The sequence below is a fragment of the Paenibacillus sp. P3E genome, assembly GCF_001909045.1.
GTDB lineage: Bacteria > Bacillota > Bacilli > Paenibacillales > Paenibacillaceae > Paenibacillus_AQ > Paenibacillus_AQ helianthi.
Genome location: NZ_LVWH01000176.1, coordinates 1 through 115,343 on the forward strand (window position 1 = coordinate 1; position 115,343 = coordinate 115,343).

Sequence of the window (115,343 nt, forward strand, 5' to 3'; positions counted from 1 at the left end):
CCTTTTTATATAACGTTATATAACGTATTGTTTACGAGATAAATATAACCGCTTTCAAAAATGCTGTCAAGTCTTTATTCCCCTGGAATATCCGAGAAGCTGACCCCCGCATAATTGTCTTTGCCGTAATCCAGCCAACGGATATCAGTGTGCTCCGGCATAAAGACCGATCCGTCAAAGGAACCGATGAAATACTGCGTCCGTGATCCGTGATTCAATTGGTCATTGTCGCCAATACTGACCAGGAGCACCAGCAATTGCGGCCTTGCCAACACTACAGGAAGTCCGAGATTTTGTTGTTCCGCCGCTACACGGAATCGAAGCGTAGGAACAAGATAAGGGGCTGGTGGTCTTTGGAAAGACTGCCAGCCCCTTAGTAATGATGAAATTTATGTTACTTGGCTAGAGGAAACCCGAAATACCGCTCGGCGTTATGATAGCAAATGTCCCGAATGATGCCTCCCAGAAATGCCAGATCCCTTGGGGCTTCCCCGCTCTTGACCCAGCCCCCGACCAGATTGCAGAGAATCCGCCGGAAATACTCATGCCGCGTATAGGACAGGAAGGACCTGGAATCCGTGAGCATCCCTACAAAACAGCTCAGTAGACCCAGATTCGACAACGATGTCAATTGCTTAAGCATGCCGTCCTTTTGGTCGTTATACCACCAGCCCGAGCCGAATTGGATCTTCCCCTTGATTCCGTCCCCCTGAAAAGAACCCGCCATAGCAGCCAGCACATCATTCTGTACCGCATTCAGATTGTATAGAATCGTCCGCGGAAGCTCTCCGGTCCGTTCCAGTCCGTCGAGCAGCTTGTACAAGCTGTCCGCGTAGCTGCCATCCCCGATGGTATCGAAGCCCGTGTCCGGCCCCAGCTCTAGAAACCTGCGCGAATTCGGGTTGCGGATCGCTCCGATATGCAGCTGCATCGCCCATCCGCAGGCAGCGTATTTGCGCCCCATTGCCAGGAACAAAGCTGTTGCATACTGATCCGACTCCAGGCGGCTTAAGGCTCCTCCGCTCAGGCGTTTACTGAAGATGGCTTCCAGAACGGATGGCGCTGCCTCCGCAAAGGGAAGATGCGAGAATCCATGGTCGGAGACCTTGCAGCCCTGCTTGTCGAAGTATTCAATCCTCTCCAGCAAAGCGCGTTCCATAAGTGCATAAGAAGTGATAGCATAGCCTACAGCTTGCTCCAGACTGCGCACATAATCCGGAAAAGCATCCGAATCTATCTGCAGCGCTTTATCCGGCCTGAAGGTCGGTGTGACTCCGGTCTGGAATTCCTTTTGTCCGGCGATTTGCCCATGGTAGTGCAGATCGTCAGCCGGATCATCCGTTGTACAGATCCATTTCACACGGGAACGGGTAATCAGCCCTTGCGCCGTGAAGCCTTCCTGGGCAATCAAGTGATTGCAGTGGTCATAAATCCGCCGCCAATTCTGCGGATTCAGCTGCTCCTCCACGCCAAAGTAAGCTTTCAGCTCCAGCGCCGACCAGTGATACAGCGGGTTGCCTACGGTATAAGGCAGCACCTCGCTCCACTTGGCAAACTTCTCTTCATCCGGGGCATCTCCAGTAATGTATCTCTCTTCAACCCCGAACGTTCTGAGCGCCCGCCATTTGTAATGATCTCCGCCCAGCCATACTTCAGTTATACTGCCAAACCGCTTATTCTCAGCGATTGCCCCCGGGTCGAGGTGGCAATGATAATCGATAATGGGCAAAGCTTCGGCATACTCATGGTAGAGTACCCGGGCTTCTTCTGACTGCAGCAGAAAATCCTCATGAATAAAAGCCTTCATCGTCAGGCTCCCCTCCCCTTATCTCAAATACTTCTCCAAGGTTCTCCGCACGGCTCCAGGACCCGCAAGCATCTCCAGGAACATGCCCTCAATCTTGCTTCCGAGGCCAATCGCATAGAGCGGGACACCAAAGAGCTGCTCATCTTCAAGAATCGGGCGCACATTTGCGGCCCGGTCTCCGAGGGTAACCCCTTGAAGATGTCCCTGCAGTGTTTCCAGCAGCGGATCAGGACTCAGTGTGAAGGCTTCGCCTTCATCATTCACTCCAAGCAGATAACGGCACCAGAGCGCAATGGCCAGCGGAATGGCTGTCAGCTGCGCGGGGTCCAGATCCTCCCGGCGGATATATGATTTAATTGTTTCTCCGAACCGGATACCCACCTTCTGCGAGGTATCGGTCGCAATTCGCTGCGGCGTATCGGGGATGAACGGATTGGCGAAACGCTCGGTCAGCACTTCGTCCAGGAACTGCTTCGGACTGAGAATGCCCGGGTCTACAACAACCGGCAGACCTTCCTTATACCCGATAATCTCCACGAACTTCCGCAGGGTATCATCCTTCATCTCATCCGCGATCAGGGTATAACCAAGCAGACAGCCGGATACAGCAAGCGCAGTATGCAGCGGGTTGAGGCAGGTAGTGACCTTCATCGTCTCCACATTATTGACCGTATCCCGGTCGGTGAAAATAATACCCGCTTCCTCAAGTGGAGGGCGGCCGTTCGTGAACTTGTCTTCAATCACCAGATATTCACTGATCTCCGCGTTGACGAAAGGGGCGGTATAGGTATTCTTGGAGGTAATGATTACATCCATACCGCCGATTCCCTGCTCCAGCAGCGCCGCCTGCACCGATTCCGAAGGTCGCGGTGTGATTTTATCGATCATCGACAGCGGGAAAGCAATCAGTTGCTCATTCTCCAGATAAGCCACGAAGCCTGCCTCGACCAGACCCTTAGTTGCCCATTCCCTGGCAATCGTCACCACACCGTTCTTCAGCTTGTCCCCGTTATGGGAGCAGTTGTCCATACTGACAAAGGTCAACGGATAAGCACCCTTCAGATAACGCTTGTATGCAAGAGAGGCCACAATGCTCATGGCATGAACCGGCTGCTCCGGTCCACCCTCGATGTCCTTGTCCACAATGCCCAGATACTTTCCGTTTGGACCCGTGAGCGAGTAACCCTTCTCCGTGATGGTGAAGCTGGCCATTTGCAGGCTGGGGTTCTCGAACACTTCCGTGAGCCGGCGGGAATCTGCTTCACGGCTCTTGTCCGCTGCAATTCCCTCTACAATGCTGCTGACGATTCTTTTCTGAAAACCGCCGCGTGCATTCATCAGCACCAGCAGAGTCAGATTGTCAAATGGCTTGTAAACCTTATCAATCATTTCAAAATCAAAGGTTTCCGCCGCGATGATACCTGTATCCGCCTTACCGCTATCCAGCAGCTTCTGGTGGGCATTGGCTACAAATCCCCGGAAGATATTGCCTGCACCGAAATGAATCCACTCTGGCTTCTGCGCCGTATTCCTCGCCACCTGCTCATAGTCGAACAGCGGCAGCTCTACTCCCGCAGCGGTCCAGGCCGCCTCTTCCCTTTGGATACTGCTTCTGTTCAGGCGCAGCATTTATTTCGCCCCCTTGACGTTGTCCAGGCTGTCCCAGACGCCAAGTAAATACATGATACCCAGCGCTCTATCGTAGAGCCCATAGCCCGGACGGCAGTTTTTCTCTTCGCCCCACAGGTGCCGCCCGTGGTCTGGACGGACATAGCCGGTGTAACCATTCTCATGGTAAGCCTTGACAACCTCCGCCACATCGACGCTTCCGTCACGCCCGCGATGCGACACCTCAATGAAATCGCCATTCTCATACACCTTCACATTGCGGATATGGGCAAAATGAATACGGTCATGGAACTCGCGGATCATCGCCGGCAGATCGTTCTCCGGATTCGTGCCAAGTGATCCTGTGCAGAAGGTCAGACCGTTGTACGGGCTGTCCACCAATCCCAAGAAGCGGCGGATCATCTCCCGGTTGCGGATAATGCGCGGCAGCCCAAAGATCGGCCAGGCCGGATCATCAGGGTGAATGGCCATTTTAATATCCACTTCTTCACACACCGGAATAATGCGTTCCAGGAAATACTTGAGGTTCTCGAACAGCTTATCTTCGGTCACATCCGCATAGGCTGCGAACAGCTCATCCAGCTTCGCCAGACGCTCAGGCTCCCAGCCCGGCATGGTAAACTTCCCGGCTCCTTTAAGAATCCGGTCGACCATCTCACGCGGGTTATCGGTAATGGCAGCCTTTTCATAAAAGAGGGCATTGGAGCCGTCGGGCAATTCCTTGTAAAGCTCCGTACGGGTCCAGTCAAATACCGGCATGAAATTATAGCAGATTACCTTTACGCCGACTTTGGACAGCTTGCGGATGGTGTCGATATAAATATCGATATATTTATCACGGCTCGGTAAGCCGATTTTGATATCATCATGAACGTTGACGCTCTCCACCACAGCCGTGCTGAAGCCCTTGCTGGTGATTTGATCGGCGACTTCCTGAATCCGCTGCATTTCCCACACTTCACCGGCTACTTTCTCATGCAAAGACCAGACGATACCCATAACCCCCGGAATCTGCCGGATATGGTCAAGCGTGATATTGTCATTGCCCTCACCATACCATCTCCACGTCATGTTCATTGATATACCCTCCTATGGTTGTCATTCTCATTAATCTTGTATACAAGATTTTCTTGATCATAAGATAAGAACCATCTGTTGTCAACACAATATAATCAAGCGTATATATGCACATTAACGTTTATTATTTCCGAACATCATGTATACTAGTGTTATCCTTCATTAACTATTGAAAGCAGGAAGAGATATGTCGATCAAAGCTGAAATCATGAATACACTGAAACACGAGATTCTTACCCTTTCCCTGAAGCCGGGCACCATTCTGAGTGAAACCGCCCTTTCCGAACGTTTTCAGATTTCGCGAACGCCGCTGCGTGATGTACTGAAACAGCTTGCACTGGAATCCTATACCGATATTTATCCCAAAAAGGGGAATATGGTGTCCTACATAGATCTTGAATCCGTTGAACAGATCACTTATCTGCGCAGCACACTGGAGAAAGAAATTCTTAAGGATCTCTCTTCACAGCTGTTGCTGACAGGACTGCATGAGCTTAAAGAAATTCTGGAGAGGCAAAAAGAGGTCATCGGAAAAGAAAACGACATCGATTCCTTTCTGAATCTGGATGATGCGTTCCACCAGGCGATGTACCGGCTTGCCGGACGTGAGTTTCTATGGAATTTGATTCAGCAGTCCAATGTGCACTACCTCCGCTACCGCAGGCTGCATATGCTGAAGACCGAGAAGCTGGAGGGAATCTGGAAGGAGCACCAGACCCTTCTTGAGCTTCTGGTACACAAGGAGACAGAGAAGATCGGCCCGCTGATCCACCATCATCTCCGGGAAGATATCCATTCGCTGGACTTCCAGGAGAACTTCTCAGAATATTTATCAAAGGGTGTATAATAGTAACAACTTATTTTAAAAGGATGTCATACGATGCTTCTTGCTGTGAACCGGACGCTTAACCGAATGATGCCGCTAATCACTCCGCTCAGTGTCCTGACCGGAGTACTCTGTGGAAGCTCGCTTTCCTCATATACCTATCTGGCTCCCTGGCTGTTCGCTTTTATGACGTTTGCCGGAAGCATCAGTCTCGGATTCAAAGATTTCGTGAACGTACTCAAAAAACCGCTGCCCCTGTTCGCCTGTTTGTTCATTCTGCACATTGCCATGCCGCTGGTTGCCGCAGGGATCGGGAATGTGCTGTATCACACGGATGAATTTACAATCACAGGCCTTGTACTTGCCGCAGTCATTCCAACGGGGGTAAGCAGCTTCATCTGGGTTAGCATTTACAAAGGAAATACTGCACTCACCCTGTCCATCATTCTGATCGACACTATGCTGTCTCCTTTTATCGTACCGGGCGTATTGTCATTGCTGATTGGAACTAGCGTAGAACTTGACGCGGGCGCAATGATGAGCAGTCTGTTCTGGATGATTGTTGTCCCTTCACTGGCGGGCATGGTGCTTAATGAATGGACCAAGGGCACTATTGCGCCCGTGTGGAGTCCGCGGCTGAATCCAGTCTCCAAGCTCTTCATGGCAGTGGTTATCATCATTAACGGGTCTGTGATTTCCCCTTACTTGGCGGACATCAATCTGCATCTGGTTGGCCTGGCCTTCGTCATTGTGCTTATGGCTTCCACCGGTTACATGCTGTGCTTTCTCACGGCGAGGGTTTTGCGCTGGAATGAAGCAGACGAGGTCGCCCTTATCTTCAATGGAGGCATGCGCAATATCAGCGCCGGCGCTGTGCTGGCAGTGTCCTATTTCCCCGCTCCGGTGGCTGTCCCCGTCGTGCTCGGCATGGTGTTCCAGCAGCTGCTGGCTTCACTCGCAGGGTTTCTGCTCAGCCACCGCACCAAGGTCAGGAATTCTGCTGATCAGACCACTGCTGCATAGGTTTTGGCTCAGTTGTTAATTCTCCCCATTAACATCTATAATCAGGCACAGAGGCACCTTATATTCCCATTTTCATGTTCACTGTTTCTCCTAATCTGCACTATTGACCATTGGAATATTGTCACATATTATTACACCTATAAATAAATTCAAATTACTGGAATTCAGTCAGGTGGTGCTTCCTTGGTCCCTACTACATCCACGATTCGCGATCATTTAACGGTGTATCTGTCGCAGCAGGCAATGTCCATTAATCAATTTGCGAGTCAATCCGGCATTAATTCAGGAACGCTCAGCCGGGTGCTTAACAGTCAACAGCCGATTGCCATGAATCACCTGGAGCGTATCACCAAAGGAATGCAATTACCGGAGGACCATTTCTTCAGCCTGTATGTGGACGAATGCTTCTATCATTCATCACCGACCTGGCGGCGGTTGCGGCCATTTATTTTGCGTTCAGCGGCATTGGACCGCCTTGACTGTATTGAACAGGTAGTTCATCATCTGCTTGAGAATCTGACCTATGCGCCCATGCTGTTTGAAGTAGCAGAAGGGCTGTTCGAGCAGGGGCAGTGGCAAGCCGCTGGTTTGTTGTATAAGAATGTGAGTGTAAGTGAGAAATATCAGAATTCCGAGCGGCTCGCGGTATGTCAGTTCCGCTTGTTTCGGATTGCCTTGGGAGACGATCAGACTCTTAATCTGCAGGCGGCTCTACTCTTTGAATGTTATGTGGACCGGCTGGATGAAGCGGATCAATTGGATGGGTTGAACCACTTGATCAATGTTTATTATTCTCTTCACAAGTGGCAAAAAGTGGACGAACTCTCGCAGGAAATGCTCCGGTTAGCCACTCTTCGTTATAACCTTCAGCAGCACTCTAACCGCAAACAGAGTAACGAGAAAAAACCTGTTAAACCACTCTATCGCTACATCCTCTACTCGCATCTGATGCGTGCAACTGTCTACGAGGAGAACAGGGACTACAAGTCGGCACTTCAATTCGTAGCTCGCTATATGGATGGAAGCTGGGTACAAGAAGACGATGAAGATGCCAAGAGGACTGTAGCCCAGTATCAGGAGTGGGGCACCGCGAATACCATGCTCTATGGATTAATGTCAGGGCAGCATGAAATACTGCCAGAATATGTGGAATATATTGCTCCTCAAAAAAATGAAATTTTTCTTGCTTTATATAATATCATCATATCGGCTAACCGCTATGATTGGAATGTCGATCATATTCTTGAACGGTTTGCCGCCTATATTCCTTACCGGACAAACCTAACAGAATTCGGCGAATACAATCAGCAGGTTATGGAGGATCAATACGCTCGATTTCTCATTGAATTAGCAGTCTATCATTTACATAACAAGCGTAAGAAAGGGATTTCCTTGATCCTTCAAAGTTTGGAATCATCTGCTAGAATCAATAACGATAGTAATGTCATCAAATGTGTTGATCTATTTGAACAACACCGGCATCAAACAGATGAAGAAGAAAAAGAGCAGTACAAACTTCTAATTAGAAAGGTGCAGGTCTTAAATGAAAAGAAAACTTATCGTACTTCTAGCTTCGTGTAGCCTGGCTGTCGCAATTATTGTACCTGTGTTTACCATTGACCCAGCAGTAAATAATAATACTCAAATGTTAATTGAAATTATGGGACACGGTGCAGGTGGCGACTGATTCTCCCTCCTGAACGCCTCGCATCACACAAAGACCGCAAGCCCTATCTGCTTAAGATAGACTTGCGGTCTTTGTGTTGAAGCCCGTTTTAATTCACCGACTTATCGTACTGAAGATAGACAACATGCGTTTGCAGATATTCGTTCAGGCCATGTTTGCCGTCTGCGCCGCCGATGCCGGATTTTCTCCAGCCTGCATGGAAGCCTTGCATGGCTTCAAAGTTCTCCCGGTTAATATAGGTTTCCCCGTATTTGAGACGCTTGATGACTTTCATGGCAACGTTCAGATTCCGGGTATACAGAGAAGAGGTCAAACCGAACTCACTGTCATTGGCAAGCGCGATCGCTTCATCCAGGTTCGAGAATGAAATGACCGGGATGACCGGGCCGAAGATTTCCTCTTGCACGATCTCCATTTCATTGGTGGCACCGGTAATGACCGTTGGCTCAAAAAAGCTGCCTGCACCCTCAATTTTTTTACCGCCAAGGGCAATTTCAGCCCCCTCTTCTACGGCGCGGTCCACCTTTTGCTGTACGGATTCCTGCGCCGCCTTGTTAATCAACGGGCCCATTTGAATATCCTTGTCTTTCAGCGGATCGCCATACTTCACCGCTTTCATGGCTTCAACCAGACGGGTGGTGAATTCGTCTTTGATCTTCTCATGCACGTAGACCCGCTCCGCACAGTTGCAGACCTGCCCTGTATTGATCACCCGGGAAGCCACAATCGCCCGGATGGCCAAATCCAGGTCGGCATCGTCCATAACAATCGCAGGGGCCTTGCCACCCAGCTCCAGACTGACCTTGATGATATTCTCGGCAGCCGCCTGCATCACCTTTTGTCCGGCCGGCACGCTGCCGGTAAGACTGACCATCCCGACTTTAGGGTTGCTGGCCAATTCATTACCGACCTCTGCGCCTCTGCCCGTGACAAGGTTGAATACCCCTTGGGGAAGACCGGATTTGTCGACAATTTTGGCAAAGGCCACCGCATTGTTCGGAGATTCGGCGCTGGGCTTGACTACAATCGTGTTGCCGGTAATGAGCGCAGGGGCCATTTTTCTGGCAATCAAAAAGAATGGAAAATTCCAGGGCAGAATGCCGGTAGTTACCCCAATCGCCCGTTTGAACACAAAAATATTCTCATTATCACGGTCACTCTGAACAATTTCCCCTTCATAGCGGCGTGCCCACTCTGCCATATAATCCATATAGTCCGCTGTAAAGTTAACCTCTACCGTGGACAATTCCAGTGTCTTGCCTACCTCCTCGGAGATCAGTCTGGCAAGGCTATCCGCTTCCGCCCGAATCCCCTCGGCAATGGCATGAAGATACTTCCCTCTCTCCACCGCAGGGGTTTCTTCCCAGGCAGTCTGGGCCTCATTCGCTGCATGGATAGCACGCACGACATCATTCCTTGTAGCTTTGGGAACCTGTGAAATGACTTCATCTGTTGCCGGATTGGTTACATCCATCCACTCTTTGCCTTCAGATTCGGTAAATTGGCCGTTGATGTACATCAAATGCTTTTCCACTGTTTCTCCCCCTTAAGGTAGATTGTTCCATTTGCCCTACCATAGTGTAAACGTTGTCATTATTTTTTGTCAACAACATTCACATTTATTATTTGTTTTTGTGTTGTTTTTCATTGACTTTTTGAGTTAAGCTATTACCACGAAGGTTATGATTGGAGGGGCAGGAATGAAAGTCAGTATATTTTCCACTTGTTTAGTAGACCTCATTACCCCGAATGTCGGAATGGCTATGGTTGAAGTTCTCGAAAGGCTGGGCTGTGAAATTGATTTCCCGGCCTCGCAGGTGTGCTGCGGTCAACCCACTTATAACAGCGGTTATCTGGAGGATTCCAAGCTTGCCATGAAGAACATGATGCTTGCCTTTGAACACTCGGATTATGTCGTAGGTCCGTCCGGCTCTTGTATCGCTATGTTCCATGAGTACCCGAAAATTTTCAGAGGTGATCCACAGTGGGAATTGAAAGCGGTTGCTATAAAAGAGAAAGCTTATGAGTTTACGCAGTTCATCGTACGGGTGCTTGGCATCACTGATGTGGGTGCAAGGCTGGACGGAACCGCCACCTACCACCGTTCCTGCCATATGACAAGATTGCTGGGCGAACGGGAAACCCCCTTCCTGTTGCTTGAACAAGTAAAGGGACTCCAGCTGGAACCGCTCAAGAACAGTGATAATTGCTGTGGCTTTGGCGGAACTTTTTCAGTAAAAATGCCGGAAATCTCCGGGCAAATGGTCGATGAAAAATGTGGATGTGTGGTGGAAACCGGAGCAGATATTCTGATCAGTTCAGATATGGGCTGCCTGCTCAACATCGGCGGACGCCTATCCCGCAAGGGCGAACCCGTAAAGATCATGCATATTGCAGAAGTGCTGAACCATAGCCATGCTGCTGTTGCCAGAGGAGGAAACCAGACTTGAGCCTGCAAACGGATAAACGGGATTTCAACACACGGACTTCAGATGGCCTTGATGACCTATTCATGAGGAGCGCAGTAGGTTCAGCGCAGGATAGCTTGAAGACCAGGCGCCTGTCTGCCGCCACCGCACTCGGGGATTGGGAACAATGGCGTACCCTCGGCCAGCAAATCCGCCAGCATACGCTGAAACATCTGGATTATTACCTGGAGCAACTGGCCATTAACGTTGAGGACAAGGGCGGGCATGTCTATTTTGCCAAAACCAAAGAGGAAGCAAGCAGCTATATCCGGGACATCATCGTACAAAAAAAAGCTAAAAAAATCGTCAAATCCAAATCGATGGTCACCGAGGAAATTGAAATGAACCGTGTTCTGATGGAGGCCGGCTGTGAGCTGATCGAGACCGATCTGGGTGAATACATCCTCCAAATGGATGATTGGGACCCGCCTTCGCATATTGTAGCCCCTGCGCTGCATAAAGACCGGACACAGATTAGCAGAGTGTTCACGGAGAAACTTGGATATACCGGCGATGATAATCCCGAGAACCTCGCCCGTTTTGCCCGGACGGTCCTGAGGCAGAAGTTTCTGGAGGCGGATGTCGGGATCACAGGCTGCAACTTTGCTATCGCTAACCTGGGAGCCATTAATCTGGTGACCAATGAAGGCAACGGTGATCTCACAGCCGCCATACCGAAAACACATATCGCGGTAATGGGCATGGAACGAATTGTGCCGACGCTTGAAGAGATGGAGGTTCTGGATAATCTGCTCTGTCGGAGCGCGGTAGGGCAAAAATTGACCAGCTATATCACGGTGATGGGACCCTCGGCAGCGGGGGAGACTGATGGCCCGGAAGAGTTCCATTTAGTTGTAGTGGACAACGGACGGTCCGATATTCTCGGAAGCGAGTTTGGTGAAGCCCTGCAATGTATCCGCTGTGGTGCCTGTCTTAATGTCTGCCCGGTCTACCGTCATATAGGCGGGCATGCCTACGGGTCCATTTATCCGGGTCCGATTGGAGCGGTAATCACTCCGCTGCTGGGCGGATACGATGACTATCAAGAGCTGCCTTTTGCCTCCAGTCTGTGTGGTGCTTGTACGGATGTCTGTCCGGTCAAAATTCCGCTGCATGAGCAGTTGATTCTGCACCGTCAAAAAATCGTGAAGGAGCATCGCACCGGTGCCGCGGAAAGATTCCAGATGAAGACGGCAGGAAGGCTGCTGTCCTCCCAGGCTTTATTCGGCAAAGCGCTGCGGTTTGCGAACCCAGCAAGCCGGCTGATCAGCAGACATGGCCGCATTGTGAGAGGACCGGGACTCATCCGCGGCTGGATCAATACCCGTGATCTAAGCCAGCCGGTCAGGCAGCGGGACAGCTTCCGGGTCTGGCTTGAACAACGCAAAGGAGGCTCGGATCAATGACAGCATCGAACAGGGACTCTTTTCTGAATACAATTGCCTCCAAGCTGGGACGGGAAAGAATCTATGACGTTCAGCGTCCTGATATGCAGGACCTGATGCCGGGCAATTCCAGCAGTTTAACAACCGGTGAATTGGTAGACATCCTTAAGGAGCAATGCTTCTTCATCCATACGCAGTTCATTGAATCGACTCCGGAGATCTTACAGAGAACATTAAATGATCTGATCGACGCCAACGGCGGAGGGGCTGTAATCACTTCCGGAGATGTCCGGTTTACCGAATATGGCCTGAGATTCGCGGATGGACTCGTCTGGGAAGAAGCGGCAGGAAGAGAGCAGAATATTATGCGCTCCGAATCGGCCAATACGGCAATTATCTTCGCTGACTACGCACTAGCCGAGTCAGGAACGATTGTTGTGGAGAGCCGCCCGGATCAGGGGCGCTCCCTCCATTTTCTGCCCGCCCACTATATTGCGGTGATTGAAAAAAAGCGGCTCGTGCTCCGCTCCACCCAGGCTGCAGCAGATCTGAACCGTAGGATAGAGGCGGGTGAGCCGCTGGGTTCATCTATCAATTTCATCTCCGGTCCTTCAAATTCCGCTGATATTGAAATGCAGCTCGTTGTCGGGGTACACGGCCCCTTGAGAGCAACCTATGTGCTTATTTAGTGGGTCCAGTTGAATTCCCGCTGTGTACCAAGTCCCAACCACCAGGCTCTATCCTTATAATCTTATGTAACGTGAATTTGAGAATGTTAGCTCATCATTGCGGAATGTCTTGTGAATCAAGGCGGTTTCGCCATGATGACCCCTATCTATTTTCAAGTTCTTTTTTCGCTGCTCATTGTGCAATTTTGCCCATTGTGCAATAATGTATTTTAGACCATAGAGCGCAGATTGTTCTGTCTCAAGAAAGGAGGCCGCATGGAACTTGAACCCCAACCCGACACTACGTGATAAAAAAAAGGAAGCCACCGCCTACGCCTTGGCTGAAGCTGCCTTTGAGCTGGCGCTGAAGCAAGGCATGGATGGTTTTATCGTCGACGATATTGTTCAGCAAGCCGGCTACTCCCGGCGAACCTTTGCCAATTACTTCTCGTGCAAAGAGGAAGCGGTAGCGGAGTATTTTATGGGCAGCGCTTCGAAAGAGGATCAGAATATGCTGTTCGCGGGCTTGCCTCCGGACGCAACTCCGCTGGATGCCTTGTACAAGTTGCTTAAGCTGCAATTCACCTCTGAGTTCCTGCATAAATTACGGCAGTTCGTATCGCTCGCCAATCAGTATCCGTCCCTGGAGCCATATATCCTCAGCGTATTCCGCCGCTTGCAGATCGCTGCACAGGAGGTCCTAGAGCGTTTCTCCCATGGGCGGTATGCCGACGGATACACCCATCTCCTTGCCGGTGCAGTCTACGGAGCGTTCGTGCCCATACTGGACGGACGGATGAACGTGCTGCTGCCGGGAGAAGCAGGGGATGAACGCTCCGGTGCCATGCCGTTCGATCAGTATTTGAATTCCATGTTTGCTTATTTACGCAACGGCTTTTAAAACAGAGATAAAAAGGAGAAACCATCACATGTCTACTTTTCTATACCGGTTGGGTAAATCGGCTTATTCCAAGCCGTGGTATTTCCTCGCAGCCTGGATCGTCGTTCTTGGTGTTGTTGGCACTTTGTTAGGCGTTAATGGCATACAGTCCAGCTCCGAAATGAAAATTGAAGGTACCGAATCGCAAAAAGTGCTGGATATGCTGGCTAAAGAGCTTCCCGCCGCTGCCGGCGGCCAGGCGAGCGTAGCTTTTACCGTACCGGACGGAGAACGTCTGGACACACCCCAGCGGGTAGCGTTGCTCCAGAAAGCTATCCATGATGTCTACAGTATGGACTATATCATTAACCCCGTAGAACTGGCCGCTCAAGCTGCTGCGGCTGCTCAAGCTGGGGGTACAGACCCGTCAGCGGCAGCAGGCCAAACAGCTGCTGCCGGACAGACGGGCGCGGCGGGGCAATCTGCCGCAGCGGACCCATCTGCTGCTGCCGGACAGACGGGTGCGGCGGGGCAATCTGCCGCGGCTGCCCAGGCCGCTCCTTACGGCCCGCTGATGGCTGACGGCGTTCCGGTTCCCGGAGTAATGCTGTCCGCTGACGGCAGCATCGCCCTGTTCCAGTTCCAGTTCACCGTTCAACAGACGTCACTGCCATCTTCCGTACCGGATAACATCATCAAGACCGTGACTGAAGTCGAACAGGCAGGCTCCGGCATCACAGCCATTCCGAGCGATTCACTGAAGAGTATACCGGCTATCGGCTCGACTGAAGCAGTCGGCGTAGTCGTCGCTGCGGTTGTACTCTTCATGACGCTGGGCTCTGTCGTTGCCGCCGGTCTGCCGCTGATTACCGCACTCCTCGGCGTCGGTATCAGTGTCGGCGGTGCTTTTGCTCTCTCCAGTGTAATCCAGATGAATGACATTACACCGGTACTCGCTATTATGATCGGTCTGGCGGTCGGTATTGACTACTCACTCTTCATCGTTAACCGGCAGCGGCGGCTCATTCTTGATGAGAAGTTAAGCGCGGGTGAAGCGGCAAGCCGGGCACTCGGCACCGCCGGCAGCGCCGTATTCTTCGCCGGCCTGACTGTTATTATCGCCCTGTGCGGCATGCTGGTCATCGGTATCGGTTTCTTGTCAACCATGGCTCTCGTTGCTGCTGCCAGTGTTCTGATCAACGTCCTGCTGGCGCTAACCCTGCTGCCTGCGCTGCTCGGTCTGGTCGGTGAAAAGATCTGCACCGCCAAAGCCCGCGCAAAAAGCACGGCTTCCGGAAATAAAGCCAGCCACAAATTCTCCCACCGCTGGGCAAACACTACAGTGAAATACCGCTGGGTCATCATTATTCTGGTGATTCTGGTTCTTGGAACAGCGGCGATTCCGGTAACGAAAATGGAGCTGGGCATTCCGTCCGGCGCTTCAGCCAACCTGGACACTCCAGCTCGCCAAAGCTATGACATCATCTCCAAAGGCTTCGGCGAGGGCTTCAACGGACCGCTGCTCCTAGTGGCTGAACCGAAGAACCCGTCCGATAAAATTTCAATGCAGACGCTGGGCAAGCTGGTTCAGGAACTGCAAATGCATGATAACGTTACGCTGGTGTCCCCAATGGGCGTCAACGCGACCGGAAATATCGCCATTATCAGTCTGATCCCGAAAACCGGCCCTACGGATACGGAGACAAGGAATCTGGTGCAGGATCTGCGCGATCCCGCTTCCACTCTCGCCTCCGGGAATAATATAACGCTTGGTGTGACCGGCTTCACCGCCATCAACATCGATATGTCTTCCAAGCTTTCCGACGCCTTCCCTCTGTATATCGGCATCATTGTGATCCTGTCCCTGATCATCCTGCTGCTCGTTTTCCGGTCGGTCATTGTTCCGGTCAAAGCAACGGTCGGCTTTATTCTCAGCGTCCTCGCTACCTTCGGCCTGACTACAGCGGTCTACCAGTGGGGATGGCTGCACTCCCTGTTTGGTTTTGACACGGGAGGACCGCTGCTCAGCTTTATGCCGATTCTGGTCACCGGTATTCTGTACGGGCTGGCGATGGATTATCAGGTATTCCTGGTCAGCTCCATGCGCGAGGCTTACGTCCACGGACGCCATGGCAACGATAGCGTAGTTCACGGCTACGATCTCGCCAGCCGCGTTGTGCTAGCCGCTGGTGTAATCATGGTTTCCGTCTTTGCCGGCTTCATCTTTGCACCTGACGCGATGATCAAACAGATCGGCTTCGCGCTGGCCTTCGGCATCCTGATCGATGCCTTCATCATTCGTATGACACTCGTTCCGGCCGTTATGGCGGTCTTCGGCGACAAGGCCTGGTGGCTTCCACAATGGCTGGACCGTCTGCTTCCGAACCTTGACGTCGAGGGCGATAAGCTAATCGCCAAGCTCCATGCCGAGAGCGACAGATCCTCTTGATTCATTAATAACGCTCATGCAACGGGGTGCTCATGAGGCCATGTAATTGGCTTATGAGCACCCCGTGTTTTTATGGGAATTGGATAGAAATCGATAAGATAGAGAACTGGTCGAACGACAAAGCCCAGGACACTTGGACGTAGCACACTATCCACATCAGTGAATTCCGATATGTCATTTACGGAACTACATAACCCTACTGGGCCGACACATTAATACTGTCCACATTCGGTCCTTCCGTACCGGTAGTCACCACTTTAACCGTATTGGTTCCGGTATTCATGGGAACCTGAATGGTTTTTTCTCCCCAGGTTGACCAACTGCCAGTTGCTGCAAAGGCGGTATTGCTAATGACCTTGCTTCCGTTCACATACACATCCAGGTTTCTTGTGCCTGTTTCCAGTGCATAGCGAAATTTCACATTTTTCGTCCCCGCAATAGCACAGTAGACGCTGCTCCACTGAATGGAGGCATCGGTTGAGGCAGTGAAGTTAACGTACCCGGTACCGATATAGCCCGAATTGGTAGTTTCTGCCGCGGCATTCGTTAATGTTGTGCCTGTTTCAGCTTCATAAGTGGTGCCAGTGTCTGTACCACTGTCGTTTCCGAGTGCAGCTACAAAGGTGGTCACACTTTGGGCGGGAAGCTGGGCTGTAAAGGAACGGTTCGACACATTCACGGATGCTCCGGAGGCAACTTTTCGGCTGGCGTCCGTGATCCATGTGGATACGCTCGATGCCGTACCATTCTGCAGGACAAAGTTCTGGCTTACAGCTGAAGTGCTTTTGTTAATGGCTACTATGACAGCTTTGTTGTCGCCTTTGTATGCTGAAATGTATACATTCGTATTTGGATTCTTTGTAGCGTCAACTCTTACATATCCAGGACGGATGAATTTGGAGAACTGAGCCATGCTATCCCCGCGCTTACTGATCGTACCATCCTCATTCATCGGACCGTACTGTCTGCGGATGTACCACCATACATATGCCTGAAAGTCCGCCTCTACCATAGCATTGTGCATATGATAAGCAACTTCCAGTGCCTCAGGCCAGCGGTTCGCAGAGTTATTGTCACTGTTGGGATAATACACTTCTGTCATCCAGAGCTCTTTCCCTGCCCCTTTTTGTTTGAAAAGCGGATAAGGAAAGTCATTAAACGAAGTGCCATAGGTGTGCGCACCCAGAATATCCATATTGGCAAGTGCCTGTGAATCATTCAGGATAGGGTCCGACATATTCTTCAAATAAGAGAACGACTCAGGTGCTATAACCCGGCAGTTAATCGACCCCGCATTATTCTTCATAAAAGTAAGCATTTCTGCTGGAGTCCACCAGGTCCAGGTATGTGCATAATCCGGTTCATTTTGAACAGAAATCGCATAAAGATCCACACCGTTATTCTTCATATACGTAACGAAATCGTTCAGATGCTGCGCATACGCGGCGTACTTATCGTACCTGAGCCGTTTGGCGGACGTATCGCCGTTGTGATTGAAGGTCTCCGTCATATCACCGGGAGGATTCCAGGGCGAAGCAAAAACTATGGCTCCGTGTGCGACTGCAGATTTTGCAGTTTCCACTTCTTTGTACCAGTTATTTTTATTGTCATCCACATAGATTCGCAGGACAGAAAACCCTAACTGGTTCGGTCCATTGCCAAAAGCCGTTTCTCTTTGCGCTGCGGTCAAATCTCCAGCCCAAGCCGGGAGGTTAATGCCTCCAAACCCGCGGATCACTTGTTTCTCTGCTGATAAATTAACGGTCACATCGCTTGCTGCTGAAACTTTAGGAGGCGTAGGTACCATCATTACCGACAGCACAGTTATACATGCCAATAATGTACACAGTGATTTTTTTACCCCTGAAATCATTTTTCTCATCTCCTCATCGTGTAATTTCCGCCAAACCCTGCTCTTGTCACCTCCTGTCTGATCGAAGCGGCAGCCGTACCTCACCTAAGCTTGTCCATACTTCTTGCAGTACTTGCAAGCGCTTCCTTTTCCTGTATTATAATAAGTATCTGCTGTATAATCCTTGCAAATAAACGCTACTATATTGCGCGGATACCTATAATCCCAAAAGTTACAATAAAAGGATTGGATGCTATGAATCAGGAGACAAACTATATTTTCGCACCTATTAAAAAAGAATTGATTTGCTTTCATAAAACAACAGATACGGAGCTGATCAACCCCGCCTTGCCTTATCACCGCCACGATGCTTACGAAATATATTTGTTCCTAAGAGGCAATGCTTACATGTATCTTGAGCAGTCCTGCTACAAACTGACCCCTGGCGATTTAATCATCATCAGCCCCAGCGAAATGCACCGTTGTATCTGTATCGACAATCAAATGTATGAACGAATAGGGCTGAATATCAAGAAATCAGCCTTGGAGAAGCTTTCAAGTCATCGCTCGAATCTATTATCCTGTTTCGAATCCCATCCCTTCGGACAAAACAATCTAATCCGGATCTCCCAGGACCAAATTGTGATGTATTGCGGGCTTGCAGAGAAATTGATCTCCTGCCTCAGCTCGGAGGCATATGGACAGGATCTTCTGGCGGAATCCTACGCAACCCAACTGCTTGTGTTCATCAATACCCTGTATCCGTCTGCCACATACCAATCGAACAATCTCATGCCGGAGCTGGTCAGCAAGACCATGACCTATATCAAGGAGCACCTGGTCGGATCTATTTCATCTGAGCAGCTGGAGCAGGAGTTTCATTACAGCGGCAAATATATAAGCCAGCTGTTCAGAGAGCATACCGGACTTACGATACGCTCCTACATTGTGGACAAGCGCATCACGCTGGCTATGAGCCATCTGGCCGCAGGCAAGACCGTTGCCGAAGCCTGTGAGCTGTCCGGGTTCAGCGACTATGCTAATTTTATAAGGAGCTTCAAAAAAATAGCCGGCATGCCCCCGGGAAAATATAAAGCGGTTATACAGGCTTGAGAGGCTCTTTCAGCTCTTAGCACAGGACCAAAAAGAAAAAAAGCCAGAGGCAACTTAAGTTCGCCTTTGGCTTTTTTTGTCTAATTCGGGGTTATTGTGAGTAGTAGATTAATCAGTATTTATCAATCTTGTACCAGAATAAGGGCAGCGGGAACCACCCTGTAGGCACATCCACTGCCATATAGCGACTGTGCTGTGTAAGAAGAAGCGCCTGAGCCTGCTGCTTATTAAGGACTACTGCATCCGGCTTAGCAGACCGCTCAACAGTCACGCCATCCGCATCCACCCGTGCAGTAACCGGCTGACCGTCCATGACTGCGGAGAACTCCCCCTGGACAATCCCTGTCGTCTTAAGCTTAAGCGTCAGATAAGCCTCTAATACATTGGCGAAATCCAGAATATGATACATATCAGAGTTCTCGATAACATAGTCGTCAGCAATGCTGCCAAGAGCTGTATTTAGAGAAATGTCATATTCTGGCGTAACAATAGTGATTCGCTCTGCTCTGCTATATCCCCTGTAAGCCTTGATCGTCCGTGCAATATCGTCCGCATTTGCCACTGCGAATTCAGATATTTCATCGCCTGCTTCGTTTCCAATCAGATACCCGATCAGCTTGCCTTTATCCAGGACACCCAGGGCCTTTTGATGGAGGCTGTTGAAAATAAGCGGCAATTGCTGTAAGTTACGTTCAATATAAGCCAGCCGCGAGGTGTTCATGCTATGCGCAAAGGCTTCTGCTCCTTCAATCCCGAATAACGGGCTAAAGGATATTCCAGTGTCGTTCACATGTCTTAAGCCATGGCGCACATTGGCCTCTCCCACGAAATACTTGAACTTTACACCGCCAAGCGTGAAGCCGAAATACTCATATCTCTGTCGCTGACCATATAACACAACCATATCACACGTATTGCGCAGTTCTTCTAGCCACATGTCCATGAGCGCCTTCATATGCCCTTCGCCACGCGCACGCGGATGAACCGATACGGTACCCAAATAGCCGGTTCGCAGCGTATAATCACATACCGTCAGAGGCTCTGGAAAAACGGCTACCTGTGCGCGCAGCCTGCCTTTCTCATCCACAGCAACCTTATGCATAGCTGAAGAATCCACGTTCTTGTTATAGGCTTTGGGCATCAGGGTTTCAAAATCCAAGCGAAAAGCATAGTTGGCCAAATCTATGCATTCCTCACGCTCATTCGGAGTTGCCGTTCTGTATTTAACCATTTTGCCCTACCCTTTCAGTGTAAGTATTTAACTCCCATCCTATAACTATGATTCTAGATGCATATGCAATATCCTGCCGCATGTCATTCCGATTCCCGCCGCCTGGCCGCGGCCACATCAATCATATGCTTTAATACGCGCCATATTCAAAACAGTCAAAATCTGCCGCATTGTCAGAGGCCGTACCGTTACTCGTACAATACATTCCTATGCAGCAGCCCACAAATCCGCCTGCCACTTCGGTACTCAAACTACTCGTATCTATATGTTCTGCAACCAACTGATATTGATCTCCATCCGTGCTGTAATAGAAGCTCAACTCCTGGCCTCTTGCAGCTATCTTTAAATACAACCGCCGAGCATCTACCTCTGCCTGTGTAACATTCGTCTCCAGGCCATTGATACAGGTCACAACACGTAAGGCTTGTCTGTCATCCTGCAACACGCGCTCAAACCGGATATGATACATTTCATTTTGAATGACAGCCAAACCTGCCGATTCATGGATGCTCCGCGCCGCAAACTCCATCACTGCTGCTGCCGTATAGTCAAAATGCTGTTGCCGCAAACAGACAAAGCTGAGATTATCCTGATCCTTGAACGTTTGAGGTTTTAGCTTTAGCCGCAAATATCCTTTACGTTCTGTCAAAGAATATAAATCCTCCTGCGGATTCCTTAAGAACATCCATTTATGTGCCAGATTATCACTGTCAAAATGGTCGCAGCGCAATTGCGGCTCCACCGGAACCGGCGTCAATCCTATGACCCCCTGCTCCTGCAGAATTCCCCGGCCCTCATTGACTACTGGCCATCCATCCTCCCAAATCACTGAAGCAAGAAACGTCTCCCGCCCCAAATTACTATAGCTACCTCCATAAGGACGTGAGGCGAGCATCACCATATACCATTGACCGTCTTCAGCCTGAACTAAATCGGCATGCCCCACATTGATAACCGGATAATGTTTGCCCAGATGACGATGTGTAATGATCGGGTTGTTCGGATTCCCGGTATAGCCTTCTGTCAGCTTCTGGCTGCGTGCGACGGTCACCGCGTGATTCGGCCCTGTTCCCCCCTCGGCAATCATTAAATAATAGAAGTCATCTTTCTTGTACAGATGCGGCCCTTCCGGCCAGATCACATCTGTCATGGCACCTCTCCAAAGGACATAGCTCTCCCCCGCAAGCGCCATGGTCTCCAAGTTCAGTTCCTGAATCCATACTTCCCAGTTGCCGTCATAACGTACTCCAGTTGAGTTAGGCCTTGTACCCAAATAGTAGGTTCTTCCGTCATCATCAAAGAAAATCGTGGGGTCAATCCCTACCGCTCCTTGAATAAAATAGGGCTCCGACCATGGCCCCGCAGGATGGGTTGCTGTAACAACGAAATTTCCGCCATGGGTTACATTGGTCGTAATCATATAGAACATGCCCTCATGGTAGCGTAGGGTTGGGGCAAAAATCCCCCCTGAGTGCCTGGCCCCCTGTAAGTTCAATTGTGAGGGGCGGTTAAGCACGTTGCCAATCTGCTTCCAATGGACAAGATCACGGCTATGGAAAATCGGCACCCCAGGAAAATAAGCAAATGTCGATGTCACCAAATAATAGTCTTCCCCCACCCGGCATACTGAAGGGTCCGGATAAAAACCTGGCATAATCGGGTTATTATAAGTAACGGAATTGTGTTCAATCGCAGTTGTCATTCTTTTACTCCTCCAGTCCTAGTCCAGCTTATCGAAACAGCACACAATTCCCGGATTCCCGGAAATATTTGATCAATTTCTCAATGGGACTGCGCCCGCATTTCAGTTGCTCGCCGAGACAGTCTATACACAGGAAGTCTTGGGCGTTGCGCGTAACAAGCTTCAGGTAAATCGCCACATCATCCGTCATTAAAGGGACTCCGCATGTTCTGCATGTCCTATTCCTATTCATGTTCATGTGATCCTTTACACCAATTTCGCCCGCACAATCAGACAATCATGAGCCGGAACTACAGGAGCATATCTTTCTCTGAATACGCCGATTTCTTTATGCTCCCAGCAGTCATACAGCGACAGCGATTTTCCGGAAGCATAGGGGAGTCCGATATCCCAGAACTGCAACGACATTTCCCTTTGACCATCACTTAAATTAAAGAAACCTATCGCCACGTCTCCGTCAGTTAACACTTTTACCAGCATAAATACATCATCTGCATGAAACCATTGCGGTTCCGGCTTGATGCGATAAGCACCGCGGCCCTCCACATCCTGATTAATGGCAATCAAATCCCCGTTCATCAGAATATCTCTGGTGGCCTGGTTGGTTTTCCGGATGTCACTGCCAATCATCAGCGGAGATCCCATCATGCTCCATATAGAAAAATGGGTCTTGTACTCCACATCACTACAACCGCCGATTTGGCTTCCGATAAAGTCGCTGTTGCTGCCTCCATACATGCCGACAACCAGCATATCCATATCATTATGACAATATGCTCCTGTGTAGCAGGCCTTATCAAGCTGTGACAAAGCTAAACTCTTGATGGAATCCCAGCTATCCTGAATATCCCCTGTGGACCGGTACATATGAGCGCCGGATTCACGAATCCAATGGTATACATTGTCCTCACCCCAATTGCATGCTGAGAACAGGATGTCTCTTCCGCAGTTTTTGAGCGCCAGGCTCATTCGTTTGTACAGCAGTTCCCCCGATATATGTCTGGGCTTGAAGCAGTAATCATACTTCAAAAAATCTACGCCCCATTCTGCCAGCAATTCCGCATCCTGAAATTCATGTTCAAAGCTCCCCGGATATCCTGCGCATGTATGTGTTCCTACACATGAGTACATCCCAAACTTTAATCCCTTGGCATGAATGTAATCTGCAAGCGCCTTCATTCCGTTCGAGAATTTGACCGGATCAGCAACCAGCTTGCCATCGTTGTCCCTTTCTTTCAGGCTCCAGCAATCATCAATAACAATGTACTCATATCCCGCATCCTTGAACCCCTCTGCAACAAGTGTATCGGCGGCTTCCCGGATAAGCTGCTCATTAATGTCCCATGTAAAGGTGTTCCATGAATTCCATCCCATGGGCGGTGTCAAGCCGAGTTGTTGTTTGTTCATCAAAGTATTCATCCTTTCGTGTAATCCAGCTACACCGTCCTTTACTGGACAGCATAGCTGTTGTGGATTGCAGATCCCTATTCCCCAGAAGGGTATGGATGAATCTTCTGAATGGTGCCGTCCGGATTATAGTGTAGCTCCGTATATTTGACGCAGCGCTTATGATTGACACCCTCAGACAGGGAGCTGTCATGGTAGAACAGATACCACTTCTCTTCAAACTGAACGATGGAGTGGTGCGTAGTCCAGCCGATAACCGGTGACAGAATCTCACCCTTGAAGGTAAAAGGACCTGCCGGATGCTTGCTGACCGCATAGACCAAGGTATGCTTTGTGCCTGTCGAATAAGACAAATAGTAGTAGCCATTATATTTATGAACCCATGGCCCTTCAAAATATCTCCGGTCCTCATCACCAGCAAGAATCGGATTTCCTTCTTCATCCACAATGGAAATTTCTTGCGGCACCTCCTGTAAAGACAGCATATCTTCGCTTAACAGCGCCACACGCGGCCCTAGTGCAGGCTGGTCAAGGGCCGGCCCTTCCGCCCCCGGGCGGAAGGTGCCGGTCTGCCATTGTTCAAGCTGGCCTCCCCAGAGGCCGCCAAAGTAAATATACGCCCGGTCGTCTTCATCCACAAAAACAGCAGGATCGATACTGAAGCTGCCGGGAATATAGTCCGGCTGCGGCGTGAACGGACCTGCCGGAGATGAAGCCGTCGCCACACCCAGACGGAACACCCCCTCCCGGTCGCGGGCCGGGAAAAATAAATAGTAAGTATTGTTCTTATAGGCGGCATCAGGCGCCCATAGTTGTTGCGACGCCCAGGGAATCTCGCTCAGATGAAGCACTTGCCCGTGATCTGTCACAGGGGATTCAAAATTCTCTATGGATAGGACATGATAGTCTTCCATTGCATACTGGTCACCGTTGTCATTGTCCGGTCCATTATGATCCAGGTCATGGGAAGGATAAATATAAATTTTGCCTTCAAATACGTGGGCGGACGGGTCCGCTGTGTAGATGTGGGTTACGAGTGGCTCGTTGGGTTTGGGCAACTGATTCATGTATAAATCTCCTCTTCTTGAGTATATTGGCTTGAAAGAACATCTCTTCGTACTGAAACTAAGACAGCAGGAAGAATAGAAGCCTATCCAGCAACCGCTTACAATACATATTGTACTGTACTCTTCCAGCCGTCACCCATACCAAAAGTAAAGAATTCTCCCTATAAATCTTACACGTTTATTGCAGGACTACCGGCAGATTGCAGATATCAACATGGTATCGGACAACACAAAAGATCGTATGGCGCATAATTACATGAATGCCATACGACCTTTCCCCATTCCAAATAATCTCATCTCACTGCAGGCTTTCCTGGCGCTTCCGGCTAATTCACCTTAACTAACTGCCATTGCTTAGTCTGATCAATCTGAACTGCTGGGCGGTATTGCCTAAATCCTGCATAAGCTGAATCGCTTCCCCGTTCATAAATATTTTCCATTTATACTAATTTTTTTAATATTTAAAGTTTAACTGTTATCCCAAATTAGTTTTATCTAATAATAGATCAATAAGTCGTGAGGATCGGTCATTGTTTGAACGAAAACGATAATTTATTATAGTTGCATGGTTATGTAAGCGCTAACATGTAAAAGGGGGTTAGGGTAAATAGCATTAGGATTAACCCACGGCCAAGCCGCAAATGGTTCATGGAAGGAGGAGTGCCTGTCAGCCAGTAGGCTTAGGGTATAGCAGTCCTGTGAAAGGCTCCAATTACACAAAGGGGGAGTGAACCGATGCGTAGTCACAGCATGAGAAGCAATTCTATTCGTAAATTTCTTTATATTTCGCCCTTTATGGTTTTACTTGCTGTCTTTGCATACTATCCGCTCTATGGCTGGGTATATGCATTCTTTGACTATATGCCGCCGATTCCGCTGTCACAATCGCCTTTTGTCGGGTTGAAATGGTTTCATTCCCTGGTAGAGAACCAGGTAAAGGTCGATCAGCTGCTTCAGGTCATCAAAAACACCTTCGGCATCAGCGGGCTGAGCATACTTTTCTCTTGGCTCCCCATGATCTTTGCCATTTTCCTGACAGAGATCAAAGCCGTCCGTTTCCGCAAATTTATCCAGACCGTAACCACCCTTCCGAACTTTATCAGCTGGGTACTGGTCTATTCCCTGGCATTTTCCATGTTCTCCAGTGAAGGGGTCGTCAATGGTTTTTTGAGCCAGATGGGGCTGAGCGACTCTCCTATACTCTTTCTTCAGAACTCGGACCATGTCTGGATTACGATGTGGATATGGGCCACCTGGAAGTCACTGGGCTGGTCGGCCATTTTGTATATTGCGGCGATTATGAGTATTGATGAGTCCCTGTACGAAGCGGCTTATGTAGATGGGGCAACAAGAATGCAGGTCATCCGGCATGTAGTTCTGCCAAGTATGCTGCCGACTTATTTTGTGCTGTTGATGCTCCAGATTGCCAGCTTCCTGAACAATGGGCTGGAGCAATATTTTGTTTTCCAGAATGCCTTCAACAAAGACACCATCCAGGTATTGGATCTATATGTATACAACCTGGCTATGGGAGGCGGCAGCTATTCCGTTTCCGTCGCGATCAGTATGCTGAAAAGCCTCATTAGTGTTGTGCTTCTCTTTTCCGTAAACGGGCTGTCCAAATTGTTAAGAGGAGAGGGCATCGTATGAGTGACAACCAGACCGGTTTGACGCCGAATGCCAAAGAAAATAACATCTCCCCCAAAATTAAAATGCAGGTCAGTGCAACCGACAAACTGATTTCTGTCGTGATCTACGTGCTGTTTTCTCTCTTTGCATTTATGTGTGTCTATCCGTTTTACTCCATCATTATCAATACCATAAGCGCCAACGATCTCAGTGCCAAAGGTGAAATTGTGTTTTGGCCAAGGCAGATCCATTTCCAGAACTATGTTGATGTGTTCAAAATACCGGGACTGTGGAATGCATTTGTCATTTCTTTGGGGAGAACGGTAATAGGTACACTTTTGACTGTCGGGGCCTCTGCCTTTTTGGGGTTCATGTTTGCCCAGGAGGATATGTGGGGGAAAAAATTCTGGTACCGCTTCACCATTATTACGATGTTCTTTAGTGCCGGCATTATCCCCTGGTATCTGACCATGCGATCGCTGCATCTGACCAACAATTTCCTGGCATACATCCTGCCGTCCATCGTAGCCCCGTTCTTCATCATACTTGTAAAAACGTTCGTAGAATCCACGCCGAAGGAATTGCAGCAGGCGGCCAGCATTGACGGTGCCGGGATTATGACGATCTTTTACAAAATTATCTTGCCCATAAGCAAACCGATATTGGCGACAGTCGCCATATTCTCGGCAGTGAACCAGTGGAACTCTTTTCAGGATACGCTGTTGCTGGTTACCGACAGTAAATTATACAGCTTGCAGTTTATTCTGTATAACTACATCAATCAGGCCAGTTCCTTATCCACCATGGTCAATCTGCAGAATGCCGGATCTACCGCCATGGCCAGTCTGTCCACCAAGCAAACCACTACATCTATTCGGATGACTGTTACCATTATCGTTGTCGCTCCTATTTTGCTGATTTATCCAATTTTCCAAAGATTCTTTGTAAAAGGAATTATCATTGGTGCAGTCAAAGGTTAAATTGCACCATTATGATAAATTAATCATTTGGGGGGCTGTAAATGAGTAAACACAATAAGCTGGCAAGAACATCATCAATGCTGTTCGGCACCACCCTGCTTCTGGTAACAACGATATTGAGCGGATGCAGCAGCAACGCTAATAATGCGGGTACAGCAACGGGATCACCTGCTGCGGGTACAGCCACCGAATCATCCAATCCGGGTACAGGAATTGATCACAGCAAGCCTTTGACCATTAACGTATTTGACAATGCCGCAAATTACCAGGGTGAGCAGACCGGATGGTACGGAAAACTGATTAAGGACAAATTCAATATCACTCTAAATATTCTATCTCCGCAGGTTGCCGGCGATCAGCTATACAAGACAAGGTCGGCATCGGGGGATCTGGGAGACCTCCTGATTATTGATAACAGTCAGCTCGAGGAATTAATTCCGGCGGGTATGATTATGGATATCACAGATAAAATCAAGAATACGGAGTACCTGTCCAAATATGTGGACAATCACTTCAAGCCCTTCAATACTGCATTCGAAAGCATTAATCCAGACGGCAAAATTTATGCGCTGCCAACCTTTACATCGGACACTTCACCGACCACATTCTCGGAAGAACTCCCTTACTCCAGTCCGCTAATGCCTTGGGATTATTACAAGGGAATCGGGGCTCCCAAACTGAACAATCTGACCGATCTTCTGAATGCCCTGAAGCAGATGCAGGCGAAGTATCCCAAGACACCTGACGGCAAACCGATCGTTCCAATTACCTTGTGGAAGGACTGGGATAACGGAAGTATGGAAAATGTTCGTTGGCTGAGTAACTGGTACGGTTATGAACAGCCCGACGGAACCTCAACCTTACAGTTAAACGCAAAAGGCGACATTGTTCCTCTCGTTGACGACAACAGTATGTACAAGAAAATCCTCCAGTTCTATTATGACGCCAATCAGATGGGTCTCGTTGACCCTGACTCACCGTCCCAGGATTGGAATAAAGTCTCTGAAAAGCTGACTAACAAACAGGTCCTGCTCTTATGGTATTCATGGCAAAGAGGCTTCTACAATACCATTGAAAGAGGCAATAAAGGTGACGGCAATGTGGCCATTCCAATCGCGGATACCCATATTATCCAGAATAGTGATGCCTACTTCGGGAACGGAAGAGTATTTGCCATTGGTTCAAAAGCAAAGAATCCGGAAAGAATCATTGAATTCATGGATTGGCTGTCTTCACCAGAAGGCCTGCGTTACTATACCAATGGATTTGAAGGCTTCAACTATGAAAAGACAGCTGACGGCAAGTTTAAGCTGACCAAAGTAGGACAAACGGCCTTCCAAGATAATACCCCTGTTCCAGATCAATACGGCGGCGGAGGATATCAAGACGGCCAGAGTAAGCTCAATACTATGATTATGAGTGACTTTGTAGTAGATCCCGATACGAAGGAATTCTACAACAGCACCTATTGGAGCTCAACGATTGAGGCAAACAAGACGGTTCTGACTACGGAATGGCAGAAGGCTTATAATGCAACCACTCCGACAGAGTACTATCAGAAAAACAATATGATCGATATCGTGCCGAATATTAATACCAGTCTCGGGTCGGACTCCTCGGACATCAAGAATAAACGCAGTCAGATTTCGGATGATGTGAAGAACACTTCCTGGAAAATGATATTCGCCAAGGATCAGGCAGAATTCGATAAGCTCTGGACTAAGCTGCAGTCCGATGTAGTGGGTCTCGGTTGGAATGACGTTCTTGCCGTAGATACAGAAAGAGCACAAAAAATCGTAAAAATGCGTGCCGATGCAATCGCCAACAAATAGATTATTATTGCTCAAGCGCATGCATCTCTTCTGTTCTAACTAAGTGGAAAGGGGCTAAAACGCAAGGGGCTGTCTCAAAAGTAGATTTTCTATGGAGGGGGATCGTTCTCTTCATTCTTAAAACCACAAAAAGTGAGCAAAGTAGCGCTTCTCCCGTATTTGGAGAAGCGCTGCTTTGTGTTTTTGGTCCACTGTGGCTTGCTTTAGCAGATTATGGGCAAGCAAAAGCCACCCGACTTCGAGGGTCACTTTTCCCATCCCTCGAAGCAGAAATCGCCGGAAGCCCCGGTTGTTCTTCAGTTGTCCAAACACACTCTCCAACGTTTCCTTGCTTTCTTTGCGGAAATGCAGCGTTTGTCTGGCTGGACATGCTCATGTATCCCCGGCTTCGTCGTACGTCCAGTTCTCAATCTTTCCGATATTCTCTTTCCAGGCTTTGCTCTTTTCTTTATGGTAGCTGCCGTATTGGACCACGGCCTACACGTGTTCGTTTTCCAAATACGTCAAGTTCTCTTCACTGCCGTAGCCTTCATCCGCATGAAGGTTGCATCCGGGTCCTTCTTGCTGAAGCTGTTTCGGTCCCCCAGCAGGGTTTGGTATTGCTCATATTTCAGCAGTCTGGGCAGCAGATCCTTGCGGAGCTGCCAAACGGCTTTTTTCAGGGGCTTATCTTTGGACATTCACGACACGAACGAGGTGGTAAGAAGGAATGTCATCTTCCAGAACCATTGGCAAGCAAAGTTGGTCCATGCTATATTGAATGTACAATGAAATCGCTCCTTTGGAATGGTTGGGTGGTACCTCCATTTTACCAAAAGAACGATTTCTTTTTCGTGTTATTGAAGAGTGAAAATTCGTATCCCGCTTAAACAGCGGAGAGGACGGACTGATTGTGGAAAAGCGGCAGCGGTCGCCTTGGTCTCCGGATTTTCACCGCTAAGGGGAATGAAAAAAATCTGGAGAGCACAGCGATTGGAACAACGGTCCGTTCGCGCAGCGTCCACCCAAGTGCTCACGTTGATCCTACTTAAAAACAGGGGGCTATCGTTTTCGGTTTTTAGACCCAAGAACGGTCCCATAACTAGAATATTCTACTTAATCCTTGAACCGGTCCGCTAAAAAATGAGCTTGGAGAACTGATACAAACCATTCTTCCAGACCGGCCAATCATGGTCACCGTTCTCCTCTACCCAGAGATGCGGCACGGAATGCTGCGACAAATAAGCATGCGTCCGGTCGCTGACATTCTTGAGATTGTCCAGATCCCCGCACGATAACCAGAGCAGACTGAGCAGCTCGGCGGCCTTCTGCGGTTCCGGAAGCAACAGCTCAGGCAGCTTCGTATTGGGAGCCGGAGAGAACGCCCCGATCCAGGCGAAACGGTCCAGATGGTTCAGACCGATATTCAGGGATTGACCTCCGCCCATGGATAATCCGGCAATGGCACGGTGCATCCGGTCTGTCCGAACCGGATAATTCGCTTCGATATAGGGGATTAGATCATGGAGCAAATCCGATTCGAAGGTTTCGAACGCCTGTACCTTGTCTGGAGCAAAATGATCTCCTTCTGCCCGGTCATTCAACATCGCCCGGCCGTTCGGAAGTACCACAATCATGGGCTTCAGCATTTGATCCGCATACAAATTGTCCAGAATGATCTGAGGCTTGCCGTGATTGTACCACTCTGTCTCATCTCCGCCAATCCCGTGCAGCAGATACAAAACGCTATATTTTTGCTCAGCGGAATAGCCGGGAGGTGTATAGACCATTGCCTTCCGGGTGTTGCCTACCGCTCTAGAGGGATATTCTACGGTATGGATTATTCCCCGGGCAATGCCTTCCCTCTCCTTGTCATATCCGGCTGGTGCCGTTTGCATCGTATAATCTGGAATACTGTCGTTCATTGCCGTTCATTCCTCTCTTAGATATGAATGGATTGCCGTTTGAAATATTGCCCGACCAGAAATTGCATTACCTCACCTGGAGGTTTCTCCTCAAATTCTGCCTTGTCACCAAAAGCCATGCCGTAAGGCGTTTCCGGCGTACACGGTCTCCAGAGAGGCAACTCCTCACCGGTGGAATCCTTGCCGTTAGGATCACCCGTGCCAATGAAATACGCAAGATAATTGCACATCTGGCGGGCAAGGTCATAATGTTTGCCCACAAAAGGCCGCCAGCATTTGGCCAGCGTTTCGAAGTGGAACCACAGATCCACCGAATGGAAGGTTCCCGGATCATCCCATCCGGGAATGTCGGCATCAAACGTGTAATAATACATCGGAACGCCGCTGCCGGAATCGCTATTGGCCTTAACGGCAACACGGACCGCATATTCAATATTGCTTACGGAAGCCTTCTGGATCATTTCTTCCAGCTTTCCTGAATCAACGCCGCATAACTTAAGGTACTCTTCCGCTTCGCCGCCGAACATTTCAACCGCCATGGCTCTGAATTCATCCACGCTGCCGGCACCTGGAACAGCAAAAAATTCGGATGAGGTATTTCCCAGCATGACCGGCACTTTATGGTGCTGCCCCTTTAGAAAAAGGTCATACGGGTCGCCCGGACAGTATAACTGGTCCATGACCGTGCCCCAGAAGCTGCCGTACTCCAGCATTTTATCGCGGATATAGACGGCATCCAGCTTGCGGGCCTCTTCCAGCGTCGACACTCCCATAAATTCAAAGAACGCTGCGCCCTCCTCTTCAGCATCTTTCAAGGTCCGGTGCTGCGGAGGCACCGGGTTGTCCGGGTACAGCGGAGTAAAGATCCCGCTCATAATCACGGCCCGCTGAAACAACCCTTCATTCTGCGGCGAGGTCAGTTGGCTCAGCACACTTCCGCCGCCGGCTGATTGTCCGCCGATTGTGATTTGGTCCGGGTCTCCGCCAAAAGCAGCGACATTGCGTTTCACCCACTGTGTGCCAGCCTGCTGATCCAGATGTCCAAAATTCGCGGGAGCATCAGGGGATTCTGCAGTAATCTCAGGATGGCTCAGAAAGCCAAATGCGTTCAGACGGTAATTCACAGTCACAACGACAATCCCCCTGCGGGCAATGCGTTCGCCGTCAAACTCCATTTCAGCAGTATGGCCAACCTGTAGTCCTCCGCCAAAATACCATACAAAGACAGGAAGCTTCTCATCGGCGCTAACCGCCGGTGTCCAGACATTCAGGTACAGACAGTCCTCATCCATCGGAAGATCCGGGTCGACCGACCATTCGCGGGTATAAATATTATTCACATCTATGACTGTCGGGGCCTGCATCGAAATAGGGGCAAAATCATATGCCTTCAATTGCCCTTCCCAGTTCCGCACAGGCTGGGGGGCACGCCAGCGGTTCTTCCCTACAGGCGGGGCCGCAAACGGAATTCCTTTGAAGCTGGTAATACGTGGATCAGCTGCCGGCAACCCCTGAACGATACCATTTTCAACACACACCGCTCTTAACATGCCATTACTCCTCTCTGGATATCAGCGCTTAAGCACACAGGAATCAGCTTGTTCTGTTTAAGCAACCCGCATTTACCTCACGGCTACTTCCATAAATACCTTCTTTAGCTCCCGGTTCAGATCTTTATCTTCTGTCAGATCCAAAACCGGAACACCGTCAATATCAAAATGCACGCGGCGCAAGCCTGAACTTCTCGGTCCGTCAATCCCCGGTCTTGCATGATAAGCATTCCAAATGACCCCATCATCATCTGTCACATAGGAGTTGTGGCCCGGCCCATATTCTCCGGGAACACTTCTGGAGGTCAGCAGCGGATAATTCCCTTTGGTCCAGCTGCGGGTGTCCAGCAAATCTGCATCCTTATCGGCAGTCAAGAGACCCACAACATAGGTTGCATCCACTGCCGCGCTGGCAAAGGTCAAAAATAATTTGTCTTCGGTGTAGAGGGCAAACGGCCCCTCATCTACAAAAGTATGATTATTGGCCCACCCGTAATCGGGTCTGGTCAGAAGTACCGGATCACTGGTCAGCTTCCACGGCTCCTGCGGGTCAATGGTGGCGATATAGATCCAGGCTCCAAGATCGGCAGGCACGAACTGGCGCTCCGACCATGCGGCGTAATGCTCCCCGTTCCATTGAATGACAGTCATATCGAGGGAAATGGTTTTGCCTGCTTCGCATAAATATGTACCATCTTTCTTCACTACACGCTTAGGCATGGACCAGTCAGCAGCACACATCGGATTTCCTTCTGCACGTAACTTCATGACATGCGACTCTTCATGCAGGAACTCCCCCGGTGTTGCCGCATGAAAGAGATATAGCTCATCCTCAATGCTGTGAAATTCCGGTGCCCACAGCAGTCCGCCGATCTGTTCATAGGTGTTCGAATCCAGAATCAATACTTCCTCGGCATCTGCCAGCCCGGGGATGGTATCCGCTTCCCGCATATATAGCGTGTGATTTTGGTCCGCATCGTTGGTAGCAATGAAATAATACTTCCCTTTCCATTTCGCTATGCAGGGATCTGCACGGTCGAATGCAACCGGAAACGGGTAATGATCCTGATGGACTTCACCGGAAATTCTATAGGTTCCAGCCTTGTCCCAATGGATTTCTTCCGTATTCCAATCCACTCTTTTCAGCGCTTGGGTGCCGTCACTGTAGAGAGCCGTTGCCCGGATCTCATCCAAATCCTCTTCCGATGCGGCTGTCACGCGGTCTGGAACTTTAATGGCAATGTTGGTTGGAACCGTAAGCTTGCAGTAGAGCCTGCGGGCTATTTCTTTCGATACCGGGATGTAATTACGCGGCAGGACCCCCTCAATATCGGCAAGCACTGCCTCCAGGGTAAAAGGCTGCGCCGCTTCCGGTGCTGAGATTTCCTTCAGACTCATGATATCAGCTATAAAATTCTGATAACCGTTCCCCCGATCATCGATCCAGCGGATCAGGTAGCCTTTCCGACCGGCATCGTACTCGCAGGAGACATCGCTTACATAAGTATCCGCCTTAAGCTCCAGCAGTCCAACTTCGTTGTATTGCAGCAAGTCACCGGAGGAGAACACCAGCACTTTCCCCTTACTCTCTGCATCGGCTTCGCCTTCTGCCTCCGTACGGACTGCGATGACCCCGAAATTCCCCTCGGAGGTGTGGAACAGATACGGATTCTTCAAGCTCTTGGCCCGGAGTGTACCCTCCTCATTCTCTGTCGCCTTAGCGAATAAGACCCCTGAATTATGGTTTAATTCCTGAAAAAGAAGCCCGTCGTTGCAATAAGCCAAATGCATGCTGTGCGCCAGCTTCGGAGCATATACCATATCCTCCTGAGGTATCCGGGTATAGCAAAGGATATAATTCCGATCTTCGTGTTGTTGTGGTATCATTAACAAATGCCCCCCTCCATTATTGATAAATCCTAATGACCATTAACTACCATTTGAGCATTGAAATTCAGAATGTTTCCCCAAACGCCCTTAATACACAATATAAATTATAGAAAAATACTGAATCCCAAACAATGATATATCCTGCTCATTAATTGATGTATCCGAAGAAAGGAGAAGCCAATGCCCAAGATTCATTATGTCGAATTTGACGCTACTCATCCTGACGATTTTGTCTTCAGTATTCCCGATGGCCATGATGCCTGGCTTCTGGTGCTCACACAAACTCCGGCGTTGTTTGAAGTGAACGGGGAATTGAAAGAGTATCCGGCCCACTCTGTTATTCTTTATCCTCCTAAGCACACTATCTATTATCGTGCTTGTTCCAATAAGTACGTTAACGACTGGGTCCGTTTCGATGCGGACGAATCCTACATCACTGAAACCACTTTGCCTGTTGGTGTCCCATTCTCGCTGCCGGACCCCAGCTATTGCCATCAGCTGTTTCAACTGCTGACCTTTGAGCATACTTTTCAGAATGATTACAGGGAACTGTCCATCGACTACCTGTTTCGAATTATCTTCAATAAGCTGTGTGAAGCGTCCCAAGACAAGCTGAACCCGCAATATTATAATCTTCTAAGCTTGCGTAAGACGCTTTACAATAACCCCGGCCATCCTTGGACCGTTTCCTTAATGGCAGAGTATCTGCATATCAGTGCAGGCTATCTGCAGACGATATATAAATCTACCTTCGGGATCTCCTGCATGGAAGATGTCATTCATTGCCGGATTCGGCTGGCCAAAGAAAAGCTTGGCTTCGGTCCGCACAAAATTGCCGAGGTTGCAACGCTTTGCGGGTATGCCAATGTGGAGCATTTCTGCAGACAGTTTCGGCAGCTTACGGGTTACTCCCCCAAGGCTTACCGGGAGACACTCGCCTCCAAGGAACCGAAGGAACCGGCTGACAAATGATTTGAGAGCGGCTCCCAGGTTCAGCTTGGGCAGCCCCTCTCTATTTTCCGGGTTCACCAAGGACAGGCAGAGCCGCATCATCACGTAAGAACAGGGGAATCTGATGTAGCGGTGCATCCGACAGGATGACCTGGCCGCCTGCAAATTTTTCACGGGTATAGGCATGGGTCCAATGGGATCCTGCCGGCAAATATACCTTGCGCTCCCTTACACCTTCGAACAGCACTGGGGCGACTAGGAGATCGGGACCGAACATATACTGGTCTTCCACTTCCCAGGCTTCCGGGTCCTGAGGGAAATCATAGAACAAAGGACGCATCGGTGGTGTCCCCTTCTCATGAGCAGCCCTCATCAAACCAGAGATATAGGGCTTCAGCCGCTCTCTGACCTGCAAGAATTCCTTGAATATGTCGTATGCCTCTTCCCCGTAGCTCCATACCTCATTATCCGAGCCGCTGCCGCATACGCCACCCCCCTTCGTCCCGGTAGGCGGAACAAAAGGCTGGCGGTCGCCATGAAGCCGAAAAACCGGAGAGAACGCACCGTATTGGAACCAGCGCACCATCAGCTCACGGAACGAAGAGTCTTCCAGATTGCCGCCGTGAAAGCCGCCGATATCTGTTGTCCACCAAGGAATGCCCGCCATGGCCATATTCAGGCCGGCCCTCACCTGAATGCCCAGAACCTTGAAGCTGGAGTGGATATCTCCAGACCATACCAGAGCACCGTAGCGCTGGCTTCCCGCCCAGGCGGAGCGCACCAGATTGATGATGCCCGATTGTCCCTCGGCGGACATTCCGTCGTAAAAGGTCTGGCTGAACTTCACCGGATAAATATTTCCAATTTGCTTGCTGGAGCCGATATGGTAACGGTAAATATCGTGGTCGTAGACAGTCAGTTCAGGCTCTGCCTCATCGAGCCAGAATACCCGTATGCCTTTGTCATAATAGTTCTGCTTAATCAGTCCCCATAGAAACTGGCGGGCTTCAGGGTTGGTTGCATCAAATATGGAGTTTTGTCCAAGAAACTGGAATTGGGTGCGGACACCGCGGTCGGAGCGGAGCAGATATCCCTTTTCCAGCATCTCCTGATAGTTTTCGCTCTCTGTTTGTACAGTCGGCCATACGGAGACCATTAACTCTATCCCCAGCTCCTGCAGTTCTTGCACCATCCCCTCAGGATCAGGCCAGTAATCGGGGTCAAATCTCCAGTCCCCTTGATTCGTCCAGTGAAAAAAGTCTACCACGATAACATCGATAGGCAGATTCCGGCGTTTATACTCCCTGGCCACCTCCAGCAATTCTTCCTGGGTACGGTACCTAAGCTTGCATTGCCAGAAACCCATGCCGTAGTCCGGCATCATCGGTACCGTTCCGGTAGCCTTGGCATAGGCTTCCTCGATTTCGGCAGGAGTATCACCGGCTGTGATCCAATAATCCAGTTGTTTAGCCGAGGGGGCCGTCCATTCCGTAACATTCAGACTGAAATGCGCCTGCCCGATTGCCGGATTGTGCCACAAAAAGCCATAACCGGCACTGGAGAGTACAAACGGAACACTGATCTGGCTGTTGCGGTGGGTCAGCTCCAAGGAGCAGCCCTTTAAATTCAAGAATTGATGCTGGTATTGCCCCATGCCATACAGCTTCTCCGAAGGATCCGCTTCCAGCCGGAGCTTCACGGAATAATCACTGCCGCCGGGAATGGCCCGGAGTTCTCTTCCTCCATATTTTAATTGATAGGTATCTTCCGTTTCGTTAAGCAATAGTTTGCCATGCTGGTTATAATAGAAAATCTGCCCCTTGTCAGTGATCTCCGCCTTGATATTTCCGTTAACAATCGTCGCTTTCCCCTTATCGATGGTTACCTCACATTTAATCGCCGGTGCAGGCAAGAGCGCCCAATCATCATCGGTGATCTCCGAATAGGAAGCCCGGACACGCAGCGCATGTTCACCCCAAGGTTCGATCCAGACTCTTTCATGGTCATATTCTCTAATCAGTCTTCCATTCTCTTCACGAAACATAGCACGATACCTCCAACAGTTCTATAATAAGGTTGCAACCACATTATAAAGAGTGCAGAACCGCCATACTACACATAAAAGTACGCATCTATCATACGATATTACGTTTTATTGGAGGAGTATATAATCGTGGAATCTTTCGAAGACCAGCCCTATCCGTGGAAAAAAGAGCACACTGACATTCCGGAGAATCTGTTTCCGATCAACGTTTTTCATATCTACTTTCCGGACCGGAGCATTATTCCGCCCCATTGGCATAACCATCTCGAATGGATTCTGATTACCAAAGGCAGCTTCCGGGTCCAAGTCGGCCCAAATTCCAGTGAATTAGTGAGGGGAGAGGTCGCCTTTGTCGGCCAGCCCCAGATCCATGCCGCTTATCCAACAGAGGATGGCAGTGAGTTGTATGCAATCGTCTTTAACGAAGCCTTGCTAAATGGAATGAGGGATTATACTGAAATCCAGTACATCCGTCCGCTTCTGGCCGGTGAGATTCTGCTGCCCGCCTTCTACCTCATTCATGAACCGGTTACCAAGTCTATCAGGGAATGTATGGAACGCATTATTCTCAGCTATCAGAACAAAACCTTTGGCTATGAACTATGCATAAAAGGCGATCTTTTCTCCTCCCTGGGCCTCGCTTATCCACTGGCGGAATTCACCTCTCCAAACTCAAAGGCAGCGCACGGGGAGACAGGGATTCAGCCTGTGTTGATCCATCTTAGCAACCATTTTCATGAACCGCTGACGGTAGAGGAAGCTGCCCGGATATGCTGTGTAACACCCAATTATTTCTGTCATTTATTCAAAAAAACCACTGGAAAAACGTTAATCGAATATGTAAATATGCTTCGGATACATGAAGCCTGCAGACTGCTTCAGCTTAACCGGTACTCTATCCAGGAAGTTGCCTATAAAGTCGGCTTTTCTAACCTGACGTACTTTGGACGGATGTTCAAAAGGATCACCGCTATGACTCCGAGCGTCTACATAACGCATTTTATCTGACCATAGCGGGCTGTTTCCTTTTCAATCTTTAAGGCTTAATAAAATGGAAATAATCGAAATCGGTATACCCGCCGGACTGATGGGTCGCGTAATGGAAGAGTCCAATTCTATACCCCATAAAATGATCCAGCGTGAATTTCATATGCAGCGTCCGGCCGATTGGCTTCCACACTGTCCCGTCTTCCGAATAGAAGAACTGTGCCTGGTCGAGGCTATCCTCAAAATTGAAGTCAATTCTGAGATACACCCGTTCGCCGGTGAACACGATACTCTCCACCGCCTCCTCGGAGCCGTCGCCGCCGTTAACACACATATCGATGCTGAACTGTCCTCGCTCCCCGGCTGCGATCCTAACCGTGCCAAACCCGTTCTGCAGCGCTACCATTCCTGCCCGGTCACCGGGCTTCATTCCCGAGATCTCCAGTACAGTCTCCGCGCTGCAGGCCGGACCTTCCGTACGTTGCGTCAGCGTATTGCGGGCAAACAGGATGCTGTCTGTGAATGGACCGGTGCGGAGCCGCAGATAGCCCGGCCGCTCTGTCACAGACCACAGCCCATGGTCAGGATTATGGTTCCACTGCCAGTTCAGGGCCAGCCGGTTGCTCTCATTATCGAACTCATCGCTGATGACCAGAGGCTTCGGTTCCGCCACAGGAAGCTTTGTCTCAATACCTTGAGGTACTGAGCCATTATTCCTGATGATCGGCCAATCGTTCTCCCAGCTCACAGGAAGCACGCAGGGAATCCGCCCGACAGCATCATGATCCTGGAACAGCACAGCATACCAATCATGATCCGGGGTATCAACAATACCGCCTTGAGCCACACCATTATTATGGTAGCCGAGGTCATCATCCAGAATAATTTCCCGTTCATAGGGACCCAGAAGTTCCCGTGAACGGTAGCATATTTGACGTCTGCGCATATTTCCGGTTCTCGGCCATTCAATAAAGAACAAATAGTAATAACCGTTCAACTTGTACGCATGACAGCCTTCAATCCGCAGACCGATGTCAGTCCGGTCGCCTTCGAGCAGCAATTGATCGGTTCCCCCCGGCTTTACAGCCGTAAGATCTTCTGTCAGCTCCTTAATCCGGATATCCCCATTACCATAGATCACATAATTGCGGCTATCGTCATCCAGCAGCAGGCCCGGGTCATGGTGAAGCCCCGGTATCACCGAACGCTCCCATATTCCATGTTCAATATCCTCCGTGCGGTAGATATAGAACTGGTCCATGTCATTGGATGAGAAACAAACATAGAATACCCCGTCTTTGTGACGGAGCGATGCCGCCCAGGAGCCTTTTCCGTAAATATCTTTCCCGTCCAGCAGCCGGTGGGCATCGTTATCCTCAAAGGTATCAAATACATAATTTACAATTTCCCAATTCACTAGGTTAACTGATTTCATAATCGGACAGCCCGGCATGGAATGCATACTCGTGCTGACCATATAGAATATTGAACCAACCCGGATGACGTCAACATCGGGAACATCTGCCCACATGATAGGATTGGTTATGATAGCGGTATTCACTGTACAGCCCTCCCTGTATGAACTCCTCTACTCCACGAACTGCCATGACACAAGCTTATATAATGGAACCCCAGTTTTTCCGGTGAACACCAGATACAGATCGTGGATTCCTTCCGCTCCGTTAACCTCCGCCTTTAACTCTATCTGATTCTCCGGCCCATCCGCAGCGGGAACAGGCAGTTCGCCAATGAATAGACCTGCCGGTTCATCCAGATGCAGCTCAATCGTACCGCCGCCCTCTAGGCATATGACAGAAGCACTGAATGCTCCGGCACCTTTTCTTCCGAAATCGACCCCGGATAATCCGATCCAGTCGCCATTGCCAATATCCGTTACAATCCGGTCTCCCACTGCCGCCTCGAATTCCGTCATTACGCCCGCACTCCATCCTATCGTCACCGCCTGGACACGTTGATACGGACTCAAAGACTTGATTTGCTGTACACCTTTATAGTCTGCTTCCACATGCTGAATGGAACCATCCCCATTATGGAAAAGGCGGCCCAGATGCGTTGAACGGTAGCCGTTCGCAATGCCCTGTGCTTTGGACAAGGTTTGCGCGTGATAGGCGATGTACCATTCATCATGAAATTGGAATATCGCATGATGGTTATTACCTGACACTCCGAAAAAATGCCCCGGGTTCTTTAATATCGTCTCACGGTATGTCCAGGGACCCATTGGGTTGTCACTCGTCATATAGGCAATCTCACCCGCAGGAGGACTGCCTTCCGGACGTTCCCCGTCATAGAAATTCGAACAGTAGGTATAGTAGTAGACTCCGTTCCGCTTATGTATCCCGGCATCCTCGAACATGAATGGTGCGGGAATAACCTCAGCAGTACCTGCTACGCTGGTCATATCCTCCCCCAGCATCATAACCCGTGCTGTGCCAGGCTCGGTGAACTGTCCTTCCGGGACTCCGCCTCCGAAATAGATGTAGCCCTGGCCGTCATCATCAACCAGTACTGCCGGGTCGAACAGCCAGGTAACCTCTTCAACTCCAGGAGTGGACCGCAAAATATGCGCCTCACCAATAGGGTCAACCCATGGTCCCACCGGACTGTCACTTGTCAGAACACCGATACCGCTGGCATTGTTGGCGAAGTACAGGAAGAATTTATCCTTGCCTCCGATTACCTTATGGACTGCTGCAGGCGCCCAGGACTGGGTAGCCCACTTGGCCGCTCCGTCCGGCCCTGCTACTGCAATTTCGCCGTGATCAGTCCAATTGACTAGATCACTGGAGGAGATTACCGCAATCTTACGGATACTGCTATAAGTATTTTCTTTGATCGTACCGTTCCCGTCATACTCCAGTGCATCATGGGTCATGTACAAATAGACCCGGTCTCCAAATACCAGGGCATACGGATCGGCCCCATATCGGTTCGCAACCACCGGATTCCCGTTAGGCGGAACCTTTCCTATGGCTTGATTCAATTGAAATACCATTCTATGTCCTCCATTTTTTGAATTTCCCGAACTTCATCAAGTATTATCATATCGAAGCAGCCAGATCGGCAAGCCGTCCGAACGAAGCTTTGGGCTGCTGGTGTACGTCAAACAGAAATGGCCAGTTTTTACGCCCGCGAACCGGGAAACCATCCAGCCAGGTATAATCATCCGCTACACCCCAGAACGTAACGGAATCAATGACCTTTCTGTATTCCAGCAGAACGGCAAAAATCTCCGCATAACGTTCTTCCTGAAGCTTCAGCATCGCAACTGTTGGCGCTTTCAAATCAGCCCGTTGATCTTCGAACCGGAACATGGAGAGATCAAGCTCGGTAATGTGGATTCTAAGGCCAAGAGAAGCATATAATTCAATCGCACTGCGGATTTCGTCAATGGTTGGGCCATAGATGTTCCAGTGTGCCTGCATACCTATCCCGTGAATAGGTGTATTCTGGTCGAGCAAACTGCGGACCAGCTTGAAGATCTTGTCGCGTTTGACAGGATCGGTCTCATTATAGTCGTTGTAGAACAACAAGGCGCCCGGGTCTGCCTGATGGGCCATTTCAAAAGCCTCACGGAGATAGTCCTCTCCGAGGATTTCGAGCCATTTCGTATCCCTCAAGTATTGGTCCGACTTATCCTCAATGGCTTCATTAACTACATCCCAGGCATAAGCCTGCCCGCGGTACCGGCCCACAACAGCGTTGATATGGGTTTGCAGACGGCCGAGCAGCTGCTCTCTGGTGCACGGCTCCCCCTCTGAATTGCGGAACATCCAATCTCCTGTCTGGTTATGCCAGAGAAGTGTATGGCCCCGGACTGCGATTTGATGGGCCTTAGCGAACTCAAAAATACGGTCGGCTGCATCAAAGGTAAAGATCCCTTCTTGCGGCTGGACTTCCTCAGGCTTCATCACATTTTCAGCTGTAATGCTGTTGAAATGCTTAGCAATGAAAGGCGCTTGAGCAGATAAAACATCCATGCTGACCGCAGCGCCCATTTTGAAGGCGTCCCGGAACACTTCATGCAATGCGGGTAACCCGCTATTTGCCTGTGTCATCTTGTATAACCTCCTAATTAGAATGTAGAACAGACAGTTAAGTCTATAATATCGCTTTTGTATGCGTTTACCATTACCAAATTAAAGAAGCATACTCATCCTTTTTTAGCTTCAGCCTCGTTGCGGTAAGCGACTGGTTTCAGTGCGGTCCGCTTTTCAAACTCTCTTAAAAAATGATGGTAGTGAACATAACCCACATTCTCTGCAATCTTCCTGACGGTCTCGCCCGTTTCAATTAACCGCTTCTTGGCTTGTTCAATGCGCAAATTGTGAATATATTCAAGGATGCTGATATTATTCTTTTTAATAAACGCCTGGCCCAGGTAAACCGGATTGATATAAAAGTGCTCTGCTATCTCTTTTACAGTCAAAGGTTTGGAATAATTGTCCTTCAAAAAGTATTCCACCTGTATCAGCGGATGTTCGGATCCGCGTTCCTTATGCTGCTTGATATATTCCATACATGAATTCAACAATTGCCTAAGGATGTCTTCCAGCACTGCGAGCGACTTGGGCTTGGTTCTAAAAAACTCAAAAGAATCACTCCATTGCTCAGCCTTCCCGCCGAACTCCTTCACCAGCTCCATACTTTTCAGCATGATATCGATGCTGGTCATCTGTACAACCTCAGGCGCAGTTCTATTCCGTTCAAACATACTGAACATTTCCTTCAATTGGTCCCAAGCCTTCTGCTCCTGCAATCGTTCAACTGCGCCCATCAGTTCCTCTGTCAGATCTGCGGAAGGCAGACGATAGCTAAGCTGGCTCCGGGCATCCATGGTTGCATCAATGGGGCCGCTGGCTTCCGAATAGAAAAGATGGCGGGCGGCAGCCCCAGCGGCCAGCATATAGGCTACGGGCAGCTCCCGTAGTGACTGCACATTCGGCCCGATGCTCACATATCCCTTTACACTGTTCCTAGACAATTCGGTATATACCCGCCTAGCCAGCTCCGCTGCCCGCGCCGAGCTCTCCACAACAAGCCCCGCCTGATCGCCGGGCAAATCAATGAACAAGGCACCCACCACCCCAGCGAACTTCCGGCAGATTTCCGTGATATTGCATTTGGGGCCATTCACATGTATATAAGTCCAACCCGAAACCGCCTCGTCCAGACGATCCATGAGTTCGGCAATCTCCTCTTCCGGCTCCGTCCACTGCCCTTCGAGCATACGGGCGATCGCAACGGGAAGAAGCCGGCTCGCCAGCATGTCCTGCTGCATCTTGTGCTTGGCACGCATTTCCAGCTCATCCGTAATGTCAGCAAGCGCCTTCTCCCATTCCGCATCAATGACAGGCTTCAGCAAATAGTGTCTTACCCCATAACGGAGTGCTGTCCGTGCGTATTCGAACTCGCCGTAACCGCTGAGGACGATAAAAATGGGCTGCTCTATGTCCAAATCGCGTACTTGCTTGATTAGCTCTAATCCATCGATGCCGGGCATGCGGATATCTGTAATCACAAGATCTGGCGAACACTCCTCCACCATGCTTAACGCTTCTTCCCCGTTCTCACATGCGCCGCAGATTTCAAAGCCCAGCTCCTCCCAATCGGTCAACGTTCTTAATCCCTCTAATGCAATCGTTTCATCATCCGCTAAAACCACTTTAAACATGGGATTCCTCCACTTTTGGGTCTAATGCCAAGTCTATGGGGATTTGAATTGTGATCGACGTCTGTTCATACTCGGTACTCTCAATGGTAAAGCCGGCGCGGCTGTCATAATACATCATCAGGCGTCTATAGACATTTCGGAGCCCGACATTTTGTCCGGAGTCCTGGTCTGATTGCAGGTGGGACTTGATCCATTCCAGCTTCTCGTTGCCGATTCCCTTTCCGTTGTCAGTCACAACAATGATTAAAGATGCGTCGTTCATGGAAGCAGACACGTGAATCTTCCTTGCACCTTTGACCGATTGCAGACCATGCTTGCAGGAATTCTCCACCAGTGCCTGGACGCTCATTTTGGGAATCCGGCAATTCAGTACAGAAGAGTCGATATCAATGTCGTACGTGAACCGGCTCTGAAAGCGGAATTTTTCAATCTGCAGATACATTTCAATAAAAGATATTTCTTCCCCGACGGTAATCAGATCGTCCTTCCAGCTCAGCAGCCTGCGCATAATAAGGGCCAGATTCCGGATCACATCGGTGACCTCTTCATACTTGTATTTCTTACAAATGACCAGTATGGCGTTCAGCGTATTAAAAAGGAAATGCGGGTCCACCTGACTTTCCAGATAGTTCAACTCAGCTCTTACCTGCTCCAGCTCGAGGTCCTTTTTCTGAATTTCCAGCTTGTACACATCATTAATCAGATTGCGGATTTTCTCCGTCATCAGATTGAAGCTGCGGATGAGACCGCCGATTTCGTCCTTTCCCTCATACATATCAATGCTCTCGAACTGTTCATATTTGACAAGCTTCATATGTCTGTAGAGCAATCTCACCCTCAGATTATAGGATCGTATAATCACAATGATCAGCAGAGTTGGAATAATTACGGTCAGCACAGCAAAAATCAGCGATAGCCGTAGCGCACGGCTCATCTCATGATTGACCACTCTGCCTTCCGGAGTTCCGATCAGCCTCCAGCCTTTCGTATATCCCGCATTGCCCAAAGTACGGACAATCTGCTTGGACGATTGACTGTCATCCGTATCCATGTTTAATAAAACGTTTTTATCCATGGAATAATAGGAATGATCCGATTCCAGCACCACACGGTTCTTCTCATCCAGGAGCTTGAACTGCAAATAGTCGTGTTCCTTCTTGAACAGCTCTTGCACATTGTTCAACCTCAGATCGATTCGCAGATACTTACGGTAGGGCTGTCCGGTAAAGTTATCCAACTTGCGGATAAGGCTGACAAACACTTCCTGCTGAGGCGGATTGAGCGGGTTAGTCCCCTGATAAGAGGTTAATAGCACCTTGTCCGAGCCACTGGTTATTTTACGGTACCATTCACTCTTCTTATCGTTGTCTGACAGAATAAAGTAACTGCCGCCGTTCTGAATCGTCGGATTGGTAGTATAGACGCCCATCCAATAAATATAGGAATGCAGGTTGTTATATTGCCACATCTTATCCCTCAGAACACTGTTGTAGGCATCATAATAAGCCTCGTTATCGGGATAGGTATAATCCATGATTTCATTGTAGGCACGGTCTGCTGCAACCGTGTTGCTTATCGCCACACATTCATTCACAATTTGCATAAAATCATAGACCACCCGGTCTACGGAAATCTCAAGGTTCTCTCTTTCACGGGCATCCACATTACGGCTGATCTGGACATAGAAGAGGGCGTTAATACTGAGTATAGGGACAAGAACGCATAGCAAATAGATAAACAGAAATTTGTATTTGAGCGGGATATCATTGACGATGGCTGATGGTTTCCTTTTGCCCTTCATGCTGCTCCCCTCCTCCTCTCCCTTGAATTAGCCCTTCTTGTACACCGAAGGTGAGACACCATTCAGCGATTTAAACTTGGCAGCGAACAAATCCGCATCCGAATATCCCACACGCTCCGAGATATCCGAAATGCACATATCCGTCCGGCGCAGCAGTTTCTTGGCTTTTTCAATTCGGTATTCATGAAGAAATTCGTTAAAAGAGATGCCATAACGTTTCTTGATTCGTTGTCCCAGATAGGCAGAATTCACATGTAAATGCTTCGCAATATCCTGCAGCTTCAGCTTCTTCTGATAGTGCTCCCGGACATAGTCGATCGCCGCTGTAACGAGCAGGTCCTCCTGATGGTTGTCCACTGAGGCGAACCATTCGGCAACCTCGTACAGATCCTCCTTCGTCTGCTGCTCAAGCAGCGGCAAACAGCAAGCGGTTACCCGGGGTGGAAACCATTTATCCGCCCAACTTGCCGAGTCTCCTCCCCTTACATCGATTTCACGGAGCAGTTCAGCTTTGATGTTGCTCAAGAAGGCATCGATCCATGCACTTGAAGTACTATCCGCCGAGAAAATTTTAAAGACATCGCTCAGTTGGGAGCTTAATGGGTCAAGCTGCCCTTCGGTAACCGATTGGAGCAGCGATTTCTTCAGCCCCGCCGGAAGCAGCGCCATTTGATCCTTGTCCTGCTCCTGGAAGAAACCAATTTCGCGGGTGTTCAAATCCGGTCGGTATAGTTCAGCTGCGAGCGCTTCATGATACGCAGCATTCAGAAATGCGGTACCGCGATGCTCAAGGCTTGCCGAGAAAAGAACCAGACCGCTATACTCAGTCCGCATTTCATTGATCCAGCTTGCCAGCATCACCGGGTCAAGCTCCGGGCCTTCCGGCGGAGAAACCAGCAAATAGCCATGTTTATGGCTTCCAGCCAAAAAAGGGTACGCGATTATATTGCGGAACGTTTCCTTGAGGCTCATGGAATAGACTTGTCTTCGCAACTGTGAGCTGTCGAGCGAAACCCCCTGGGCCAATACACAGCATATCCGGGAGCCGGGGTGTATATCCAGCGCCTTAAATGCCTCTTCCGCTTCTTCTGCAGTGTTCTCCCGCATGAGAAGACGGGATATGGTTTCCGCCTGTATAAAGGCGGAAACCAATTCCTGTCGTGAAGCAAGCTTACGCTCCGTGCGTATTTGTTCGGCTACAGTCTGCAGTGCCTCTGTCAATTCTATTTCATCCAAGGGTTTGGTCAAATAATTGGACACACCGTATCTTAGGGCTTCCTTGGCATACTCAAAGTCAGCATACCCGCTAAAGATGATGAACTTCGGTTGGAAATCGCTTTCAGCAAATATCTTAATGAGTTCAAGGCCATCGATCACAGGCATACGTACATCGGTTATGACCAAATCAGGCCGTGTGCTATGAATAAGCTGCAGCGCATCTTCGCCATCCAGGGCCTCGCCGCACACTTCAAAGTCCAGTTCCTCCCAGTCGACCAGTAGTCGCAATCCTTCAAGCATCAGCGGCTCATCGTCGACAAACAGCACCTTAAGCATTGGCATCACCCTCTTTATTTCTAATTTTTTTGATTACAGAAAGCTAAGCCTTGTGGAACAGGAGAAACCGCTTCGGCTGCTGCCGAAACGGTATAATCCCTTATATTAACCATTTAAATAATTATTATCCATTTATTCTTTAACACTACCCAAATTTAATCCTACCACGAAGTACTTCTGCAAAAAAGGGTAAACGAACAAAATCGGCACTGCCGTAACAATTGTGATGGCTGCACGGATGGAAGCCGGTGTCACCAGGGCCTGCATCTGATTGTGCTGATTGCCTGCCAGCGCAGAAGGATCGTTGTTCGTGCTCATGGTGGAACCGAGCAGCTTCATCATTTCATATTGCAGTGTACTCAGTTTGATATCCGATGATGCGTACAGGAACGTGTCAAACCATGAGTTCCATGCGCCTACGGCGATGAATAAAGCTACGGTTGCCAGCACGGGAGTACACAGCGGGAAGATGATTTTCCAGAAGATTCTGAATTCTCCCGCCCCGTCGATTTTCGCCGACTCTGTGAGGCTGCCTGGAAGGGACCGGATATACGTCCGGAGGATAATCAGGTTGAACGCGCTGACCATGCTTGGAAGAATATAGACCATAAAGCTATGAAGTAGGCCTAACTCTTTAATAAGGAAGTAATTCGGAATCAGTCCGGCATTGAAATACATGGTCAGGATGAACAGCATACTTATTTTTTTACGGAAAATGTATTGCTTCTGCGCCAGTGTATACGCTAGCATCGTAGTCAGAAAAACGCCTAATACTGTCGAGAGCAGCGTGCGGGACACGGAGATAAAAGCGGCATGATAGATCGTCCCTGTGATAAAGACGGCTCTGTAGTTCTCTAAGGTCCAGGCACGGGGCCAGAAATATACTCCCCCGGCAAGAGTGTCACTGCCGTCATTTAAAGAAACCGCCAGCGTGTGGAGGAATGGATAGAGCGTGATGGCAACCACAAAGAGCATAAATATCGTGTTGATTGTATGAAAGACAATCGGCTCAATGCGTCCTGAACTTTTCGTCACAGCTTTCATATGGGCTTCCTCCTCTATACTAATCGCTCTTCGCCGAGGCGTTTTGCGATATAATTTGCGATGAATACGAGAATGACACTGACGATGGTTTTGAAGATCCCTGCCGCCGTAGCCAGAGAATAATTCCCCATAGAGATACCATACTTCACTACAAAGATATCAATGGTTTGCGACCAGTCCACAGTAAGCCCGTTACCAAGCAAATATTGGAGTTCAAAGCCGGCATCCAGAATATGTCCGATGTTCATAATGAGCAAGATAACGAATGTGGCTTTAATCCCAGGAAGAGTGACATAGCGCATCTTCTGAAAACGCTTGGCGCCGTCTATGGACGCTGCCTCATACAGAGAAGGATCGATCGAGGTAATGGCTGCCAGATAAATGATGGTACCCCAGCCCACCTCTTTCCACACGTTCGAAGCCCCGACAATGCCCCAGAAATATTTTCCTTCACTGAGCCACATAATCGGTTCTTTAATGAAGTGAAGCTTCATTAAGATGATATTGACAATTCCGTCATCAATCGACAGCGAAGTGGCAACGATGCCCGCTGCGATAACCCAGGACAAGAAGTGCGGCAAATACGAAATAGACTGAATGATACGCTTGAAAAACTTGACTTTGATCTCATTTAGCAGCAAAGCCAAGCCGATTGCCGTAACAGTGCCAAGCACAAGGTTAATAAAGCTCATGGCGACCGTGTTGCGCAGCACCATCATAAAGGTCTCATCTGAAAATAGAAAGTTGAACTGCTGCAAGCCTACCCACTCTTGCTTGCCGAAGGATAGCGCCGGGCGGTAGTTCTGAAAGGCCATTACCCAGCCCCAAATGGGAGCATAGTTAAAGATAATTAAATAGATGGCAATCGGTACTGACATGAAAATAAGCTGCTTCTGCGTTTTTAGCGTCTTCCAGCTAAGACTCACACCGATTTCCGGATCGACTCTGCGTTGTCTGGTCTTCTGGGTTTTGACCGGTTTGTCCAGTACGGTATCAGACATGTAGTGTTCCCCTCCTGTAAGATCATTCTCTCCATACTATCCGGATTAATGAAGAGCGGGAAATACGATTTCCCGCTCTATTCTTTGTCTTGAAATCGACTACTTCACACTCCAGTTTTTAATACGCGACTGGATTCCTTCATTTATGCGGTCTTCATAAGCCTTGATATCCAGCTTATGAATGTGGTCGACATAATCTTGCCAGACCCCATCAAATTCAGCCGGACTGGCCATAATAGCCTTCGGCAAATATTTAATTTGAAGGTCATTCAGTTTGGACTGAGCAAGCTTGGCTGCCGAACCGTCCTTAAGAACGATGGAGTAAGCAGGGAAGTAGATATTATTTTCTTTTGGTTCCTTGAAGAATTCGGACCATGTTTTCTTGTTATACGCCTTCAGGATTTTCTGATCAGAAGGTTTCAGACTGTCGAAGAATTCCTGCGGCTGAGTTCCGGCATCAGCTGCATTCCCGTCGCTGTAGGTACCTTGAATTTTCGGCATATAACCAAACATAGTCGTGATTTTGTTAGCCAACTGCCAGCTTGTTTGATCTGCGTTCGTCCGCTCTTCCGGCGTCCGGTAGAACGTGCCGTCTTCCTTCACTTCATAGTCTTCGCCTTTGATTCCCCATTGGAGAGTTTTCTGCCAATCTTCTGTAATCATCTGATCCAAGAATTTGATAATCCGGACAGGGTCCTTGGCATTGATCGAAATACCTAATCCGCGGTTGGTGCCGACCGCTCCGCGGTCACGATACCATTCCTCAGCGCCCGGATAGAGCAGAGGGAAGCCGATATACGTATTTTCTCTTTTGCCTTGAGAGATCAAAGAGGTTTCTCCATCCTGGAAGTTCCAGTGCTGGTCAAACATACCGATGACCTTGCCGCTTGCGATTTTGGCCAGGTACTGGTCGTAGTTTTGTACGAAAGCTTCTTTATCCATCAAACCTTGAGCGTTAATTTCATTAAGCTTCTTATAATAGGTCTTGGAAATGTCCTTATCGGCAAAAATCTGCGCTTTGTTGTTGTCTACAATAACGCCCCCGTCATTCGGATGGCCCGCCAAGTGCTCAGGAGCGTTCTGAAGCGGGAATACACGCCAGTCGAAGTTGAGCGATTCAAATCCGATCATATCCGGGTGCTTTTCTTTATATTTGGCAATGATATCGAAGTACTCATCCAGAGTCTTGGGAGTCGGATATCCCATCTCCTCAAGCACAGACTTTTGAAGCCAGAAGCCTGGTCCCTGGTAAGTCGGTTCGGTAATTTTACCTTGATATACACCATAGCTTGGCAAAACGTAAATATGTCCGTCGGTCTCATCCTTGATCTGATTCCAGACCGCGGCATAATGCTTTTTCAGGTTGGGAGCGTACTTCTCAATCAAATCTTCAAGCGGAATGTACGCCTTGGCATTGAGTAATTTGTCATCGCCCGACATAATGTCCGGGTAGTCTCCTCCGGCAATCATAACCCCCAGCTTCTGCTGCAGGTCGCCCACCAGAAGCTCCGTTTTGAAGCTGACGCCGGTTTTTTCTTTAATCAGTTTGAGAATCTTGTTGTCCTCCGTAGGCGTCTGCCCGGGACTGGCCAAAAATACCGAGAATGTTGCCGGAGCATTGTCGTCTCCATTTGCCGCTGGGCTTGCTGTTGTTTCCCCCTTGGCCGTGTTGCTGTTAACATTGGCCGCGCTGTTGTTCGCGTTGTTCGAGCTGCAGCCTGTCAGTGCCAGCGCAAGCGCGAATGTACCAGCTGCTAATGCCCGGGCGGAACGTTTTGCCGTTTTATGCATTTTGTTATGCCTCCCCTTTTTGGCTAGTTGCTTTTTGTTTACTGTCAATCACCTGGTGACAACTTAATTATACCTTTCAAGAATGCGCTTCCAATTCATAAACTATAGTTCTTCCCCCCTAAAAATACGATAAAATGAAAACGCTTGCTATTGGTATGCACCTTAGTCTTGCTAAAATACACGGCTTGTCCCTGCTGAATTACAAAAAATAATTTTTCTTAGGTGAAGCCCCTTCCAAGCAGAATAGGGCTGGCGTTAATACGCCAACCCCTGCCAGCACAGTACTATTATACAGATAGAATCACCCCACGGGTGATTGGCTTGTTTACTTACCGGGTGAATGTATAGGAGCTTCCAGCTTCTCCGGTGAACGAAATGCAGTCCAAACCGGGGGCTTCCAGGCAGCAAGGGCCGGATACCGTGCAAGTCACAACAGTTTCCGTAATAAGGCCCTCCGTCCAGGTAAAATCGAGGGTATAACCGCCTCTCGCCCGCAGGCCCTTGACGCTCCCTTCGCTCCAGCTTAGCGGTAATGCCGGCAGCAGCTTGATTTTCCCGGTATGGCTTTGCAGCAGCATCTCGGCTATCCCCGCCGCTCCTCCAAAATTGCCGTCAATCTGGAACGGCGGATGGTTATCGAACAGATTCGGCAGCGTGGAATGCTCCAACAGAGCGCGCAGGTTCGCATAGGCTTTGCCCCCGTCCTGCAGTCTGGCCCAGAAGTTGATGATCCAGGCCCGGCTCCAGCCGGTGTGGCCGCCGCCGCTGGCCAGCCTGCGCTCCAGCGTCGTCCGGGCGGCCTCGGCTAGCTCTGGCGTATGCTCCACGGTGAAGGTATCCCCGGGATATAATGCAAACAGATGGGAGATGTGGCGATGCCCCGGTTCGACCTCTTCATAATCCTCCATCCACTCCTGAATCTGGCCGTATTTCCCGATTTGCGGTTTGGGCAGACGCTCCAGAGCAGCGGCGAGTTCCTCGCGGAACGCTTCGTCCCTGCCGATAATCTCCGCACTTCGGATACAGGCCCCAAACAGTGCATCTATAATCTGAAAATCCATCGACGCCCCGGCACAGAGTACTCCTGACTCACCGCTAGGCAGCTTATAGGTATTCTCAGGGGATACTGACGGGCAGGTAATCAGCCGGCCTTCGGCGTCCTCCATCAAATAATCGAGCAGGAATTGGGCTGCCTCCTTCATCGTCTCATACGCCTGCACCAGAAAATAACGATCCTGGCTGAAGCTGTAATGCTCCCACAGATGCAGGCACAGCCACGCGGCACCAAGCGGCCAGAACGAAGCGGGAAGGTAGGTATCCTGCGGAGCTGTGTCTGCCCAGATATCCGTATTGTGATGCGCCGTGAACCCTTGGCAGCCGTACATGACCCTGGCCGTGACCCTCCCTGGCTCCCGCATCCGCTCAATCAGATCAAACAGCGGCTCATGACATTCAGCCAGATTGCAGATCTCCGCAGGCCAATAATTCATTTGCGCATTGATATTGATCGTGAATTTGCTGTCCCAGGCCGGAGTGAAGCTGTCATTCCAGATTCCCTGCAAATTCGCGGGCAAAGAGCCTTGACGGCTGGAGGAAATAAGCAAATAACGGCCGTACTGGAAATAGGTCGCTATCAGACCCTTATCCTCTTCTCCCTTCTGAAACCGCTTCAGCCGCTCGTCAGTCGGCAGTACGTTCTGATGCGGGTTCTCCGGCAGCGTCAGTGCAACCCTTCCATACAGTCCGCGGTAATCTCCGATATGCCGTGCCTTCAGCTCTTCATAAGGAACCAGGATCAGCTCGTCCAGCCGTCTCTTGGCGTAGAGCTCAGGATCGGGATAGCGGAACGTGGTTCCTGCGGCAAGCAGCAGCGTGACCGAGCTTGCCCCCTCCACAAGCAAATACTCACCAATGGTCCGGCAGATACCGTCTTCTGTGACTGCCTTCAAGGCAGCAGCAAAGGAGCTGCCTCCCTCACCGCCGCAATCTCCGCGCATCGCGAGTCCGCTGTTCTGCCATTTCTCTATTTTCTCCAGATATCTCCAGTCGTGGCGGTTAAACCTCGCCTTTAAGGAAATTCCGTCCTTACAGTCGGTAGTAATTCGGATGGCAATCACCTGGTCCGGGTAGCTGGCAAACATCTCACGGGTATACCTAGCCTCACCGATCCGGTAACTGATCCGGGATATGCCGTTCTCCAAATCAAGCTCTCTTCTGTAGTCTTCGGCAGGCTGTCCATGCCTGCCGAATGACAGCAGCAGCTCTCCCAGCGGCAAATAATGCCGCTGCGCTTCGGGAAGACCTGCCATCGACATGGCAGCCAATTCTTCAGCCTCCCGCAGCCTTCCCTCCAGAATCAGCCTGCGAACTTCGGGCAAATGAGGCAGGGCATCTTCGTTGTTGCGGTCTCTCGGACCGCCGTACCATACAGAATCCTCATTGAGCTGCAGCTTCTCCTCGGCTGTACCGCCAAAAATCATGGCACCGAGCCGCCCGTTTCCAATCGGCAAGGCCTCATTCCATTCCAGCGCCGGTTGCCTGTACCATAACTGCTGCTTATGTTCCATGCTTGTCATGATTGTTACGCTCCTTCAATCCGCATAATATGAACTTACCGATATCGGTATTGTGCTTAGTCCAGCTCTACTAGTGCCTTGATTACCTTAGATTCAGGCCTCAGCCAATCCTCGAACTGGCCGATCATGTCCTTGAACCCGCTGCGGTGGGTAATGTAGCTGCCGACATCAATGTATCCGTCCCGGATAGCATCAAGCACGCGCTCAAAGTCCTCCCGGGTGGCATTTCTGCTGCCCTGCACCGTCATTTCGCGGGCATGAAAATCGGGGTCACTGAAGGTAATCGTGCCTTTCACCAATCCGACATAGGTTAGCGTTCCTCCATGGCCGACAAGCCCAAAAGCACCTTCCATGGAAGAGATGTTGCCGGTAGAATCGATGACATAAGGCAGGAAGTTGCCGTCAGTAAGCTTGGACAACTGCTCCTTCGGCTCCCGTAGAGCGCTCACCGTATGCTCAACCTGCGCCCATTCCCTGCAAAAGTCCAACCGTTCGTCGTTTACATCCATACCTATTACCTTCGCACCGGCGTATCTGGCCATCGCCATCACTCCAAGCCCAATCGGTCCGGCTCCGATCACCAGCACTTGATCGCCAGCGCCAAGTCCCGAGCGCCGTACTGCATGCGCGCCAATCGCCAGCGGCTCCAGCATCGCCGCCTGATCCAGTGTCAACCCTCCCGTGTTCAATAGATTCTGTACAGGCAGAGCTACCCGCTCCCGCATTCCTCCGTCCAAATGAACGCCGAACACCCTCATTTTCTGACAGCAGTTGGTTTTGCCGCTCAGGCAGGCCCGGCATTCGCCGCAATGAAGATAGGGAATGACACTGACCTGATCGCCTACCCGCAGCCCTTCCGGGTTGTCGCCGATTTGCTCAATCGTTCCAGACAGCTCATGCCCAAGCACGCGCGGGTAAGTGAAATAAGGCTGATTGCCCCGATATGCATGCAGATCAGTTCCGCAAATACCGATTCGGCGAATCCTTACAATCGCTTCGCCGGCCTGAAGCTGCGGCTCCGGCAGATCCTCCCTATACACGAATTTTCCGATTTCCTCGCAGATAATTCCCTTCATTATAATCGCTCCCCGTTCTGATCTGGTCCTTCGTTCCACTCCGGCCGGCCGCTCGGCCATGTTGCCCCAGCAACCGGCTTTAGAATTTCCAGCACTTCCTCCAGCAATTGTTCGTTCATCGGCTCTTCTGTCCACAAAATATTGTTGCGGATATTGGCCGGTGTCGCCGTGCTTACCAATGTTGTCGGAATCTGTTCATTCGCTGTCGAGAACTGGACTGCCAGCTTCGCAATGTCTTCTCCCTTGTCCCGGCAATATTCGGCAGCGCGTTTACAAGTAGCCTGGATGTCCCCGCTCGCCGGATGCCAGTCAGGCACCTGGCGGCTACTAAGCAGGCCCATGGAAATAGGCGATGCATTGATCAGTCCGGTTCCCTGCCGCTCCAGTATTGGGAGGAGGCGGAGCAGCGTGGTATCGTTCAGGGAATAATGGCAATATGACAGGATCACATCCAGCGTTGTACGGGACAACACCGTTTCGAAGATATTCAAAGGCAGGCCAGTCACGCCGAAGAAGCGGATCTTCCCGGATTGCTTCAATTCCTCCAGAGCCGGAATTCCTTCTTCCATCACCTGCTCCATTGAACCGAATTCGATGTCATGCAGCAGCAAAATATCCAGATAGTCCGTTCCCAGCCGTCGCATGCTTTCTTCCGCGCTGCGGATTACCCTTTCCTTGGAGAAATCAAACTCATCCTGACCGTAACGTCCCGCCTTCGTGCTTATCATGTACCGGTCCCGCGGAACCGTCTGCAGCGCCTCTCCCAGCACCGTCTCCGCTTTGGTCAACCCGTAATACGGAGATACATCAATGAGATTAATCCCCATGTCGATAGCGGTATGAACCGTACGGATTCCCTCTTCCTTCGGAACTTCCCGGAATACGCTTCCAAGCGAAGACGCCCCGTAACTTAGCACAGAAACGTCCAGCCCGGTGTTTCCCAGCTTTCTGTATTTCATCGCATTGAACCTCCATGGTTACTATCATTTTATTTTGTAGAATCTTGCAGCATTCGCTCCGAAGATTGGCTCCATCTCTTGCGGCGACAGCCGCTCCCGGAGAACCTGCCGCAATCCCTCAATTACCTCATCATAAGTTGCAGCCATGAGACACACGGGCCAATCGCTGCCGAACATCAGCCTTTCGGGTCCAAACAGATCCAGTACTCCATGAACATAGGCAGTGAAATCCTTTTGCGTCCAGCCCTGAGGATCAGCCTCCGTCACCATCCCGGAAAGCTTGCAGTAAATACCAGGATGCTGCGCAATTTCTGCCATATAGCTTCTCCATGGTTCTATACTGCCCGAAGCAATCGGCGGCTTCGCCAAGTGGTCAATCACGCCTCTGAGTCCGGGTACCCGTTCCAGCAGCTCTATAAGCTGCGGAAGCTGATCCGCCAGAACAAGCAGGTCGACGGGAAGATCCTCTTCTGCAAAGTATGAAAGCGCTTCTACATAAGGGGTAGATAAAAGAATGCCGGGATCGTCCATCTCCTGTATCATCACGCGAATTCCGGTGAATTTCGGATGCTCGCAGAACCTCCGGTATTGCGCTTTGAATGACGGGTTCTCAAGGTCCAGCCAACCAATCACGCCAGCTATGGAATCGGTTTTCTCACTTAATTCAAGAATGAATTCGGTTTCCTCCACCGTAGGCGCAGCCTGTACCACAATCGTGTGGCTGATCCCGTGTTTTTGCAAATGCGGCTCAAGATCGGAGGGTAGATAGTCCCGGAAAAGCACCGGAATTTCGGGTGTAATCCATCCGTAATCGTTTCTGTCTATCTTCCAAAAATGCTGATGAGCATCAATATGCATCACCCCACCTCCTTTTCATCTCATTCTAACATCCGATAAAAGAATAAAAATAGCCTAAACAAGCAAATTTATACCTTATTTTGATATAATGACTGTAAGAATCTATAGTTCAAACAAGGAGGCAGTGCAATGAAACCGATCCGTAAGGTTTTTGACAACGAGTTGCCGTTGTCTCTGCTTTTGGACTACAAGGAAACGAAAAGCCAGCAGCGCGAGCTACCCGACCATCAGCATCACTGGTACGAGATCGTCTACGTCTACCGGGGAAAAGGGACGTTTTTTATCGATCAGACGTTTTACGAGATGCGCCAGGGTGATGTCATCGTCGTTCCCGGAAATACAGTGCACCGGGGATTTCCCGACAAAGAGGAGCCTGTGACGTCCTCCGCCGTTTTTTTCAGCCCGGATCTTGTTCATAATCACGCATTCAGTGAGATATACACCTATCTAAAGCTGTTTGATACAGCCAAGAAGAACAAGCAGTACAAATACAATCTGTCTCCTGAACACGCCAAAATATTGCAAAACGATATTGATGCCATCCACGGCGAATGGGAACAGAAATATCCGGACGGCGGCCAGGCTATGACGCTGCAACTCCATCTCATGCTGCTTCACTTAAACCGGTACTGCCTGCCGCAGTCCGCCGGGCTGGACGCCCCTAACGCGTTGGTGCCGGACTGGTTTCGCGAAGCGCTTGCCTATATCAATGACCATCTGAACGGGCCGCTGGAGCTTAGCGCGCTGGCAAAACGGGCGGCCGTATCTCCGGCCCATTTCAGCCGTGTCTTCAAGCAGCGGCTGGGCATGAATGCGACTGATTATATTTCGACCAAACGGATTTTTGCGGTCAAGGATGGCTTGCTCCAGTCCAAGGACAAAATTGAGCACATTGCCATGACCTGCGGCTTTGAGAGCATGCCCCATTTTTACCGCACGTTTAAAAAATATACGGGCATGACTCCCGCCGCTTACCGGAAAGGCAGCAGGCCACACTGAAGCACTTCTTATTCTTTATTCACCGCTTCAAATCTACTTCCCTGACAGCTATAGGTTCACCATGATAAGTAACGATGCACCTTCCGGCATTCCCAGTGAATTCTACCGCAAATGGTCTGACCGCCGGCATACCGGCATAGCTTCCGCTGCGCTTCCCGATCGTTAGGGTACGGTCCGCTTCACTCCACTTCATCTCTATCGTGGCGTACGAACCGTTCTCGTAATTATAGTTGTCCCCTTCATCTTCATACAGTGTGAATGAAGCATCCAGGCCAGAATATACCTTCAGGCCAATCATTGCTTCCGGCTGTTCATCCGCATATTGAACATCCGGGCCAACCGGAACAATGGACCCGGCACGGACAAAGAGAGGAAGCGTATCCAAATCGGCTTTGGCTTCAATCGTCAAGCTGCCCTTGATCCGTTCATCGCTCCAGTAATCGTACCATTCTCCGTCCGGCAGGTAGACACTGCGCTGCTTGCCTACCCCCTGAAGCTCGCGGGAGCCGGGACCATAATACATCGCAGTTGTGACTGGCGCAACCATGAAGGCCGGGCCGAACATGAACTGATCAGCAATATCATGGACCCGCACATCTTCCCGGTAATCGAAAGCCAGCGCACGAAACATCGTATATTTGCGATGTGCGACGGCCCCTGCCATAGAATAGATATAGGGCATCAGCTTGTAGCGGAGCTTCAGATACTTCACCAGCGTATCGTACATCAGCTCGCCCTCTTCGCCGAATCGCCACAACTCTCTTGGCGTATCTGTTCCATGGGAACGGAACATGGGCAGAAAGGCCCCTAGTTGGAACCACCGTACATACAGCTCACGATACCCCAGATCTGCAACGCCTTCGTCATAATCCCCGTTCCAGAACCATTGATCTTGGTGGTTATGAACGAAGAATGCGCCGATATCCAGTGTCCAGTAAGGGGAACCTGTCACGCAAAAATTAAGGCCGTCTGCAATCTGCTTCCTCAGCGTTTCCCAGTTGGCCGCTATATCTCCCGACCAAGTAATCGTGCCGTAACGATGCTGCCCGGCGTAAGCCGAACGTGTCAGATTCACGACCCGTTTGTCAGCGGTCGCAGCACGCTGGCCTTCATAGATACCCTTGGAATGCAGCAGCGAATAGGCATTAATAACCCCCGGATCAAGATAACGCTTGGATTCTGCCGTGTTAATCAGCATGCGCTGCTCGGGCTCCGGCTTCACCTCGCCTTTCCAGTCGGCCTCGAATGGCTCGGTACAGTCGCACCACCAGGCGTCAATCCCATGGGAGAACAGTCCGGTATTGGCTTGCTTCCAGTACAACTCCCGCGCTTCTTCCCGGAAAGCATCATATGTGGCCTGATTGCCGAGCAGGAAGCCGTGTTCATTCATTTCCTGGTGATTATCGCCGCCGGCCCCCATGATCGGCCATATAGATACCATTAGCTTCGCGTTCAGAGCGTGTAAGCTATCCATCATTTCGGAGGGGGTCGGAAAACGCTCCGGATCAAATGTTTTTTGTCCCCACAAATTGCCCGTCCATGACTGCCAATCCAGTACGATGCAATCCAGGGGAAGCGAGCGGTCACGATATTCTTGAACTGTAGCAATCAATTCCTCCTGGGAAACGTAGCGTTCCTTGGATTGCACATAGCCGAAAGACCATTTCGGAAGCATCGGCGCTTCCCCCGTCAAATGCCGGATTCCGCCAATGATCTGATCGAACTCCGGGCCGTAAATCACATAATAATCCATCTCCTCATCCACATCCGTCCAGAGATATGAACCGAATGCATCATCATGAAATGTCATGTACGAATTAGAGTCTACCAGAATTCCGTAACCGCGCGTGGACACAAGGACTGGAACAACCGCTTTCATATTTTGCTGATATAAATACTGGTGCTGGCCCCGAAGATTCATCATTCCCTCTTCATGTGAGCCAAGTCCATACAGGGCCTCATCCTCCTGCCATTCGAATTCCAGCTTTGTATGATAGGCTTGTCTGTCGAACATGAGGTTTCTTCCTTCCGCTCTTGCACGAAGACCATCCGCCCCCTGATCGGTTTCAACCTTATCCGCAGAAGCATCAAAGAGTGTACGGTATACATCCGTTCTTTCAAGCGTTTTCCCGCCTCTGGATGGTTCTCTCGTCAACAATCTCCCATTCGCATCCCAATAACTGAATGCACAGGTCCATTTGTCCACCCGAATAGTGAGGAGAGCAGTCGAAATTTCCAGATAGCCGGGATGGTCCGCAACCGTCCAGAGAACGCCCTCCGCCTCTGGGCGGCTCACTACTACAAGACTCTGTTTCCCGCTTAATTCCGAATCCAGGGTATACCGAATTCTGGCAATGCCCGGAGTACAAAAGGAGATATGCATGATTCCTTCTGTAGTCTCCAACCTGACGCCATCCGAACCGGAATCTACATGCTTCAGTTTCACAGTTTATCCCTACCCTTCCTCATGATTTTGCTATAGTATAATGATATTATTGTTGATAACCGAATATCTAACATATATTTGCGAATCATTGATACAATATTGCGATTTGGGGAGGCATTATGTACGAGCACCGTTACCGGGAGGTCAAGCTGCACGGCCAGCCCGAATTTCCGATTCATATCTACCAAGTGGAGCATCCGGCCAGCGTTCATTCCATCCTTCCTGTGCATTGGCATAATGAGATAGAATTAATCTATTTGGCAAAAGGTACGGCTACCTTTCATATCGAAAACCGGGAGTTTGCCATTCAGAAGGGAGAGTGCCTGATCGTTCATCCCGGAGAACTCCATTCGGGGATTGGCACTGCCTGTGACGGCACTTGCTATTATTCTATGGTGTTCAAATTATCTTGGCTGTCTTCCCCGCAATCGGACCGAATTCAGGAATTATTCTTTGAACCCATCCTGCAGGGAACTGCCAGGCTGCCAGCCCTGTTATCTGCTGCAAACGAAATCCACTCTAAATTGCTCGTTGATGTACGGGAGCTTCTGAGCCGCTATGAGCGCCAATCCACCGCTTATGAAATGAGCTTGAAGGGCCTCCTTCTGCAGTTCATTGCGGATATTTACCAGTACGGGCTGATAGAGAGCAGCAATGAGTCGGGAAGCCTCCACGGACGAGAATACAACCGGCAGATTAAGCAAGTACTGTCTTATATGGAGACACATTCAAGCGAGAAGCTGGAGCTGGATCAGCTTGCTTCCGTAGTGTCGCTTAGCCGCTCCCATTTCTGTACTTTTTTCAAAACGCTGACTGGAATGCGGCCGATGGAGTATTTGAACTATATCCGCATCAACAAAGCGGCCAGTCTCCTCCGCAGCGGATCGTACAATGTATTGGAAGCCGCGCTGGAGTCAGGCTATCAGCATGTCAGCTACTTTTCTAAATGCTTCAAATTTTATATGAATATGACGCCTTCGGAATACAAGACCCGTCATTCTTCCGGTCTTTAGCCATGGTATATGGGCCATACAGAAAGCAGCACCAGAGGATCTCCGAGTGCTGCTTTCTTTTTCAAGGCATATTTAGATTTCGCTTCCGGTTATTCCAAAGTAAATGAAGCCAGACTGGCGCCGCCATTGCCGGTATACGTCAAATACAGTGCGTGTACACCGTCGGGAATGGCCACTTCCGTTGCGTATTCCTTCCAGACATTCGTAAAACCTACCGGTATCCGCCCCAGTGCCGGTCCGTCCCATGACGTCTTCACTTCGAACTCGCCCTGGCAATACCCGCGCACCATGATTTTGACCCGGTTGACTCCCTTGCACGCGAAATATTTAAATCCGGCGGTAGCCGAATCCGTCATATTGGCAATATAGCCGATTTCCTCGTCGCCATCTCTGCCATCCTGGGTAATCTTCGGAAACCGGCTGTCCATCCACGCACCCATAGGGCCGAAGCCGCCGGTATACATTTCCTGCTCTTTGCAGAACAAATGACAGGCCAGATATGCCGGATATTCTCCCCGGCCTTCAAGCGGCCCTCCGTTCGGACCGCAGGATGTAATTTCCACCTGAGGAATAGTGCCGTCCCCGCGGAATTCAATCCGCTCAATACAGCCCTGCCGGCAGAATGCGGTCCCATTGGTATGCCGGTGATAAAAAATGTACCATTCACCTTTAATTTGGGCAATGCTGCCGTGGTTATTGCCGCCGTAATACATCGGCATACTCGCCGGCTTGTACGTATCGATATGAAGATCACAATTGCTTACAATGACTCCCTGGTACTTGAAGTCCTTGGTCGGATGCTTGCTGGTCGCATAGCACAGCTCATGCATGGAGATCGAGGAATAGATGAGGTAGTAGATATCTCCCCTTTTGCGGATGGAAGGCGCTTCAAAGAACTCGTAACCTTCGAATCCGCTCCCCTTGCTATATGGCTGGCTCGGCGCAACAAATACAGGCTCTTCAACAATCGTGAGCATATCCGGGCCAAGCACCGTTGCCATTGCGCCATGTCTGGAACGGTCTCCATACCCGCAGAATCCGGTGTACAGGTAGGTTTTCCCCCCTTCGGTCAGCACAGCAGGGTCAAACTGCGGCTCGTCGCCTTCCCGCTCTCCAAGGCGTGTTCCGTCGGCGTATCTGACATAACCGTAGAACTCATACTTGCCGCCCGGCTTGTCGCAGACAGCCACCGAAACAACGGGAACTTTGTCCAGAACATAGTAGAGATAGTACCGCCCGTCCGGCCCCACGGTGACATCGGGAGCATACAGGCACATGCTGCCTTCAGGATTAAGCGGGTCATCCGTAGTCCGGTAGATTACACCCTCATACCGCCAATCGGCCAGATTGTCCTCCGGTGCCGACCAGCAGGCATAGTCGTTCAAGCAAAAAGCGTGTCCGTTAAATCGGTCATGCGAGCCATACACATATACTCTGCCTTCAAAAACATACGGCTCGCCGTCGGGGATATATTCCCAAGACGGGAGATATGGATTGAATCCTTGTTTTTTCACCATCGAAATTTTCATCCTTGTCATTTATTAATTTTTTCTGTCTGTGGAAGCACAATCACTTGCATGGAGCAACTGGCATAATCCGGGTGCACATCTCTTTCTTTCGCCACATCCAATACCGGTACGCCTGAATGGTTAAAATGTACTCTGTGCATAGCGGAGCATCTCGTGCCATGCTTCACCAGTTGCTCTTCTCCGTGGTATAGCATCAGTACATTGCCATCATAATCTCTGAAAAAAGAATTGTGGCCCGGCCCATATATGCCTTCGGTCGAATAATAAGACAATGCAGGCGTGCTTGCCTTGGTCCAGGCGTTGATGTCCAAATAATTGCTTCCCCGCGGAATGCTTAAAAGCCCCACGGTATAGGTGTAACCCGTCGCGGCCCCGCCGGAGTAGGCGATATACACCATGTCCTTCGTAATAAGCGGGTACGGACCCTCATTGTTGATAGTCCCCTGAATATTCTCCCAGCCGAACAACGGACGCGAGAGGAGCACCGGCTCGCTGGTCAATACCGTGGGGTTATCTTCATTGATTGTCGCAATATAGAGCATGGAGCCGGTGTCAAGCGGCGTTCCGATGCCCTTGCGGTAGGACCAGACCAGACATGAAGTACCGTCTGCCTTGAAGTAAGTCATATCCAGCGTAATGCCCTCTTCCGCCAAATAAGCGCCGTCCGCCCGCTTCACACGGACCGGTGTACTCCAATCCGCTGCCTTCAGGATGTCACCGCCCTTGTTCAGCTTCATCATGTGGCACTGCGGACCCCATACTGTGCCGCCTACGGCAAACAGAATGTACAATTCCCCGCCGATAATGTGAAATTCGGGAGCCCAAAAGGTTTGAATGAAGTTCTTCTCCTCGTTCAGAGCAAGAATGACAGTTTCTTTATGTCCGGAAGCGAATAATCCGGATAGAGTATCCGCCTCGCAGACATAGATGCCGATATCATTTACATTGTCATTGGTCGCCAGGAAATAATACTTGTTGTGCCATGGCAGAATGACCGGGTCGGCATAGCCGGTTACCAAGGGGAATGGATACTCATGCGTGACCACTTTGCCTTGCACAGAATACGTTCCGGGCGCGGCAAAATCAATACTTTCATCGTCCCACACCACCTGCTTGTCTGCAGTGGAGCCGTCCGAATAGACAGCCGTGGCTTTAACCGCTTTCAATTGATCAGCTGATGTAACGCTTACAATGTCCGGCACGCGAATTTCAGTATTGTATACCGGCGTCCAGGAAGCCTGCACCGAGCGGCCGGTGCGGCTGTCTACCGAGATTGCATTTCCCGGATTCGTTCCGGGCAGCGGCTTGTCGGGCCGTTCTACCGAAAAGGCTTCCGCCTGCTCCGGCGGCGAAATAAGGTCCGGTTTCATGTGGTCAGATAACCTGTTCATATAAAAGTTCCCCCCGGTGTCCTGCCAGCGAATTTCATATTCTTCACCCGATCCGCTAAGCTCACAAATGGCTTCTTTGACGAACAGCTCACTGTGCAGCTGCACCAAACCATGATGATGAAAGGTAACCAGATCCGGGGATGTCCACAGAAGAATATGCCCTCTGCTTTCTTCGTCATCATTTCCGAGTGCATCAACTCTTACCGCGACAATGCCGAAAGAGCCGTCAGCCGTACGGAACAAATACGGGTTTTTGAGCCCTTTTTCGTGAATTACGCTGTTCTTATCGACGGTTGCCATAGCGAACAGTATGCCATAGTTCCGGTTCAACGGTTGAAATTCGTTATTCTCATCCGAGCAGGCAAAATGTACGCTGTTGCTGAGAGACTCAGTGTAGTCCTGGTTAGGTTTGCGTGTATAGACTGTAAGCTTCATATGATTTTGCACTATGCTCATAACAGCATCACCCTTACAATTTTTTGGCTTCGCGGTTTATCCCTTACAGTATAGTGAAGCGCCTTGACCGAAGTCCATGACATATAGCCACTTAACATTGATCTATTCTTAGATGTTCCTAAAATGATTTGCGGAGCGTAGAACCAGGCCCGAATCGTCTATAAATTTTAAGGAAAACGCTTTAATTTCTATAGTTCCGGTTATGTTATACTTTGGGCAAAACCCTATCCATTGGAGGATTATTATGAATAGCTTCAAAGAAGGCTCCTTTTATACGGGAGAATACAGAAACCTGTTCAAAGAGAACGGATTGTCGGAAGAGGCCATCCATCAAAGACTTGACGACACCTGGAACGAATTGTTCTACGGCGCGCCCGATGTCCGAATCTACCATCCTATGGGTGACGATAAGGGATATATCGTGGACACCGGCAATACAGATGTGCGGACAGAGGGCATGTCTTACGGGATGATGATGGCTGTTCAAATGGACAAGAAGGAAGAATTCGACCGGCTCTGGAAGTTCGCCAAGGTATATATGCAGCATACGGAAGGCCGTTACAAGGATTATTTTGCTTGGCACTGCAAGCTGGACGGAACGCGGCTGTCACCCGGTCCGGCGCCGGACGGAGAAGAGTTTTTTGCCATGGCGCTGTTCTTTGCCTCCAAGCGCTGGGGTGACGGGGCCGAACCGTTCAATTATTCCGAGCAGGCCAGAATTATTCTCCGCGCTTGTGTTCATAAAGGGGAAGACGGAGAAGGCGATCCAATGTGGGACCCGGCGACCAAGCTGATCAAATTCGTTCCTGAAACCCCTTTCAGCGATCCCTCCTACCATCTGCCGCATTTCTATGAATTATTTGCCCTGCAGGCGGATGAACAGGATAGAGCTTTTTGGAAAGAAGCCGCAGCCCAAAGCAGAGCCTATCTGCACAAGGCTTGCCATCCGGAAACCGGCCTCTCCCCCGAATATGCGAACTATGACGGAACTCCGGCTGAACCCCAGCCGCATGGAGACTTCCGCCACTTCTTCAGTGATGCATACAGGGTGGCGGCCAACATCGGGCTTGATTATGAATGGTTCCGCAGCGACCCTTGGCAGGTGGGGCAGTCCAACCGGATTCAGGCCTTTTTCCGGGACATTGAAGTAACCGATTACCGGCGCTACACCATTGACGGCCAGCCGTTTGAGGAGCTATCCCTGCATCCGATCGGCCTTCTGGCAACGCTGGCCATGGCCTCGCTCGCTGCCGATGGACCGGATGCCGGACATTCCGTCAAGCTGCTCTGGAATACGCCACTGCGTACCGGTGACCGCCGGTATTACGACAACTGCTTATACTTCTTCAGCTTGCTGGCCCTAAGCGGAACCTTCCGTATCTATTCTTAAATACCTAAAAAGAAATCGCCCTTTGGATATAATGGAAGCACCGCTTTCCATCCCCAAAGGAGCGATTTCTTTTTTGTATTCTCTTCGGAAGCAGCAAGCGAACAGACGGGACAAATAGGAGGGATTGACCCCAATTCAAATGTATTCGTATTTTTGGTTACGCTTTCATTATGGGGGGAGCCAATATGTATTGACAACGCTCACATTTTCAATTCACTTCTCCCGTATTGACAAGAATGGGGACTACGCTTCATTCACGCATCTCCGGCAAGTCCGGCCCGCCGGGTGCGCCGTCATCATCGGCATTCCCCTCCACTTCATCCTCATCTCGGTAAGAGCCCGGCGTAATGCCAGTATACTTTTTGAACACCTTGGCAAAATAATGCTTATTTTCGAAACCGACCTTCTTTCCGATGGCGTTCACGGATAGCTGGCGCTGCGACCTGAGCAGCTTCTGTGCTTCCTTGATGCGGAATGCGTTCAAATAACTGACAAACGTGTCGCCCGTTACTTTCTTGAACAGGCTGCTGATGTAGTTCGGATGAAGTTTCATCAATTCGGCAAGATGGTCCAGGGACAGATCGTTCATATAATGGGTTTTGGTATAAGCCAGAATGCGTTTGGCATGCCCTGAGCACTCCGGATCGGCTTCGGAGGGAAGCTCCTGTTCAACATGCGCCAGCAGAGCGGCAATCTCATTCTTGTCAATCGGCTTCAACAGATAATCCACGACTCCTGTGCGGAGCGCTTTCCGTACATATTCGAATTCATCGTAACCTGTAAGGATAATAAAACGGTCGCACAGCCCGCTGTCTCTGGCCTCCTTGATCAGCTCGAATCCATTTTTCTCCGGCATATGAAGATCCGTAACCGTCACATCCGGCATGTAGTCTTTCATGAGATCCAGTGCCTCAAAAGCGTTGTTCGCCTTGAATACCTCTGCCCCGAGCGGAGCCGCTTCACCGATAATCTTGACCAGTCCGTTAAGGATCAGCGGCTCATCGTCTACAATCAATACTCTCATATCCGGCCTGTCCCTCCTGTTGTGATGATGATAGTCAGGCATGTTCCACGGTCCGGCCCGCTGTCAATGACCAGTTGCGAGGAACCGCCGTAGAACGATTTGATCCGTTCGCTGACATTGAACAGACCCACGCCTCCCATGTTCTCCGCGACGTCTCTGCCGCCGCCCCCCCTTGCCAACCGGGAGCGTATTGCCGCCAGCTTGTCCTCCGGAATGCCTGTTCCGTTGTCTGTAATGGAGATGAAGATTTCGTCTCCGGTTTCCCGGACTTGGAGCTTAATATGGACGGGCCGAAGGATGGCGGATGCTCCATGAACGATGCTGTTCTCGACCAGAGGCTGGAGCATGAATCTTGGACAGACAAGCTGTTTCGCATCCATGGAGACGTCGACCTCGTAGGTCAGTCTGTCCTGGAGCCGCATCTTGTGAATATTCAAATAGAAGATAACCGTTTCGATTTCGCTGGCCAGAACGGTCCGGTCCCCTTCCGAGGACAGGCTATAACGCATCAGCTTGCCGAACCAGAACGAAATATCCGCTACCTCCTTGTCATTATTGGACTCAGCCAGCATCCGGATCGTCTCAAGGGTGTTATAGAGAAAGTGCGGCTTGATCTGGGCCTGAAGCACTTTATACGCCGCTTCTTTATTCCGAAGCTCGGACCGGTGGACGTTGTTGATCAGCTCATCCATGCGCTTAATCATCGAATTGTAGGTCGAGGTCAAAAATCCGATTTCATCCTGGCGGTTAGGCTTATCGTGCTTGCTGATAAACTGCTTCATATTGTCATCGTCCAGATTGCGCATGTGCCTTGCAAGGAGCAGAATGCGTTTAGTAATCGTCGATGCGAGCGCATAATAAACAAATGACAAAGCCGCCAGAAGCGCAATGATGGTAAAGACCAGGATGATCTCCTTGCGCTTAATTGTGCGAAACACATCGTCAACCTTACCGGTCACGACGACCCGGACGTCCAGTTCCTCAATATACAACTGATTCACAATGGTTTTATTGTTGATGAAATAGGGCCGGGTATCATTTGAACCAAGCAGCTTCCAGGTTGCCTTGTCAATGCCTGCGGCGGCGCCTTCCGCAGACGCAGGCACCCCCTGCTCGGGAAGCAGGAAGGCTTGCCAATTGTCTCTCCCCCCAGCAGCCTCGTACAATTTCCGGATTAAACCGCTGCCGATGCGCAGCTCAAGAAGTCCAATTTTCTCGGTAAAGTTAGAATTGTAAATGTTCTGGTAGAACATAAGCGAAGGCACAGCCGCCCCCGGATCGGCCATCTTCCATATTCCTTGACCGGGCTTCAGCGTACGCGCGACCTCCTTGCCCCGCGAGTCCAAAGCTGAGATATCCAGAAACCGGTCAGTAATCGGAAGCACCCGCTGTTTGGTTTTATAGATCCGAAAGCTTTCAATTTCCGGATTAATAAACAGCGATTGAGTGATAACCGGACTGATATAACGGTTATAGGTGTAAATGCTGTACGAATCGGATTCATACACTCCGTCCAAATAATCCGTGACATACGGGTTATATTGCAGCATACGCTGGATAGAGTCGATTCGGGTCAGATCCATCTTCATATTGGCATGTGCCTGCTCCAGTATTTTCTGACGGCTTTGGACGAACTGATTGGTCAGGTTGCCGTAGATTTGTGAATAATAGTAGTAACCGAATATGACAACTGGAATAAAAATCAGGATGACATATCCCAAAGTGATCTTACGAACGATGCTCAAGGTGACGAATCCTCCTGAATCCCGGATTGATTACTTCTAAACGTACCATGAACAAGCAAAATCCGGTAGAGGCATGGCACCTCTACCGGTTGTCCTTGGTTTGCTTACTTGAACAAATCCTTCTTTTTCTCATAGACTGTGTTGGCCCAATCTACCAGCTTCTGCAGCCCCATATCCTCTGCGTTCTTAACCATACTGTTGTAATTCGCCACTGCTTCCTCTTCAGAGTTCGCAAGGTAAATTTTCACCTTCTCGTTTTTGACCATCTCGTCAATCTTGGTCTTAATCGTCTTCTCTTCAGAATCGGGCTGTGCCTGGATTAAGCCGATTTGCGGCTTATAAACAGTGATGGCTTTGGTTTCCATCAAGGCCTTTGTCTTCTGTAAGCCCGGAACATAGGACAGCATGCCTTCCGTAACCCCGTCGTTGTACAGGTACCACCACTTGATGCCGTTGCTGTTAACGAAATCCGCATCAGAAGGGTTATATTTCAGATCCGGATGCCCTTCATTGTTCCAGGTCCAATGCTCCCCTTCGACGCCGAACATTGTCAACTTCTTGCCCTCATCGCTTGCCAGATATTGAAGAAATTTGATCGAGGCTTCCGGATCTTTATTTTTCTTGGTGATGAACGTTCCCGCAAACCCAAGCCCTGAACTTACAACCTTTGCATCTTTCGACAAGGCACTAGGCAGCATTTTGAACGTGAATGAGCCGCTTCCGCTGCTTTTGATCTTTATGTTATCCGTATCCGCTGTGGCAACCGTATGGCTGTGGGCAAACGCTTTTCCGTTGGTCGCATACTGGTCATCAATCTGATCGTTCGCCAGCGCGAAATTTTCTGCCAGAATGTATCCGTTGCGGTACAGACTGTTCATAAACTTGAAGAACTCCAGCATTTTGGGCTGTCTAATGGAATAGTCGACTTTTCCATTCTCTTCATACCAGCCATCCAGGAGGACGCCTGTGCCGAACTGCTGGAGGAAATATTGCTCCAGCCAGTCTTTGTCCATGATGAGCGGCACCATATCCGGGTATTTCTTCTTGACCATACCCAGCACTTTCACAAAATCATCCAGCGAGTTGATCGGCGGATTGCCCAGCTCTTTCAGGATATCTTCCCGCACAGCAATCCCCGGATGGCCGTCGCTGCCGATCGAAAATTTGTTCTTCGCCATTTCTTCCTGAGTGGCGAAGGAATTTCGAATCGTGTAGAAGTTGCCGTCGTCCATAGTATGGATCGCAATTCTCGTCTTGTCGATCTTGAAATCCGGCGCATATTTCTCGATCAGCTCATTCCATGGATAGGACAGCTTCGAATCCGACAGCCGGTCTATGTTCGAATAGGTGAAAACAAGGTCCGGGAGGTCGCCGGAAGCGATCATCAGCGGAAGCTGCTTGTCATCCGTAGCGACGGTAACCTTCAGCTTCACACCTGTTTTCTCCGTGATTTTATCTGCAACGGGTCCTTTCCATTCTTTCACCGGATACCAGGGAGCGTCGATGAACAGCGATAATTCCTTCACTTCGCCACTGCCCGAATTGCTCGTGCCGGCTTTGTCCCCCTGAGCTGCATTGTTCGTTTTGCTGCCCTGGCTTTCATTCCCGCCGCCGTTGCCGCAAGCGGACAAGAGCGAGATCATCATGATGGCCGCCAATACTACTGCAAGCATCTTGTAGCTTCTGATTTTTTTCAAACAAAACTCCCCCATTGTAATTTAATATATTAAAGCAAGCGCTTTAATATTGAAACTGCTTTCTTAGCCCTTTACAGAACCAAGCATAATGCCATGCACGAAATACCTCTGCAGGAATGGATACACACAGATGATCGGAACTATGGAGACTACCATCGCCGTTACCTGCAATGAGAAGCTGGTAACGCCTGCCGAAGCACTGTTAGCAGCGGCAATCGCATCCATAGGAGCATTGCTCTTGTTAATGACCTCCATCATGCGGAAGGCAAGCGTCCGCAGGTTCTCCGACTGAACGAAATAGGCAGAGTCCAGCCAGGAATTCCATTGGCCTACACCCATGAACAGTGCCATTGTGGCAAGAAGCGGCATCGAGACCGGCAGGATAATCCGGAAGAAAATAACGAATTCGCCCGCGCCGTCAATGTGTGCGGATTCCTTCAGCTCACCGGGAATTTCCCGGAAGAACGAGATGGCAATGAGCAGGAAGAACGTGCTAAGCATCGACGGTATGATATAGACACCAAACGAATTAAGCAGACCGATCGAGCGCAGCACTACGTAGTAAGGGATCAGGCCGCCGGAGAAATACATCGCAAAAATGATGATTGCAAAATAAAATTTGCTGAACATCAGATCGCGGTGCGAAAGTCCGTAAGCTACCAGACTTGTCAGCAGCAGCCCTAATGCTGTACCCGAAACCGTTCGGACAACCGTGACCATGAAGGCACGGTACCACTTAGGGTCGTCCAAAAACATTTTATAATTTTCCAGAGTAAAGCTTCGCGGCCAGAGATAGACGCCCCCCAGAAGAGAATCCGATCCTTTGTTGAATGAGGCGATCAGAACATAATAGAACGGGTACAGCATGACGAGCGTGATAATGAAAAGGACGCTATAAATAAAGCCTTCAAAAAGCAGATCCTTTTGTCTTTGACTCTTGAGCACGACTCTTCCTCCTTTCCCTAGAATAAACTTGAGCCTGACATCCGTTTTGCGATAGAGTTACTGGAAAATATTAATACAACCGAGATAACCGACTGTATTAAATCAATAGCCGCTGCGTAAGAGAACCGGCCGTCCTTCAGCCCCACCTTGAACGCATAGGTCTGCACAATCTCCGAAGTCGGATTATTGATGCTGTTGCCGAACAGGTACGCCTGCTCGAAATTGGAGCCCACCAGTCCTCCTCCAAGAATACTGCCGATCGTGAGCACCAGCACCACCACGATGGTTCCCTTCATCCCCGGCAGCGTGATATGACGGATGCGGGCAAGTCTTCCTGCCCCGTCGATCTCGGCCGCTTCGTACAGTGCCGGATTGATTCCGGTAATGGCTGCCAGGAAAATGATCGTCCACCAACCCATTTCCTTCCAGACAGCGCTTCCAACTGCAAGTCCCCAGAAATAGTTCGGGCTTGTCAAAATATTGAGCGGCTCGTGGATGAAGCCGAGGCTCATCAAAGCTTTGTTGACTATACCTACGTCTGCGGACAGAAAGGCATAGGAAACACCGACCACCACGACCCATGAGATAAAATGCGGTAGATAGCTGACCGTCTGAACGAACCGCTTGAAGGCCATGTTCTTCACTTCATTAAGCATAATGGCGAGCAGAATCGGCGCCGGAAAAGCGAAGATGACTTTCAGAAAGCTCAGTACCAGTGTATTACGGACAATCTTGCCGAACTGATAGTCGTGTATAAATTCATCGAAATACTTCAGTCCCACCCAATCACTTGTAAAAATCCCCTTAATGCCGCTTGAAATACTGTAGTCTTTAAACGCCATCAAGATCCCGAACATTGGTGTGTACGAAAAAACCACCAAGAACAGCATACCGAGTCCGACAAATAAATGAAGCATCTTTTGTCTTTTGAATCGCTTCCATAATCTGCCGCTGTCGGTCTGCGGGCTAGTAAGCTGCGTCTCCAGTTGCATATGCGACCCTCCTTCTATATGTAGTGTACCTCCCGAACAACGACGGCATAAGCCAACATTCTTAAGAAAGCGTTGTCATTTTTGAATATACGCATGCTACGGGACAACGCGTTCAATCCAAAAAGCAGAGAATCTCCGCTTAACGGAAAATCTCTGCTTTTTTCGCACCGTAGCATTCCATTCGTTTCACATAGGTTTCATAGTAATGCTCTTCACTGAGCTTCAGGCCCTCCAGATGCGTTCTGTCCCCGGTGAGCCAGATGTAGTATGCCATAGCAGCCATGTCCTAGACCGCCGTATCGCACTCGCTAAATCCTGTCTCTCCGGGGGGCTCAGCATTACCGAAGCCTGTTATCAATCCGGTTTCAGTGACTATGCGAATTTTATCCGCAGTTTTACCAAGACCGTGGGGATATCACCCGGCAGGTTCGCCAAGTCATAACCCCCGGCTGATTGTATATCAGTCAGTACCTGCCCTGATCAAGTCATGTCATCCCGAAGCGCGTCAATAATATTTTCTTTTTTTATCTTGCTAATGGCGTACAGCATTGTAATGAACACTACAAAGAACACGCCGAACACGCTGATTCCAATACTGCGCCACGGGAACACAAAATCGATATTGTCCGCCCCGCCGCCCATCCCTTTGTAAATCAGCCAAGAAGAGATTACCGCTATGGGAAGCCCGAAGATTAGCGCCCTCATACCATAAAAGGCACACTCGAAATTCATCATCTTTTGGAAACCACGTTCAGACATCCCCACAGAGCGGAGCATGGCAAGCTCCCGCCGGCGCAGCTTGATATTCGTGGAAATCGTGTTGAATACATTGGCAACCGCAATCAACGAGATCATAATGATAAAAGTATAAGCGAACACGTTGGCAATGAATATCATATTACGGTTCTCATCAAATATTTTCGTCATATCTAAAATGCTGTACGAGGCTGTAATTCCCGAACCTTTGATCATCGCTTCCATTTTAGCCATCGACTGCGAAGGATTCTTTGACTGAAAGGTCAAGCCTTTACCCTGAATATCTACAGTGGTGTCGGAGTTTTCAAACTTTTCTTTGAGCGAATAGGGGGCAATCACCTGAAGCACACTTGGCGTCTGATTGAAGCTCCCTAAGATGGGAGGCGTATCCGGCAGCGCGGCGTTGACAAACGTAATGCTTACGTTTTTCCCCTGTTCCGGCTTTGGTTCGCCATTTGTTTCGGGCTCGATGGTAAGATTCAGGGAAGAACTCGTGAACACATCGGGAATCTGGTCGGCCTCCTCCTGATTGCCGCGGCCTTCCACTTTGGCGACGCCGATCAATTTCACGTTTTGCCCGGTATACTCCTCCGCGGGCAAGCCCAAGCCCTGGACAATCTTCAGATAGGTGCTGTTATCTAAAAACTGGATTGTCATTGGCAGATTCACCGTTTCGTCCGGCGAATGTGTCCCCGCGGATTCCCGGTAAGCGTCTGAAAGGTCGCTGCCTTTGGCAGCGCAGAAATACTTCATAATAACTTGATACGAGCTTTCGTAAACGCCATCGGCGGTTTTTAGTTTGTCGTAAAGCCGCAACATTTCGCTGTCGTCCATATCACGTGTGCCAAAACCGATATCATAAGTAGTAACCTCTGTTGCACCCGCCGACGCCTGCTTCAAATTTGTTACAAAGGCACTGGTCGATATAAATAGCACTACGCTTAAAACAAGTGACAGCACAATGCTGCGGTAGCGCTTTTTGTTTCTTTTGAAGTTTCTCAGCGCAAGCGTACCTTCCAGACCATAGATGCGCTGTGCCAGTTTTGAGGTTTTGACTGCGTTGGCTTCCACTTTGACCTCGTTCGTCTGGCGAATACACTCCATTACGGGAGTGCTTGCGGCCTTCCTGGCCGGGATATAGGCCGAAATCAGGATTGTGATCGTGCTGACTGCCACCGCCGCGAGGATTGCGGGAGCGGACAACGTCAAGGTCAAAGGAACACTGTTGTAGAGAACGTTTGCGAAGTTCTTGGCGACGACGCCAATCACAAGTCTGATGCTGGCTATGCCGACGAGAACACCAATCGGGATGCCAATGGCGCCGATACAAAATCCTTCAAACAGCACCGAATGACGCAGTTGCTTTGCGGTGGCTCCCACCGACGAGAGAATCCCGAACTGGTGTGTGCGCTCGTTCAAGGAGATGTTGAAGGAATTGTAAATCAGAAAAATCGAACCAAGCATGATGATGAGGACTACAATACCCCCGGCTGAGTACAGAAGCGCGTTCAACACCTTATCGCCCGAATCGTCCGAAAGACCCATGAAGCGCAGCACAGTATTATTCAAGATGTAAGCATGGCTTCCAGCTGTACTTTTTGCGTAAGCATGAACTTCACGCGGGTTTTTCAGCGTGACAAATAAGCTGAGATCGTCCGCCGTGTCTGCAGCATCTGCGGTTGTGATTACGGTGTATCCCGGCGCGGAATCTTCCTCAAAGCGGGGCGTTTGGCTGATGCCGACCACCGTGTAAGTCCTCTCGCCCTGCGGCACAAGAGTTTCACCCCCGGATGTGTACGGATCATTCTGGCCGAGCTTTTCCTTTCCATTCATGCGGCTTCCCACAGCAAGGGAAAGCGTATCGCCCACCGCATATTGAACGCCGCCCTTTGTCATGACGCTCCCCGAAATAAGAATCTCCCCGCTGTTTTTCGGCAGCCTGCCGGAAAGCAGCGTGATGGGCAAGGTATCAAAGGCTTCCTCGCTGTATCCGGCGATAAAAAGATACGGCCTGTTGGGGTTTTTCCCGCCGTCAAGTGTTGCGTAGCCGATATTTTCAAAGGTTGCGGTGTTTGCAACTTTGTCGTTACTTGCCTGTTTCGCTACGAAAGAAGAATCTACATCCTCAAATTCGACGTGCCAGCCGCCGTACTTCTGGGCCGCGCCGTCTGCCATATAGTTCAGCAGGGAAACGCCGAAGGTGGCTACGCCCGTGATCATGGCGGCGGACAGAATAACTCCGATGATCGTGACAATCGTCCGGGTACGGCTTTTTTTCATGCTTTGCAGGGTCACTTTGTTGAAAATATTCATGGTCGTACCCTCTCGTCTCGCACTACTTTACCATCCGAAATGCCGATTATACGGTCTGCTTGCAGGGCGATATTTTCGTCATGGGTGACGAGGAGCAGGGTCTGCCCATATTTTTTATTGCTTTCCTTCAGCAGTTTGACGATTTCATGTCCATTCCGGCTGTCCAAACTGCCTGTGGGTTCGTCGGCAAGCATGACCGCCGGGGCGTTCATCAAAGCACGTCCTATGGAAACGCGCTGTTGCTGACCGCCCGATAGCTGATTGGGTAAATGCGTTTCCCGGTCTTTTAGCCCAAGCAGTTCGAGCAAGTCATTCAGCCGTTCCCCGTTAACCTTCCGCTTGTCCATCAGGATCGGCAAGGTGATATTTTCCACCACATTCAGAGTGGGAATAAGGTTGTGAAACTGGTAGATCAGCCCGACCTGCCGTCTGCGGAAAATGGCGAGTTTTTCATTGTTTTGGGCATATACATCCTGTCCGTTCAGATACACTTTTCCGCTTGTCGGCACATCCACGCCCCCGATGATATGAAGCAATGTCGATTTGCCGGAACCGGAGGAGCCGATGATTGCGGTAAACTCCCCCTTTTCGATGGTAAGCGAAACATGGTCAAGTGCGGTAACCTGATTTTCGCTCTTGCCGTAGGTTTTGCATAAATTCTCAATTTTTAAAAACTCCATTATGTGAGTCTCCCTTCTCATGCTTTACTCATATAATAGAACCTTCAACTTACATCTCTGTGACTTTCAGGTGAGAGATTCGTCACTTTGGGAAACGAATGGCAAATATCGCGCCGCCCAGCGGGTGGTTTTTTGCGGTAATCGTCCCTCCCTGCCGTGTTATGATCATCTTGCAGAGAGAAAGTCCAATCCCGTATCCTGTAGCGTTTGGGCTTTTCCCACGATAGAACCTGTCAAACAGGCAAGGTAAATCTTCTTTTTCAAAGCCCGCACCGCTGTCGTGAATGCCAATCTCGGTATACAATGGGGTGTCCGTGCAGACAATCTCAATCTTCCCGTTCTCTCCTGCGATTTCCATACAATTTTTGAGGATATTTTGAATCGCTTCCGAAATCCAGCCTGAATCGCCCTCAATTGTCATCCCTTGCGGTGCATCTATTTGTACATCCATCCCGTGCAGTTCCATTGGGATTAGGAGCGGGCGAAGCGCGGTGCAGATCAAGTTATTTATATCTATCGGCTCGCTTTGGAACACCACAATGCCCGCGTCCAAGCGGGATAATTTCAATAGGGAAGTAATCAGCCAATCCATCCGCACAAGCAATTCCTCTGTTTCCCGTACAAATGCTTTCCGCTCGTTATCATCAGGGGTATTCGCTAACAACGACAGAATGAGGTTCACGGATGTGAGCGGCGTTCGGAGTTGGTGGGCGATGTCGGCCAGCGAGTCGGCAAGATGTTCTTTTTCTTTTGTCAGCGCGTCGTTCTGCTCCCGGATTCGCAACGTCATTTTTGTTATCTCGCTGTGCAGAATAGACAGTTCACCCTCATCCGATTCACCAATATACAGGTGGTCAGCATTATGAAGGACACGGTCGATTTGATTTGAAATTCTTGCAATGCTTATGTATCGGGCTTGGGTAAACACGAAAAACACTGTACCAAAGGCAGCGGCAGAAGCAATGGACAGGATTCCCGCCGCTGTATTGATTGTAAATCCCACTATTACAGCGGCGGCAGCCAGCAAGGAGAACCAAATGACAAACTGCCCGAACTCTTTATTTCGAAGCATATTCGCCACCCAATCTATACCCCGTCCCGCGAACGGTCAGAATGATCTGCGGGCTGGCCGGGTCGTCCTCTATCTTCTCCCGCAAGCGTTTGATGTACACGGTCAAGGTATTGTCATTAACAAACTCGCCCGCCGCGTCCCACAATTCGTCAAGCAGCCTGCCCCTCGTGATAATACTTTTAGGGTTGCTAATAAACACCAGCAACAAGCGGTATTCTAATGCTGACAGAAAAACCTCGTTGCCGTTTTTTTTCACAATGCCGCTTGCCATGTCGACGTGAAGCCCGCGAATTTCAAAATCCGACCCGGAACGCCCGCTTTTTCGCAAGGCGGTTCCAATTCGCGCAATCAATTCACGCGGACGAAAGGGCTTGGTGATATAGTCGTCCGCTCCCATGTTCAGACCGGTAACCACACTCGCTTCATCACCGGAAGCCGTCAGAAAGATAACGGGAATATCCCCTGTTTCTTTGATTTCCGTACAAACCGTAAAGCCATTTCCGTCAGGCAAAGAAATATCAATCAACGCCAAATCAAATTTATTTCCGGAAAGCGCGGCAAGGGCTTCACTCCGCGTAGGGGCGTGAGTAACTGTAAATCCCTCCGAGCGAAGCAGCAGTACAAGGTTTTTGGCGATTGCCTTATCGTCCTCAACCAAAAATATCCGTGGCATTAGTGAGACCTCCGTTTGTGTGTTAGACCGAATGCATATTACATCTGTATTAAAAGGTTGTCAATACTATAGAGCACGCAGGGCAATTGTGGCTTATAGGCTTCCGTAACCTCCAGCCGAACTGAAGGTTTTCTTATACAAAAAACGCAAGCCTTCTTAGAGCAGAAGACTTGCGTTACAGAAAATGAGGATGCGCATAATGAGAAGGCTGTGCTTCCAGGCATCAGCTTTTAATAAGCTCTGTAGGGTTCATGCCGGTTATTTTCTTGAACAGTGTGCTAAAGTAAGGAATGTTCTTATAGCCGACCCGTTCCGCCACTTCATAGACCAGCATTTTCCGCTCTATAAGCAACTCCCGTGCTTTCTCGATGCGAACCCGGGTCAAATAGTTATTGAAGGTCTCACCGGTAATATTTTTGAAAATAATGGATAAATGGTTCCGCGAAATGAATACCTTATCCGAAAGCTCGGCGAGTGTCAGTTCTTCCGCATAGTGTTCATGAATGTAACTGGTCATAAAGTCGACAACCTGTCTATGCTTGCTGCTCCCTTTCCATTGCCTGCTGCTGCAGATCCTGGTGATTTTGTCCATCAGCCAGTTAGCCAGCTGATCCGGTACGATCAGGCTGCTGATCTCCTTGGCAATCTGGTCATTGGTGAATAGGTCATCCAGTACAAACCCGGATTCATATAACGAGTAGGTTATAATTCCCCACAGCTCACTTCCAAGCATCTGTACGTATCCCTGTGACATCCCCTCTTGTTTTTTCATTTCCGTTATATATTCCAGTACAAGCTGATGGGCCTCCGCTTCCTGCGATGTCTTCATTGCTGTTGCCAGTTTATAGGAGAACTTGACCGGAAAGAGGGCGACACTTCCCGGTTCACTGCTGTTCTCCCGGTATCTATACACTTCATGTGCGGAAGCGACCCGTAATACTCTTTGATCCATCGCGCGGAAGGCTTCCTCCGTCGAGTCGGAGAGCTTCGTCCAGGTATCCTTCACTCCCCCGATTCCTATCCGTGTCACCAGCTTAAGATAACCGCCGATACTGTCATTCAGCCTGATCCCCAGTTCCTCCAGTTTATTCTCTAACTCTTCGGGATACTCTGGACCCGGATGAATAATCAATAATGACCGGGTACTATGCAGTTCTGTGTATTCCAGCTCCGGGAACAGCTTACGTGCTACTTCACAGGCAATATTGCTTACTGCAAACCGGAACAAATTCCAGTCGGAGACGGATAAACATCTGGCCCGTTCATCACGGATCAAGTCGATACCGACCGTGACATGCTTGCGTTCCTGCCAATACAGGTATGACGGCGGAAGACGCGTGCTGTCTTTGTAGGCATGGTCCAGGGTTCCGACAGCTGCTGAACGAACCCACTCCTTTTCAACAAAAGGCTCATACAGCGTCATTTTACACTCAAGCTCCCACTGCCTGGCCCGCTTCTCCTCTTCCGCTTCAAGCTCCTGGATGACTTTGGTTAAGATCGACTTAAGCGTTGGCAGACTGATCGGCTTAGAGACGTAGTCGCTCACCTGAAACCGTAGCGCCTGTCTGGCATGCTCAAAGTCTGAATAACCGCTAAAGATGATGATTTTCCCCTGAAAACCTTCCTGCCTTAGCTGCTCCATCATATCCAGGCCGCTCATTACGGGCATATAAAGATCAGTGATCACAATATCCGGACAAACATTGCGGATCATTTCCAGCCCGTCCTCCCCGTTCAAAGCCTCCCCAGCCCATTCAACTCCCAGGTCATCCCAGGGAATCGCCCGTCTCATCCCCCTCAGGACTTGGCGCTCATCATCAATGATTGCAATTTTCCACATTACCGCTACCTCCTTAAACTCGGTAAGTACCGAAGCATGACGATATTTGCTCTAAACGGAATTTTGAGAATTAATCGTTCTTGCTAGGAGGTTCTATCAGCAGCGGCAGCAACATTTCCACCCTTGTTCCCCCTTCTTCACGTTCACTAAGCGTTATACCATAACTTTCTCCGAAATACCCGGCGACCCTCTCTCTCACATTGCGTATACCGTAACCGCCTGTATGACGTTGAGGGCTGTGATCGGTCTGCTTCAGTCCGGCTCCGTTATCCTCAATGACAATGTGCAGAGCATCTCCGGTTCTCTTCATTTCGATAGATACATAGCCGCTGCGTTGCTTGTTGAATCCATGAACGATGGAATTCTCCACGAACGGCTGCAGCGTTAGCTTCGGGATGTATAATTCCTGCAGCTCGGGCACCGCCATAATCCGGTAATCCAATCCATCCCCCCAGCGCAGCTGCTGAATTTCGAGGTAACACTCTATATGGTGCAGTTCATCTGCTATCTTGATAAAGCTGTTGCCGTTGGACAAACCGATCCGAAACATACGGCCCATCAGCTCCAGTATGCGGCTAAGTTCATTTTGTCCGGCCTCAATGGCCATCCAGTTGAGTTGATCCAACATATTATACAGAAAATGGGGATTGATATTGGCCTGAAGCGCCTCAATTTCGGCTTTCCGCTGCTGTTCGTAACGGCGTTCAAGTGAGAGATACAGTTCTTCAATCCGTTCGTTCTGCTTGCGGTAGCCGGAGAATAAATAACCGAATTCATTCTCATAATCCACCGGAAGTTCGACATTATCGCCTCCTACGGAATACATACGCATCGCAGTGACCAGATTCTTGATCGGCTTTGTAAACTGCTTGCTTAAAAAATGGGTCAGGAGCAATACCAGCAGCACTGCAGCGATACCGATCAGACCAATCCACTCTGCCAGCTTCAGGCTGCTTGCCGTGATCTGTTTCCAGGACGTGAATTCGATAAGGGTCCAGATGGAATTATCCATTCTGGAATAGACGAGCAGTGTGTCGCGGGACCCACCGGTTGCCGGGATATGGACGTAACCCGATTTATTGCTTTTTAGATCAATCCACCGGGACCAGTTATTCGGGTCCAGCGTATCGCCTATTTTCATAATTTGCTGTCCTTCACTATCCGCCATGATCCGGTTAGAGCCGTCTGAATTGCCGGTTAGCAGCTTCCGGATCTCATTGGCCTTGATGTGGACGACAAGGACACCTAGATAGTCATTCTCATCTATTATTTTTCTGGAAAAGCTGAGCACCGGAACCTCACCTTGCGCGCTGGGGAAATTATACTCTTTGGACCAGCAAAAATCGCTTTTCGCCAGACAACCGGCCCCTACCTGCTTGTTCAGATCCGCAAGGTTCCGGAACTGGATGTAGCTTTGCCGTTCACTTTGAATAGGATTATCCATATACAGGTCAATCCCTTGAATCAGCGGAATCGCATAGGTCAAATTCGCTAGCGCACTTTCTACACCTGCACGGCTGCGGTATCTCTCAAATTCATCCTGCCTGTTCAAGAGAAAATTAATCAGCTCGCCGTCGCGGGAGCTGGACAGTGAAATCTGCTCAATCATAACCAGCCGGGTCGTAATTTCATTATTCAGCTCATCCAGCAGCTGCTGCTGGTAATGGGAGGTAGTCTGAACAAGCGCCTTAGAGGAATTGCTGTAGCTCGTCCATGCAGTAATAACGATAACCGCAATAAGGACGATGGCAAAGCTATGAAAAAACAGACGGTCGATTCTATATTTTTTAAAAGGGTTGGTCACCTGCTCTACCTTCCTTCGGGCTCCTGTTCAGACACAGCAAACGGTAAAGCTGCGAAGGGCATTCGGCGCTTTACCGTTAACGGACGGATGTTTTTTTACATCTTATCCTTTAATTCCTGTTGTCGCAATCCCTTCAACGAAATACTTCTGAAGGAACATGAAGACGATGGTTGCCGGAACAATAGATACCAGTGACATGGCAAGCAGTTGCCCCCACTCCTGAGCGGATTGAGAGTCATTAATCATCCGAAGCGCCAGCCCGACCGTATACTTGTCTACGGTATTGATGTACAAGAGATGCCCCAGGAAATCGTCCCAATTCCACAGGAAGCAGAAAATCGTCACGGTAACGATAGCCGGAAAGGCCAGCGGCATTACGATTCGCCAAAAGATACCGAACCAGGAGCACCCGTCAATTTTAGCCGATTCGTCTAATTCTCTTGGAACACCGCGTATAAATTGAATCAGCAGGAAGACGAAGAAGCTGCCGCCTGCCCCTCCAGCGAGCAGATGGGGAATGATAAACGGGAGATACGTATTCACCCAGCCCAATTGGTAAAACAGTGCGTATTGAGGGATTATCAGTACTTGTCCAGGCATCATTAAAGTCAGCATCAAGATGGAGAACCAGAAGTTCTTAAGCGGAAAATCCAATCTGGCAAAACCGAAGGCAACCAATGTGCAGGATAGCAGCGTTGCTATGATTACAGCAAATTCAAGTCCAAAAGTATTGAGATAGAAATCCGTAAACGTATGTCCGGGAACCGAATTCCAGCCTTTGGTGAAATTGCTCCATTGCGGGGCAGCCGGGAAAATGGACGCCGAGCCAAGCTCTGTGCTGTTTTTCAGAGAAGCACCTACCCACCAAAGAACCGGATAGACCATAATAAGGCTGAAGAGAATCATGAACAGATGACGGAGAGCCGGCTTGAATTGTAGTGTTGTCATTTACGTTTTTTCCCTCCAGTGTCTGTTTCATAGAATACCCAATACTTCGAGGTATACGAGATCAGAACCGTTGCTGCAATAATTCCAACCAGCATAATCCATGCCAGAGCCGAAGCATAACCCAGCTCGTAACGGCTGAACGCCCGTTCGTACAAGTACATTGCATATACATAAGTGGAGTTCATTGGACCGCCGTTCGTAATTACAAATGCGGAAGTGAACATTTGGAAGGCGCCGATGACGGCCATAATCAGGTTGAAATAGAGAATGGGCGACAGCATTGGCAGTGTGATTTTGAAGAATTGGGTTACCTTGTTAGCCCCATCCACAGAAGACGCCTCGTACAGATCGTTTGGAATCTGCTTCAGGCCTGCCAGAAATATAACCATGGTGGACCCGAATTGCCAGACCGTCAGCAGAATCAGCGTACCAAGCGCTGTATCAGGGCTTGTAATCCAGCCCTTCCCTTCAAAGCCAAAGACGCCAATCAGTTTGTTAAAAACTCCGTCAACACCAAAAATGTTGCGCCAGAGCAGCGATACCCCTATACTCCCTCCGATAAGTGAAGGAAAATAAATCGCCGTGCGGTAGAAGCTTATTCCTTTGACCGCCTTACTCAGGATCATCGCAACAAAGAGCGCCGCTATAAGCTTCAGAGGCACGGAAGCCAGCACATAAGTGAAGGTTACCTTAGCGGATTGAATGAATTTGGGGTCCGCTGTAAAGATGCGCTCATAATTGCGGGTCCCGATCCACTTCATCGGCTGCATTAAAGTGTAGTCGGTGAACGAATAGTACAGGGATAAGAATAACGGATACGCCGTAAGCGCCAGAAACCCGATCAGCCAGGGCGAAATAAACATATAGCCTGCAAGCGGAGCGTTCCATCTGCTTCGAAAATACGAGCTTTTTTTCGTCTTGACAGCAGGTTGGGCTACAGTGGCTGTGGAATGGTTCATCTGTGGTCACCTCTTGTGGTCAATTTTTATACTTTAAGTATATAATCCGCTCATCGCCTGCTAAAGGAGGGGAATGCTCGAATTCTTTCAAAATATAACGACAAAAAAGAAGAAGCGGTATCCACCGCTTCTACACTACAATGATCATTAATAGATGGTTCTTCCCCACTGATCGGTAATTCCGCTTTTCCGGAGAAAGTAGGTATTGATTCTATCCCGCCACTCTTTAGCATGATCCGCCTGCTCCGCCAGGCGGTCTGCTACCTGCCTATACGCCTGTTCATCCACATGTTCCTTCATAAGCTTCCATGCAGCCGCCAGCCCGTCTGCCCGTTCCGCACCTTCAAAATGTGTATCATATATATGCTGAATCACCGTTTTGCCGGAATGAAGCACATGAGTATAAGGGACATGGTGAAAGAACAACAGTAGCTCATCCGGACAACTCTCAAGCGACTCGTAGCATTCCATGTTCATACGGGCATATTGGGAGGTATACCCGGTCCCGGTTGCTGAGGTGCGGTCAACACCAATACCATAACAGTCTGCAAAGTGATAAGTACCCCACATTGAATATTCATATCCATCCACATTAGGGCCGTAGTGATGGTCAGGATTGACCATAAACCCGACGCCCAGCGGGGCTGTATACGATTCATAAATCTCCCAGGAGTTCATAAGGATATCTAGTAAGGTCTGAACCAGCAGCTCATTGGTGCCAAAGGTGAGTGTAATCCATTCCACAGCCATTTTCTCGGCAGACATCTCCGGATTCCAGGCCAGACGGCCATAACCGAACAGATTTGCCTGTGCCAGCAGATGGCCTGTCCAGTTGGTGTCATTTCCAATATTGGATACGGCGGCAAAGCCACTGTAGCCATTGCCGTGAACACTTCCATCTACAATGCGCTTGACCGTAGTTCCTTCTCCACGAAGATGCGTATCAAAGTTCAGAATCTCTTTCCACTGCGGCACCAGATAGCACACATGGCGCTGCTGACCGGTATATTCCTGGGCAATCTGAAATTCGATCACTTGATTCGTATGCGGCATGGCCCCCAGCAACGGAGAGACAGGCTCTCTGACCTGAAAGTCAATGGGCCCATTCTTCACCTGGAGAATGACATTGTCCATGAAGCGGCCATCCAGCGGCTGGAAATGATCATAAGCAGCCCGCGCACGATCTGTTGTACGGTCGCGCCAGTCCTGCTTGCAGTTATACACGAAGCAGCGCCAGATGACGATGCCGCCATGCGGCTTCAGCGCTTCTGCCAGCATATTGGCGCCGTCGGCGTGATCTCTTCCGTAGGTGAACGGTCCCGGACGGTTCTCCGAATCGGCTTTGACCAGAAATCCTCCGAAATCAGGAATGGCTGCATATACTTCCGAGGCCGCAGCGGTCCACCATTCACGCACGCCGGCATCCAGCGGATCTGCCGATGACAGGCCGCCAAGCTCAATCGGGCTGGCATAATTAATACTCAGGAACAGCTTGATGGCATAGGCGCGAAAGACCGCGGCCAGCTTCACCACATCCGGCAGGAATTCCGTTAACAGGCGGCTCTCCACCCGGTGAACATTTACATTATTAATCGCGATGGCATTGATTCCGCTGGAGGCCAGCAGGCGGGCATAATCCTGGATACGCTGAAGATTATCCGTAATCCGGTTATTCTCATAAAATATCGATTCCCCGGCATATCCCCGCTCCACACTCCCGTCCATATTGTCCCACTGGTTGATCATACGCAGCTGATTTACAGGGTTCTCAAGAATATTCAAATTGTGTACAGAGCCCCCTGTACCCATGATCCGCAGCAGATGGAATACTCCATATAATACCCCCGCGGATGTAGCGGCTCCGATGGTAATGTTACCAGTAAGATTGTCCGTATGAATCGCGAAGCCCTCCGGTTGAATCGTACTGCTTACTTCTTCACTGAATACATCATCTATCCCTGACCCAGTCCCGAAGGTTCCTATAATGACACTAGGAGTTTTCTGAGTTTCCTCCGAGACAGTCACTATTCCTCCTGTGATTCCCTCCAGGCCTTGAGTCAACTCGTTCACTGCGGAACGAATAACGACATCATCTCCCTCAGCCACAACAATATGTTCATATCCCGCATATGGATTGACATTTGCCTCCGGTGTGACCCGGCGGTACTGTAGCCAGGCCAGATATCCGTCTCCCGGGTGATTCAACTTAGAATTACTCATCTATAATCCTCCCTATCCCTACCGATATCATGCAAGGCCCGGAACAAGGTTGTTCCGGGCCTTGCTTGCTGAATTATTTTTCGTAAGATTGCGATGCTTCTTTCAACTGCTCAAAGGCTTTCTCCGGCGTGACTTTTCCAAAGCTGAGCTGATCCCGGACAAGCACCCAGTCTTTGTCAATAAAGTTCGTCCAGCCGCCTGCTCCAGCCGACCAGGTCTGGCCATCCTTTTCAGTAGCACGGAGGAGTTCTAACCCAACCTTATCCAGATCACTCATACTTGCTTCCAGGGCGGCAGAGATTTCCTTGTTAGCCGGCAAGCCGCGGAATGTTTGCAGAATGTTCCCCGCCTCCTGGGCATTCACGAACCAATTGATGAATTTTTTAGCTTCTTCAGCATGCTTGGAGTTTTTGGAAACGGACAGATACATCGATGGTTTCAGCCATCCGCCTGCTTGTTCAGCACGCGGCATGGTTACAAGCGCGTAAGCGCCTGGTTTAATACTGTCCCAAGTCCCCAGGTTATTGGAGAAGCTGTACCGGAATAATACTTTGCCTGCTGCCATCAAGTCCATTTGCGGATCATTTTCCTTGTCGGATGCGTTTACGTCCGCCGGAGGAACCAGTCCATCCTTGCGCAGCTCTTCAAACTTCTTGGTCCAGTCCAAGAAGGTAGCCTGATCTACGTTAAAGTGACCCTCATCCGTGATAACCTGACCTTTACCTTTGGCATATTGGTAGGCCGAATACATAAAATAGTTGCCTGCATAGTCCAAGGTAAAATATTGTCCTCTTGGCAGTTTGGATTTGGATTCCTTGGCTAAAGCGAAGAAATCATCCCATGTCCATCCATTAGCCGGATTCGCAATCCCCAGCTTATCCATAGCGGCTTTGTCATACACCATACCGAACGCTACCGAACCCAGAGGAACAGCATATTGCTTGCCGTCAAGCTGGCCACCGGCCAGTAATTTTGCATCGAACTTACTTACATCAACCTCTGGAGCCAGCTCAGCTAATTGCTTGCGTGACATCCAGTCCGGCATCCAGCCCGGATCGAGCTGAATGATATCCGGTGCATTATTCGCTGCAGCTTGAGTAGATAATTTGTCCAAGTATCCATCCATACCGGAATACTCCGGTTCAAACGTAACATTCGGGTTATTCTTTGTATACAAGTCCAGTGCTGCCAGAGTAGCCTCATGGCGCGGCTGGGATCCCCACCACATAATACGCAGCTTGACAGGTTCATTGCTTGGCGCAGCCGTTGCAGCAGTATTAGTACCGGCAGGCTCAGCGGTAGATTCCGCATTGTTTTTTGTCCCGCCGCATGCTGTCATCGTCCCCAGCAAGGCTGTCATGGCCAAGACTGTAAGAGAACGCTTCCATTTCAACATCTTTAACCCTCCAATTGAAGTCTGTATTGTCTTGCTACACCGTTATAGTAACAATTATGAATTGAAGTTCATATAAGAGCGATGCACGATTTATTTTAAAATCTCACGGAAATAAGATTTGCAAGAATTTCGAAGGAGACAGAAACAGGGTTGTCCCATAAGCCATCAGAAATGGCTGGGACACTTCCTCTTTGGGTAGTGGATAGACGGTTGTGCTTGGTGAGGACGCTCCGCGAACGGACCGTTGTTCCAGCGGGAAATTTAACGCAAAGCAGCGATCCTCCAATAACGGGAGAATCGCTGCCTTGCTCACTTATTGTAGTTTTAAGAATGATGAGAACGGTCTCCCGTAATAGAAAACCCACTTTTGGGACAGCCCTGTTACAAAATTATAAATATATAAATGGCTCCTTCGCATCTGCAAAGGTAACCGGGAGGCTGCCGACCAGTGGTTTCAGCCATTCCGCCATATACTTCATGCCCCATTCCTCGGACCTCTCATGGCCAATCACAATCATTGCTTTGTTCATACCGAGCATAGAAGCATCATTAACATAAGCGCACAACGTCCACTCCGTGATATCACCGCAAATCATCACATCCAGATCCTTTTCCTGCATAAGCTCCATTGGCATTTGTTCCCTGCCCAGCCCGAGGCTTCCGCCTCCAACCAATATCCCTATGCGGGCGCAAGCAGCCTCCGGATTCCCTACGATCTGAATGACCTTCATTCCCAGTCTCTGTTTCAGGAAGCCTGCCAGCGCTCCAACCGTGGTCTCTTCGATCTGATACCCCCAGGAATCGTTCCCGTCAAGTTTCTTGTCCTCCCATTCCAGCTCCTTGAGAAGACCATCATAAATCCTGTCCGTATCCGCTAAATGCATGTGGTCATGAAATCTCCAGATCACAATCCCGTTATCTTCAATCCATTTCCGTTTGGCCAGATACACAGGGTCCTTCTGAAGCCAGTCCAAGGTGTCCATTCCGGTATAATAGGTGGGCTCATGGGTGATAATCAAATTTGCGTTGATGGCAATAGCTTCGCGGATGACATCAACGGTCGCCATAAACGTAGTAACGATTCCTGTAACTTCCATGTCCTCATGGCCGCTCGCGAGCACATCACACGTCTGCTCCAGCTTGCGGCCGCCGCAGCAATCAAGCAAAATCCGGTCAATAACTTCCTGCACTTTCATAAGCTCGTTCTCCTTTCATTTCTCTCCTCAGCCTTTGACTGCACCAATCACAACACCACGGGTCAAGTATTTCTGCATAAAGGGCAGTACGAACAGTACCGGCACAATGCCCAGAACCGCCATTGCCATCCGCACAGCTGTGCTTGGCAGCTGTGCTGCCTGCGCCCCGAGCACACTGCTGGCCTGACCGGAGTTGAGGAATTGAATATTGTTCATCAGCTGCATCAGCAGATTCTGAATCCCATATAACTGCGGTTTGGATACAAAATACAGCGCGTTGATCCAGTCGTTCCAATAAGCGAGTCCCATAAACATACCGACAGTTGCCATAACCGGCATAGACAAGGGAAGCATGATCCGAAAAAAGGTCCGCAGCTCTGACGCGCCATCGATCTGGGCAGCTTCAATGATTTCCAGCGGTACATTGTTTTTGAAATAATTCCGCACCAGCAGTACATTGAAGCCGTTGGACAGCAGGTTGGGAAGGATCAGCGCGAGCAGGGTGTTTTTAATATGGAAATATTGCGTCCACATAATATATGATGGAACGATTCCTCCGCTGAACAGCATGGTGAAGAACACGATAAACGCCAGCACATTGTGGTATTTGAAATCTCTTCGGGACATGGGATAAGCTAACATGCTTGTTATCAGAAGTCCAATCACAGTTCCCATTATCGTAACGAAAAATGATACCCCATACGCCCTAATGAAAATATATGCTGAGGATTTGATATACAGGTACGCTTCAAAACTCATATGCTCAGGGAAAAAGCTGTATCCGTTTCGAATCAAAGTCGTTTCATCGGTGAACGATGCAATCACAATCAGAAGGAATGGTAAAAAAGCAAAAACCGTCAGCAAGATCATCACGATCGCAGAAAAAACAGTAAACGTTCGCTCTCCTCTTGTTTGTATCATCCGTATTTCCTCCTAGAACAATGCGTTTTCTGGATTAACCTTCTTGACGATGGTATTGACCGTAAGAACAAGCACAAAGCCAACCAGTGATTGATACAAGCCGGCTGCGGCCGACATTCCGATATCATTCAGCTGCATCAAGGCGCGGTAGACATACGTATCAATCGTTTGTGTGGTGCTGAACAGCGCTCCAGAGTTCATAGGAACCTGATAGAACAGTCCGAAATCAGAGTTGAAAATCCGTCCCATGGACATCAGCACCAGTACAATGACTGTCGGCTTCAGCAGCGGCAATGTAATCATACGGATCTGCTTCAGCTTGCCAGCGCCATCAATTTTGGCAGACTCATAAATGCTCTTATCGATTCCGGCAATGGATGCGAAATAAACAATGGAGCCGTAGCCTGCCGTTTTCCAGATCTGAATCAAAACCAGCAGATACGGCCAATACTTCGGCTCCGAATACCAGTTGATCTCTGGAAGACCGAGCGGACGAAGAATAGAATGATTCACAAAACCGCTATCTGCATTCAGAAAAGCGAAGACGAGCAAAGAAAGGACAATCATCGAAATCAGATTTGGAAGGATCAAGCCTGTCATAAAAAACTTCGAGTACATTTTATTCAGCAGCTCTGACATGAGAATGGCAATGATAATCGAAACAATCGTCCCGAGCGCGATAAAGACCAGGTTGTAGAGAAGGGTATTTCTGGTCATAATCCAGGCATCGCTGGTCTGGAACAGAAAGGTAAAGTTCTTCAAACCGATCCAGTCACTGCCGAATATACCTTTTGCGTAATTGACATCCTTGAATGCGATAAACACCCCGAACATGGGAAAATAGCTGTTAATGATAAAGTAAAGCAAACCTGGAGCAGCTAAAATCAATAAAGGAAGTGTTTTTTTGAGAGGCTTTGATTTAGCTTTGGCTGTCATGTTGGATTCACCTCCATTGCTGAAGGCAGAGCTTCTATTGGCGGCTCTACCTTCAACAAGCTTATAGGAATAATTATTTTTGCGCTGCAAGCCATTTATCCAGCTGTTCCTGCTTGCTGTCAATGATCGCCTCAGCGCCCGCATCTTTCAGCGCACTATTGAATTTTGGAATGATCGTCTCCGGGTCTACCGAGCCGCTAACAAGAGCAGGCAGAAATTGGCTTACTACGTTGTTCACAGCACTCATCTGCGTTTTCACTGGGCTTTGATCAAAGATAAATCCGAAATAAGGTGATCGTTCCGTATCCTTGTTTTCCTTAAGCTTCAGTTCAATATCCGACCAGTTGATTCCCTCGAACTGGTACTGAAGGGACTCAGAACCTACGATTCCTGAACTCAGCATCGCTGTGTAGGGTACCGTATTAGCGTCCTTGCCTTCCGGGAATTTCACATGATGCTCATCAACCTTCAGGTAATCCTCCCCTTCAACCCCATAGAGAATGGTATTAATCAGATCTGTGTCGGTATACAGCAGGTTCAGGAATTTAACAGAGGCTTCCGTTTCTTTAGAGGTGCTGGATACCATCCAAGTTACAGCATTAACGGCACTTGTATCGAAATAGAACGGGGCAATTCGTTTGGTCTCCATTTTTTTGCCGGCTTGCGCACTCAGGGTTTTGCCCACCTCCATACCGCTGTAGCCGCCAAGGAAGGAGAAACCGCGTCCGGAAGATACCATCTCCATGGCGTTAACGGTAGTTGTTGCGGTATCCTTCTGTAAATAACCCGCATTGTACCAGTCTCTCATCATCTTAACCCCGTTTTTGAAAACATCGGATTCATAGAAATTAACGACCTTTCCGTTGTCACCGATTACGACACCGACTCCGGTTGTATCTGTCAGGTAATCTACCTTGCTCGCACCTTTCATCAGATTAACAAGTCCCGTATCAGTTGGATTCACATTAATCGGGCCAAACGGAACCACATCCGGTGACTTCTTCTTAACGGCAGCGAAGACGGCAGGCAGATCCTCCACCGATTGAATAGTGTCAGCCGAAACACCTGCATCTGCCATCATATCGGCGTTGTAGATGATATTCGTAGGCAAAGCCATCCCTTTATTTACCGGAATCCCATAGATATGCCCATCCATCGTTGTGGTTTTGAGAATATCCGGTCCGAAATCCTTATCCAGAATTGCAGTCATTTCTTTACCATACTGGGGAAGAAGTTTTTCAAGCGGAGCCACCTGACTTTTGGACACATAGTTGGAGAATTGTCCGAGAGTAGTGAAGATATCCATTTTCTCTCCGCTCTGGAGCGCCAGGTTGACTTTCTGGGCATAATCCGCCGGACCATATAGACGGAAATCCACTTTGACTCCGATTTTTTGGGTTGTGATTGCATTGATTGCGTTCGTCACCTTGCTCAAATCATCGGGAATCCGGTTGAAGGACGGCAGGGCAAATACGATTTCAGCAACTTTTGCATTGGCATTCCCGGAATTCTTGGCCGATGTATTCGAATTACTGCCGCAGGCCGAGAGCAGTGAACCGCATACTACCATGGACAACAACAGTGAGCCTAACCCCTTTTTATTTTTCATGATGATGCCTCCTGTTCTGTAATTTCACTTTCATTGTACTTCTTTGGAGGATTGCAGGCTTTCAAAAAGACGGGCTGTTTTTTCGAAAAACCGTACTGCAGCAAGAAGCTCCGCTTCTCTGTGGAAAAGCGGAGCTTCCTGCTATCTAGCAGTTTTGTGCTTTGAACGATAGGCTATCGGTGTTTCCCCTGTCAGCTTTTTGAATACCGTCGAGAAATAAGAAATCGTATCAAATCCGGCGTCCATAGCAATCTCGCCTATGCTCGCCGTGCTCTCAATGAGCATTTGCTTCGCGGCTCTTATGCGGAAGTCGTTCAAGTACTCCTTGACTGTCTGCCCGGTCTCGTTCTTGAACACCTTCGCCAGATAATCCGCTGTCAGATATACGCTTGCAGCGACATCCTCACGACTGAGGTCCTGTCTGTAGTTTTCTTGGATAAATCGCTTCGCTCTCTCGACAACCCCTTCGGACTGCAGTACTTCTTTGATAGAATCCACCGTTTTGTCCGTAAGCGCCTGAGCCCACTTCATGAAGTCAAACACACTGCTGTCGGCTTTCTGGGCCAAGCTTTGAGTCACATCGTCGGCAAATAACCGATGCGCCTGAATATGCTGCCGCGAGAGAAGGGAATAGACCACTTGCAGGAAGTCCTCCCGGATCGAATGGAGAGTTGTTGAATCCAGCTTATTCAAGCTTGTCAGCAATTCCAGCTCTTTCTTCAGCCGGTTAACAATCTGTACCTTCTCCTTCTGGACAAACAACAGGGTGAAGAGCTCCATATCAAGGGTAAAGCGGTCCGTAATATCATAATGAAAAGGTTCATTCGGCAAATGTACTTTCCCTCTGAAAATGATATTGGACTCATCCAGCTGCTCCAGCTCCGTTTTGACCTGTGAAAGTCCTGAGACCGCTGTTTTCTCACTGAAATAACAGGTAGCCGTACACTTCAAATATTGCCTGCACATCAGAATAATATTCTCTGCGCTGTCCTGCAGCCACTTCTTATCGAGTGGGCTCTCAATAAGGATTGCATTGTAGAACACTTTATCGACTTGGTAGGCAATAATCCGTCCTAAGCTGACCTCAGTGATGAGAATTTCAGAAATCAGGTTAGAGAGTGCATATTGGAAAATACTCTCATCCCACTCACTCTCGATCTGGGAACGCGGAACACTTACGAGAAATAGAATATATTCCGTATGGACAGACAATGATAACTCACGTTTCTGTACTTCACTCTGAATAAGATGAATTCGGGGAGACAGAGTGGCTGTCAGCACATCACTCCAGAATCCTCTTTCGACCACATCTTTGTTCTTCAGCCATGCAAGCCCCATCTTACTGTATTCGCCCATCATCATCTTTTTCTTCAATGTATCCATGGACTTCCGCAGCGCCGCTTCCAGCTCCTGCTTATCCAGCGGCTTGACCAGATAAGAGTCGGCGTCGTACGAGATCGCCTTGGAAGCAAAGCTGAAGCTCTCATGACAGGTTAAAAATATAAAACCTCCTTCATATTGGCGGTCTCTAGCCCATTTGATCATATCAATACCGGAGCCTCTCGGCATTTCGATATCGCAAATGATTACATCAGGCTCGCCGTTCTCGAATAATTGTTTCGCATCCTGTATATTATGAGCGGTCTGCACCTCGGTAATTCCAAATTCATCCCAATTCACAATACCGAGCAGGGCTTCAACTGTAGGTATATCATCATCAATCAACATACAACGCATATTATCCCCCCTACAACTTTGGGTGGCCGGATTCAGGTACGGGTATCCACATTTCTACTCTTGCACCAGACGTCTCTGCATTAGAGAGCTTGAGCAGGTCGTCACGCTTGTAGAGCAGTTGCAGAGTTTTGCGGATATTGGCAATGCCGACCCTGCCCCCATCCTCCATTACCTCCTCGATCTCCGCCTTGCTTAGCCACTCCGAAGAGAAGCCTCCTCCGTTATCCTCAATCACAATACTGACAAATGGTTTTCCGTCTCTTGTCTCTGACCGCACTCGTATGAAGATCGATAGCATTTCTTTATAGAACATCGCGTGCTTGAACGTATTCTCAACAAAAGTCTGGATCATGAATTGCGGAATGGGCACTTGGCGGGCTTTATCATCCATCTCTATCATGAAAAACACTTGGTCCGGATACCGGATTTCTTGCATCCTTATATAATTTTCGGCGTGCTTAATCTCTTCCTCCATCGAGACTTCCACAAGACCTCCCTTAAACATATATCTAAGATGTTCCGAGAGGCAGTGAATCATCCGCCGTATTTCTTCATTTTTATTGTGATACGTCAAGCTGGTTATTGTCGAGATCGCATTCAGAAAAAAGTGGGGCCTGATTTGCATCTGCAGATATTTGATTTCCGCGCGGCTGATTTCGATCTGTTCTTCATAGGATTGAATCTTCAGATCCTTGATTTCACTAACCATGGATTCGAGCGCATGGAACAGCTTCATAAACTCCAGGGAGTACGGTACACCCTGAGGAACCTGGTATTCCAGCTGCCCCTGCTCAACCACCTTGGCCGCCTTCACCAACTCTAGGATCGGCTTCAACACATCCCTTGTTAAGAACCTCAGTACGAGCGGTACAATGATAGCCGAAAGAACCGCCAATAAGGCGATGCCCCACTGAATAAGCTTCAATCCCGAGAACAGGCCCCCCTTGGCAACCATATTTGTAATCTGGCCAAACTCTTCAATCGGTTCGGAAATAATCAGAAAGCTGCGCTGATACTCTTGAGTTAAGCTGCCCAAGGTCGTATCTGCCTTTTTCAAGACGATATTATTTGCAGATAAAATGCTCCCCTCTGTATTACTCAATACATAACGGTTATGATCATTGCTCCCCCTGTCTACCATCGATAAAAGGGTGTCCGCTTTGACTAACGTTCCAAAGCTGACTTGTGAGTAGGTGATATATTTGAACAAATAATAATCACCCTGGATCTGGAACACCTTCCATTCATCACTTTCATCCGCTGGACTGGAGCTGAACTTGTGCGTATTAAGGAAATCGACCAGAGCCAGCTTACCCGCAGATGGAATCCGGCTGCTGAATTGTTCAAGCACGAGCTCTCCGGAAAGTCTGATAAACATGCCATCACTGGAATAATCGTTCGCCATTTTTGCCAGCAGGTTATTTTTGAGCTCCTGCACTTTGAAGTAGCGGCTGCTCTCATCCAGGTTGGCTACATTCACAGCAGCATCAATGTTATTATCAAATACCTCAATTAAATCTTTGGAGAAATTGTTGAAGTTATTATGAATGTTGGCCTGATAGAGGGCAAGTGTATTACGCGAGCTTGTTAGTGCATTGCTTCGTACAACTTCCAGGGAGTAAATATTACTCAGAACAAGGATGGACAACAGGATCGCAAGAATAACTGTCATCTGCAACGAAAACTTGAACACGATACTGTTTGTTCGAATCATATCACCATTTCTTCCTCCCCGGAATTCAGCAAGCCCCTGAGCCGATATATTCTCAATCGGACCCAGGGGCGTACTTGTATTAGACTTTCAGTTATCAAGACTTGAAGCTTTTATATAGAGTTGCTGTCTTCTCCAGCCCACTGCAGTGCCGCCTCAATGTACTTATCCCAGAAGTTCCAGTTATGATCGCCTTCACTTTCATGATAAGCATGTCCGGCCTGTTCCCCTTCAAGAAAATCATGGAACCGGCGGTTCACGTCCAGCAGGAAATCCTCTGTCCCGCAGGCCATATACAGCTTGGGCAGCTCAAGTCCTTTCGCCTTGAGGTCCAGGACAAGCCTTTCCGGGTCTTTATCACTGCCAAGCAGCTGGCTCAGATCACCAAAGGTGCTTGTGTAGTAACTATAACTGGCGATACCGTCATTGTAATCCGGGGACACATTGGCAACTTTATAAGGCACCAGTGCCGAAGACAAGGCTATAATACGGCCGAATTGATCTGCATATTTCAGACCGTTGCGGATTGCCCCATAGCCGCCCATGGATAAACCGCCTATCCATGTATCCTCGCGCGCCGCAGACAGCGGGAACAGCTTGCGTGTGAAATCCACCAGCTCCCTGCCGATATATTCCCCGTAGTATTCTCCCCTATTCTCATCGTCCAGATAGAAGTGATTTTCTCCTGCGGGCATAAAAACCGCAACCTGATATCTGTCCGACAGCTCCCGGATTCGTGAGAAGTTCATCCAATCGTTATGGCTCCCGGAAAAGCCGTGCAGCAGATATAGCGCCCTCAAAGGTTCTCCCGACCATACCGGCAGTCCTAATCCTTCAGGCAGATCAACCGGCATTAATGCATTGAACGTGACTTCTCTTTTCAGACATTTCGAATGAAAGCTTAGTTGTAGCGTAGCCAAAATAACCACTCCTTAAAAACGGAATTCGCATTATACCAGATAAGTAACAGCAATGCCTTGCTCATCCACATATTCAACGACGGTTTGATAGGTCTGCAGGTTGATGAACAACTTACAATACTTCTCACCTTGTTCCCATAACAACCGGACCTCATCCGTTGCCGCCTCAAGCACCTGGAACGTTCCTCCGAAGGCACTGTAAGTATTGCGGAAGCGAATCAGCTTCATTAGCCGCTTCACAACATCCCGTTCAAGCCCTTCCTCAATTTCCTCCAGGGTATAATTATGGCGGTTGATTTCGCGTCCTTCACCCGTCAGGGTTACCTGCTCCAGATCATTGCTGCCGGCCAGCAGACCCACATAATAGACCTGCGGAATACCTGGTGTGAAGAATTGAATCGCTCTTGCAGCGAGATAAGCATCGTCATCTTCATTTAGCGCGCTATAATACGTGCAGCGTATCTGATGGACATCGAATCCGTCTTGCGCCTTATGCTCCTCCGACAGAATCAGACTCAGATTCGCTCCCCTCTCCACACAGAGATCAACCAGCTCCCGCGCTTCCTTCGTGTCGATCAGCTCATCAAGATCCGGCTTAACAGGAATACCGTCGTGACAGTCGAGCATGGTGAACTGCTTATGCGGGCGGGTCTTCAGATAGGAATAGAGTTCCGTATTGGACCTGCCGGTGAGTGCCTCAAGCACCCGGTAAGGCAGGATGAAATCATATATCCAGCACCCGTATTCCGATAACTTGGCTTGGATGCTGTAGTGCGCATGGACCTCGGGCAGCAGCTCTATATCCAGCGAATCCGCCATTGATTTGATCCAGCCGAGAAATTCATAAATCTCCGGCTCCACAAAAAAACAACTGGTTCCCAGCTTCTTGATCACGTACCCGACCGCATCAAGCCTCACTATTTTGACATTCTGTTGCTTGAAGTTCTCAAAAAATAACCGCAGCAGCTCCCGGGTCAACGGGGAATGGACATCGAGATCAATTTGCTCGGAAGGATCTGTTTTGCCAAAGGTTGTCCAGACCTTCTCTTCCTCACCGCTCCCGCTTATAGAAAAGCTTGAATAAGGCAGGGGTCTGCGCAAAAACATCTTCTCAATATCCTCCCGGACAGGCTTACCATTCTCCCAAATCTTGTCCAGAGTTATAAATAAATCAGCATACTCAGAAGCGCGGCCTTTCTTCAGGAAATCCTGAAAATAAGGAGATTGCCTGGATATGTGATTCACCATCAAGTCCACCAGCACATCGAATTCTTCCCCTATCTCCCGGATATCCTCCCATGACCCGAAGCCCGGATCGATTTCCAGATAGGTCAGAGGAGCAAATCCGCGGTCCCCGGAGGAAGGAAATGGCGGGAGGATGTGGATTCCGCCTTCGAAGAGGCCGGTGAATTGTTTGCGCAGCACCTGATGAAGCTTCTTCAGGTCCCCGCCCAGCGAATCGGGATACGTAATCAACTGTACTTGATTCTTCAGTGTCATCTGAAACCTCCTACAGGTTAAATTGTTGTTTGATTTCTTCCAGAGTTGGCAGATTCACTACCGCACCCATGAATTTTAGCTTGTACGCGCTGACAGCAAAGCCGAGCTCCAGTGCCTCTCTGAGGGTATACCCCTTGACGACAGCCGCATAAAATCCGGACCAAAAGGCATCACCTGCTCCGGTCGTATCTTCGATTTCGGTAGCTTTGGTATCGAACTTCAATGTTTCTATGCCGTTCGATACCATCGCCCCTTCTTTGCCCAAGGTCATCACCACCAGCTTGGCGCCAAGCTCCAAGAACCTCCCGACCTGTTCAGCCGGTGTGCCTGGCCCAAACAGACGCTCTGCATCATCTTCCGAAGGTTTGATAATATCAACTTTGGGGATGATAGATTTGACATAGGAGACACCATCTTCACCCTTCTGCCAAATCAAGGGGTGATAGTTCGGATCGAAGCCAATCAGCAGCTTATGTTTTTTTGCTATCCCGATAACCCGTTCAACCGTATAACGCGATGGAACTCTCGAGATCGGCCAGCACGAAAAGTGGACAATTTTGGAATGGATCAAGGCTTGTTCCAAAGCATCATTGTACACCAATTCGCTATCCGCTCCGCGGTAAAAGATCGGAATGGGCGTTTCCTGACTCTTCGTGATCACCACCATGCTGGTAGATTCATCCACCCGCTGGACTCCGCTGGTATCTATTCCTGCCCTTTGCAATCCCTTTACCAGAAAAGCTCCAAGACCATCCCGGCCAACCGCCGAAGCCACTTGAGACCGGATGCCAAGCTTATTCACATTGATGGCAATATTGGAAGGTGACCCTCCAAAAAATCTCGTATATCCGTTGCATTCAAAAGCATCGCCATAGTCATTAGAAATCATGTCAACCAGAAGTTCTCCAACCGTTAACACATCATTTGCTTTATCTTCAAAGGGTATTGCCTCACCGAGATTAAACACACGTACTCCCCCTAAAACTCCAATATCCTTTCGTCATATACATTCTATTGCTTCTGCATATGCAATACTTCAAAAAAAACGTTCTTTTTTTTCAATTCAAAGACAGAACACGGGAACAGAGCCAGTGCTTACGGATTCAGTGCTCTTGCCATAGCGTTGATATAGTCCTCTCTGGCACGCCGGCTAATCCCGGCGGTTGGAACGGCGTGCTCAAAGCCATGATAACCGCCGGGATAGAGATGAAATTCCACATCGACGCCGGCCTGAGCCAATCGGGTGACATATTCGATCGTTTCGTCGCGAAACGGATCAAGCTGTCCGACGCAGGTATAAGCGGGAGGCAGATCAGACAGATTATCCGCCCGGCTGGGTGCAGCGTAAGGAGAAGTCTCTCCGCCGGCAGGTCCGCCAAGATACATCTCCCATGCGGCCAGGTTATTCGCCCGGTTCCAAACCGAAGAATGTGTAATCTCATGGCTGGAGAGCGTATCATTGCGATCGTCAATCATCGGATATAGCGGCATTTGGAAGCAGAGGACAGGACCTCCTTTATCCCTCGCCATTAATGCCAGGGCCGCGGCCAGTCCTCCTCCTGCGCTCGCTCCGCCGACTGCAATCCGGGCCAAATCGACATTGAGAGCATTGTTAATATCGGCCAGCCACACTAACGCCGCGTAACTATCCTCAATGGCTGCCGGGAACGGATGCTCAGGTGCAAGACGGTAGTCGGGCGAAACGACGACACAGTTGGCTGCTATAACAAAGCTTTCACATAATGCATCATCCCCACTGGGATGGCCGAGCACATATCCTCCGCCATGGGTCCAGAGAAGAGCAGGCAGCGCCTTACCATTTCTCTGAGCCGGTTCGTAGATTCTAACCAGCATTTGGTATGAACCGGCAACGGACAGAGATCGTTCTGTAATACGAACGTGTTCCGACTTTTCCGCAGGGCATTGAATATATCCTCTGGCAGAATCCAGATCACCCGGCAAATGAAGTGGCGGCAATTCTGCAACCCCTTGTTTTAACTCTGGAGCCACTCGGTTCATAAAATCCATCTACGTTTCCTCCATTATGATTTTTTAGTTGAATCCAGTCGTTCCTTTTTCAGAATTGCTTCAAAACTTGCAGTGGTGCCACTCATTCGGCTGATAATTCATCTCCTACCGATTTGTTTTATGTCGTATCACGTTCGATAAGAGTCACCGGGAACGTGTTAACCATAGGAATTTCTTTGCCTTCGATTTGTTGAACAACCAACTGAATGATAGAATCGCTCATCTCCTGAATCGGCTGTCTGACCGTGCTAAGACGCGGTGAGATCAGCGAAGCGATCTGAACGTCATCGTAACCTACAATTTTGATCTCTGAAGGAATATCCTTCTTCATCAGGTAACAAGCTTGAATGACCTCCGTTGCAATCACGTCACTGCTCGCGAATACTCCGTCTATTTCCGGATGCTCTTGAAAGTATGCGATTATTGCAGCAGAGTTCCGGGTGTGCTTGCTCCCTTCAGCATCCAATTGCAATTGCAGCGGCTCTAAGCCTGCGCTCTCCACCTCAGCTTCATATCCCTGCCTTCTCTGGGCAGCGAGCAACGAACGATGCTGGGGACCGTCTATTCCACGATAAATGAAGACAGGATGAAGGCAGCCCTTGTCGATTAATAATCTCGTAGCGAGTTTACCACCTGCTAAATTGTTCGAGGTGACCACAGGAATATCCTCCGAAATCACGCGATCGAATGAAACAATCGGCAGGTTCAAATGTAGATAATGCTGGACATCCAGCACTGCACTGCCCATGATGATGGCATCCACTTGATTCTTTTTCAGCATCTCAATGTATTCCATTTCTTTGGAGACATCGCGGTTGGAATTACATAACAATAGTTTGTAACCCTTATGATGCGCGTAATATTCAAGATGGTAAGTGAGTTCAGCAAAAAAAGGATGCGAGATCGTCGGTATGATCAGACCGATCATATTCGATCTTTTTCTGAACAAGGCCCGGGCCATTTCGTTCGGCTGATAATTCATCTCCTTCATCACCCGGTAGACCTTTTCCTTCGTCTTTTCACTGATATAACCTCTATTATTAAGTACTCTAGAAACGGTATTAATAGAAAGCCCTGCTTTTTTCGCGACGTCTTTAAGATTCGGCATATGTACCACCTTGTTTTTAAATCCTATTTATATTTGAATTCTGCGCGTATTTCAGCAGTTCATTTGAATGCGCATTCATTTCTATTGTCACTTTATGATAACCGGTTAACATTTTTATGTCAACCGGTTATCATAAAGGAAAAGCCGAATGATCTAAGGCCAGTAAAAAGAACAACCATTCTAATCAAATGGCTGTTCTTATATTAAACCTGAAAAGTATGAAGTTAACCGGATGCATTTATATTCTGTTCTAATTGCAGGGCCGGATCGGCTTCTAACGTTTCAATCTTCACCCGGTGAAATTCCGCTGCACCCTGACTGACGAATATGGCAAGCTTCCCCTGCTGAATGTCGTACATTCTGGCACTCATCGCCACATCTCCGTTAACATAAATTTCGCAAATCGTGCCGTCTATAAACACTTTCAGCTCATATTCCTGTTCCGGCAGCAGCTTGAGCGGACGTTCGAGCTCCACATCATAAGGGAAGGTTTTACCTCCTTCTTCAGATTGCATAATCGGCCCACGGAAGGTAATTCGGCTACGCTGGGGCTCCAGCGTGATATAGTAGGCAAAATCAAGAGTTTCGCCTGCCCGAAGCATGAATCCCAGACCTTGGGTTGATCCCGAGAAACATACCGTTGTAGAGATCTTGCACTGATCAGGCAATTCCTCCTGTGTGATACAACCTGCAAAGGCATAAGGAGATTCACAGAGCAGCCCATCGTCTGTGATCGCCCAATCCCCGGCGATTCTCTGAAAGTTCGCGGGTGCCTGTTGGGCAAATGCAGAGTCAACCGTTGCAGGCACGTTCACACCAAGCGTTCCGTCTGAACGTTGAATGATTTCATGTACAATCATATTACCGCCCCAATCCCAGGTATCATAATCCTTGCCTGGAGATTTTGGCGGATTCCAGCCGAACAGATCGTCATCCTTAGTCGGATTCCAGCCGAACAAATACCGTTTCTGCCCATCGGATACCGATTTGGCCGCATAATAAGCACGCCCATCAAAAGCCTCTTCCTGCGGAGTCATCCATGGCCCTTTTAAAGACCGGCTCATCCGGTAAAAGGTCCCGAAACGCCCCGTATACGAAGAATAAATCAGATACCACCAATCGCCCATGCGGAACAAGTCCGGGCATTCATGTGCGCCTACATGCAAGTTCGGTGCGTACAGCGGCTCACGGTACTCCCAATGCTTGAGATCCTTGGACGATAGGAGACCGGTGCAGCCTTTCCGGTTCGTTGGTCCTTTTGCCAGGGCTGCAATCAGCATCCAATATTGGCTTTCTTCTTCATTCCAAAATACAAAGGGATCACGCCAGTCTGCCAGCTCATAAATTTCACCATCCGGACCAAAAGTGTCTTCAGGAATCGGTTCCCATGTTTGCAGATCCTTGCTGATGGCGTGGCAGGCCAATTGTTTCCCTTCGGGAAAGATACAATAGAACATGTGATAGACATTGCCCACTTTGAGAATATGGCCGGTCCCGCCTTCGATCTTGCAAGCTCCATCTTCCCTGTAATTCACGAAATCTTTCGTACCAAGCAAATGCCAGCCATGATCGAGACCTTCCCGGAAGTTACCTCTCCACCCGTGCAGATAGAACAGCTTGAACTCCCCATCTTCGTAATAGGGAATAATGTCCCCTACCCATGCATTTTCCGGACGATAAAAAAATTCCTTCATTAATTTATTCCTCCTGTTCTACACTCTTTCGTAAATACTGGATTCCCCTTTGACATCACCTTGCTTCCCCGGCCTTCCTTTTGCAGTTATTTATTGATCTTGTCAAGCAATAGTGAGATGACATGTGCACTTTCTGCACGGTTTACAAGTTCATGTGGCATGAATAACTGGTTCCCGCGACCGCTGATGAAGCCAAGCTCCTGTGCAGCAGCGACCGCATTTGCAGCCCAGCCGCTGATCGTACCGGCATCTTTGAAATTACTCAAGCGACTAGCAGCAGCGTTCTGTCCTGTGTGGTGCAGATAGGCTTTGTAAATCATGGACGCCATTTCTTCACGACTTACGGTGTCCTCCGGCGCAAAGGTATCCTTGTTTCTTCCGGTGACAATTCCCGCTTCGTATGCTGCGGCAATGGAAGAAGCGTACCACTTCGTGGGTTCTACATCCTTGAATGTAGTTAAGTTCATCCCTGTTATTCCGAGTACACGAGTAATCAAAGAAGCGAACTCAGCTCTGCTTACCTTTTGTTTTGGAGCAAATATTGTATCGCTCACACCCAAGACCATTTGTTTTGCTGCCATCCTTTTTATAACATCATGGGCCCAATAGGAGGCATTCACATCTTCAAATGATTTATCATAAGTGAGGACGGTATACTTGCTGAAATGATTCACCTTGACCGTCCATGTACCGTCCGCGTAGGTTCCACCCAAATATTCCAGTCGGCCGTCATCTGCGACGTAATAAATGCCCGTTAAATCTTGGCGGGAATTCTCCTGTGCACCCAATCTGATGGTGACGGGTTTGGAGAACTTCTCAAGCGTAAGCGCCGTTCCATCGGCCTTCACGATTGACAATTTGAAGTCGTAGACCTCCCCGGTTACAGAGATATCTGCATGATTCTTCTGTCCGGCCCACGAAAGTAATTCTTTGCTCTGCTCTGAAGATAAAGTTCCCATTTCAAAAGAGATCTTCGCCTGTTCAAGCTCGCTGCCCGTGACCCGTGCCTGTAATTCCTTCAATAACTCTGCTGGAACTTCGATCTCCACATCTGTATTTTTAACTTTCAGGGCATTCTTGCCGTCATTTGCCGCGATGGACACCGGAAACATCACTTGCCGCGCTCCCTTTGCCATCTCGAATGACAAACTGTTTTGACTCTCAGGTTTGCTTGCCGGAATCACAGGCTGATTCGGAGGACTGGTTGGGACAGCTGTATCGGTTGGATCAGTTGGGTCGGTCGGTTCATTCGGATTCGTCGGATTCTGTACCTTAACCGGCACATTGAAATCATCAACGTTAATATGTCCGAAACCGCCTGTGGATTGGTCAACCACCTTAATGTAAAGCTTCTGGCCGATATACTGTGATGCATCCCAAATCTTCCGTTGATACTCCTCATAGTTGGTGGCGGTTTCTTTAAATAGTTCTTTCCCGTCCGATGCCCGGACCAGCGCTACATACAGCTTATCGATATCACGCCCGCCGCTGACCAGGAAGTTGATCTTGCCGTTCCCGCCAAGGACGAAATTCTGCGATTTCATTGTTCCCGTTAAGCTGTCTCCGCCGGCTTCCTCGTTGAAGCCCCACAAATGATAGCCGCCTGGAATTTTATGCGAAGGATTGAAGTAGATCGTGTCCCAGAAAAACTGCGCATCGGTCACATGGATATCCTGGAAAGCATCTCCTTCTGTAATCCAACCGGTTAAGTCTCCTGTGGCAAAATCATGATTGGGCAGATCTGTAATATCGGTATACACTGAGTTATCCCAATTGTCAGGCACATCGACTGGAGCCGCCGGCTCACCCGTCAAGGCATTCATATTCCATACTTCCATCGACTTGACCGTTATATCCTTGTCGGCCCAGACCTGTAAGCCCAAGGAGTCGTATCGGCCTACATAGACGCGTGTTGTTAGCTTTTTCTTATCATTGGCAAAAGCTTCAACAACCGAGCGGTCCAGGAATATATGAAGCTTCAAGTTCTCTCCGTCCAGATCTACGTATCCGCCTTGAATACCGTCCACGCGCACATCCGGATCAATGCTGCTCTTGGTCCGGTCCACATTGAACGTCCCATTTGTTTTGTCATAGTAAATCAGCGTTTCCTCCTGGCCGTTCTCGGAGCGCCGCACTTTAAGACCGAATTTCTGGGCTTCACCCGGATCAATTTCCATCACGATCTCCAACATGTCGCCTTTGACACTCCGGATCAACTGATTGGCGGCGGCCAAATTTTTGTCCGAGAAATCAACCACCTTATCTCCCCTGAGACTTTGCAATTCTTGAATCGGTTCAATACGCAATTGATCATGCTCATCCAAGCTTAGGGAAACTGGCAGTGCCAGATTATGAGCCCAACCGGCTTGATATTCGGCTTGCGGTGTTCTTACATTCTGCACCATGGAGTATACGACTGTTCTACCGTCAGGTGTAACCATACCGCTCTCTGCCGTTAAATAGCCGTCGCCCACATCCATTTTAGAAGGCGCATCCTGATCGGGAATAAACTTGAAATGATCCCGGTCCCAAGTACCAATCCAGTAAAAAACCTCAACATCTCTTTGCACATCGTTCGCCGGAGGCACTTGCTCCGGTTTCTCATGGGGGTTAACCATAAAAATATACTTTTGCTTGCCCGTGCTATCCTTACCTAACGGCAGTAATACCGGCAGTTCCCATACGGTACCGAGCTCCGGATACAGGCTTCTGTCACTTACGTATAAAGGCCCCTTATACTCCCAGTTGTACATATCGCCCGAAACATACACCAAAGCTGTGCCGCTGCTGAAGTCTTGAAGACCGGAAGTGACTAACTGATACCACTTGTCTGTCTCTTTGTCATACCATACAAACGGGTCCCTGAACTCGTTATGAATACCGTTTCCATTCTGCTCTGTAACTGGTTCAGGATATTTATCCCATTGCTCTAAGTTAGGGTCCGACAAATCAGACGGAGTCGCCAGACCTGTTCTTTGGTTCGGCGACAAAGAGTCATTGCCGGCAGTGTAGAACAGAACGGGATTGCCGTTTCGATCATAGGCTGCGCTGCCTGACCATGTACCGTCCGGATCAAGCGTGCCTGCTTCAGGGGCAAGAGCCGGTCTCACATTTTCCCAATGTACCATATCATCGCTCACCCAATGTCCCCAGTGGATCTGATGCCAGTATGGACCTTGCGGGTTATGCTGATAAAATAAATGGTATTTGCCTTTATAATAAATGGGTGCATGTGCTTCATTCATCCAGTTTTGAGGAGGCATCGCATGGTACTGGGGACGATGCTGATCACCATCAAACACACTAGGATCCTCATCAATGTCGCCATTTGGAATTTGTGGAACCGAACCGCCATGAAGTGTCTTCACACTCTCATATTCAGCAAGGATCTCCTGACCCGTAAGTGCTTTGTTCTGCAGCTTCACTTCATCGATGAGTCCGCAGAACATATTGTAGGAGAACAAGCCCGCAAACTCTACAGGTCTATTGTTTTTCCCGATCATCAGATTTTCCATAGAAGGTGTAATTGGAACGTTGACAGGGGTCGCCTCAGAAGCTACTTCCTGACCATTTAAATATAATTTAATGATTCCGTCCTTTTTGTCGAACGTTGCCGCTACGTAATTCCACTTGTATTTTTCGAGCGGATGATCTTTGACCCATACCTGAATCCACTGGCCGCCAATCCCGACCTGCATCGACCATGTTCCGTGCCGGTACATGCCAAGTGCGAATCCTTCTGCTTTGTCCTGATCGGACTGGCTCACGATTCCAGACAGCTTGTTTCCGTCCCCCCATTCGTAGCTGCGCGGAGCGACCCATGCTTCAAGCGTTAACGCGTCGCTTACAGGAATGGTATCCTTTGCTTTGACCTCAACATCATTCGAGTATCCATCGAATAGCAAGGCACCTCCTTTTACTCCGCGTGAGGTCCATCTTGGATCCTTCGAGGCCATATATCTGGCGTTATTAAACACATAGTTCACGTCATGTTCAAGATTACTTACTTCCTCCAGTGCCTTCTTTCCTGTGCCTTCATCAAAGTTCATATAAAAAATGTTACCCGTACCGTGAGCTTGAAAAGCATCAACAGCAATACTGGCTTGATTGGATTGATCGACAACCTTAACATAGAGCCTCTTATTGTAATGCTCCTGCATTTCCCAGGAAATCTTCTCATTCGCACTGACATCCCCGGTCTTCTCAAGTAATGTGTTAGTGCTGGCATCATATAATGCGACGTAGGCTTCCTGCGGATTATCGATGCCTACAACAGTGAAGGTGATCGTTCCGGTTCCCTGAAGCTTAAAGGTATTAGACGTAATAGAACCCTGACCTTCCAAGGTAGACTTGGCATAGAAGCTACCCTCTTTGCCGGTCCCAGCTTCATTAGTGACTTGAAAAGCATTACCTTCAACGGCCCAGCTCTCTAAATTTCCGGTTTCAAAACTAGGATTCTGGATTTCCGTCGGCACAATATTATCCGCCATAACTCCTTCTTCGGGTACAAGTTCATTGAAGGTATTGAAGGCGTCGGCAAAGAGCAGTCCCCAATCCGAGGCTGCATGATCCACGATTTCTAGATACAGCTTCTTTCCGATATACTTCGAGAGATCGGCTTTATATTGCTCCATATTCGCGAGTCTGAGGCCCTGTGCCGGATCCGGAAACCCGGACTCGTTAAATTCGGTATTTCCGTACCTGGCTATCAAGTCTCCGGTATCTGCATCGACAACACTTACATAGGCCTGCTCCGTATGCTTGCCTCCGCCCAGTCTGAAGGTCATCCAGCCTGTGCCGCCCAGCTCGAAGGTGCTGGATCGAAGCACACCTGTTGCAGCTTCGGCGTATTTCCAGCCGTTTAAATGGAATGTACCTTCCTGGTTGTACGGGATTTGTTCTGTCCACCAGGTGGTTTCGTCCGATACACTGTCTGGACCAAACGCATCACCTTCCACAACGGTCCATCCTGTCAAATCTCCGGTTTCAAAGCTTGGATTCTGGACTTGATAGCGTTTGAAGTCCGGCTTAATATCTTTGGCAACAATGCCCTCAGCTGGCTCGGATTCATGGTACATCAGGAATGCGTCCGCAAAAATCAGTCCCCAATCGGAGGTTGCATTATCGACGATCTCCACATACAGCTTCTTGCCCAAATATCCGGAGAGATCCGCCTTATACTGCTCCATATTGGCAAGCCGCAGACCCTGAGCGGGGTTCGGAAAGCCGACGTCGGCAAAAGCACTATTGCCATACCGGGCAACGACTTGTCCCGTCTGAGCTTCCACGATATTCACGTATACTTTGTTAGGATTCTTCGCACCGCCAAGCTTGAAGCTGATCCAGCCGCTGCCGCCCAGCTCGAAGGTGCTGGACCGAAGCACGCCGGTCGCAGCCTCGTCATGTTTCCAGCCGTTTAGGTGATAAGTCCCTTCCTGATTGTAAGGGATTTTTTCTGCCCACCAAGTGGTTTCGTCAGATACACTGTCTTGACCGAACGCTTGGCCTCTGACAACCGTCCAACCTGACATATCCCCAGTTTCAAAGCCTGGATTCTGAATTTGATAGACCGCATCTGTAGCTGATAATTCCAAACCATCCCTTGGCGTTTGGTAGACTGTATCCGTAACTGTTGAGCCTATTTCTGCCTTTGGAATAGTTGCTTCCAGGGTTCCGGCTTCGGCTGCGGCCGGGATTCCGGAAGCTGCAAGCTGAAGAACCATCACCCCTGCAATCATCCTGGAAATCCAAGGTTTTCTGCCTTTAACTTTTCTCATTCAAGAGCCTCCTTCAAACCTAATTTCGAGATGCTCTCCTTATACAAGGACGAATAGTTAAGATGATGAAAGGAGAGATACCAAATAAAGCGCTTCCAAATCAAAGGAATGTAAATCTTCTTGATCATTTATTCCCTGAGCCAGATGGCAAGAAGCGCCATAGCGCTTCTGCTACCAAATGGACTGCATATTCCATATTTCCATAGATTTAATAAGCGGTTCTCCATCTCCCCAGATCTCCAGCCCCAAGGCATCCTTACGGCTCGGGTACACACGGGTCGTCAGGCTTTTCAAACCATTGGCATAGGCTTCGACCATGGAGCGGTCCAAATAGATGTGAAGCTTCAAATTTTCCCCCAGCAGCTCCAGCTTACCGCCTTGAACCCCACTGCACTTTTCACCCGGATGCCGTGTCGTTTTTGTCCGGTCTACCCAGAGCTTAGCTTCGTTAAAATCATAATACAGCAGCGTTTCTTCATCTCCATCCGGTGTACACCGGACTTTGATTCCTAGTTGTGTAGTATGGCGGGGCTCCAGTTCCACTTGAATCTCAAGCATGTCACCTCGAACATCTTTTAGCGACAGATTAGCCTCAGCCAAGGAATTGTCACGAATCGATAGACGTTGAGTACCGCGCAGAGACTGGAGCTCCTGAATAGGCTCGATTCCCAGCCGTCCGTCTTCCCTCAAAAAGACACTTAACGGCAAGCCGCCATTATGGGCCCAGCCCGATTGATATTCAAGCTCGGACGTCCGGTCGCCTTGTGCTATGGTAAAAATGATCTTTCTGCCGGTCTTCGGATCTACCATGCCGCTCGGTCCGGTGAAATGGAAATCTCCGACGTCGATCAGTTCCGGCTCTTCTTGATCTGGAAGAAATGAAAGATTGTGTGTATCAAGCTGTCCAATCCAATAGAATACCTCGACATCGGCTCCCATTCCCACGGGACTGACCAATAGAAGATGTTTATGTTGACCCTGTTTGTCGGTACCCAGAGGAAGAAGCACAGGAAGTTCCCAGATAGGCCCAAGATAAGGGTACTTCTGAATATCTGCTTGATAAAATGGTCCTTTGTACGTCCAATTCAGCATATCCTGTGAGGCAAACCCAAGCGCTGCTCCACCTTCGCCTTCGATCCCCGATCCGACCAGCGCAAACCAGCCGTCATCGTCCTTCCAGACAAAAGGATCACGGAAATCTCCGAATGCGCCTATTCCCTGCTTCTGTACAATGAGCGGCTCAGGATGTTTCACCCAATGAACCAGATCCGGGTCTCCATCCTGAGCATAAGTACTCCGCGCAAGCGCAACACTCTGATTCGGTGAAGCACTGTCATTTCCCGCCGTAAAGAACAAGACAGGCAAGCCGTCTGCATCATAAGTCGCGCTCCCCGACCAGATACCGTCCGGTGCCAGCTGATCCTTAGCGGGTGCCAGGGCTACAGGAAGATCACGCCAATGTACCAGATCTTTACTTACCCAATGTCCCCAATGGATATGATAAAAGAACGGCCCCAATGGATTATGCTGATAGAACAAATGATATTGCCCGTCAAAATAGATCGGCGCATGAGGTTCGTTCATCCAATGTGCAGGCGGGCTGACATGGTACTGCGGTCTGTGCTGATCCGTCAGCAGAGGTGTGCGGTCCAGCTTGATCTCGTCATATGGCACGTGCGGATGGACGCCTCCATGTGCAGAGTCCAGCACATGCTGATAGGAAGCGGCCACTTCCTCTGCACTTAAGGCCCGGTTATAAATCTTAAGCTCATCGATGATCCCGCTGAACATCTGAAGGCTGAAGACTCCAGCCAGCATGCTGCTGTGATTATTCTTGCCGATGAGCAGATCCGTGCCAAATGCTTCAGCAAGACGGGAACCGCTCGGCAAATCCGTCGAAGCGATTTCACTGCCGTTCAGATACAGTTTGATTGTGCCAAGGGTTCCATCAAATACAGCATTCACGTATGACCATTCGTTCTTGGGCAATTCATGGCCGTCTGGTGACCAGAGTTCCCTCCAGTCTCCTCCTTCCAGCCCAACCTGGAAGGACCAAGACCCGTGCCGGAACATGCCTAGCAGATAACCTTGCTTGCGCTCCATATGGTGGCGGTTCACAATGGCAGTCAACTTACCTTCATATCCCCAATCATAGAAGCGCGGTGCTACCCATACTCCGATACTTAATGCTGACGTGGATTCCTGATCATGTTGTGTATCTTCTTCATTGACAGAATGGACAATAGAAGTAGAGTAACCGTCGAACAGGAGTCCGTTTCCCGCTACTCCGGGTCTCCACTGCGGACCGGACTGTTCAGTAAACTCCGCTTGATTAAATACGTACTGAATGTCATCCCGGACCTCAGATACGCTCTCCAGAGTACTTGCTCCGGTACCTTCATCAAAGGCCCAGTGCATCACCAATCCTTGATCACCGTTTATGCGGCTCATGCATCATTCCTCCCTTATTTCTATTCTGAGACACCCTCCGGAATTTGGATGGATTTAAGAATATGGATCTGAAGCGAATCCAATACCACTTGCCCTGATTGCGTGCTTAGTTCAACCTTTTCAATTGGAGCATCAGGGAAAATCTGATCCGTCAATGTAACCAAGCCATGATCTGCGTACACTTCAACCGCATTGCGGTCCAGCCAGATCTGTAGCTTGATCTTCCCATTCTTAGATACCCGTCTGGCACCGTGCTTGTTTGCGAATGAAGGATGGAAATCAGTCACACCTGAGTTCGAGCGGTCGATGAATAGCCATTGCTGAACTGGATCATATCCGATAACAATCTCACTCCGCCCAGAAGACTTCAGCCTAATATGAACCTCTGCACCGGAACTGATATCGATATCCGCTTCTATTTCCAGCAGATCTTCATTCATTTTCTGTATAAAAGAGGACGCTGAAGTAACTGTGATTCCCTTCCAGCCCATTGATTCTTTGCGTAGCTGCTCTATTTCCCGGACAGGCATTTGGGACAAAGACACATTCCCGCTTTGCTTCGTCAGTGACAAGACGCGAGGCAGAGTCATGGCACCTCTCCAGGAACCGGTAGGTGTCTCGTTGGCATATTTCCAGTTGCTCATCCACCCGATAATCACACGGCGTCCGTCTTGCTCAGGGATATCCGACCAGGTAACTCCCGCATAATTGTCTCTGCCATAATCCAGCCACAGGATATGATCGGCCGGATTGTCATTAATGAACGTATTTCCGTCGAACTCCCCGATAAAATATTGCGTACGTGATCCTTCGGGACAGCTTGGATGATCTCCGATGCTTATGAGGAGTACCCACTTGGAAAGACCGGTGTCATCAATCGGCAATTCAAACAGATCGGGGCATTCCCAAACACCGTCATGCGAGCCTTCTTCCTTGCCGAATTCTCCTGTCAGCGACCATTCACGCAGATTTTCAGATCCATAAAATTTAGCACGGTCTCCCGCAACAAGTACCATAACCCACCGTTTACTTTGCGGATGCCAGAACACCTTCGGGTCCCGGAAGTCCACTATATTCTCCTCAGCAAGTACAGGATTGCCCGCATATTTTTGCCAGGTTTGACCTTTATCGCTGCTGTAGGCTAAGCTCTGCCGCTGGCGCGGCTGGCCAGTAACTGGACTTGTATCCGCATGGGTAAAGATCGCTATCAATCCATGAGAATCTTCGAACAAGCCGCTGCTATTATTCCAGTCCACTACACAGCAACCGGAGAAAATAGCTCCATGTTCATCCGGGAATAAGGCAATAGGCTCATGCTGCCAGTGAACCAGATCTTCACTTATGGCATGGCCCCAGTGCATCGGACCCCATTTATTGCTATAAGGATGATATTGATAAAAGAGATGATAGCTTCCCTCATAATAGACTAATCCGTTGGGATCATTCGCCCAGTTGGAGGGTGGTGAGAAATGAAACCCCGGTCTGAAGCGCTCATCATTATACTTTTTAGTGGACTCTATCATCCGGTTAATCTCCTCTGTCGTCGGCATGGACCCAAGAGCCCCCTTTCGAGTGGTAACTAACGCTCCGCCTGCGTTGGCAAATGTCAGCATGCTTAGGATCTGCTGGTTGGTCAGATCATGCAACGCACTTCCGGCTTCTAGAATTTTGTACAACAGGCAGCCCAGAAAAGCATCGCCGGCCCCTGTCGTGTCAATGGTCTTGACTTGAAAACCCGGCACATATCCATCCTGACCAGCTAAACGGTAATAGCAGCCTTTTTCCGCCAAAGTGACGACGATTAGTGTAATACCAAATTGTTGCTGGATTTCTAGTGAACCTTGTTCAACATCGCTGGTACCGGTTATGAAGGAAAGCTCGTCTTCCGATATTTTCAGGATATCGGCATAATTCATGCCCCAAATAACATTCTGTCTGGCTTCCTCCTTGCTGTCCCATAACGCAAACCGGAGATTAGGATCGAATGAGAGCAAAATTCCTGTTTCCTTAGCCTTAAGCACTGCCGTCTTTGTTGCCGTACGGGCAGGTTCATGGGTCATGGACAATGAGCCAAAATGTAGAGCCCTGCAGCTTTCAATCCGGTCAAGCGGGACATCCTTCGAGTGTAAGAAGGTATCTGCTCCTGGCTTTCTGAAGAAACTGAATGACCGGTCTCCTTTGTCATCCAGATGGACAAAGGCCAGCGTTGTACTCGCTTCATTTGTAAAAGAAACTTCTGACACATCCACACCGCTGTCTAGCAGGGTATTGTGCAGCAAGGAACCGAATTGATCCTCCCCGACCTTGCTAATGAGTGCAGATTTGGCTCCTAACCGGGATAGCGCAGCGGCCACGTTAGCCGGAGCCCCTCCTGGATTACATTCAAATTGCTCGTTCCCCCCTGCTGTACGACCTGCTGGAGTAAAGTCTATTAAGACTTCTCCGATAGCGATAACATCAAGCACAGCTTCTCCCCACCTATCATCTATTTATTTTTTTAGATTTGCGTTATAGCGATCCAGTCCGGTCTGATAGATCTTCATCAATTCGTTCAGACCCATCTTATCCAGAGTCTTCAGATAGTTGTTCCACCCCTCATCTGCACCGCCATCAACAATAAATCTACCTCTTTGGGTATTTACATATTTAATCAGTTCCGGCTCAATCTTATTGATTTTGTCCAATTCCTCCGGTTCAAAGAAAATACTTGGATAATTTTCCTTTTCCATGTAAGGATCGTAATATTTCTCTAGATCTTTAGCACGCTGCTGGGCCCGTGGCTCCAGATCTACAACTTTCCCCAGATCCTGGATGGTAATAACGCCTGGTCCACCTGCGCCTGGTGCAACTTTTTGACGGAATTCACCTGCAGAGGCTCCCTCAGGAAGCGGCAGATTCACCAATTTTCCGTTTTCGTCTTTCTTGAATACAACATCCAGCGGGCCCCAGTGGATTTGGGCAGCCATGTAAGGTTCGTACTGCTGATCGATCCAACGCATGGTGATTTCCGGATTGCTGTTTTCTTTTGTAATCACAAAAGCCCCGCGGCCCGGACCACCGCCATTAGCACGTCCAATGATTTGATCACCCTTCGGTCCCTTCAGCGGAGACAGCAGAACATAATCCTTACTGCGTTCGGTTCCGACAACCTCTTCAATTTCCCACCAGATATAAGATCCAAGCGTCTCATCCGTTGTTTTACCTTTTGCCAGATACTGTGCTGCATCCTGGGTGAAGGATTCCGGATCAATCAAGCCCTGTTTATACCATTTTTCATGAAAATAATTAAGAGCTTCCTTATATTCAGGCTGAGTTGCGGTAAAAATAACTTTCCCGTCGCGGACGACACGGTGCTCCAGATTATCCGGAAGTCCGAATGCCCCGAAGATCCCGGCAATATCCATACACCACTGCATGTGCATAAAGCTTAATGGGATTTCATCCTGCTTACCATTGCCGTTCGGATCCTTTGTTTTAAAGGCAAGTAGAGCTTCCGTGTATTCATCCAGTGTTTGCGGTACTTTCAGCCCCAGCTTATCTAACCAGGCTTTATTGATAACGTGAAAGAAGGGATTGGTTCCGAGGTTGTTCTCTTCCCATGACGGCAGTCCGTAGATGTGCCCATCTGGCGCTGTAATTGATGATTTGATGTCAGGCCGGCGGTCGAGAAGCGCTTTCAAGTTAGGCGCATATTGATTAATTAAATCTTCCAGAGGAATAATGGTTCCGTCTTTGCCATAATTAATTAGCTCGTAATCGGTAAATCCAGCTCCGTAAAAAGCATCCGGCAAATCTCCACTAGCGAGTAACAAGTTTTTCTTTTCTGTATAATCAGTGTCTGGGATGTTCTCCCAGTTGATCTTAACGTTTGTTTGCGCTTCTAGTCGTTTGAAAATTTCCATTTCCGAATATTCCGGTGCCAATGCAGCCTTCGGAGATACCATTCTTAACGACACTGCTTCTTTAACAATCGGAAGACCGGTTTTGTTGAACTTCGCTTCTTGATCCGGACTTTTAGCCTGATTCTTTGAGCCGTTACCGTTTCCTGAACATCCACTTAACGCAAATGCTCCGGCCAGCACTAGAATCCCCGCACCCTTGAATAAAGATTTCATTGTAAATAACCTCCCTTGAGTTCATCCCACAAGATAATTACACATTGCTCTTTCTTTGCATTTGTCTGAATGCTGCTGTACATCCCCCCCTTCAAGCACCATGTCAAAATCAGCCCTTGATCGAGCCAATCATCACGCCTTTAACAAAGTACTTCTGAAGGAAAGGATACAATATGAGCAGCGGCAGGCTGGATACCATGATGACACCGTATTTGATCAGTTCGGTAACGCGCATCTTCGCTGCATAGGATTCTACATCAAGCATCATGCCAGAGTTGACCTGATTCTGAACAAGAATGTTGCGAAGCACCAGTTGCAGCGGATATTTACTTTCATCGTTCAGATAGATTAGAGCGTCGAAGAAACCATTCCAGAAGCCAACAACATGATACAGCACCATTACAGCCAGGATGGACTTGGATAAAGGCAGGACGATGCTCCAAAAGAATCTTGTATTGGAACATCCATCTATAGATGCCGCTTCCCACATTTCATCCGGTATGGACGACTGAAAAAAGGTCCTCACGATAATTACATTGAATACACCGCCTGCTCCGGGAATCACAAGTGACCAGATCGTATTCAGCATATGAAGATCCTTAATCAGCAAATAGGTTGGAATCAGCCCCCCACTAAAAAACATAGTAATCAGCAGAAACCACATAATTACAGATTTTCCTGCCAGATCTTTACGAGCTAACGGGTAGGCCGCAAATACAGTCACCGCAACTCCAATTAACGTTCCCAGAGTCGCATATAAAATTGAATTGGCATAACCTATCCATATGGACGAATCACTGAAAATCCGCTCATACCCATCCAGCGTGAAGCCCTTAGGAAACAACCAAACTTCACCTGAGTAGATATAATTAGGATCACTGAATGATGCAATCAGTACAAAGTACAACGGAAATAATACGAGCAGCATAATTACGGTCAACAAAAGATAGTTGATGATG

At 49.2% G+C, this 115,343-nt stretch carries 81 protein-coding genes and 2 pseudogenes (1 of these 83 running past the window's edge); 18 read left to right on the forward strand and 65 right to left on the reverse strand.

The genetic code is table 11. The annotated features are described in order from the left end of the window. Positions 1 to 83: 83 nt before the first annotated feature. The 4 genes and pseudogenes from A3842_RS33360 to uxuA all read right to left on the reverse strand — a co-directional run. A pseudogene (locus tag A3842_RS33360) lies at positions 84 to 251 on the reverse strand (glycoside hydrolase family 32 protein); the annotation flags it as partial. Between the two features lie 143 nt (positions 252 to 394). After that, on the reverse strand, positions 395 to 1,807 hold the full coding sequence (uxaC, locus tag A3842_RS18685; RefSeq protein ID WP_074102332.1) for a glucuronate isomerase: 1,413 nt from the start codon (positions 1,805 to 1,807) through the stop codon (positions 395 to 397). A gap of 18 nt (positions 1,808 to 1,825) precedes the next feature. After that, entirely contained in the window at positions 1,826 to 3,436 is a 1,611-nt protein-coding gene (locus A3842_RS18690) for a mannitol dehydrogenase family protein (RefSeq protein ID WP_074102333.1), read from the reverse strand. Beyond that, positions 3,437 to 4,513: a mannonate dehydratase gene (uxuA, locus tag A3842_RS18695; RefSeq protein ID WP_074102334.1), complete on the reverse strand. Its 1,077-nt coding sequence runs from the start codon at positions 4,511 to 4,513 to the stop codon at positions 3,437 to 3,439. Positions 4,514 to 4,700: 187 nt separating this feature from the next. Here uxuA and A3842_RS18700 point away from each other — a divergent pair, with 187 nt between their 5' ends. From A3842_RS18700 to A3842_RS18710, 3 genes are all read left to right on the forward strand, one after another. Beyond that, positions 4,701 to 5,360 (forward strand): GntR family transcriptional regulator, encoded by a 660-nt coding sequence (locus tag A3842_RS18700; RefSeq protein ID WP_074102335.1) that lies wholly within the window; start codon positions 4,701 to 4,703, stop codon positions 5,358 to 5,360. 33 nt (positions 5,361 to 5,393) lie between these two features. Then, positions 5,394 to 6,362, forward strand: coding sequence for a bile acid:sodium symporter family protein (locus A3842_RS18705; protein WP_074102336.1), 969 nt, complete (start codon positions 5,394 to 5,396; stop codon positions 6,360 to 6,362). 183 nt (positions 6,363 to 6,545) lie between these two features. After that, on the forward strand, positions 6,546 to 7,943 hold the full coding sequence (locus A3842_RS18710; protein ID WP_083609643.1) for a helix-turn-helix domain-containing protein: 1,398 nt from the start codon (positions 6,546 to 6,548) through the stop codon (positions 7,941 to 7,943). A gap of 194 nt (positions 7,944 to 8,137) precedes the next feature. On the opposite strand, the gene aldA is transcribed toward A3842_RS18710, so the two are convergent. Next, complete coding sequence (gene aldA, locus A3842_RS18715; protein WP_256701758.1) at positions 8,138 to 9,583, reverse strand: aldehyde dehydrogenase; 1,446 nt, start codon at positions 9,581 to 9,583, stop codon at positions 8,138 to 8,140. A gap of 166 nt (positions 9,584 to 9,749) precedes the next feature. On the opposite strand from aldA, the gene A3842_RS18720 reads away from it, so the two are divergent. The 5 genes from A3842_RS18720 to A3842_RS18745 all read left to right on the forward strand — a co-directional run bounded on the left by A3842_RS18720 (position 9,750) and on the right by A3842_RS18745 (position 15,899). Continuing rightward, positions 9,750 to 10,499 (forward strand): (Fe-S)-binding protein, encoded by a 750-nt coding sequence (locus A3842_RS18720; protein ID WP_074102337.1) that lies wholly within the window; start codon positions 9,750 to 9,752, stop codon positions 10,497 to 10,499. Continuing rightward, entirely contained in the window at positions 10,496 to 11,923 is a 1,428-nt protein-coding gene (locus A3842_RS18725) for a LutB/LldF family L-lactate oxidation iron-sulfur protein (protein ID WP_074102338.1), read from the forward strand. The genes A3842_RS18720 and A3842_RS18725 overlap by 4 nt, the downstream gene beginning before the upstream one ends. Continuing rightward, entirely contained in the window at positions 11,920 to 12,591 is a 672-nt protein-coding gene (locus tag A3842_RS18730; RefSeq protein WP_074102339.1) for a LutC/YkgG family protein, read from the forward strand. The genes A3842_RS18725 and A3842_RS18730 overlap by 4 nt, the downstream gene beginning before the upstream one ends. A 262-nt stretch (positions 12,592 to 12,853) precedes the next feature. Further along, on the forward strand, positions 12,854 to 13,471 hold the full coding sequence (locus tag A3842_RS18740; RefSeq protein ID WP_074085512.1) for a TetR/AcrR family transcriptional regulator: 618 nt from the start codon (positions 12,854 to 12,856) through the stop codon (positions 13,469 to 13,471). Between the two features lie 28 nt (positions 13,472 to 13,499). Next, a complete protein-coding gene (locus A3842_RS18745) occupies positions 13,500 to 15,899 on the forward strand; it encodes an MMPL family transporter (RefSeq protein ID WP_074102341.1) in 2,400 nt (799 codons plus the stop codon). Positions 15,900 to 16,095: 196 nt separating this feature from the next. Here A3842_RS18745 and xynC read toward each other — a convergent pair whose 3' ends face one another. Beyond that, entirely contained in the window at positions 16,096 to 17,772 is a 1,677-nt protein-coding gene (gene xynC, locus A3842_RS18750; RefSeq protein ID WP_074102342.1) for a glucuronoarabinoxylan endo-1,4-beta-xylanase XynC, read from the reverse strand. 234 nt (positions 17,773 to 18,006) lie between these two features. Between xynC and A3842_RS18755 the strand changes: the two genes are divergently transcribed. Next, positions 18,007 to 18,864 carry an AraC family transcriptional regulator gene (locus A3842_RS18755; RefSeq protein ID WP_074102343.1) on the forward strand — a complete coding sequence of 286 codons (858 nt, stop codon included), beginning with the start codon at positions 18,007 to 18,009 and terminating at the stop codon, positions 18,862 to 18,864. A gap of 112 nt (positions 18,865 to 18,976) precedes the next feature. On the opposite strand, the gene A3842_RS18760 is transcribed toward A3842_RS18755, so the two are convergent. From A3842_RS18760 to A3842_RS18780, 5 genes are all read right to left on the reverse strand, one after another. Continuing rightward, positions 18,977 to 20,095 carry a GNAT family N-acetyltransferase gene (locus tag A3842_RS18760; protein ID WP_074085516.1) on the reverse strand — a complete coding sequence of 373 codons (1,119 nt, stop codon included), beginning with the start codon at positions 20,093 to 20,095 and terminating at the stop codon, positions 18,977 to 18,979. A gap of 130 nt (positions 20,096 to 20,225) precedes the next feature. Further along, on the reverse strand, positions 20,226 to 21,797 hold the full coding sequence (locus tag A3842_RS18765; RefSeq protein WP_074102344.1) for a glycoside hydrolase family 43 protein: 1,572 nt from the start codon (positions 21,795 to 21,797) through the stop codon (positions 20,226 to 20,228). Between the two features lie 28 nt (positions 21,798 to 21,825). Then, positions 21,826 to 21,987, reverse strand: a complete 162-nt coding sequence (locus tag A3842_RS18770; protein ID WP_218618688.1) for a hypothetical protein — start codon at positions 21,985 to 21,987, stop codon at positions 21,826 to 21,828. Between the two features lie 56 nt (positions 21,988 to 22,043). After that, positions 22,044 to 23,204, reverse strand: a complete 1,161-nt coding sequence (locus tag A3842_RS18775; protein ID WP_074102345.1) for a glycoside hydrolase family 27 protein — start codon at positions 23,202 to 23,204, stop codon at positions 22,044 to 22,046. Positions 23,205 to 23,281: 77 nt separating this feature from the next. Next, on the reverse strand, positions 23,282 to 24,271 hold the full coding sequence (locus A3842_RS18780; protein WP_074085520.1) for a glycoside hydrolase family 43 protein: 990 nt from the start codon (positions 24,269 to 24,271) through the stop codon (positions 23,282 to 23,284). A 735-nt stretch (positions 24,272 to 25,006) separates the two neighbouring features. Here A3842_RS18780 and A3842_RS18785 point away from each other — a divergent pair. From A3842_RS18785 to A3842_RS18795, 3 genes are read left to right on the forward strand one after another with little or no spacing between them, the layout of a single operon-like run. Beyond that, positions 25,007 to 25,921 carry an ABC transporter permease subunit gene (locus A3842_RS18785; RefSeq protein WP_074085534.1) on the forward strand — a complete coding sequence of 305 codons (915 nt, stop codon included), beginning with the start codon at positions 25,007 to 25,009 and terminating at the stop codon, positions 25,919 to 25,921. Further along, positions 25,918 to 26,880, forward strand: a complete 963-nt coding sequence (locus A3842_RS18790) for a carbohydrate ABC transporter permease (RefSeq protein WP_208619393.1) — start codon at positions 25,918 to 25,920, stop codon at positions 26,878 to 26,880. The genes A3842_RS18785 and A3842_RS18790 overlap by 4 nt, the downstream gene beginning before the upstream one ends. Before the next feature lie 41 nt (positions 26,881 to 26,921). Further along, positions 26,922 to 28,712 carry a type 2 periplasmic-binding domain-containing protein gene (locus A3842_RS18795; protein WP_074085535.1) on the forward strand — a complete coding sequence of 597 codons (1,791 nt, stop codon included), beginning with the start codon at positions 26,922 to 26,924 and terminating at the stop codon, positions 28,710 to 28,712. 117 nt (positions 28,713 to 28,829) lie between these two features. Here the strand turns inward: A3842_RS18795 and A3842_RS33900 are convergent. The 4 genes and pseudogenes from A3842_RS33900 to A3842_RS18815 all read right to left on the reverse strand — a co-directional run. Next, positions 28,830 to 29,386 (reverse strand): annotated as a pseudogene (locus A3842_RS33900) (transposase); the annotation flags it as partial. 441 nt (positions 29,387 to 29,827) lie between these two features. Then, on the reverse strand, positions 29,828 to 30,616 hold the full coding sequence (locus tag A3842_RS18805) for an alpha/beta hydrolase (RefSeq protein ID WP_074102347.1): 789 nt from the start codon (positions 30,614 to 30,616) through the stop codon (positions 29,828 to 29,830). A gap of 17 nt (positions 30,617 to 30,633) precedes the next feature. Continuing rightward, complete coding sequence (locus A3842_RS18810) at positions 30,634 to 32,166, reverse strand: carboxylesterase/lipase family protein (protein WP_074085538.1); 1,533 nt, start codon at positions 32,164 to 32,166, stop codon at positions 30,634 to 30,636. 72 nt (positions 32,167 to 32,238) lie between these two features. Next, positions 32,239 to 34,053 (reverse strand): family 43 glycosylhydrolase, encoded by a 1,815-nt coding sequence (locus A3842_RS18815; RefSeq protein WP_074102348.1) that lies wholly within the window; start codon positions 34,051 to 34,053, stop codon positions 32,239 to 32,241. Positions 34,054 to 34,236: 183 nt separating this feature from the next. On the opposite strand from A3842_RS18815, the gene A3842_RS18820 reads away from it, so the two are divergent. Further along, entirely contained in the window at positions 34,237 to 35,028 is a 792-nt protein-coding gene (locus A3842_RS18820) for a helix-turn-helix transcriptional regulator (protein ID WP_074102349.1), read from the forward strand. Between the two features lie 40 nt (positions 35,029 to 35,068). Here the strand turns inward: A3842_RS18820 and A3842_RS18825 are convergent, their stop codons facing one another. Beyond that, positions 35,069 to 37,051 (reverse strand): glycoside hydrolase family 31 protein, encoded by a 1,983-nt coding sequence (locus A3842_RS18825; RefSeq protein ID WP_074102350.1) that lies wholly within the window; start codon positions 37,049 to 37,051, stop codon positions 35,069 to 35,071. A gap of 129 nt (positions 37,052 to 37,180) precedes the next feature. On the opposite strand from A3842_RS18825, the gene A3842_RS18830 reads away from it, so the two are divergent. Then, the gene (locus tag A3842_RS18830) at positions 37,181 to 38,059 is read left to right on the forward strand and encodes an AraC family transcriptional regulator (protein WP_074102351.1); all 879 of its coding nucleotides are present in this window, start codon (positions 37,181 to 37,183) and stop codon (positions 38,057 to 38,059) included. Between the two features lie 28 nt (positions 38,060 to 38,087). On the opposite strand, the gene A3842_RS18835 is transcribed toward A3842_RS18830, so the two are convergent. From A3842_RS18835 to A3842_RS18895, 13 genes are all read right to left on the reverse strand, one after another. After that, the gene (locus A3842_RS18835; protein ID WP_074102352.1) at positions 38,088 to 39,599 is read right to left on the reverse strand and encodes a glycoside hydrolase family 43 protein; all 1,512 of its coding nucleotides are present in this window, start codon (positions 39,597 to 39,599) and stop codon (positions 38,088 to 38,090) included. Positions 39,600 to 39,626: 27 nt separating this feature from the next. Beyond that, positions 39,627 to 41,054 (reverse strand): glycoside hydrolase family 43 protein, encoded by a 1,428-nt coding sequence (locus A3842_RS18840; protein ID WP_074102353.1) that lies wholly within the window; start codon positions 41,052 to 41,054, stop codon positions 39,627 to 39,629. 46 nt (positions 41,055 to 41,100) lie between these two features. Continuing rightward, entirely contained in the window at positions 41,101 to 42,117 is a 1,017-nt protein-coding gene (locus A3842_RS18845; protein WP_074102354.1) for an endo-1,4-beta-xylanase, read from the reverse strand. Positions 42,118 to 42,212: 95 nt separating this feature from the next. Beyond that, positions 42,213 to 43,733: a response regulator gene (locus tag A3842_RS18850; RefSeq protein WP_074102355.1), complete on the reverse strand. Its 1,521-nt coding sequence runs from the start codon at positions 43,731 to 43,733 to the stop codon at positions 42,213 to 42,215. After that, positions 43,726 to 45,534, reverse strand: coding sequence for a sensor histidine kinase (locus A3842_RS18855; protein ID WP_074102356.1), 1,809 nt, complete (start codon positions 45,532 to 45,534; stop codon positions 43,726 to 43,728). The genes A3842_RS18850 and A3842_RS18855 overlap by 8 nt, the downstream gene beginning before the upstream one ends. A gap of 27 nt (positions 45,535 to 45,561) precedes the next feature. Next, positions 45,562 to 47,094, reverse strand: coding sequence for a response regulator transcription factor (locus tag A3842_RS18860; RefSeq protein WP_083609645.1), 1,533 nt, complete (start codon positions 47,092 to 47,094; stop codon positions 45,562 to 45,564). A 126-nt stretch (positions 47,095 to 47,220) separates the two neighbouring features. Beyond that, on the reverse strand, positions 47,221 to 48,132 hold the full coding sequence (locus A3842_RS18865; protein WP_074085549.1) for a carbohydrate ABC transporter permease: 912 nt from the start codon (positions 48,130 to 48,132) through the stop codon (positions 47,221 to 47,223). A gap of 14 nt (positions 48,133 to 48,146) precedes the next feature. Continuing rightward, positions 48,147 to 49,133, reverse strand: a complete 987-nt coding sequence (locus A3842_RS18870) for an ABC transporter permease (RefSeq protein WP_074085550.1) — start codon at positions 49,131 to 49,133, stop codon at positions 48,147 to 48,149. 99 nt (positions 49,134 to 49,232) lie between these two features. After that, the gene (locus A3842_RS18875) at positions 49,233 to 50,924 is read right to left on the reverse strand and encodes a type 2 periplasmic-binding domain-containing protein (RefSeq protein WP_074102358.1); all 1,692 of its coding nucleotides are present in this window, start codon (positions 50,922 to 50,924) and stop codon (positions 49,233 to 49,235) included. A 329-nt stretch (positions 50,925 to 51,253) separates the two neighbouring features. Beyond that, positions 51,254 to 53,500 carry a glycoside hydrolase family 95 protein gene (locus A3842_RS18880; protein ID WP_074102359.1) on the reverse strand — a complete coding sequence of 749 codons (2,247 nt, stop codon included), beginning with the start codon at positions 53,498 to 53,500 and terminating at the stop codon, positions 51,254 to 51,256. Positions 53,501 to 53,556: 56 nt separating this feature from the next. Next, positions 53,557 to 54,576 (reverse strand): zinc-binding alcohol dehydrogenase family protein, encoded by a 1,020-nt coding sequence (locus tag A3842_RS18885; protein WP_074102360.1) that lies wholly within the window; start codon positions 54,574 to 54,576, stop codon positions 53,557 to 53,559. Further along, complete coding sequence (locus tag A3842_RS18890) at positions 54,576 to 55,535, reverse strand: aldo/keto reductase (RefSeq protein WP_074102361.1); 960 nt, start codon at positions 55,533 to 55,535, stop codon at positions 54,576 to 54,578. The genes A3842_RS18885 and A3842_RS18890 overlap by 1 nt, the downstream gene beginning before the upstream one ends. 24 nt (positions 55,536 to 55,559) lie before the next feature. Further along, positions 55,560 to 56,393 carry an amidohydrolase family protein gene (locus A3842_RS18895; protein WP_074102362.1) on the reverse strand — a complete coding sequence of 278 codons (834 nt, stop codon included), beginning with the start codon at positions 56,391 to 56,393 and terminating at the stop codon, positions 55,560 to 55,562. Positions 56,394 to 56,522: 129 nt separating this feature from the next. On the opposite strand from A3842_RS18895, the gene A3842_RS18900 reads away from it, so the two are divergent. Further along, positions 56,523 to 57,392 (forward strand): AraC family transcriptional regulator, encoded by an 870-nt coding sequence (locus A3842_RS18900; RefSeq protein ID WP_074102363.1) that lies wholly within the window; start codon positions 56,523 to 56,525, stop codon positions 57,390 to 57,392. 19 nt (positions 57,393 to 57,411) lie between these two features. Here A3842_RS18900 and A3842_RS18905 read toward each other — a convergent pair whose 3' ends face one another. Beyond that, positions 57,412 to 59,838, reverse strand: coding sequence for a glycoside hydrolase family 31 protein (locus A3842_RS18905; RefSeq protein ID WP_074102364.1), 2,427 nt, complete (start codon positions 59,836 to 59,838; stop codon positions 57,412 to 57,414). 119 nt (positions 59,839 to 59,957) lie between these two features. Between A3842_RS18905 and A3842_RS18910 the strand changes: the two genes are divergently transcribed. After that, positions 59,958 to 60,851 (forward strand): AraC family transcriptional regulator, encoded by an 894-nt coding sequence (locus tag A3842_RS18910; RefSeq protein ID WP_074102365.1) that lies wholly within the window; start codon positions 59,958 to 59,960, stop codon positions 60,849 to 60,851. Positions 60,852 to 60,940: 89 nt separating this feature from the next. On the opposite strand, the gene A3842_RS18915 is transcribed toward A3842_RS18910, so the two are convergent. Together A3842_RS18915 and A3842_RS18920 are read right to left on the reverse strand one after the other, a co-directional pair. Next, complete coding sequence (locus A3842_RS18915) at positions 60,941 to 62,365, reverse strand: family 43 glycosylhydrolase (RefSeq protein ID WP_074102408.1); 1,425 nt, start codon at positions 62,363 to 62,365, stop codon at positions 60,941 to 60,943. A 20-nt stretch (positions 62,366 to 62,385) separates the two neighbouring features. Further along, positions 62,386 to 64,206 (reverse strand): family 43 glycosylhydrolase, encoded by a 1,821-nt coding sequence (locus A3842_RS18920; RefSeq protein ID WP_178382377.1) that lies wholly within the window; start codon positions 64,204 to 64,206, stop codon positions 62,386 to 62,388. Between the two features lie 265 nt (positions 64,207 to 64,471). Here A3842_RS18920 and A3842_RS18925 point away from each other — a divergent pair, with 265 nt between their 5' ends. Beyond that, positions 64,472 to 65,617, forward strand: a complete 1,146-nt coding sequence (locus A3842_RS18925) for a family 8 glycosyl hydrolase (protein WP_074102367.1) — start codon at positions 64,472 to 64,474, stop codon at positions 65,615 to 65,617. A gap of 250 nt (positions 65,618 to 65,867) precedes the next feature. Here the strand turns inward: A3842_RS18925 and A3842_RS18930 are convergent, their stop codons facing one another. The 6 genes from A3842_RS18930 to A3842_RS32615 all read right to left on the reverse strand — a co-directional run bounded on the left by A3842_RS18930 (position 65,868) and on the right by A3842_RS32615 (position 72,303). After that, entirely contained in the window at positions 65,868 to 66,641 is a 774-nt protein-coding gene (locus A3842_RS18930) for a response regulator transcription factor (RefSeq protein WP_074085562.1), read from the reverse strand. Next, on the reverse strand, positions 66,638 to 68,386 hold the full coding sequence (locus A3842_RS18935; protein ID WP_083609646.1) for a sensor histidine kinase: 1,749 nt from the start codon (positions 68,384 to 68,386) through the stop codon (positions 66,638 to 66,640). Before A3842_RS18935 ends, A3842_RS18930 begins: the two co-directional genes overlap by 4 nt. 104 nt (positions 68,387 to 68,490) lie before the next feature. Beyond that, the gene (locus A3842_RS18940) at positions 68,491 to 70,083 is read right to left on the reverse strand and encodes an extracellular solute-binding protein (protein WP_074102368.1); all 1,593 of its coding nucleotides are present in this window, start codon (positions 70,081 to 70,083) and stop codon (positions 68,491 to 68,493) included. Positions 70,084 to 70,146: 63 nt separating this feature from the next. After that, positions 70,147 to 71,028, reverse strand: coding sequence for a carbohydrate ABC transporter permease (locus tag A3842_RS18945; protein ID WP_074085564.1), 882 nt, complete (start codon positions 71,026 to 71,028; stop codon positions 70,147 to 70,149). Between the two features lie 17 nt (positions 71,029 to 71,045). Further along, positions 71,046 to 72,020: an ABC transporter permease gene (locus A3842_RS18950; protein ID WP_074085565.1), complete on the reverse strand. Its 975-nt coding sequence runs from the start codon at positions 72,018 to 72,020 to the stop codon at positions 71,046 to 71,048. 139 nt (positions 72,021 to 72,159) lie between these two features. After that, positions 72,160 to 72,303 (reverse strand): hypothetical protein, encoded by a 144-nt coding sequence (locus tag A3842_RS32615; RefSeq protein ID WP_178382376.1) that lies wholly within the window; start codon positions 72,301 to 72,303, stop codon positions 72,160 to 72,162. Here A3842_RS32615 and A3842_RS18955 point away from each other — a divergent pair. After that, positions 72,256 to 72,462 carry a helix-turn-helix domain-containing protein gene (locus A3842_RS18955; RefSeq protein ID WP_244169688.1) on the forward strand — a complete coding sequence of 69 codons (207 nt, stop codon included), beginning with the start codon at positions 72,256 to 72,258 and terminating at the stop codon, positions 72,460 to 72,462. The two genes, A3842_RS32615 and A3842_RS18955, sit on opposite strands and share 48 nt — an antisense overlap. Before the next feature lie 38 nt (positions 72,463 to 72,500). On the opposite strand, the gene A3842_RS18960 is transcribed toward A3842_RS18955, so the two are convergent. From A3842_RS18960 to A3842_RS19105, 27 genes are all read right to left on the reverse strand, one after another. Continuing rightward, the gene (locus A3842_RS18960) at positions 72,501 to 75,089 is read right to left on the reverse strand and encodes an ABC transporter permease (protein ID WP_074102369.1); all 2,589 of its coding nucleotides are present in this window, start codon (positions 75,087 to 75,089) and stop codon (positions 72,501 to 72,503) included. Then, positions 75,086 to 75,769: an ABC transporter ATP-binding protein gene (locus A3842_RS18965; RefSeq protein WP_074085567.1), complete on the reverse strand. Its 684-nt coding sequence runs from the start codon at positions 75,767 to 75,769 to the stop codon at positions 75,086 to 75,088. The genes A3842_RS18960 and A3842_RS18965 overlap by 4 nt, the downstream gene beginning before the upstream one ends. A gap of 82 nt (positions 75,770 to 75,851) precedes the next feature. Beyond that, positions 75,852 to 76,841: a sensor histidine kinase gene (locus A3842_RS18970; RefSeq protein WP_074102370.1), complete on the reverse strand. Its 990-nt coding sequence runs from the start codon at positions 76,839 to 76,841 to the stop codon at positions 75,852 to 75,854. Next, the gene (locus tag A3842_RS18975; protein WP_074085569.1) at positions 76,828 to 77,514 is read right to left on the reverse strand and encodes a response regulator transcription factor; all 687 of its coding nucleotides are present in this window, start codon (positions 77,512 to 77,514) and stop codon (positions 76,828 to 76,830) included. The genes A3842_RS18970 and A3842_RS18975 overlap by 14 nt, the downstream gene beginning before the upstream one ends. A 223-nt stretch (positions 77,515 to 77,737) precedes the next feature. Continuing rightward, complete coding sequence (locus A3842_RS18980; RefSeq protein ID WP_074102371.1) at positions 77,738 to 79,354, reverse strand: response regulator transcription factor; 1,617 nt, start codon at positions 79,352 to 79,354, stop codon at positions 77,738 to 77,740. Positions 79,355 to 79,424: 70 nt separating this feature from the next. After that, positions 79,425 to 81,158 (reverse strand): cache domain-containing sensor histidine kinase, encoded by a 1,734-nt coding sequence (locus A3842_RS18985; RefSeq protein WP_074102372.1) that lies wholly within the window; start codon positions 81,156 to 81,158, stop codon positions 79,425 to 79,427. A gap of 102 nt (positions 81,159 to 81,260) precedes the next feature. Beyond that, on the reverse strand, positions 81,261 to 82,106 hold the full coding sequence (locus A3842_RS18990; RefSeq protein ID WP_074085572.1) for a carbohydrate ABC transporter permease: 846 nt from the start codon (positions 82,104 to 82,106) through the stop codon (positions 81,261 to 81,263). Continuing rightward, entirely contained in the window at positions 82,103 to 83,065 is a 963-nt protein-coding gene (locus tag A3842_RS18995) for a carbohydrate ABC transporter permease (protein WP_074102373.1), read from the reverse strand. The genes A3842_RS18990 and A3842_RS18995 overlap by 4 nt, the downstream gene beginning before the upstream one ends. 147 nt (positions 83,066 to 83,212) lie before the next feature. Further along, complete coding sequence (locus tag A3842_RS19000; RefSeq protein WP_074102374.1) at positions 83,213 to 85,285, reverse strand: alpha-glucuronidase family glycosyl hydrolase; 2,073 nt, start codon at positions 85,283 to 85,285, stop codon at positions 83,213 to 83,215. Positions 85,286 to 85,358: 73 nt separating this feature from the next. Then, on the reverse strand, positions 85,359 to 86,681 hold the full coding sequence (locus A3842_RS19005) for an ABC transporter substrate-binding protein (RefSeq protein WP_074102375.1): 1,323 nt from the start codon (positions 86,679 to 86,681) through the stop codon (positions 85,359 to 85,361). 389 nt (positions 86,682 to 87,070) lie between these two features. After that, complete coding sequence (locus A3842_RS19010; RefSeq protein WP_074102376.1) at positions 87,071 to 87,877, reverse strand: Nif3-like dinuclear metal center hexameric protein; 807 nt, start codon at positions 87,875 to 87,877, stop codon at positions 87,071 to 87,073. A 27-nt stretch (positions 87,878 to 87,904) separates the two neighbouring features. Then, positions 87,905 to 88,798, reverse strand: a complete 894-nt coding sequence (locus A3842_RS19015) for a carbohydrate ABC transporter permease (protein ID WP_074085577.1) — start codon at positions 88,796 to 88,798, stop codon at positions 87,905 to 87,907. Positions 88,799 to 88,810: 12 nt separating this feature from the next. After that, entirely contained in the window at positions 88,811 to 89,734 is a 924-nt protein-coding gene (locus A3842_RS19020) for an ABC transporter permease (RefSeq protein WP_074102409.1), read from the reverse strand. A 73-nt stretch (positions 89,735 to 89,807) separates the two neighbouring features. Further along, a complete protein-coding gene (locus A3842_RS19025; RefSeq protein ID WP_074102377.1) occupies positions 89,808 to 91,343 on the reverse strand; it encodes an ABC transporter substrate-binding protein in 1,536 nt (511 codons plus the stop codon). A 141-nt stretch (positions 91,344 to 91,484) separates the two neighbouring features. Continuing rightward, the gene (locus A3842_RS19030) at positions 91,485 to 93,080 is read right to left on the reverse strand and encodes a response regulator transcription factor (protein WP_074102378.1); all 1,596 of its coding nucleotides are present in this window, start codon (positions 93,078 to 93,080) and stop codon (positions 91,485 to 91,487) included. Positions 93,081 to 93,090: 10 nt separating this feature from the next. Further along, positions 93,091 to 94,794, reverse strand: a complete 1,704-nt coding sequence (locus A3842_RS19035; protein ID WP_074102379.1) for a sensor histidine kinase — start codon at positions 94,792 to 94,794, stop codon at positions 93,091 to 93,093. Between the two features lie 110 nt (positions 94,795 to 94,904). After that, entirely contained in the window at positions 94,905 to 95,711 is an 807-nt protein-coding gene (locus A3842_RS19040; RefSeq protein WP_074102380.1) for an alpha/beta hydrolase, read from the reverse strand. Between the two features lie 30 nt (positions 95,712 to 95,741). Then, positions 95,742 to 97,211 (reverse strand): sucrose phosphorylase, encoded by a 1,470-nt coding sequence (gene gtfA / locus A3842_RS19045; RefSeq protein ID WP_074102381.1) that lies wholly within the window; start codon positions 97,209 to 97,211, stop codon positions 95,742 to 95,744. A gap of 10 nt (positions 97,212 to 97,221) precedes the next feature. Further along, on the reverse strand, positions 97,222 to 98,178 hold the full coding sequence (locus A3842_RS19050; RefSeq protein ID WP_074102382.1) for a carbohydrate kinase family protein: 957 nt from the start codon (positions 98,176 to 98,178) through the stop codon (positions 97,222 to 97,224). 128 nt (positions 98,179 to 98,306) lie between these two features. Beyond that, positions 98,307 to 99,239, reverse strand: a complete 933-nt coding sequence (locus A3842_RS19055; protein WP_074102383.1) for an alpha/beta hydrolase — start codon at positions 99,237 to 99,239, stop codon at positions 98,307 to 98,309. Positions 99,240 to 99,357: 118 nt separating this feature from the next. Beyond that, positions 99,358 to 100,347: a LacI family DNA-binding transcriptional regulator gene (locus A3842_RS19060; protein ID WP_074102384.1), complete on the reverse strand. Its 990-nt coding sequence runs from the start codon at positions 100,345 to 100,347 to the stop codon at positions 99,358 to 99,360. A gap of 224 nt (positions 100,348 to 100,571) precedes the next feature. After that, on the reverse strand, positions 100,572 to 102,041 hold the full coding sequence (locus A3842_RS19065) for a glycoside hydrolase family 32 protein (protein ID WP_074085586.1): 1,470 nt from the start codon (positions 102,039 to 102,041) through the stop codon (positions 100,572 to 100,574). A gap of 86 nt (positions 102,042 to 102,127) precedes the next feature. Then, positions 102,128 to 107,818 (reverse strand): S-layer homology domain-containing protein, encoded by a 5,691-nt coding sequence (locus A3842_RS33375; protein WP_083609647.1) that lies wholly within the window; start codon positions 107,816 to 107,818, stop codon positions 102,128 to 102,130. Positions 107,819 to 107,989: 171 nt separating this feature from the next. Beyond that, positions 107,990 to 110,269 (reverse strand): GH32 C-terminal domain-containing protein, encoded by a 2,280-nt coding sequence (locus A3842_RS19090; RefSeq protein WP_074102385.1) that lies wholly within the window; start codon positions 110,267 to 110,269, stop codon positions 107,990 to 107,992. A 20-nt stretch (positions 110,270 to 110,289) separates the two neighbouring features. Beyond that, positions 110,290 to 112,734, reverse strand: coding sequence for a PfkB family carbohydrate kinase (locus A3842_RS19095; RefSeq protein WP_074102386.1), 2,445 nt, complete (start codon positions 112,732 to 112,734; stop codon positions 110,290 to 110,292). A gap of 24 nt (positions 112,735 to 112,758) precedes the next feature. Beyond that, on the reverse strand, positions 112,759 to 114,384 hold the full coding sequence (locus A3842_RS19100; RefSeq protein ID WP_074102387.1) for an ABC transporter substrate-binding protein: 1,626 nt from the start codon (positions 114,382 to 114,384) through the stop codon (positions 112,759 to 112,761). A gap of 109 nt (positions 114,385 to 114,493) precedes the next feature. After that, positions 114,494 to 115,343: the 3' portion of a carbohydrate ABC transporter permease gene (locus tag A3842_RS19105; RefSeq protein ID WP_074102388.1), read on the reverse strand. 47 nt of this gene lie beyond the right edge of the window; the window shows 850 of its 897 coding nt (coding positions 48-897); its start codon lies beyond the right edge, outside the window — the gene reads right to left on this strand; it ends in the stop codon at positions 114,494 to 114,496.

Coding starts and splice junctions, on each gene's coding strand:
- A3842_RS18890 (WP_074102361.1), bottom strand. CDS start 55,535: ATGAAATACAGAAAGCTGGGAAACACCGGGCTGGACGTTTCTGTGCTA.
- A3842_RS19025 (WP_074102377.1), bottom strand. CDS start 91,343: ATGAAAAATAAAAAGGGGTTAGGCTCACTGTTGTTGTCCATGGTAGTA.
- A3842_RS18900 (WP_074102363.1), top strand. CDS start 56,523: ATGAAACCGATCCGTAAGGTTTTTGACAACGAGTTGCCGTTGTCTCTG.
- A3842_RS18840 (WP_074102353.1), bottom strand. CDS start 41,054: ATGGTATTTCAATTGAATCAAGCCATAGGAAAGGTTCCGCCTAACGGG.
- A3842_RS18925 (WP_074102367.1), top strand. CDS start 64,472: ATGAATAGCTTCAAAGAAGGCTCCTTTTATACGGGAGAATACAGAAAC.
- A3842_RS18960 (WP_074102369.1), bottom strand. CDS start 75,089: ATGAATATTTTCAACAAAGTGACCCTGCAAAGCATGAAAAAAAGCCGT.
- A3842_RS19065 (WP_074085586.1), bottom strand. CDS start 102,041: ATGAAGGAATTTTTTTATCGTCCGGAAAATGCATGGGTAGGGGACATT.
- A3842_RS19060 (WP_074102384.1), bottom strand. CDS start 100,347: ATGCCGAATCTTAAAGACGTCGCGAAAAAAGCAGGGCTTTCTATTAAT.
- A3842_RS18810 (WP_074085538.1), bottom strand. CDS start 32,166: ATGTTAAGAGCGGTGTGTGTTGAAAATGGTATCGTTCAGGGGTTGCCG.
- A3842_RS18895 (WP_074102362.1), bottom strand. CDS start 56,393: ATGCATATTGATGCTCATCAGCATTTTTGGAAGATAGACAGAAACGAT.
- A3842_RS18860 (WP_083609645.1), bottom strand. CDS start 47,094: ATGCCAATGCTTAAGGTGCTGTTTGTCGACGATGAGCCGCTGATGCTT.
- A3842_RS18745 (WP_074102341.1), top strand. CDS start 13,500: ATGTCTACTTTTCTATACCGGTTGGGTAAATCGGCTTATTCCAAGCCG.
- A3842_RS18755 (WP_074102343.1), top strand. CDS start 18,007: ATGAATCAGGAGACAAACTATATTTTCGCACCTATTAAAAAAGAATTG.
- A3842_RS19010 (WP_074102376.1), bottom strand. CDS start 87,877: ATGAAAGTGCAGGAAGTTATTGACCGGATTTTGCTTGATTGCTGCGGC.
- A3842_RS18870 (WP_074085550.1), bottom strand. CDS start 49,133: ATGTCTGATACCGTACTGGACAAACCGGTCAAAACCCAGAAGACCAGA.
- A3842_RS18990 (WP_074085572.1), bottom strand. CDS start 82,106: ATGACAACACTACAATTCAAGCCGGCTCTCCGTCATCTGTTCATGATT.
- A3842_RS18805 (WP_074102347.1), bottom strand. CDS start 30,616: ATGAACGACAGTATTCCAGATTATACGATGCAAACGGCACCAGCCGGA.
- A3842_RS18965 (WP_074085567.1), bottom strand. CDS start 75,769: ATGGAGTTTTTAAAAATTGAGAATTTATGCAAAACCTACGGCAAGAGC.
- A3842_RS18980 (WP_074102371.1), bottom strand. CDS start 79,354: ATGTGGAAAATTGCAATCATTGATGATGAGCGCCAAGTCCTGAGGGGG.
- gtfA (WP_074102381.1), bottom strand. CDS start 97,211: ATGACACTGAAGAATCAAGTACAGTTGATTACGTATCCCGATTCGCTG.
- A3842_RS18855 (WP_074102356.1), bottom strand. CDS start 45,534: ATGAAGGGCAAAAGGAAACCATCAGCCATCGTCAATGATATCCCGCTC.
- A3842_RS19000 (WP_074102374.1), bottom strand. CDS start 85,285: ATGAGTAATTCTAAGTTGAATCACCCGGGAGACGGATATCTGGCCTGG.
- A3842_RS18780 (WP_074085520.1), bottom strand. CDS start 24,271: ATGAATCAGTTGCCCAAACCCAACGAGCCACTCGTAACCCACATCTAC.
- xynC (WP_074102342.1), bottom strand. CDS start 17,772: ATGATTTCAGGGGTAAAAAAATCACTGTGTACATTATTGGCATGTATA.
- A3842_RS18705 (WP_074102336.1), top strand. CDS start 5,394: ATGCTTCTTGCTGTGAACCGGACGCTTAACCGAATGATGCCGCTAATC.
- A3842_RS18760 (WP_074085516.1), bottom strand. CDS start 20,095: ATGGTTAAATACAGAACGGCAACTCCGAATGAGCGTGAGGAATGCATA.
- A3842_RS19055 (WP_074102383.1), bottom strand. CDS start 99,239: ATGGATTTTATGAACCGAGTGGCTCCAGAGTTAAAACAAGGGGTTGCA.
- A3842_RS18920 (WP_178382377.1), bottom strand. CDS start 64,206: ATGAAGCTTACAGTCTATACACGCAAACCTAACCAGGACTACACTGAG.
- A3842_RS19090 (WP_074102385.1), bottom strand. CDS start 110,269: ATGAGCCGCATAAACGGTGATCAAGGATTGGTGATGCACTGGGCCTTT.
- A3842_RS32615 (WP_178382376.1), bottom strand. CDS start 72,303: ATGGCTGCTATGGCATACTACATCTGGCTCACCGGGGACAGAACGCAT.
- A3842_RS19005 (WP_074102375.1), bottom strand. CDS start 86,681: ATGTTGAAATGGAAGCGTTCTCTTACAGTCTTGGCCATGACAGCCTTG.
- A3842_RS18880 (WP_074102359.1), bottom strand. CDS start 53,500: ATGACAAGCATGGAACATAAGCAGCAGTTATGGTACAGGCAACCGGCG.
- A3842_RS18795 (WP_074085535.1), top strand. CDS start 26,922: ATGAGTAAACACAATAAGCTGGCAAGAACATCATCAATGCTGTTCGGC.
- A3842_RS18790 (WP_208619393.1), top strand. CDS start 25,918: ATGAGTGACAACCAGACCGGTTTGACGCCGAATGCCAAAGAAAATAAC.
- A3842_RS18775 (WP_074102345.1), bottom strand. CDS start 23,204: ATGAACAAACAACAACTCGGCTTGACACCGCCCATGGGATGGAATTCA.
- A3842_RS18865 (WP_074085549.1), bottom strand. CDS start 48,132: ATGAAAGCTGTGACGAAAAGTTCAGGACGCATTGAGCCGATTGTCTTT.
- A3842_RS18765 (WP_074102344.1), bottom strand. CDS start 21,797: ATGACAACTGCGATTGAACACAATTCCGTTACTTATAATAACCCGATT.
- A3842_RS18875 (WP_074102358.1), bottom strand. CDS start 50,924: ATGCATAAAACGGCAAAACGTTCCGCCCGGGCATTAGCAGCTGGTACA.
- A3842_RS18910 (WP_074102365.1), top strand. CDS start 59,958: ATGTACGAGCACCGTTACCGGGAGGTCAAGCTGCACGGCCAGCCCGAA.
- A3842_RS33375 (WP_083609647.1), bottom strand. CDS start 107,818: ATGAGAAAAGTTAAAGGCAGAAAACCTTGGATTTCCAGGATGATTGCA.
- A3842_RS18845 (WP_074102354.1), bottom strand. CDS start 42,117: ATGACACAGGCAAATAGCGGGTTACCCGCATTGCATGAAGTGTTCCGG.
- A3842_RS18955 (WP_244169688.1), top strand. CDS start 72,256: ATGCGTTCTGTCCCCGGTGAGCCAGATGTAGTATGCCATAGCAGCCAT.
- A3842_RS18970 (WP_074102370.1), bottom strand. CDS start 76,841: ATGCTTCGAAATAAAGAGTTCGGGCAGTTTGTCATTTGGTTCTCCTTG.
- A3842_RS18785 (WP_074085534.1), top strand. CDS start 25,007: ATGCGTAGTCACAGCATGAGAAGCAATTCTATTCGTAAATTTCTTTAT.
- A3842_RS18975 (WP_074085569.1), bottom strand. CDS start 77,514: ATGCCACGGATATTTTTGGTTGAGGACGATAAGGCAATCGCCAAAAAC.
- A3842_RS19100 (WP_074102387.1), bottom strand. CDS start 114,384: ATGAAATCTTTATTCAAGGGTGCGGGGATTCTAGTGCTGGCCGGAGCA.
- uxaC (WP_074102332.1), bottom strand. CDS start 1,807: ATGAAGGCTTTTATTCATGAGGATTTTCTGCTGCAGTCAGAAGAAGCC.
- A3842_RS18730 (WP_074102339.1), top strand. CDS start 11,920: ATGACAGCATCGAACAGGGACTCTTTTCTGAATACAATTGCCTCCAAG.
- A3842_RS18720 (WP_074102337.1), top strand. CDS start 9,750: ATGAAAGTCAGTATATTTTCCACTTGTTTAGTAGACCTCATTACCCCG.
- uxuA (WP_074102334.1), bottom strand. CDS start 4,513: ATGAACATGACGTGGAGATGGTATGGTGAGGGCAATGACAATATCACG.
- A3842_RS18950 (WP_074085565.1), bottom strand. CDS start 72,020: ATGCAACTGGAGACGCAGCTTACTAGCCCGCAGACCGACAGCGGCAGA.
- A3842_RS19015 (WP_074085577.1), bottom strand. CDS start 88,798: ATGATACAAACAAGAGGAGAGCGAACGTTTACTGTTTTTTCTGCGATC.
- A3842_RS18820 (WP_074102349.1), top strand. CDS start 34,237: ATGCCCAAGATTCATTATGTCGAATTTGACGCTACTCATCCTGACGAT.
- A3842_RS18930 (WP_074085562.1), bottom strand. CDS start 66,641: ATGAGAGTATTGATTGTAGACGATGAGCCGCTGATCCTTAACGGACTG.
- A3842_RS18995 (WP_074102373.1), bottom strand. CDS start 83,065: ATGAACCATTCCACAGCCACTGTAGCCCAACCTGCTGTCAAGACGAAA.
- A3842_RS18825 (WP_074102350.1), bottom strand. CDS start 37,051: ATGTTTCGTGAAGAGAATGGAAGACTGATTAGAGAATATGACCATGAA.
- A3842_RS18885 (WP_074102360.1), bottom strand. CDS start 54,576: ATGAAGGGAATTATCTGCGAGGAAATCGGAAAATTCGTGTATAGGGAG.
- A3842_RS19020 (WP_074102409.1), bottom strand. CDS start 89,734: ATGACAGCCAAAGCTAAATCAAAGCCTCTCAAAAAAACACTTCCTTTA.
- A3842_RS18770 (WP_218618688.1), bottom strand. CDS start 21,987: ATGACGGATGATGTGGCGATTTACCTGAAGCTTGTTACGCGCAACGCC.
- A3842_RS18690 (WP_074102333.1), bottom strand. CDS start 3,436: ATGCTGCGCCTGAACAGAAGCAGTATCCAAAGGGAAGAGGCGGCCTGG.
- A3842_RS19035 (WP_074102379.1), bottom strand. CDS start 94,794: ATGATTCGAACAAACAGTATCGTGTTCAAGTTTTCGTTGCAGATGACA.
- A3842_RS19030 (WP_074102378.1), bottom strand. CDS start 93,080: ATGCGTTGTATGTTGATTGATGATGATATACCTACAGTTGAAGCCCTG.
- A3842_RS18815 (WP_074102348.1), bottom strand. CDS start 34,053: ATGATACCACAACAACACGAAGATCGGAATTATATCCTTTGCTATACC.
- A3842_RS18850 (WP_074102355.1), bottom strand. CDS start 43,733: ATGTTTAAAGTGGTTTTAGCGGATGATGAAACGATTGCATTAGAGGGA.
- A3842_RS18700 (WP_074102335.1), top strand. CDS start 4,701: ATGTCGATCAAAGCTGAAATCATGAATACACTGAAACACGAGATTCTT.